General features: G+C 65.3%; 100 protein-coding genes, 1 tRNA gene, 1 rRNA gene, 2 pseudogenes and 2 riboswitches (1 of these 106 only partly in view). Of the genes and pseudogenes, 55 read left to right on the top strand and 49 right to left on the bottom strand.

All coding sequences use genetic code 11. From position 1 onward, the window contains the following. Positions 1–377 carry the 3' end of a prephenate dehydratase gene (locus tag G6R19_RS18415; RefSeq protein ID WP_163167647.1) on the top strand. It extends 481 nt beyond the left edge of the window, so the window shows 377 of its 858 coding nt (coding positions 482–858); the start codon falls outside the window, past its left edge; its stop codon occupies positions 375–377. Here G6R19_RS18415 and G6R19_RS18410 read toward each other — a convergent pair. Continuing rightward, positions 359–2269 carry an FAD-binding monooxygenase gene (locus G6R19_RS18410; RefSeq protein WP_163167646.1) on the bottom strand — a complete coding sequence of 637 codons (1911 nt, stop codon included), beginning with the start codon at positions 2267–2269 and terminating at the stop codon, positions 359–361. The genes G6R19_RS18415 and G6R19_RS18410 overlap by 19 nt on opposite strands. A gap of 222 nt (positions 2270–2491) precedes the next feature. On the opposite strand from G6R19_RS18410, the gene G6R19_RS18405 reads away from it, so the two are divergent. From G6R19_RS18405 to G6R19_RS18370, 8 genes and pseudogenes are all read left to right on the top strand, one after another. After that, positions 2492–3952 (top strand): fumarylacetoacetate hydrolase family protein, encoded by a 1461-nt coding sequence (locus G6R19_RS18405; RefSeq protein WP_163167644.1) that lies wholly within the window; start codon positions 2492–2494, stop codon positions 3950–3952. After that, complete coding sequence (locus G6R19_RS18400; protein ID WP_163167642.1) at positions 3945–4619, top strand: GntR family transcriptional regulator; 675 nt, start codon at positions 3945–3947, stop codon at positions 4617–4619. Before G6R19_RS18405 ends, G6R19_RS18400 begins: the two co-directional genes overlap by 8 nt. Positions 4620–4633: 14 nt before the next feature. Further along, positions 4634–6172: a 5-carboxymethyl-2-hydroxymuconate semialdehyde dehydrogenase gene (gene hpaE / locus G6R19_RS18395; RefSeq protein WP_163167640.1), complete on the top strand. Its 1539-nt coding sequence runs from the start codon at positions 4634–4636 to the stop codon at positions 6170–6172. Positions 6173–6240: 68 nt separating this feature from the next. Further along, a complete protein-coding gene (gene hpaD, locus G6R19_RS18390; protein WP_163167638.1) occupies positions 6241–7320 on the top strand; it encodes a 3,4-dihydroxyphenylacetate 2,3-dioxygenase in 1080 nt (359 codons plus the stop codon). A gap of 2 nt (positions 7321–7322) precedes the next feature. Continuing rightward, entirely contained in the window at positions 7323–8108 is a 786-nt protein-coding gene (gene hpaH / locus G6R19_RS18385) for a 2-oxo-hept-4-ene-1,7-dioate hydratase (RefSeq protein WP_163167636.1), read from the top strand. Next, positions 8093–8908: an HpcH/HpaI aldolase/citrate lyase family protein gene (locus G6R19_RS18380; protein ID WP_205484587.1), complete on the top strand. Its 816-nt coding sequence runs from the start codon at positions 8093–8095 to the stop codon at positions 8906–8908. Before hpaH ends, G6R19_RS18380 begins: the two co-directional genes overlap by 16 nt. An 81-nt stretch (positions 8909–8989) precedes the next feature. Further along, positions 8990–9157, top strand: a pseudogene (locus tag G6R19_RS18375) (aldehyde dehydrogenase family protein); the annotation flags it as partial. Positions 9158–9340: 183 nt separating this feature from the next. Beyond that, the gene (locus G6R19_RS18370; protein ID WP_163167634.1) at positions 9341–10750 is read left to right on the top strand and encodes an aldehyde dehydrogenase family protein; all 1410 of its coding nucleotides are present in this window, start codon (positions 9341–9343) and stop codon (positions 10748–10750) included. A 57-nt stretch (positions 10751–10807) separates the two neighbouring features. Here G6R19_RS18370 and G6R19_RS18365 read toward each other — a convergent pair whose 3' ends face one another. The 12 genes from G6R19_RS18365 to G6R19_RS18310 all read right to left on the bottom strand — a co-directional run bounded on the left by G6R19_RS18365 (position 10808) and on the right by G6R19_RS18310 (position 23487). After that, entirely contained in the window at positions 10808–11194 is a 387-nt protein-coding gene (locus tag G6R19_RS18365) for a hypothetical protein (protein ID WP_163167690.1), read from the bottom strand. 199 nt (positions 11195–11393) lie between these two features. Next, complete coding sequence (gene urtE, locus G6R19_RS18360) at positions 11394–12086, bottom strand: urea ABC transporter ATP-binding subunit UrtE (protein ID WP_163167632.1); 693 nt, start codon at positions 12084–12086, stop codon at positions 11394–11396. Next, positions 12079–12888 (bottom strand): urea ABC transporter ATP-binding protein UrtD, encoded by an 810-nt coding sequence (gene urtD / locus G6R19_RS18355; protein WP_163167630.1) that lies wholly within the window; start codon positions 12886–12888, stop codon positions 12079–12081. Before urtD ends, urtE begins: the two co-directional genes overlap by 8 nt. Beyond that, positions 12885–14045 carry an urea ABC transporter permease subunit UrtC gene (gene urtC / locus G6R19_RS18350; RefSeq protein ID WP_163167628.1) on the bottom strand — a complete coding sequence of 387 codons (1161 nt, stop codon included), beginning with the start codon at positions 14043–14045 and terminating at the stop codon, positions 12885–12887. Before urtC ends, urtD begins: the two co-directional genes overlap by 4 nt. Next, positions 14042–14926 (bottom strand): urea ABC transporter permease subunit UrtB, encoded by an 885-nt coding sequence (urtB, locus tag G6R19_RS18345; RefSeq protein WP_163167625.1) that lies wholly within the window; start codon positions 14924–14926, stop codon positions 14042–14044. The genes urtC and urtB overlap by 4 nt, the downstream gene beginning before the upstream one ends. A 34-nt stretch (positions 14927–14960) precedes the next feature. Further along, positions 14961–16226, bottom strand: coding sequence for an urea ABC transporter substrate-binding protein (gene urtA, locus G6R19_RS18340; protein WP_163167623.1), 1266 nt, complete (start codon positions 16224–16226; stop codon positions 14961–14963). 322 nt (positions 16227–16548) lie between these two features. After that, a complete protein-coding gene (locus G6R19_RS18335; RefSeq protein ID WP_163167621.1) occupies positions 16549–16974 on the bottom strand; it encodes a helix-turn-helix transcriptional regulator in 426 nt (141 codons plus the stop codon). Between the two features lie 13 nt (positions 16975–16987). Continuing rightward, positions 16988–17959 (bottom strand): DnaJ C-terminal domain-containing protein, encoded by a 972-nt coding sequence (locus G6R19_RS18330; protein ID WP_205484585.1) that lies wholly within the window; start codon positions 17957–17959, stop codon positions 16988–16990. 175 nt (positions 17960–18134) lie between these two features. Further along, positions 18135–18824 (bottom strand): nucleotide exchange factor GrpE, encoded by a 690-nt coding sequence (locus G6R19_RS18325; protein WP_163167619.1) that lies wholly within the window; start codon positions 18822–18824, stop codon positions 18135–18137. Between the two features lie 2 nt (positions 18825–18826). After that, positions 18827–20707: a molecular chaperone DnaK gene (dnaK, locus tag G6R19_RS18320; RefSeq protein WP_163167617.1), complete on the bottom strand. Its 1881-nt coding sequence runs from the start codon at positions 20705–20707 to the stop codon at positions 18827–18829. Positions 20708–20949: 242 nt separating this feature from the next. Then, positions 20950–21246: a hypothetical protein gene (locus G6R19_RS18315; RefSeq protein WP_163167615.1), complete on the bottom strand. Its 297-nt coding sequence runs from the start codon at positions 21244–21246 to the stop codon at positions 20950–20952. A 48-nt stretch (positions 21247–21294) separates the two neighbouring features. After that, positions 21295–23487: an efflux RND transporter permease subunit gene (locus tag G6R19_RS18310; RefSeq protein ID WP_163167613.1), complete on the bottom strand. Its 2193-nt coding sequence runs from the start codon at positions 23485–23487 to the stop codon at positions 21295–21297. Between the two features lie 206 nt (positions 23488–23693). On the opposite strand from G6R19_RS18310, the gene G6R19_RS18305 reads away from it, so the two are divergent. The 5 genes from G6R19_RS18305 (at position 23694) to pabB (ending at position 28496) form a co-directional block, all read left to right on the top strand. After that, a complete protein-coding gene (locus G6R19_RS18305) occupies positions 23694–24200 on the top strand; it encodes a MarR family transcriptional regulator (RefSeq protein ID WP_163167611.1) in 507 nt (168 codons plus the stop codon). A gap of 20 nt (positions 24201–24220) precedes the next feature. Next, positions 24221–25039, top strand: a complete 819-nt coding sequence (locus G6R19_RS18300) for a methyltransferase domain-containing protein (protein ID WP_163167609.1) — start codon at positions 24221–24223, stop codon at positions 25037–25039. Positions 25040–25085: 46 nt separating this feature from the next. Further along, a complete protein-coding gene (locus tag G6R19_RS18295) occupies positions 25086–25709 on the top strand; it encodes a LysE family transporter (RefSeq protein ID WP_163167607.1) in 624 nt (207 codons plus the stop codon). Between the two features lie 129 nt (positions 25710–25838). After that, positions 25839–26369 carry a low molecular weight protein-tyrosine-phosphatase gene (locus G6R19_RS18290; protein WP_163167605.1) on the top strand — a complete coding sequence of 177 codons (531 nt, stop codon included), beginning with the start codon at positions 25839–25841 and terminating at the stop codon, positions 26367–26369. Between the two features lie 36 nt (positions 26370–26405). After that, positions 26406–28496 carry an aminodeoxychorismate synthase component I gene (pabB, locus tag G6R19_RS18285; RefSeq protein ID WP_163167603.1) on the top strand — a complete coding sequence of 697 codons (2091 nt, stop codon included), beginning with the start codon at positions 26406–26408 and terminating at the stop codon, positions 28494–28496. A 14-nt stretch (positions 28497–28510) separates the two neighbouring features. Here pabB and cls read toward each other — a convergent pair whose 3' ends face one another. Continuing rightward, positions 28511–29986 (bottom strand): cardiolipin synthase, encoded by a 1476-nt coding sequence (cls, locus tag G6R19_RS18280; protein WP_205484579.1) that lies wholly within the window; start codon positions 29984–29986, stop codon positions 28511–28513. Between the two features lie 95 nt (positions 29987–30081). Between cls and G6R19_RS18275 the strand changes: the two genes are divergently transcribed. Next, positions 30082–31011 (top strand): aminodeoxychorismate lyase, encoded by a 930-nt coding sequence (locus G6R19_RS18275; protein ID WP_163167601.1) that lies wholly within the window; start codon positions 30082–30084, stop codon positions 31009–31011. 53 nt (positions 31012–31064) lie between these two features. Then, positions 31065–31529 carry a pyridoxamine 5'-phosphate oxidase family protein gene (locus G6R19_RS18270; RefSeq protein WP_163167599.1) on the top strand — a complete coding sequence of 155 codons (465 nt, stop codon included), beginning with the start codon at positions 31065–31067 and terminating at the stop codon, positions 31527–31529. Between the two features lie 21 nt (positions 31530–31550). On the opposite strand, the gene G6R19_RS18265 is transcribed toward G6R19_RS18270, so the two are convergent. Next, positions 31551–32261 (bottom strand): TetR/AcrR family transcriptional regulator C-terminal domain-containing protein, encoded by a 711-nt coding sequence (locus tag G6R19_RS18265; RefSeq protein ID WP_163167598.1) that lies wholly within the window; start codon positions 32259–32261, stop codon positions 31551–31553. Positions 32262–32492: 231 nt separating this feature from the next. Here G6R19_RS18265 and G6R19_RS18260 point away from each other — a divergent pair, with 231 nt between their 5' ends. Next, positions 32493–32747, top strand: a complete 255-nt coding sequence (locus tag G6R19_RS18260; RefSeq protein WP_163167596.1) for a hypothetical protein — start codon at positions 32493–32495, stop codon at positions 32745–32747. A 63-nt stretch (positions 32748–32810) separates the two neighbouring features. On the opposite strand, the gene G6R19_RS18255 is transcribed toward G6R19_RS18260, so the two are convergent. The 3 genes from G6R19_RS18255 to G6R19_RS18245 all read right to left on the bottom strand — a co-directional run bounded on the left by G6R19_RS18255 (position 32811) and on the right by G6R19_RS18245 (position 37662). Then, positions 32811–33536, bottom strand: coding sequence for a Rid family hydrolase (locus G6R19_RS18255; RefSeq protein ID WP_240341960.1), 726 nt, complete (start codon positions 33534–33536; stop codon positions 32811–32813). Continuing rightward, complete coding sequence (locus G6R19_RS18250) at positions 33533–35137, bottom strand: flavin monoamine oxidase family protein (protein ID WP_163167594.1); 1605 nt, start codon at positions 35135–35137, stop codon at positions 33533–33535. The genes G6R19_RS18255 and G6R19_RS18250 overlap by 4 nt, the downstream gene beginning before the upstream one ends. Before the next feature lie 143 nt (positions 35138–35280). Continuing rightward, the gene (locus G6R19_RS18245; protein WP_240341959.1) at positions 35281–37662 is read right to left on the bottom strand and encodes an OpgC domain-containing protein; all 2382 of its coding nucleotides are present in this window, start codon (positions 37660–37662) and stop codon (positions 35281–35283) included. A gap of 331 nt (positions 37663–37993) precedes the next feature. After that, positions 37994–38108: riboswitch (SAM riboswitch) on the top strand. A 13-nt stretch (positions 38109–38121) separates the two neighbouring features. On the opposite strand from G6R19_RS18245, the gene G6R19_RS18240 reads away from it, so the two are divergent. From G6R19_RS18240 to G6R19_RS18230, 3 genes are read left to right on the top strand one after another with little or no spacing between them, the layout of a single operon-like run. Beyond that, positions 38122–38400: a DUF1737 domain-containing protein gene (locus tag G6R19_RS18240; RefSeq protein WP_163167592.1), complete on the top strand. Its 279-nt coding sequence runs from the start codon at positions 38122–38124 to the stop codon at positions 38398–38400. Continuing rightward, positions 38397–38807: a rhodanese-like domain-containing protein gene (locus G6R19_RS18235; protein ID WP_163167590.1), complete on the top strand. Its 411-nt coding sequence runs from the start codon at positions 38397–38399 to the stop codon at positions 38805–38807. Before G6R19_RS18240 ends, G6R19_RS18235 begins: the two co-directional genes overlap by 4 nt. Then, positions 38808–40016, top strand: coding sequence for an O-succinylhomoserine sulfhydrylase (locus G6R19_RS18230; protein ID WP_163167588.1), 1209 nt, complete (start codon positions 38808–38810; stop codon positions 40014–40016). It begins immediately after the preceding gene. A gap of 119 nt (positions 40017–40135) precedes the next feature. Here the strand turns inward: G6R19_RS18230 and G6R19_RS18225 are convergent, their stop codons facing one another. Then, positions 40136–40438: a DUF1905 domain-containing protein gene (locus tag G6R19_RS18225; RefSeq protein ID WP_163167586.1), complete on the bottom strand. Its 303-nt coding sequence runs from the start codon at positions 40436–40438 to the stop codon at positions 40136–40138. Between the two features lie 212 nt (positions 40439–40650). Here G6R19_RS18225 and G6R19_RS18220 point away from each other — a divergent pair. Next, positions 40651–42361, top strand: a pseudogene (locus tag G6R19_RS18220) (DUF222 domain-containing protein). Between the two features lie 76 nt (positions 42362–42437). Here G6R19_RS18220 and G6R19_RS18215 read toward each other — a convergent pair. Further along, positions 42438–43667 carry a glutamate--cysteine ligase gene (locus G6R19_RS18215; protein WP_163167584.1) on the bottom strand — a complete coding sequence of 410 codons (1230 nt, stop codon included), beginning with the start codon at positions 43665–43667 and terminating at the stop codon, positions 42438–42440. Between the two features lie 67 nt (positions 43668–43734). Then, on the bottom strand, positions 43735–45258 hold the full coding sequence (locus tag G6R19_RS18210; RefSeq protein WP_163167582.1) for a UDP-N-acetylglucosamine 1-carboxyvinyltransferase: 1524 nt from the start codon (positions 45256–45258) through the stop codon (positions 43735–43737). 154 nt (positions 45259–45412) lie between these two features. Here G6R19_RS18210 and G6R19_RS18205 point away from each other — a divergent pair, with 154 nt between their 5' ends. Further along, complete coding sequence (locus G6R19_RS18205; RefSeq protein ID WP_240341958.1) at positions 45413–46273, top strand: hypothetical protein; 861 nt, start codon at positions 45413–45415, stop codon at positions 46271–46273. 20 nt (positions 46274–46293) lie between these two features. Here G6R19_RS18205 and G6R19_RS18200 read toward each other — a convergent pair whose 3' ends face one another. The 3 genes from G6R19_RS18200 to G6R19_RS18190 are packed head-to-tail and all read right to left on the bottom strand — an operon-like array spanning position 46294 to position 49270. Continuing rightward, positions 46294–47094 carry an energy-coupling factor transporter transmembrane component T gene (locus G6R19_RS18200; protein WP_163167580.1) on the bottom strand — a complete coding sequence of 267 codons (801 nt, stop codon included), beginning with the start codon at positions 47092–47094 and terminating at the stop codon, positions 46294–46296. After that, positions 47091–48647: an ATP-binding cassette domain-containing protein gene (locus G6R19_RS18195; protein WP_163167578.1), complete on the bottom strand. Its 1557-nt coding sequence runs from the start codon at positions 48645–48647 to the stop codon at positions 47091–47093. Before G6R19_RS18195 ends, G6R19_RS18200 begins: the two co-directional genes overlap by 4 nt. After that, positions 48647–49270, bottom strand: a complete 624-nt coding sequence (locus G6R19_RS18190) for an ECF transporter S component (RefSeq protein ID WP_163167576.1) — start codon at positions 49268–49270, stop codon at positions 48647–48649. The genes G6R19_RS18195 and G6R19_RS18190 overlap by 1 nt, the downstream gene beginning before the upstream one ends. Before the next feature lie 65 nt (positions 49271–49335). Continuing rightward, positions 49336–49476: riboswitch (TPP riboswitch) on the bottom strand. A 72-nt stretch (positions 49477–49548) separates the two neighbouring features. Between G6R19_RS18190 and G6R19_RS18185 the strand changes: the two genes are divergently transcribed. From G6R19_RS18185 to G6R19_RS18155, 7 genes are all read left to right on the top strand, one after another. Then, positions 49549–50091 carry a heme-degrading domain-containing protein gene (locus G6R19_RS18185; protein ID WP_163167574.1) on the top strand — a complete coding sequence of 181 codons (543 nt, stop codon included), beginning with the start codon at positions 49549–49551 and terminating at the stop codon, positions 50089–50091. Positions 50092–50180: 89 nt separating this feature from the next. Further along, complete coding sequence (locus G6R19_RS18180; protein WP_163167572.1) at positions 50181–50390, top strand: hypothetical protein; 210 nt, start codon at positions 50181–50183, stop codon at positions 50388–50390. 120 nt (positions 50391–50510) lie between these two features. Further along, positions 50511–50969, top strand: coding sequence for a DUF4383 domain-containing protein (locus tag G6R19_RS18175; RefSeq protein ID WP_163167570.1), 459 nt, complete (start codon positions 50511–50513; stop codon positions 50967–50969). Positions 50970–51051: 82 nt separating this feature from the next. Continuing rightward, positions 51052–52113, top strand: a complete 1062-nt coding sequence (locus G6R19_RS18170; protein ID WP_163167568.1) for an iron-containing redox enzyme family protein — start codon at positions 51052–51054, stop codon at positions 52111–52113. Then, complete coding sequence (locus tag G6R19_RS18165; RefSeq protein ID WP_163167566.1) at positions 52110–53174, top strand: glycosyltransferase family 2 protein; 1065 nt, start codon at positions 52110–52112, stop codon at positions 53172–53174. The genes G6R19_RS18170 and G6R19_RS18165 overlap by 4 nt, the downstream gene beginning before the upstream one ends. Next, positions 53171–53386: a CDGSH iron-sulfur domain-containing protein gene (locus tag G6R19_RS18160; RefSeq protein WP_163167565.1), complete on the top strand. Its 216-nt coding sequence runs from the start codon at positions 53171–53173 to the stop codon at positions 53384–53386. The genes G6R19_RS18165 and G6R19_RS18160 overlap by 4 nt, the downstream gene beginning before the upstream one ends. Before the next feature lie 122 nt (positions 53387–53508). Next, positions 53509–53772 (top strand): DUF4235 domain-containing protein, encoded by a 264-nt coding sequence (locus tag G6R19_RS18155; RefSeq protein ID WP_163167563.1) that lies wholly within the window; start codon positions 53509–53511, stop codon positions 53770–53772. 69 nt (positions 53773–53841) lie between these two features. Here G6R19_RS18155 and mnhG read toward each other — a convergent pair whose 3' ends face one another. From mnhG to G6R19_RS18125, 6 genes are read right to left on the bottom strand one after another with little or no spacing between them, the layout of a single operon-like run. After that, complete coding sequence (mnhG, locus tag G6R19_RS18150; RefSeq protein WP_163167561.1) at positions 53842–54252, bottom strand: monovalent cation/H(+) antiporter subunit G; 411 nt, start codon at positions 54250–54252, stop codon at positions 53842–53844. Beyond that, positions 54242–54520: a monovalent cation/H+ antiporter complex subunit F gene (locus G6R19_RS18145; RefSeq protein WP_163167559.1), complete on the bottom strand. Its 279-nt coding sequence runs from the start codon at positions 54518–54520 to the stop codon at positions 54242–54244. The genes mnhG and G6R19_RS18145 overlap by 11 nt, the downstream gene beginning before the upstream one ends. Continuing rightward, complete coding sequence (locus tag G6R19_RS18140; RefSeq protein WP_163167557.1) at positions 54517–55062, bottom strand: Na+/H+ antiporter subunit E; 546 nt, start codon at positions 55060–55062, stop codon at positions 54517–54519. The genes G6R19_RS18145 and G6R19_RS18140 overlap by 4 nt, the downstream gene beginning before the upstream one ends. Next, the gene (locus G6R19_RS18135) at positions 55059–56663 is read right to left on the bottom strand and encodes a Na+/H+ antiporter subunit D (RefSeq protein ID WP_163167555.1); all 1605 of its coding nucleotides are present in this window, start codon (positions 56661–56663) and stop codon (positions 55059–55061) included. Before G6R19_RS18135 ends, G6R19_RS18140 begins: the two co-directional genes overlap by 4 nt. Then, on the bottom strand, positions 56660–57181 hold the full coding sequence (locus tag G6R19_RS18130; protein ID WP_163167554.1) for a Na(+)/H(+) antiporter subunit C: 522 nt from the start codon (positions 57179–57181) through the stop codon (positions 56660–56662). The genes G6R19_RS18135 and G6R19_RS18130 overlap by 4 nt, the downstream gene beginning before the upstream one ends. Then, positions 57178–60270: a Na+/H+ antiporter subunit A gene (locus G6R19_RS18125; protein WP_163167552.1), complete on the bottom strand. Its 3093-nt coding sequence runs from the start codon at positions 60268–60270 to the stop codon at positions 57178–57180. Before G6R19_RS18125 ends, G6R19_RS18130 begins: the two co-directional genes overlap by 4 nt. 195 nt (positions 60271–60465) lie before the next feature. Between G6R19_RS18125 and G6R19_RS18120 the strand changes: the two genes are divergently transcribed. The 7 genes from G6R19_RS18120 (at position 60466) to G6R19_RS18090 (ending at position 67577) form a co-directional block, all read left to right on the top strand. Further along, the gene (locus G6R19_RS18120; RefSeq protein WP_163167550.1) at positions 60466–61869 is read left to right on the top strand and encodes an MFS transporter; all 1404 of its coding nucleotides are present in this window, start codon (positions 60466–60468) and stop codon (positions 61867–61869) included. A gap of 175 nt (positions 61870–62044) precedes the next feature. Continuing rightward, on the top strand, positions 62045–63145 hold the full coding sequence (locus tag G6R19_RS18115; RefSeq protein ID WP_163167548.1) for a Gfo/Idh/MocA family oxidoreductase: 1101 nt from the start codon (positions 62045–62047) through the stop codon (positions 63143–63145). Continuing rightward, entirely contained in the window at positions 63142–64125 is a 984-nt protein-coding gene (locus G6R19_RS18110) for a PmoA family protein (RefSeq protein ID WP_163167546.1), read from the top strand. The genes G6R19_RS18115 and G6R19_RS18110 overlap by 4 nt, the downstream gene beginning before the upstream one ends. Further along, a complete protein-coding gene (locus G6R19_RS18105) occupies positions 64122–64856 on the top strand; it encodes a cupin domain-containing protein (protein ID WP_163167544.1) in 735 nt (244 codons plus the stop codon). Before G6R19_RS18110 ends, G6R19_RS18105 begins: the two co-directional genes overlap by 4 nt. Then, positions 64853–65911 (top strand): LacI family DNA-binding transcriptional regulator, encoded by a 1059-nt coding sequence (locus G6R19_RS18100; protein WP_163167542.1) that lies wholly within the window; start codon positions 64853–64855, stop codon positions 65909–65911. The genes G6R19_RS18105 and G6R19_RS18100 overlap by 4 nt, the downstream gene beginning before the upstream one ends. Further along, positions 65908–66390 carry a cation:proton antiporter regulatory subunit gene (locus G6R19_RS18095; RefSeq protein WP_163167540.1) on the top strand — a complete coding sequence of 161 codons (483 nt, stop codon included), beginning with the start codon at positions 65908–65910 and terminating at the stop codon, positions 66388–66390. The genes G6R19_RS18100 and G6R19_RS18095 overlap by 4 nt, the downstream gene beginning before the upstream one ends. Positions 66391–66395: 5 nt before the next feature. Next, a complete protein-coding gene (locus G6R19_RS18090) occupies positions 66396–67577 on the top strand; it encodes a cation:proton antiporter (RefSeq protein ID WP_163167538.1) in 1182 nt (393 codons plus the stop codon). Positions 67578–67596: 19 nt separating this feature from the next. Here the strand turns inward: G6R19_RS18090 and dcd are convergent, their stop codons facing one another. After that, the gene (dcd, locus tag G6R19_RS18085) at positions 67597–68172 is read right to left on the bottom strand and encodes a dCTP deaminase (protein ID WP_163167536.1); all 576 of its coding nucleotides are present in this window, start codon (positions 68170–68172) and stop codon (positions 67597–67599) included. Positions 68173–68305: 133 nt separating this feature from the next. On the opposite strand from dcd, the gene G6R19_RS18080 reads away from it, so the two are divergent. Then, positions 68306–70018 carry a CAP domain-containing protein gene (locus tag G6R19_RS18080; protein ID WP_346010090.1) on the top strand — a complete coding sequence of 571 codons (1713 nt, stop codon included), beginning with the start codon at positions 68306–68308 and terminating at the stop codon, positions 70016–70018. Positions 70019–70022: 4 nt separating this feature from the next. Here the strand turns inward: G6R19_RS18080 and G6R19_RS18075 are convergent, their stop codons facing one another. After that, positions 70023–70502 carry a hypothetical protein gene (locus G6R19_RS18075; RefSeq protein WP_163167534.1) on the bottom strand — a complete coding sequence of 160 codons (480 nt, stop codon included), beginning with the start codon at positions 70500–70502 and terminating at the stop codon, positions 70023–70025. A gap of 235 nt (positions 70503–70737) precedes the next feature. On the opposite strand from G6R19_RS18075, the gene G6R19_RS18070 reads away from it, so the two are divergent. The 3 genes from G6R19_RS18070 (at position 70738) to G6R19_RS18065 (ending at position 72202) form a co-directional block, all read left to right on the top strand. Then, positions 70738–70811: transfer RNA gene (locus tag G6R19_RS18070), tRNA-Gly, on the top strand. Positions 70812–70910: 99 nt separating this feature from the next. Further along, positions 70911–71051 carry a hypothetical protein gene (locus tag G6R19_RS20275; RefSeq protein ID WP_205484577.1) on the top strand — a complete coding sequence of 47 codons (141 nt, stop codon included), beginning with the start codon at positions 70911–70913 and terminating at the stop codon, positions 71049–71051. Further along, positions 71048–72202 (top strand): N(5)-(carboxyethyl)ornithine synthase, encoded by a 1155-nt coding sequence (locus G6R19_RS18065; protein WP_163167532.1) that lies wholly within the window; start codon positions 71048–71050, stop codon positions 72200–72202. The genes G6R19_RS20275 and G6R19_RS18065 overlap by 4 nt, the downstream gene beginning before the upstream one ends. Before the next feature lie 6 nt (positions 72203–72208). On the opposite strand, the gene G6R19_RS18060 is transcribed toward G6R19_RS18065, so the two are convergent. Continuing rightward, positions 72209–73591 carry an MFS transporter gene (locus G6R19_RS18060; protein WP_163167530.1) on the bottom strand — a complete coding sequence of 461 codons (1383 nt, stop codon included), beginning with the start codon at positions 73589–73591 and terminating at the stop codon, positions 72209–72211. A 142-nt stretch (positions 73592–73733) separates the two neighbouring features. Here G6R19_RS18060 and G6R19_RS18055 point away from each other — a divergent pair, with 142 nt between their 5' ends. The 3 genes from G6R19_RS18055 to G6R19_RS18045 all read left to right on the top strand — a co-directional run bounded on the left by G6R19_RS18055 (position 73734) and on the right by G6R19_RS18045 (position 75702). Continuing rightward, positions 73734–74588 (top strand): LysR substrate-binding domain-containing protein, encoded by an 855-nt coding sequence (locus tag G6R19_RS18055; RefSeq protein ID WP_163167528.1) that lies wholly within the window; start codon positions 73734–73736, stop codon positions 74586–74588. A gap of 18 nt (positions 74589–74606) precedes the next feature. Next, the gene (locus G6R19_RS18050) at positions 74607–75239 is read left to right on the top strand and encodes an alpha/beta hydrolase (RefSeq protein ID WP_163167526.1); all 633 of its coding nucleotides are present in this window, start codon (positions 74607–74609) and stop codon (positions 75237–75239) included. A gap of 145 nt (positions 75240–75384) precedes the next feature. After that, positions 75385–75702, top strand: coding sequence for a hypothetical protein (locus G6R19_RS18045; RefSeq protein WP_163167524.1), 318 nt, complete (start codon positions 75385–75387; stop codon positions 75700–75702). Positions 75703–75787: 85 nt separating this feature from the next. Here G6R19_RS18045 and G6R19_RS18040 read toward each other — a convergent pair whose 3' ends face one another. Together G6R19_RS18040 and G6R19_RS18035 are read right to left on the bottom strand one after the other, a co-directional pair. Beyond that, positions 75788–79294: a bifunctional proline dehydrogenase/L-glutamate gamma-semialdehyde dehydrogenase gene (locus G6R19_RS18040; RefSeq protein ID WP_205484575.1), complete on the bottom strand. Its 3507-nt coding sequence runs from the start codon at positions 79292–79294 to the stop codon at positions 75788–75790. A gap of 340 nt (positions 79295–79634) precedes the next feature. Then, positions 79635–81098: an amino acid permease gene (locus G6R19_RS18035; RefSeq protein WP_163167522.1), complete on the bottom strand. Its 1464-nt coding sequence runs from the start codon at positions 81096–81098 to the stop codon at positions 79635–79637. A gap of 152 nt (positions 81099–81250) precedes the next feature. On the opposite strand from G6R19_RS18035, the gene G6R19_RS18030 reads away from it, so the two are divergent. From G6R19_RS18030 to G6R19_RS18015, 4 genes are all read left to right on the top strand, one after another. Next, positions 81251–82165, top strand: a complete 915-nt coding sequence (locus G6R19_RS18030; protein WP_163167520.1) for a LysR substrate-binding domain-containing protein — start codon at positions 81251–81253, stop codon at positions 82163–82165. Between the two features lie 103 nt (positions 82166–82268). Continuing rightward, positions 82269–82694 (top strand): aspartate 1-decarboxylase, encoded by a 426-nt coding sequence (gene panD / locus G6R19_RS18025; protein WP_205484573.1) that lies wholly within the window; start codon positions 82269–82271, stop codon positions 82692–82694. A gap of 82 nt (positions 82695–82776) precedes the next feature. Beyond that, entirely contained in the window at positions 82777–83703 is a 927-nt protein-coding gene (locus G6R19_RS18020) for an AEC family transporter (protein WP_163167518.1), read from the top strand. Positions 83704–83713: 10 nt separating this feature from the next. After that, the gene (locus tag G6R19_RS18015; protein WP_163167516.1) at positions 83714–84847 is read left to right on the top strand and encodes an FAD-dependent oxidoreductase; all 1134 of its coding nucleotides are present in this window, start codon (positions 83714–83716) and stop codon (positions 84845–84847) included. 3 nt (positions 84848–84850) lie between these two features. Here the strand turns inward: G6R19_RS18015 and G6R19_RS18010 are convergent, their stop codons facing one another. From G6R19_RS18010 to G6R19_RS18000, 3 genes are all read right to left on the bottom strand, one after another. Then, on the bottom strand, positions 84851–86332 hold the full coding sequence (locus G6R19_RS18010) for an MFS transporter (RefSeq protein ID WP_163167514.1): 1482 nt from the start codon (positions 86330–86332) through the stop codon (positions 84851–84853). A gap of 70 nt (positions 86333–86402) precedes the next feature. Continuing rightward, a complete protein-coding gene (locus tag G6R19_RS18005) occupies positions 86403–89033 on the bottom strand; it encodes a trehalase-like domain-containing protein (RefSeq protein ID WP_163167512.1) in 2631 nt (876 codons plus the stop codon). A 213-nt stretch (positions 89034–89246) separates the two neighbouring features. Then, entirely contained in the window at positions 89247–90236 is a 990-nt protein-coding gene (locus G6R19_RS18000; RefSeq protein ID WP_163167511.1) for an LLM class flavin-dependent oxidoreductase, read from the bottom strand. 142 nt (positions 90237–90378) lie between these two features. Here G6R19_RS18000 and G6R19_RS17995 point away from each other — a divergent pair, with 142 nt between their 5' ends. After that, a complete protein-coding gene (locus G6R19_RS17995) occupies positions 90379–91251 on the top strand; it encodes an aldo/keto reductase (RefSeq protein WP_163167509.1) in 873 nt (290 codons plus the stop codon). 99 nt (positions 91252–91350) lie between these two features. On the opposite strand, the gene G6R19_RS17990 is transcribed toward G6R19_RS17995, so the two are convergent. Next, positions 91351–93678: a chromosome segregation ATPase gene (locus G6R19_RS17990; protein ID WP_163167507.1), complete on the bottom strand. Its 2328-nt coding sequence runs from the start codon at positions 93676–93678 to the stop codon at positions 91351–91353. A gap of 325 nt (positions 93679–94003) precedes the next feature. Here G6R19_RS17990 and G6R19_RS17985 point away from each other — a divergent pair, with 325 nt between their 5' ends. From G6R19_RS17985 to G6R19_RS17975, 3 genes are all read left to right on the top strand, one after another. Then, positions 94004–94987 carry an ABC transporter substrate-binding protein gene (locus G6R19_RS17985; protein WP_163167505.1) on the top strand — a complete coding sequence of 328 codons (984 nt, stop codon included), beginning with the start codon at positions 94004–94006 and terminating at the stop codon, positions 94985–94987. 197 nt (positions 94988–95184) lie between these two features. After that, positions 95185–96243, top strand: coding sequence for an LLM class flavin-dependent oxidoreductase (locus G6R19_RS17980; RefSeq protein ID WP_163167503.1), 1059 nt, complete (start codon positions 95185–95187; stop codon positions 96241–96243). Between the two features lie 75 nt (positions 96244–96318). Then, positions 96319–96915 (top strand): TetR/AcrR family transcriptional regulator, encoded by a 597-nt coding sequence (locus G6R19_RS17975; protein ID WP_163167501.1) that lies wholly within the window; start codon positions 96319–96321, stop codon positions 96913–96915. 208 nt (positions 96916–97123) lie between these two features. On the opposite strand, the gene G6R19_RS17970 is transcribed toward G6R19_RS17975, so the two are convergent. From G6R19_RS17970 to G6R19_RS17945, 6 genes are read right to left on the bottom strand one after another with little or no spacing between them, the layout of a single operon-like run. Continuing rightward, positions 97124–98488 carry an NtaA/DmoA family FMN-dependent monooxygenase gene (locus G6R19_RS17970; protein WP_163167499.1) on the bottom strand — a complete coding sequence of 455 codons (1365 nt, stop codon included), beginning with the start codon at positions 98486–98488 and terminating at the stop codon, positions 97124–97126. A gap of 9 nt (positions 98489–98497) precedes the next feature. Then, the gene (locus G6R19_RS17965; RefSeq protein ID WP_163167497.1) at positions 98498–99589 is read right to left on the bottom strand and encodes an LLM class flavin-dependent oxidoreductase; all 1092 of its coding nucleotides are present in this window, start codon (positions 99587–99589) and stop codon (positions 98498–98500) included. Beyond that, a complete protein-coding gene (locus G6R19_RS17960) occupies positions 99586–100422 on the bottom strand; it encodes a DUF1684 domain-containing protein (protein ID WP_163167495.1) in 837 nt (278 codons plus the stop codon). The genes G6R19_RS17965 and G6R19_RS17960 overlap by 4 nt, the downstream gene beginning before the upstream one ends. Continuing rightward, on the bottom strand, positions 100419–101477 hold the full coding sequence (locus G6R19_RS17955; RefSeq protein ID WP_163167493.1) for a transporter substrate-binding domain-containing protein: 1059 nt from the start codon (positions 101475–101477) through the stop codon (positions 100419–100421). The genes G6R19_RS17960 and G6R19_RS17955 overlap by 4 nt, the downstream gene beginning before the upstream one ends. A gap of 10 nt (positions 101478–101487) precedes the next feature. Beyond that, positions 101488–102333 (bottom strand): amino acid ABC transporter ATP-binding protein, encoded by an 846-nt coding sequence (locus tag G6R19_RS17950; protein ID WP_275898080.1) that lies wholly within the window; start codon positions 102331–102333, stop codon positions 101488–101490. Next, complete coding sequence (locus G6R19_RS17945) at positions 102333–103391, bottom strand: amino acid ABC transporter permease (RefSeq protein WP_163167491.1); 1059 nt, start codon at positions 103389–103391, stop codon at positions 102333–102335. The genes G6R19_RS17950 and G6R19_RS17945 overlap by 1 nt, the downstream gene beginning before the upstream one ends. Before the next feature lie 263 nt (positions 103392–103654). On the opposite strand from G6R19_RS17945, the gene G6R19_RS17940 reads away from it, so the two are divergent. The 4 genes from G6R19_RS17940 to G6R19_RS17925 all read left to right on the top strand — a co-directional run bounded on the left by G6R19_RS17940 (position 103655) and on the right by G6R19_RS17925 (position 109034). Then, positions 103655–105619, top strand: a complete 1965-nt coding sequence (locus tag G6R19_RS17940; protein WP_163167489.1) for an FAD/NAD(P)-binding protein — start codon at positions 103655–103657, stop codon at positions 105617–105619. A 114-nt stretch (positions 105620–105733) separates the two neighbouring features. After that, positions 105734–106204, top strand: a complete 471-nt coding sequence (locus G6R19_RS17935; RefSeq protein ID WP_163167670.1) for a GNAT family N-acetyltransferase — start codon at positions 105734–105736, stop codon at positions 106202–106204. Between the two features lie 43 nt (positions 106205–106247). Further along, positions 106248–107969: a helicase HerA-like domain-containing protein gene (locus tag G6R19_RS17930; protein WP_163167487.1), complete on the top strand. Its 1722-nt coding sequence runs from the start codon at positions 106248–106250 to the stop codon at positions 107967–107969. A gap of 72 nt (positions 107970–108041) precedes the next feature. Then, complete coding sequence (locus G6R19_RS17925) at positions 108042–109034, top strand: hypothetical protein (protein WP_205484564.1); 993 nt, start codon at positions 108042–108044, stop codon at positions 109032–109034. A 108-nt stretch (positions 109035–109142) separates the two neighbouring features. Here G6R19_RS17925 and G6R19_RS17920 read toward each other — a convergent pair whose 3' ends face one another. The 4 genes from G6R19_RS17920 to rrf all read right to left on the bottom strand — a co-directional run. After that, positions 109143–111164: an NHL domain-containing thioredoxin family protein gene (locus tag G6R19_RS17920; protein ID WP_163167485.1), complete on the bottom strand. Its 2022-nt coding sequence runs from the start codon at positions 111162–111164 to the stop codon at positions 109143–109145. Next, on the bottom strand, positions 111164–113242 hold the full coding sequence (locus G6R19_RS17915) for a cytochrome c oxidase assembly protein (protein WP_240341962.1): 2079 nt from the start codon (positions 113240–113242) through the stop codon (positions 111164–111166). Before G6R19_RS17915 ends, G6R19_RS17920 begins: the two co-directional genes overlap by 1 nt. Positions 113243–113438: 196 nt before the next feature. Then, positions 113439–113726: an HU family DNA-binding protein gene (locus tag G6R19_RS17910; protein WP_009358243.1), complete on the bottom strand. Its 288-nt coding sequence runs from the start codon at positions 113724–113726 to the stop codon at positions 113439–113441. A 716-nt stretch (positions 113727–114442) separates the two neighbouring features. After that, positions 114443–114528 (bottom strand): 5S ribosomal RNA (gene rrf / locus G6R19_RS17905); the annotation flags it as partial.

Below are 114528 nucleotides of genomic sequence, written 5' to 3'. Positions count from 1 at the left end.
CATCACGGGTGGAGGACGATCCTTCCAACACCACCCGCTTCGTGGTCCTGGCCCGTGAAACCGTGCTGCCGGCCCGGGACGAACTGCCCGGACCGGCGGTCACCAGCTTTGTGTTCCGTGTCCGCAACGTCCCGTCCGCCCTGTACAAGGCGCTGGGCGGGTTCGCGACGAACGGCGTGAACATGACGCGCCTGGAAAGCTACATGGTGGGCAACGAGTTCGCGGCCACCATGTTTATGGCCGACGTCGAAGGCCACCCCGAGGACCTGCCGCTGAAGCTGGCCCTCGAGGAACTGGACTTCTTCACCACCGAGGTGCGGATCCTCGGCGTCTATGACGCCGCGGAGTACAGGACAGCTCAGACCGTCAGAGGTTGACCCGAGGCCTGGTGCGGCTTCAGCAGGGCGGAGAAGAACTCCCCCAGCTCGGCCGTCGCCGTGAGCGGCAGGACATTCGCCACGTACTGGTCCGGGCGGACCACCACCACCACGCCGCCGCGGTCCAGGCCGCGAAGTTCGAAGATGTCGGCGCCGGGATCGGTAGCGTACACCTTTTCGTAGTCGGTCAGCTTGAACGGGCCCACGTGCGGTTTGAAAACGGCGGGAACCTGTCCTATGTCCACACCGGTGTGCGGTTGCTGGTAAATGACCTTCAGGTCGAACCAGGCGTCCGGATCAGCGTCCGACGGCGTCGCGGCCAGTGGCGAGTCCGGCGAGCTCGCGATCCACTCGGTGAAGTTCGCCACCCCTGAGCGGGCTCCTGCGGGCGCCGCGTCTGCAAAGACGTAGATGCGCCACCGCCCGTCGGCTGTGGCGTGGTGGCCGAGGTGCATAGGGTTCGTGTCGCCAACCCGCACCACGGGCGCGGACTTGAAGCGTTTGCCCACCGGGAAGCCCGTGGCCAGCGCCTGGTGCTTGGCAGGGGCCACCAGCATGGACGGCGCATACTCGGTCATAAATCCGGCCGGGAACTCTGCGGTGCGCACGTAGAAGTCCTCAAGGTCCGAGGGGTTTTCGAACTCCTCGGGCTTCTTGGCCATCATGGCGGACCATTCCTTGTCGAAGTCGATGAGGTTCTTTGCCACCACCTGGCGCTCGGCTGAGTACGTCGCCAGTAGGCTCTCCGGGCTGCGCCCCTCGAGCACGTGCCCCAGCTTCCAGGCGATGTTGAAGCCGTCCTGCATCGAAACGTTCATGCCCTGGCCGGCTTTGGCGCTGTGCGTGTGGCAGGCGTCGCCGGTGATGAACACCCGCGGGGTGCGCGTGCCGCGGTCCTCCGGCAGGACGTCGTCGAACCTGTCCGTGAGGCGGTGGCCCACCTCATAGACACTGTGCCACGCTACATTGCGCACGTCGAGAGTGAAGGGGTGGAGGATCTCGTTGGCCTTTTCAATGATTTGCTCAATGCTGGTGTTCCGCACGGCGTGGTGGGTTGCCGGGTCCACCTCGCCCAGGTCCACGTACATACGGAACAGGTGTCCGCCTTCCCGCGGGATCAGCAGGATGCTGCCCTTTTCGCCCTGGATGGCGCACTTGGTGCGGATATCGGGGAAGTCGGTGACGGCGAGGGTATCCATCACGCCCCAGGCATGGTTGGCCTGGTCTCCGGCGAGGGTGCAGCCAATCGCTGTGCGCACCTTGCTCCGGGCGCCGTCGGCACCTACCACGTATTTGGCGCGCACCACGCGTTCCTGCCCCTCATTGGGACCGGAGGTGTGCAGGAGCGTCACGGTGACAGGGTATTCCCCACCGTCCTGGACGCTGAGCGACTGGAACTCATACCCGAAGTCTGGCTTCAGCCGGGTGGGTGAGTTGGCGGCGTATTCGGCGAAGTAATCCAGGACGCGGGCCTGGTTGACGATCAGGTGGGGGAACTCGCTGATGCCCGTGGGGTCATCAGGAGTGCGGGCAGTCCGAATGATTCGGCTGCGGTCCGAGGGATCCGGCTTCCAGAACGCCATCTCGGTGATGCGGTAGGCCTCGGCAATGATGCGCTCAGCGAATCCGAAGGCCTGGAAGGTTTCGACGCTGCGCGCCTGGATGCCGTCGGCCTGTCCAATGGCAAGCCGGCCGGGGCGGCGCTCGATGATCCGTATGGTGATATTCGGGAACATCGAAAGCTGTGCTGCGGCGAGCATACCCGCCGGACCGGTGCCGACAATCAGGACGTCAACCTCGTCCGGGAGTTCATCGGGCCGGTTGAGGCCGACGCCGGCTGCCGGCTTTACCCGCGGGTCTCCGGATACGTAACCGTGGTGGTGAAACTGCACGGGATTCCTCACTTCGTTGTGTGGCTGGGAGCCAAAGGATATGTGTTCGATAATGGAATTTGGGTTTCCATATGAGAAAACCATGCTGTGGAGCAACACTGTACGCCAGGTGTGACGCGGGCGACAAGAGCGACAGAATTGGCAAAGACCAAGGGGTTGACAAACGTTAGGTCCGAGCGTGAAAGTGATCGTATACGATTTCGTACTTCACAAGGAGTTGCTTTGGAGCAGGTCAACGAGGACATCCTCTCAGCGGCGCGAAAGGTGATCGCGGTGCACATCAACTACCCCAGCCGCGCTGCACAGCGGGGGCGCACACCGGCCCAGCCGTCCTACTTCCTGAAGCCGTCGTCGTCGCTCTCCCTGACTGGAAACGCGGTGGAACGCCCTGCGGGCTGTGAACTTCTTGGCTACGAAGGCGAGATCGCCCTGATCATCGGCAAGGCCGCCCGCCGGGTAAGCATGGAGGACGCGTGGAGCCATGTTGCCGCCGTGACCGCCAGCAATGACCTCGGTGTGTACGACCTGCGCTACGCGGACAAGGGCTCCAACCTCCGGTCCAAGGGCGGCGACGGGTTCACTCCAGTGGGCCCGGCACTGATCCCGGCAGACGCCGTCGACCCCGCCGGCCTGCGCATCCGTACCTGGCACAACGGCGAACTGGTCCAGGATGACACCACGGAGGACCTGCTCTTCCCGTTCGCCCGGCTGGTGGCTGATCTGTCCCAGCTCCTGACGCTTGAGGAGGGGGACATCATCCTCACCGGCACCCCTGCCGGCGCGTCCGTGGCCAAACCCGGGGACGTGCTCGAGGTGGAGGTTTCCGCCGGCGGCCTCACCACGGGCCGCCTGGTCACCCGGGTGGAGGAAGGCACGACGCCGTTCGCGGACTTTGGTGCCGGGCCCAAGGTTGATGACCTGCAGCGGGAGGAGGCGTATGGTTCGCGTTCGGCCGCCGGGCTGCCCGCCGTCGCGCCTTCCCTCTCCCCCGAGCTGAAAGCAAAGCTGGAGAGCGTGGCCACAGCCACCCTGTCCTCCCAGCTGCGCAAGCGCGGCCTTAATAACGTCAGCATCGACGGTTTGCAGTCCACCCGCCCGGACCGCCGCGTCGTCGGCCTGGCCCGGACCCTGCGGTATGTTCCCAACCGCGAGGACCTCTTCAAGACTCACGGCGGCGGATTCAACGCCCAAAAGCAGGCCATCGACTCGATCAACGAGGGCGAAATCCTCGTCATGGAAGCCCGCGGCGAAAAGGGCACCGGCACCGTGGGTGACATCCTGGCCCTGCGCGCCCAGGTCCGCGGCGCCGCGGCCATCATCACCGACGGCGGCGTCCGCGACTTCACAGCCGTGGCGGGTTTGGACATGCCCACCTACTTCGCCAACCCGCACCCCGCCGTGCTGGGCCGCCGCCACATTCCCTGGGACACGGACATTACCATCGCCTGCGGCGGCGCCACCGTCCAGCCCGGCGACATCATCGTGGCCGACTCCGACGGCATCCTGGTCATCCCGCCGGCCATCGCCGAAGAACTCGTGGACGACTGCATCACCCAGGAGCAGGAAGAAACCTTCATCTTCGAAATGGTCAGGCAGGGCAACAGCGTGGACGGCCTCTACCCGATGAACGCCGGCTGGCAGGCCAAGTACGCGGAATGGAAGGCAGGCAACCCTCATGACTGAAGCAGTGGCTGAGCTTGCCGCTGCCCCCGGCAGCAAGTCCGAACAGGCGTACCAGGCCGTCAAGGCGCGGATCATCGAGGGGACCTACACTCCCGGGTACCGCCTGGTCCTGGGCAGCATCGCCAAGGACCTGGGATTCAGCGTGGTCCCGGTCCGGGAAGCCATCCGCCGGCTGGAGGCCGAAGGCCTGGTCACGTTCGAACGCAACGTCGGCGCCACCGTGGCCGGGATCGATCCCACCGAATACCTCTACACCATGCAGACATTGAGCATCGTGGAAGGCGCCGCCACAGCGTTGTCCGCTCCCTTGATTGATTCCGTGGCGATTGCCCGGGCGCGCGCCGTGAACGAGGAGATGCGCGAGTGCCTGGACCACTTTGACCCCGTCCGCTTCACCCGGCTGAACCAGGACTTCCACAGCGTCCTGTTCGAGCACTGCCCCAACCCCCACATCCTGGACCTCGTGCACCGCGGCTGGAACCGGCTGGCAGCGCTGCGGTCCTCCACCTTCCGCTTCGTCCCAGGCCGCGCCCACGACTCCGTGGACGAGCACGAGGCACTCCTGAAGCTGATCGAAACCGGCGCCGATGCTGACTCGATCGAAAAGGCAGCCCGCCTGCACCGTTCCGCCACCCTGGACGCCTACCTCGCCCAAGCCAAGCACTAGTAAGGACTTCAACGATGACGACCTCTGCAGAAACCGCCAAGCACTACGTGCCGCAGGACCTTCCCACCCACATCCAGCACTACATCAACGGCCAGTTCGTCGACTCCGTTGGCGGTAAAACCTTCGACGTCCTGGACCCGGTGTCCAACGGGAACTACGCCACCGCCGCGGCGGGCCAGAAGGAAGACATCGACCTCGCCGTGGCTGCCGCCCGCGAAGCCTTCACCAACGGCCCCTGGCCGAAGATGAAACCCCGCGAACGCGCCCGCGTCCTGAACAAAATCGCCGACGCCGTCGAGGCCCAGGAAGCCCGGCTCGCCGAGCTGGAAACCTTCGACACCGGCCTGCCCATCACCCAGGCCAAGGGCCAGGCACTGCGTGCCGCCGAGAACTTCCGGTTCTTCGCAGACCTGATCGTGGCCCAGTTCGACGACGCCATGAAGGTCCCCGGCTCGCAGATCAACTACGTGAACCGCAAGCCGATCGGAGTCGCGGGACTGATCACGCCGTGGAACACACCGTTTATGCTCGAGTCCTGGAAGCTCGCCCCGGCGCTGGCAACGGGCAACACCGTGGTCCTCAAGCCCGCCGAGTTCACCCCGCTGTCCGCGTCATTGTGGGCCACCATCTTTAAGGACGCGGGCCTGCCCGACGGCGTCTTCAACCTGGTCAACGGCCTGGGCGAGGAAGCCGGTGACGCCCTCGTCAAGCACCCGGACGTGCCGCTGATCTCCTTCACCGGCGAAACCACCACCGGCCAGACCATCTTCCGCAACGCCGCCGCCAACCTCAAGGGCCTGTCCATGGAGCTCGGCGGCAAGTCGCCCTGCGTCGTGTTCGCCGACGCCGACCTGGACGCAGCCATCGATTCGGCCCTGTTCGGGGTCTTCTCCCTCAACGGCGAACGCTGCACCGCAGGCTCCCGCATCCTCGTTGAACGGGCCATCTACGACGAGTTCTGCGAAAAGTACGCAGCCCGGGCCAAGAACATCGTGGTCGGTGACCCGCATGATCCCAAGACCCAGGTGGGCGCGCTGGTCCACCCGGAGCACTACGAGAAAGTCGCCTCCTACGTGGAGATCGGCAAGTCCGAAGGCCGGCTGCTGGCCGGCGGCGGCCGCCCCGACCACCTGCCCGAAGGCAATTACATCGCGCCCACGGTGTTCGCCGACGTCGCCCCCGACGCCCGGATCTTCCAGGAGGAAATCTTCGGCCCCGTCGTGGCGATCACCCCGTTCGAGAACGACGACGAAGCCCTCGCCCTGGCCAACAACACCACATACGGCCTCGCCGCCTACATTTGGACCCAGAACCTGACCCGGGCGCACAACTTCTCCCAGAACGTCGAGGCCGGGATGGTGTGGCTGAACAGCCACAACGTCCGGGACCTCCGCACCCCGTTCGGCGGCGTCAAAGCCTCCGGCCTGGGCCACGAAGGCGGCTACCGCTCCATCGACTTCTATACCGACCAGCAGGCAGTGCACATCACCCTCGGCACCGTCCACACCCCCAAGTTCGGCAGCATCGAAACCTCGGCCGCCAACGAAGGCTAAACTCCGGCACCCAGCCCGCCCTGCCGCCGTCGGACTTTCCCAAACCCTTTCAAAGAAGAGAGACCATCATGACCAACTTCGTTCCCACCCCCACTGTCCCGGCCCCGGACATCGTCCGCTGCGCCTACATGGACATCGTGGTCACCGACCTCGCCAAGTCCCGCGAGTTCTACGTCGACGTCCTGGGCCTGCATGTCACCGAAGAAGACGAGAACGCGATCTACCTGCGCTCCCTGGAGGAGTTCATCCACCACAACCTGGTGCTGCGCAAGGGACCCGTCGCCGCCGTCGCCGCCTTCGCCTACCGGGTGAAGTCCCCCGCCGAAGTGGACGCCGCCGAGGCCTACTACCGCGAGCTGGGCTGCCGGGTGGAGCGGCGCAAGGACGGCTTCACCAAGGGCATCGGCGACTCCGTCCGCGTCGAGGACCCGCTCGGCTTCCCCTACGAGTTCTTCTACGACGTGCAGCACGTGGAGCGCCTCACCCAGCGCTACGACCTTTACTCCGCCGGTGAACTGGTGCGTCTAGACCACTTCAACCAGGTCACCCCCGACGTCCCCCGCGGCCGCGCCTACCTCGAGGACCTGGGCTTCCGCGTCTCCGAAGACATTAAGGATTCCGACGGCGTCACCTACGCCGCGTGGATGCACCGCAAGCAGACCGTGCACGACACCGCACTGACCGGCGGCAACGGCCCCCGGATGCACCACGTCGCGTTTGCCACCCACGAGAAGCACAACATCATCCAGATCTGCGACAAAATGGGCGCCTTGCGCATCAGCGACCGGATTGAACGCGGTCCGGGCCGGCACGGCGTGTCCAACGCGTTCTACCTCTACATCCTGGACCCGGACGGCCACCGCATCGAGATCTACACCCAGGACTACTACACCGGTGATCCCGACAACCCCACCATCACCTGGGACGTCCACGACAACCAGCGCCGCGACTGGTGGGGCAACCCCGTGGTCCCGTCCTGGTACACCGAAGCGTCCCTGGTCCTGGACCTGGACGGCAACCCCCAGCCCGTCATCGTCCGGGAGGAAAAGTCCGAAATGGCCGTCACCGTCGGCGCCGACGGCTTCTCCTACACCCGGCCCAGCGAAGCAGCCGGGGCTGAGGGGTTCAAGCTCGGAGCGCAGCTGTAGCCATGCTGGATGCCAAGACGATCGAGGCCATCGCCGACGAACTGCTGGAAGCCGGCCGCACCCGCACACCCGTCCCCCGCCTGACGGCCCGCTACCCGCACATGACCGTGGAGGACTCCTACGCCGTGCAGCAGTTGTGGCGGCGCCGCAACGAGGAAGCGGGCCGGACCCTGGTGGGGCGCAAGATCGGCCTCACGTCCAAGGCCATGCAGGCCGCCACGGGCATCACCGAACCGGACTACGGTGCCATCTTTGATGACATGGTGCTGGAAACCGGCTGCTCGGTGGAGTGGGACCAGTACACGCATCCGCGGGTGGAGGTGGAACTCGCCTTCGTCCTGAAGGACGGTCTCAAGGGCCCCGGCGTCACCATCTTCGATGTCCTGAACGCCACCGACTACGTGGTCCCGGCCCTCGAGATCCTGGACTCCAGGATTGAGATGGAGGGCCGGACCATCGTGGACACCATCTCCGACAACGCAGCGATGGGTGCAATGGTGATCGGCGGCCGGCCGGTGAAGCCGGACTCCGTGGATCTCCGCTGGGTCTCAGCCATCCTCTACAAGAACCAGACCGTGGAAGAAACAGGTGTGGCCGCCGGCGTCCTGGACCACCCGGCCAACGGCGTGCACTGGCTGGCCAACAAAATCGCCGCCCACGGTGATTCACTCAAGGCCGGCGACATCATCCTCGCCGGCTCCTTCACCCGCCCGCTCTGGGTTTACAAAGGCGATACCGTCCACGCCGACTACGGACCCTTGGGGAGTGTCACATGCCGCTTCGAATAGAAGACACCTTCCGCGACGCCCTGGCTGCGCAAAAGGGTGAAGCAGGCCGGCCGCTGGCAGGCATGTGGGTCTGCTCCGGCAGCCCACTCATCGCAGAACTCTGCGCAGGATCGGGTCTGGACTGGCTCCTGGTGGACGCCGAACACAGTCCCAACGGGCTCGAATCCATCCTCGCCCAGCTCCAGGCGATCCACGGCTACCCGGTCCACACCCTTGTCCGGCCGCCGGCCAATGACACCGTGGTCATTAAGCAGTACCTGGACCTGGGCGTTCAGAACCTGCTCATCCCCATGGTCAACTCGGTTGCCGAAGCTGAAGAAGCAGTCGCTGCCACGCGCTACCCGCCCCACGGTGTCCGCGGTGTCGGCTCGGCGCTGGCCCGCGCAGCCCGGTGGAACCGGGTGCCGGACTACCTCGCCCGAGCCAGCGAGACCATCAGCGTCACCGTGCAGATCGAATCTACGGCAGCAGTGGAGTCAGTCGAGGACATCCTCAAGGTCGACGGCGTCGATGCCATCTTCGTCGGCCCCTCCGACCTCGCAGCCTCGATGGGCCTATTGGGCCAGCAGGAACACCCCGAGGTGCGCGCCGCCGTCGAGCACTGCCTCAGCGCAGCCAAAGCGGCCGGGAAACCTGCCGGCGTGAACGCTTTCAACCCTGACACCGCCCGCCACTACCTGGACAACGGGGCGAACTTCATCCTTGTCGGCGCAGACGTCGCCCTCCTCGCAAGAGGCTCCGAAGCCCTCGCGAAGCAGTACATCCCGAAGCCCGACGGCGACACCCCTGCCAGCTACTGATCCGTCCCTTCCTAAGGACGCTGCTTCAATGACAGTTACCTCTGCGCTGCCCCTGCCGTCTCACCGGAGCGTGAGGCCGCGCTGCTTGCCTCTGTCCCGACCGGCCTGCTGATCGATGGTAAGTGGCGGGAGGCGTCCGACGGCGGCACGTTCGACGTTCACGACCCCGCCACCGGGGAGGTGCTCGCCACCCTCGCCTGCGCCACAAGCGAGGACGCGATTGCAGCGTTGGACGCAGCCGACGCCGCCGCACCCTTCGGCGGCAACCGGCCGGTGTTCCGGACAGCATGCCCTGCCTGACGCCTTGGCGTTCTCTCTGCGCCAACTGTCCTGCGCATAAAGACAAGCCTCCGGCACTCCCGGTCAACCAAACTGGGAGCAACCCGCTACGCCGACCGGCTGGCGTCCTTGCTACTCGAAGTGGAGTATCCCTTGGAAACCTATGATGCACTTCTCGCGTCCATTGCCCCCGCTGCCGGCACCGGCCGGACCATTTTTGACCCCGCAACGGGTGAGGCTGTGGGTGAGGCGCCCGTCCACGGCCTTGATTACCTTGAGTCTGCCGTCGCCGCAGCCGTCGCGGCCCAGCCTGCCTGGGCTGCCCTGGGCCACGACGCCCGATCCGCCGCGCTCCTGCAAGCAGCCGACGCCGTCGAACGCTCCGCCGAGGAACTCGCCCAGCTGCTCTCCCGTGAGCAGGGCAAACCCCTGAACGGCCCCAACGCCCGCTTCGAGGTAGGCGCCTGCGTCGCTTGGCTGCGGGCCACGGCCGGCCTGCCGCTGGAGCCTGAAACCATCGTGGACGACGGCGATACCCGGGCCGAGATGCACTACCGGCCCATCGGCGTCGTGGGTGCGATTGGCCCGTGGAACTGGCCGATGATGATCGCAGTCTGGCAGCTCGCCCCCGCCTTGCGGATGGGCAACGCCGTTGTGGTCAAGCCGTCCGGCAACACCCCGCTCTCCGTCCTGGCCCTGGTCAAGGTCCTCAACGAGGAACTGCCGGAGGGCATCCTGGAGGTGGTTTCCTGCGGCCGCGAGGTCGGTGCCCGGCTCACGGACCATCCCGCGATCGGCAAGATCATGTTCACCGGCTCCACCGCCGGCGGCCGAGCCATCATCAAGTCCTCCGCGGACACGGTCAAGCGGCTCACCCTGGAACTGGGCGGGAACGACGCCGGCATCGTCCTGCCCGACGCCGACCCCAAAGCCATCGCCGAAGACCTCTTCTGGGGCGCATTCCTGAACACCGGCCAAACCTGCGCGGCGCTGAAGCGCCTCTACGTCCATAACGACATCTACGACGCCGTCTGCGAGGAACTCGTGGCCGTCGCCCGGCAGATGCCGATGGGCAACGGCCTCGACGAGGACAACGTCCTGGGTCCCCTGCAGAACAAGGCACAGTTCGACGTCGTCGCCACCCTCGTCCAGGCGGCCAAGGACTCCGGCGCCCGCATCTTGCTGGGCGGAAACCCAGACACCAGCCAGCCCGGTTTCTTCTATCCCACTACCTTGGTGGCGGACATCGACAACAACAACCCGCTCGTCGTCGAGGAGCAGTTTGGGCCTGCCCTGCCGGTCATCCGCTACAGCAGCGTCGACGAAGCCGTGGAGAAGGCCAACGGGCTCGATGTCGGCCTCGGCGCCTCGGTCTGGTCCCCCAACCTGGAAGCCGCCCGCGGCGTCGCAGCCCGTATCCAGGCTGGCACCGTCTGGATCAACAGGCACGGCGCCGTGGACCCCCGCATCCCCTTCGGCGGCGCCAAGCAGTCCGGCTACGGCGTCGAATTCGGCGTCGAAGGCCTCAAGGCCCTCGGCATACCCCAGGTCATCAACGGCTGAGCCCCAGCCCCCCGTCGCTGCCCCAAGGGCCTGCGCCCCGAGGCCCTGGGCAGCGGCCTACCCCATTGCCGGGGCGGCGGCGGTCCGGCCGGACAATTGGCGGCGGGCCCAGCGGGCCAGCTTCTTGCCCTTGCCCTTCCACCAGTTGTCCTCATCCTTGTCGTGGTGCAGCCGGAAGATGATGGCCATGAGCACGAACATGCCCATCACCACATCGATCCAGGACGCCAGCACCAGGGCAATCAGGACGGTCACCCCGTTGGCGATGATCGACGGTACGGCCAGCGTCCGGAAGACGGTGCTCGCCACAAATCGCCGGTGCGACCGCGGCACGGACAGCGCGCGCACCATGTCGAAGCAGACGCACACCACCACGACGGTTTGTCCGAGTGCCAACAGGATCTGGCCGGGAATCGAGCCGCTGAATGAGGCGACCGCTTCCATCCCCGGGCTCACCGGTTGTCTCCGTGGCATTGGCAACAGAAGGCGGGCGTCTGCCCATGAGTACCAAACATCAAAAACCCCCAGAAACTTGGAACCACTGCTGCTGATCCAGCAGTGGTTCCATTCAAGTTTCCGGGGGCTGTACCGTCACGAGTAGTGAGTACTCATATTTTCCGGATGGGTGTTGGTTCCGGGTGCCTCAGATGAGCATTGCCTTGCGGACGTCAGCCGCGGATCCGGCACCGCCGGCCCCTGAGGAGGAGACCCTTCCGGCCGAGAGGACGTAGTAGCTGTCCGCGGCCTGCAGGGCAAAACCAATGTGCTGCTCCACTAGGAGGATGCTCATTCCGTTGCGCTGGGAAAGCTTGATAATGGTTGCTTCTATCTCGGCCACGACGTTTGGCTGGATGCCTTCGGTGGGTTCATCGAGGATCAGCAGGCGCGGGTCCGTGATGAGTGCCCGCGCGATGGCCAGCTGCTGCCGCTGCCCGCCGGAGAGCAGCCCGGCCCGCCGTGCCAACAATGGCCGGAGCGCCGGAAACATATCCAGGGCTTCCGCCACGCGCCCGGCGCCGTTCCTGCGCCCGTCCGCCACCAGCTGCAGGTTCTCCAGGACGGAGAGCTGTGCGAATGACTGCTGGCCCTGCGGCACATACGCCATTCCGCGGTCCACCCGCCGGTGCGGACGGAGGGCTGAGATGTCCTCCCCGTCAAGGCTGATGCGCCCCGCCGTGGGTTTGAGAAGCCCGACGACGGCGCGCAGCAGCGTTGTCTTGCCGGCGCCGTTGTACCCCAGGACAGAGACAACGGCTCCGTCCGGGACGGTCAAGCTCACCCCGGAGATTACCTGCGTGCGGCCGTAGCCCGTCTGCAGTTTTTCAATTTCAAGCATCGGTAGCCTCCACTTCCGAGGACCCGAGGTAAACGTCCTGTACTTTTTTGTCCGCCTGCACCTGCGCCACGCTTCCCTCACTGAGCACCTTGCCCGCAGCCAGGACAGTGACCGACGTAGCGAACTCACGGACGAAGTCCATGTCGTGTTCAATCACCAAGGTGATGCGGCTGGCGGCGATCCGGCGCAGCAGCTCCCCGGTTTCCGCGCGCTCGTCCTGGCTCATCCCGGCGATTGGCTCGTCCAGGAGGAGGACATCCGAATTCTGGACCAGGAGCATGCCGATCTCCAGCCATTGCTTTTGCCCGTGGGCGAGGATCCCGGCCTTCTTGCCTGCGGCACCCTCCAGTCCGATGATCTCCAGCGCCTCTTCCACCGCCGCGTCCACGGTCTTGCGGCGCCGGAGCAACCGAAGCGGCCCCCGGCCGGCACCGGCAGCGATGTCGAGGTTTTGGAGTACGGAAAGATTCTCGAAAACGCTGGCAGTCTGGAACGTACGCCCCACGCCCAGCCGGGCGACTTGATGCACTTTGCGTCCGAGGATTTCCGTGCCGGTGTGGTTCACCGATCCCGTGGCAGGTACCAGTCCGGTGATCGCATCGATAACGGTGGTCTTCCCGGCGCCGTTGGGGCCGATCAGGAACCGCAGGTCGCCCTGGATCACATCGAGGTTGACGTTGTCCACGGCAAGGAATCCGTCAAAGGAGACCGACAGGTCCCGGACTTCAAGGTATTTCGGCCGGCCGTGGCGCAACCCTCCGGCCCGCGGCTCACCGTCGGGGAGCAGGGTGGGCATGGTCATCTGCGGGCCTCCTCAGGCATGGTGGCGTTCTGTTCTGGTTCCGGCGGTGCGGCCAGGGGCGTTCGCACGCGGGTTGCCGGCACCGCCGGCGTTGATGCTGCTGTTCGGAGTCTGCGCCGCCTGCCCAACAGCGCCGGCAAGGAGGCCAGCCCGCCCGGCATGAAACCGATGACCAGGACAAACAACAGGCCCTGGAAGTACACCCAGAAGGAGGGGAAGGTGGAAGACAGGGCGGATTGGGCGGCGGCAACGCCCACAGCGCCGAGGACTGGCCCCAGGAGCGTCGCACGGCCGCCAATGGCCACGCCGATGAGGAAGGCGATGGAAGGGATCACACCGACATCCGCCGGAGAGATAATTCCGACGAGCGGGACGAACAACGCGCCTGCAATGCCTGCCAGGACAGCGGCAACCACATAGGTGACAGTTTTGATGGTGGCCGGGTCGTAGCCCAGGAAGCGGACCCGTTCCTCCTGGTCCCGGACCGCAACCAGCAGCTCCCCAAACCGGCTGTGCATCAGCTGCCGGGCAAGGGCTATGGACAGCAGGAGGACTACCGCCGCGATCAGGTACAGCATCACCTTGTTGTTCGGGTCCTTCAGGTCGAAACCGAAAAATGACCGGAACCCGCTGAGCCCGTTTGAACCACCGGTGGTGGCCTGCTGGCCGATCAGGAACACTGCGAACGCAGCCGCCAGCGCTTGGCTAAGAATTGCGAAATACGCCCCTTTAACACGGCGTTTGAAGATCGCCAGGCCAAGGACAAGTGCCACCAGCCCCGGTATCAGCACCACCGCCAGCAGCGTCACGGCGGGGCTCCGAAACGGTTCCCACCAGCCCGGTACCTCGCCGCTGCCGTAAAGGGACATAAAGTCCGGCACCCCGGAGCCGCCGAACAGCGAGGCGTCCGCCAGCTTCATGTGCATGGCCATGACGTAGGCGCCAAGCCCGAAAAACACTCCCTGGCCCAGGGTCAGCATGCCGCCGCGTCCCCAGGCCAGGCCGATGCCGACTGCCACGATCGCGAAGCAGAGGAACTTCCCCAGCAGGCCCAGGCTGAAGACCGGAAGCACCGCGGGCGCAACTCCCAGGAGCAGGACTGTGCCAAGGGCGAATCCCGCCGCAGTACCCAACCGTCCGCGCAACAGCCCCCTCATGCCAGGCTCCTTGTCTTGAGGCTGAAGATGCCCTGCGGCCGAAGCTGAAGGAACACCACGATCACTATCAGGATGAGGACCTTGCCAACACTTGCTGTGGTCGAGTACTCGAAGACAGACTGCAGCACGCCCAGTGCAAACGCCGCGATGACAGCCCCCTTGATCTGGCCGATGCCGCCGGCCACTACCACCAGAAAGGCATCCACAATGTAGTTGGTCCCGAGGTAGGGGCTGGTGGAACCTATGAGGGTGACGGCCACACCGGCTACTCCAGCCAGGCCGGAACCGATGAAGAACGTCAGCTGGTCGCTGCGCCGGGTTGAGACGCCGCTGGTTTCTGCGAGGTCCCTGTTCAACACGACGGCCCGGATGCGACGGCCCAGCGGGGTGGCCCTGAGGAGGAGGACCAGTCCGGCCAGGCACAACAGCGAGAGCGCCAGGATAAAGAGCCGGGTCAGCGGGATCGGTGCGCCCAGTACCTCGATGTTTCCCTGCAGCCAGCCTGGTGCGCGCACGTCCACACTGGGTGCACCGAAAATGTCCCGGGCGGCCTGCTGCAAAATGAGCGCCACCCCAAAGGTGACCAGGAGCGTGTCCAGGGGCCGGTGGTACATGCGGCGCAACAGCACCGCCTCGAGCACCAGCCCCAGGACACCACCCACCAGGAAACCCGCGGGAACGGAAACCAGCAGTGAAACGCCGGCATCGGAGATGACCTGCTGGACCACGAAGGCCGTGTAAGCCCCGGCCATCATGAACTCGCCGTGGGCCATGTTGATGACCCCCATCTGGCCGAAGGTCAACGACAGTCCCAGTGCTGCCAGGAGCAGCACGGACCCGAGGCTCAGTCCGGCGAACATTTGCCCTATCAGGAGTTCCATCCAGCAGGCCTTTCTCGATGTGTCCGGCGCCCGGTTACTTGGCCAGGTCCTTGGCCCAGTCGTACGTGGCCAGGAACGGATCCGGTTCAACTGCCTCCGGTGAGGACCAGACCGTGTCGATGAGCCCCTCCGAATTGATCTTCCCGATCCGCGGGGTCTTGGTGATGTGGTTGTTTTCCCCGTTGACCGTCACCAGGCCTTCGGGGGCTTCGAAGGTCACGCCATCCGCGGCAGTTTGCACCTTGTCCACGTCAAAGGACCCGGCCTTCTCCACCATGGCTTTCCAGAGGTACAGCGAGGTGTAGGCGGCTTCCATGGGATCGCTCGTCACGCGCTCAGCGCCGAACTTCGCTTTGAAGGCGGCAACGAACTTCTTGTTGGCCGGCGTATCGAGGGTCTGGTAGTAATCCCAGGCGGTCAGCTGCCCTTCCACGTTGTCCAAACCGACGCCGGGAACTTCCTCCTCGGCGATGGAAACTGAAACCACGGGCATGGTGTCAGCCGCGAGGCCAACGCTCTTGTACTGGCGGAAAAAGGCCACATTGCTGTCGCCGTTGAGGGTGTTGAAGACCGCGTCGGCTTTGGAGTCCCGGACTTTGTTGACGATGGTGGAAAATTCCGTGGAACCGAGCGGGGTGTACTCTTCACCAAGGATTTCGATGCCCTTGGCGGCGGCGTAGGCCTGGATGATCTTGTTGGCCGTCCGCGGGAAGACGTAATCGCTGCCAACCAGGAAGAGCGACTTGGTTCCCTGCTCGGCCAGGTAATCCAGGGCTGGAATGATCTGCTGGTTGGTGGTGGCACCGGTGTAGAAGATGTTCTTCGAGGATTCCAGGCCTTCATATTGCACCGGGTAGAACAGCAGCGCGTCGTTGGCTTCGAACACGGGGAGCATGGCTTTCCGGCTTGACGACGTCCAGCCCCCGAATACCGCGGCAGTGCAATCCTGTTGGATCAGCTTTCCGGCCCGCTCGGCAAACTTTGTCGGTTCGCTGGCACCGTCTTCACTGACCACCTGCAACTGTTTGCCCAGGACGCCGCCGGAAGCATTGATCTCCTCTGCGGCCAGGGTCAGGGAGTCGAAGACCGTGCTTTCGCTGATGGCCATGGTGCCGGACAGGGAGTTGATGAAGCCTACTTTGATGCTGCTTCCCGACGTGTCCACGCAGGAGGTGCCGGTGCTGGCGGTGGAGCCCGCGGATGCCGGATCTGCGATTTGGCTGCCGCAGCCCGCCAGGGCCGTGGCCATGGCTGCCGCCGCCAGGGGAAGGAAAGCGCGTTTGTTGACCGAAACCCTCATATGTACCTGCTTCTCACTCCGCCGCTGCGTGGGTAGCGGCTCGCCTCCGAGGTCCTGGGAAGTGACCCCTTGCGATGAATGTAGGAGCGGATTGTTTCGGCAGCTGCGGCAGTTGGTTTCGAAACCGTTTCGTCCTGACATCCCATGAGCGGCCGGATTTCCGGTGGGCGGCCGAAAACGCGAAAAAAGGCCGGAAAAGTGCGGAAAAGGAAGTTAACCTAGAGGAAACGTGCAGCGGCGTAACGTTGGCCCGCCGGCCGGACATAAACCGGCGGGCCGTCGTTAGTCGCGCCTGACCTGCGGCTTTACAAGGCGGCGGGAGCTACTGTCCGATAGCGCGGGGTCGCCAGAGCACCACAGCTTGCGAGCGGGGACGGGGGCGCTGGCCGCGTGCCAGGCTCACTACGTCGCCCGCTGCGCCCGCCGCAAAGATCCGGGAATCGAAAGGCTGGGGGCGCCGGCTCAGTTCGTCAGCCAGCTCCGCTACACGGTGCTGCAGGGCAGCCACCTGGTTTTCGAGTTCCAGGATCCGCTTGATGCCTTCGAGCGAGACGCCTTCCTGCGACAGTCGCTGCACCTCGCGCAGCATGTTGATGTCACGCTGCGAGTAGCGGCGGGACTTGCCGGGGGCGCGGCTGGGCGAGACGATGCCCATCCGGTCGTACTGCCGAAGAGTCTGGGGGTGCATGTCCGCCAGTTCAGCCGCCACCGAGATCACAAAGATCGGCTGGTCTGAGTTGATGTCCATGGCCCACCCGCTGCTAAAGCCGGGCCTTGGCGGCCAGGCCTTCTCGGACGTCAGCCCCGGCCGTGGCATCGGCAAACGCCTTGACCGCGGCTTCGGCTTCCTTGTTCAGGTTCTTGGGAACGGCGACGTCGATGGTCACCAGCAGGTCGCCGGTCCCCTTGGACGTCTTCACGCCTTTGCCCTTGACCCGGAGGGTACGGCCCGACGGCGTACCGGCCGGAACGCGGACCCGCACCTTTTCGCCCTCGATGGTGGGCACTTCGATATCGGCGCCCAGGGCAGCCTCGGGGAAGGTGACGGGAACATGGATACGCAGGTTGTCGCCGTCGCGCGTGTAGAACGGGTGCGGCTGGACCGAAACGGACACCACCAGGTCACCGTTGCCGGCGGCACCGGGCTGGCCCTTGCCGCGGATGCGGACTTTCTGGCCGTCCTTGATGCCGGCGGGCACGCGGACGTCGATAACCTCACCGCTGGGTTCCCGCAGTCCGATGGTGGTCCCGCGGATCGAACCCGCAAAGGAAATACTCGTGGAGGCAGTACGGTCAGCGCCCTTCTGCGGGGTCCGCTGGAAACCTGTCTGCCCAAAACCGCCGCCGAACAGGTCGGCAAACTCCGGCGGGATACCGCCGGCGGAGGGGTTGAACCCGCCGGCGTGGCGTCCGGTGTTGCCCGTGAACAGGCCGCCGAACATATCCTCGAACCCGCCGTTGCCTGCGCCGGCACCGCCGGGAGCAAATCGGGCTCCGCTGCCCATGGCCCGGATGGCGTCATACTGCTGGCGCTCTTCGGGATCGGAAAGTACTGAGTAAGCCTCGGAGATGTCCTTGAACTTCTTCTCGGAAGCAGAGTTCCCCGAGTTCGTATCAGGGTGGTGCTGCCTGGCCAGCTTCCGATAAGCCTTCTTGATGTCGGCGTCGGAAGCGTCCTTGGCGATACCAAGGATCGCGTAAAAGTCCTTGTCCACCCAATCCTGGCTAGCCAATGGCGTTTCCTTTCAAAGTACAAAAAGCGTTAAGGCGAGACTACCGCTCCGCCGGAGCGGAGGAGGGGGCCCGGGAGTGGCTTCGGGCCTGCCGGAGCTGGGCGGCTATGGATCGAAGATCATAGCCGCCCAGCGTAGGGGCGGGGCCCCCTCATCCGCGGAGGCGGAAGGTGAGTCAGGCCGGCACTGCCACAATCACCTGTGCGGCCCGGAGGACGCGGTCGCCTGACTTGTAGCCGGAGCGGAGTACCTGGCTGACGGTGTCAACTTCGATGTCCTCGCCGGGCTGCTGGATGAGGGCCTCGTGGATCGTGGGATCGAACTCCACGCCGGTCTCATCGATGCGTGCCAGGCCGTAGGTCTTCAGCGCGTTCTCCAGCTTGGTGGCGATCGCAGCGAAGGGGCCGTCGGCGAGGTCGCCGTGCTGCCGGGCGGCGTCGACGTCGTCCAGGACCGGAAGCAGGGAGTTCAGGACGCCGATGACGGCCATCTCCCCTGCCACGGCGCGGTCGCGTTCAACGCGCTTACGGTAGTTGACGTACTCAGCCTGCAGCCGAAGGAGGTCGTTCTTCAGCTCGGCCGCCTCCGTGGTGGTGGAGCCTGCCGGAACCCCCTGGGCCACGGATTCCTCGGCCGGCACTTCGATGCCGTTGAGGATCTCCTCGGCCTGGGCGAGCGCGTCGCCGTCGGAGTCCACGTCGGAACCCTCGCCCGGGGCTGACTCGGCGCCCTCAGGGTGCCGGGCCTGCCCGGTCACCGGGTCAACCTTGCGGTTGTCCCGGATGACCGGTTCCTGGTGGCCGTTGCCCTGCTGCTCCTGGCGCGCGGATGAGATGTGCTCTTCCTCGTTACCGTGGTGCGGCATGGCTACTTCTTCGCTTCGTCTTCGTCGATGATCTCGGCGTCGACGATGTCTTCATCGCCCGAGGCAGAACCCGTCTTCTCCCCGCCAGCGGCGCCTTCGGCACCTGCGGCACCGGTCGCGCCGTTGGGGGAACCGGCCTGGGCATAGATGGCCTCGCCCAGCTTGCCCTGGGAAGCCTGCAGCTTCTCGAAGGCGGCCTTCACAGCGGCGTCGTCCGTACCTTCGAGGGCCTTCTTGAGGTCGTCGACGTCGGTCTGGACCTCCGTCTTGACCTCTTCGGGCAGCTTGTCGGCGTTGTCGGCGATGAGCTTGTCCACGGAGTAGGCGAGCTGCTCTGCTGTGTTGCGGGTGTCGGTTGCCTCGCGGCGGGCCTTGTCCTCGGCTGCGTGCTCCTCGGCATCCTTGACCATGCGGTCGATGTCTTCCTTGGAGAGGCTGGAACCGCCCGTGATGGTCATGGACTGTTCCTTGCCGGTGCCCTTGTCCTTCGCCGAAACATGGACGATGCCGTTGGCGTCGATGTCGAAGGTGACCTCGACCTGCGGAACGCCGCGCGGAGCCGGGGCGATGCCGGTCAGCTCGAACGTGCCCAGCGGCTTGTTGTCGCGGGTGAACTCGCGCTCGCCCTGGAAGACCTGGATGGCCACGGACGGCTGGTTGTCGTCAGCGGTGGTGAAGGTCTCGGACCGCTTGGTGGGGATTGCGGTGTTGCGCTCGATCAGGTGCGTCATCACGCCACCCTTGGTTTCGATACCGAGGGACAGCGGGGTGACGTCGATCAGGAGGACGTCCTTGCGCTCACCCTTCAGCACGCCGGCTTGCAGGGCTGCGCCAACGGCCACAACCTCATCCGGGTTGACGCCCTTGTTCGGCTCCTTGCCGCCGGCGAGTTCCTTGACCAGCTCGGAGACTGCGGGCATACGGGTGGAGCCACCGACCAGGACGATGTGGTTGATGTCGGAGAGCTTGATGCCGGCTTCCTTGATCACATCGTGGAACGGCTTCTTGGTGCGCTCCAGCAGGTCCTTGGTGAGGTCCTGGAACTTGGCGCGGGTCAGCTGCTCGTCCAGGTGGACCGGGCCGTCGGGGGTGACGGACAGGTACTGGAGGGAGACGTTGGTGCTGGTGGAGGAGGACAGTTCCTTCTTGGCCTGCTCGGCTGCTTCGCGGAGGCGCTGGAGGGCGATCTTGTCCTTGGACAGGTCGATGCCCTTGACCTTGAGCTGGTTCAGCAGGTAGTCAACAACCCGCTGGTCCCAGTCGTCACCGCCCAGGCGGTTGTCACCGGCCGTGGCGCGCACCTGGATGGTGGAGAAGTTGTCTTCGTCCTTGCCGACTTCGAGCAGGGAGACGTCGAAGGTACCGCCGCCGAGGTCGAAGACCAGGATGAGTTCGTCTTCCTTGCCCTTGTCCAGGCCGTAGGCCAGTGCGGCCGCGGTGGGCTCGTTGACGATGCGGAGGACGTTCAGGCCAGCGATTTCGCCGGCTTCCTTGGTGGCCTGGCGCTCGGCGTCGTTGAAGTACGCCGGGACGGTGATCACAGCGTCGGTGACCTTTTCACCCAGGTAGGACTCGGCGTCGTTCTTCAGCTTCATGAGGATACGCGCGGAGATTTCCTGCGGGGTGTACTTCTTCTCATCGATGCCGACGGTCCAGCCGGTACCCATGTGGCGCTTGACCGAGGCGATGGTGCGGTCGATGTTGTTGACGGCCTGGCGCTTGGCGATCTCGCCGACCAGGACCTCGCCGGACTTGGAGAATGCAACGACCGACGGCGTGGTGCGGCCACCCTCGGCGTTGGCAATAACGGTGGGCTCGCCACCTTCGAGAACGGAGACGACGGAGTTAGTGGTTCCGAGGTCGATACCTACTGCACGTGACATGTGTTGCTTCCTTCTTTCCTTGGAAACTTACTGGCGCCCTGATGATTGAGCGTTCTGCACTCAACTTTACTCAGGGCGCCAGCGATGTCAATCCAAGTTGAGCGCAGTACGCTCAACTTTGTTTTCGGGCAGTGGAGAGTTGGCCTGGAGTTCCTTACGATGCCGGGCTTGAGCAGCGCACGACGGCGGCCCGCCGTTTCGCTGCTGGTGAACCGCGCCGCCGGGCTGTTTGCCTTGCGGTGCTACCTGTCGCTGTCCCGGTCACCATGAAGGGGCCCGCGCTCTTCAGCCGTGGTGTTGACCTGCCCGTCGGTAAGCCCCTCCCGGATCGCGTCAGTTTCGTGCCCGGTTCCAGCGGTGCCGGCATCCCCGTAATCCCCGTCCGGGTATTCGCCGTCGTCAAGGTTCCCGGCAGGGTCCCCTACGGTGCCGGCGTCACCGTAGTCGCCATCCACATACTGGCCGCCTTCGCCTTCCAGTCCGGGGGCACTGTTTCCCCTGCGGGGCTGCTCCGCTGCGGATTCCTGGTTCTCAGTCATGGTGCACCTCTCCTTTGAGTTCCGCGTCCATGCGGGCGCATTTGCAGTCTATCCAGCGGGCGTTTCCTCCAACAGGGCATCAGCCGTGCCCGTACGCTGCTCAAGCTCCTGCCGCCCCAGTTTGCCCGGCCACCAGATCCGCGGACCGATGTCGTAGGCCAGGGCGGGCACCAGCAGCGAGCGCACCAGGACGGTATCCAGCAGCACCCCGAAGGCGACGATGAACGCCAGCTGCACGAGGAACATGATGGGGATGACGCCCAGGGCGGCGAACGTGGCTGCCAGCACCACCCCGGCGGAGGTAATCACACCACCGGTGACGCCGAGCCCGCGAAGGATGCCGGGCCGGGTGCCGTGCTTCAGCGATTCCTCCCTGACGCGGCTCATGAGGAAGATGTTGTAGTCCACCCCGAGCGCTACCAGGAACACAAAGCCGAACAGGGGAACAGTGGCGTCCGCACCGGGGAAGCCCAGGATGTTGTTGAACACAAAGGCCGAGACACCCATGGCGGCCGCGTAGGAGAGGACCACCGAGAGCACCAGGAGGACCGGTGCAACCACGCTCCGGAGCAGCAGCATCAGGATGAAGAGGATGACCACCAGGACAACCGGGATGATGATCACGAGGTCGCGCTGGGCAGTGGTGTTGGTATCCAGGGCCGTGGCGGTTACCCCTCCCACCAGCGCGTCGGGGTCCACAGCCTTGACCTCCCCACGCAGGGCCTTTACGGACTCCTCCGCTTCGAGCGAATCCGCGGCGGAGTTCAGCGTGGCATTGATCAGCACTTTGCCCTCGCGGACGTCGGGAGCGCTGGGAGCACCGGGGGCTCCGGTGATAGGCACGGGACCCTGCGCCAACAGGTAGGCCTCGCCGACGCCGTCGGCCGCCTTCACAGTGTCCAGCACCTCCTCCGCCTTGCCCTGGTCCACCACCACGACGGCGGGGCTGCCGCTGCCGGCGTCGAAATGGCGCGCCAGGGCGTCCTGGCCGTCCACTGCGTTGGACGCCGCAAGGATGACGTCAGTCTGGGGTACCCCGTTGGCCTTGAGCTGAAGGACACCGGCGGAACCGGCCAGCAGAAGCAGGACCGAGGCAACCCAGACGATGCGGGGACGCCGCGAAACCAGTGAGCCCGTGGCACGCCACAGCCCCTTTTGGCCTTCCAGCCCGGTGATGAGCTCCGGGTCCCGCTCGTCCGCGGGGGAAAGTTTGGGGCGGAAGGGCCAGAACGCCGCGCGGCCCAGGAGCGCCATCAGGGCAGGCAGCAGGGTCAGGGCCGCGAACAGCGAGCAGAGGATGCCGGCAGCCGCCACGGGACCCAGCGCCTTGTTGGAGTTCAGGTCCGAGAAGAGCAGGCACAGCAGGGCGATGATCACGGTGGCGCCGGACGCGAGGATGGGCTCGAAGGAGGCCTTCCAGGCGGTCAGCACGGCGGCGGTGCGGTTGGTGGTGTGGGTCAGGGCTTCCCGGAACCTCGCCACATACAGCAGGGCATAGTCCGTGGCGGCGCCGATGACGAGGATGGACAGGATGCCCTGGCTTTGGCCGTTGAGCTGGATCCAGCCGGCCTTCGCCATGCCGAACACCAGCAGGATGGCCGCACACAAGGCGAAGACCGAGGTCAGGAGCACCACGATCGGCAGCAACAGCGAGCGGTAGACAATTAACAGGATCACAAAAACCGCGGCCAGCGCCACCAGCAGGAGGATGCCGTCGATGCCGGCGAAGGCGGCCGTGAGATCTGCCGCCAGGCCGGCAGGACCGGTGACATAGGTGCGCATGGCCTCGGGTGCTGCCCCGGCAACGGTGTCCCGCAACTCCTGGACAGCCTCCTTGATTTCGACCGACGAATCGATGGGGGCGATGAACTGGACCGCCTTGCCGTCCTCTGACGGAATTGGACCAATCACCGTACTGCCCAGTTCCAGGCCCTCAAGCTCCGTCCGCAGGGACGCGGCCTCGCCCAGTTGGGCAGGAGTGAGGCTTTCGTCGCTTTCCAGGACAATCACGCCGGGAACCTCATCAGAGTCCCGGAATTTCGCCTGCCAGTCCTGCGCGGCAGTGGCCTCGGCGCTGGCCGGCAGGAATGATGCCTGGTCATTGGAGGACACCTCCTCGAGCCGGCCGAAGGTGGGTCCGCCGACCCCGGCGAGCGCCAGCCAGGTCAACACGAGGATTACGGGGAGGAGCCAGCGCAGCCAGAAAGGACCGCGTTCCTTGAGTTGGGAATGGGAGTTCATAATGCCTTCCGGGCAGCTATCGGGAGTAGGATTAGTTCCATACTAGAGTATCTCTATAATGGAGATAAGTGGTTCCCTAGCTTTTTCTCCTCTTTAAACCGGGAAGAGGGGAAAGGCTCAGCTGAAGTAATATCCGTCAGTACGGTTAAGCCGCACAGTCGGCGCCCGAGGCGGGGCCGTATGAGCACAAATTCCTGGAGGCGGACATGGCAGGCGAAGAGACGTCCGCTGCCCCCGGCCCGCCGGCGGCCGGCGGGCCGCACCCGCTCGTGCGGCTCCTGCAGGAATTCACCCTTGAGGCCAACCGCTATGTGGACACAGCAGGCGGGCGCAAGGACATGCACCGGACGGACCTGAACGCGCTGGCCGTCATCATGCGCCACACGGCAAACGGCGGCACTGTCACGCCGGGCATCCTGCGCAAGGAGTTGAACCTGAGCTCCCCTGCCACCACTGCCCTGATCGACAGGCTGGACAACTCCGGACACGTAGTGCGCGAGCGGGACAGCTCCGACCGCCGGCAGGTTCACCTTCGCATGACGCCCAAGGCCTTTCAGGACGGCGGCGCCATCTTCGCTCCCCTCTCACACCGGATGGGCAGCGCCATGGCGAATTTCAGCGCGGAGGAACTCGAAACAGTGACCCGCTTTATGACGGCAATGGTGGAGGCCACGGTGGCCGCGCGGGAAGAATCGGCCAGCACGCCCAGGTAGGTTGGGGGTAGCGTTTGGTTATGAGTGCCCAGCAGCCCGAAGACGACGTTTACACGCACGGCCACCACGAGTCGGTGGTCCGCGCCCATGCCGCCAGGACGGCCGAGAACTCCGCCGCATTTGTCCTGCCGCACCTCGCGCCCGGCTCTGAAGTGCTCGACGTCGGCTGCGGCCCGGGCAGCATCACCTGCGATTTCGCCGTCCTGGTCAACCCCGGAAAAGTTACCGGCCTGGACCGCTCACCGGACATCATCGCCCAGGCCAAAGCCCTCGCCGTCGAGCGGGAGGTTTCCAACGTGGAGTTCGTGGCGGGCAACATCTACGACCTCGACTTCGACGACGAGACATTCGACGTCGTGCACGCCCACCAGGTGCTTCAACACCTCACCGACCCCGTGGAGGCGCTGCGGGAGATGCGACGGGTGGCAAAACCGGGCGGCATCGTTGCCGTTCGCGACGCCGACTTCCACGGCATGAGCTGGTACCCCGCCATCCCGGAACTGGACGAGTGGATGGAGCTGTACCAGCGCATCGCGCGGAGGAACGGGGCGGAGCCCGACGCCGGGCGGCGGCTGGTGAGCTGGGCGCAGTCGGCCGGCTTCACCGACGTCGCGCCCACCAGCAGCAACTGGCTTTACGCCACCGGACAGCAGCGCCGCTGGCAAGCGCGCGTCTGGGGCGAACGCGTGCTGCACTCCGCTTTCGCAGAGCAGGCACTGGAGTATGGTTTCGCCAACCCTGCCGACCTGGCCAGGATCTCTGCCGGCTGGCACCGCTGGGGATCCACCGACGACGGCTGGTTCCTGATTCCCAACGGCGAGGTCATCGCCCGGGCATAGGCTTTACGGCGTCATCCCTGCCCCGAACTGCCACTAAACTTGGCTGGTGCAATTCTCCCTTTGGCTCGCCCTGGCGGGCGCCGGTGCCCTGATCAGCTTCACCCCGGGCGCCGGGGCCATCAACACCATGAGCAACTCCCTGACCGCCGGTTTCCGCCGCTCCATCTGGGGCATCTTGGGGCAGCAATTGGCGCTGGTGGTGCACATCGTGATTGTGGCGCTCGGCGTGGGCGTACTGGTGGCGGGTTCGCCAGTGGCCTTCAACGTCATCCGCTACGCCGGCGCGGCATATCTTGTCTATCTGGGCATCAGGCAGTTCCTTAGCAAGCCGGACCTTGAACACGAGAAGATTGCGGGCTTGAGGAACGAGCCAGCCTGGTCCATCTTCCGGCGGGGCCTTTGGGTGAACCTGTTGAACCCGAAGGCAATCGTCTTCTTCCTCGCGTTTATGCCCCAGTTCATCCGGCCGGACCAGCCCCTCCTGGCCCAATACGCAGTACTGGCGGCAACGGTCGTCGCCATCGACATCCTGGTGATGTGGTTCTTCTTTGCGGCAGCAGCCAGGTCCTTCGAGCGCTTTACCCATAGCGCCCGAGGACAACTTGCCCTGAACCGATCGTTTGGCGTGTTGTTTGTGGCCGTGGGCATCCTGCTGGCTTTCCTCCACTGACCCTTCGGCACAGTTGGGCCCGCCAGCTGACGGCGGGTGTGACCAAAAAGCACACCTTCTTTACAAAAGAGTCAACCTTTATGAACCTGACGCTAGCCAACAGGGCCAATTAGCACGCATGCTTAGTATATGAACTCAACGTCGAGCCCATACCGTGTCATTGCCGTCTGTACCGGAAACATCTGCCGGTCCCCCATGGCCGAGCTGATGCTCGCCGCGGCGCTTGAACGCGAGGGGCTGGACAGCGTGGTCACCGTGGACTCAGCAGGCACCACCGGCTACGAAGCAGGCCGCCCGATAGACCCGCGGGCCGCACGGCGTTTGGACGCCACGCAGCTCTTCTCGGACAAGCACATCGCCCGGCAGTGGCAGCCCGCATGGTTCCGTGAACGCGACCTGATCCTGGCACTCGACATCGACCACTACGCGTGGCTGAGCGAGTCCGCGCCTGACGATGAGTCCCGGAACAAGATCCGCATGCTCCGGAGCTTTGATCCCCGGCTGGCAGAAAAAGACCTGCTGGACCAGGGGATCGAGGACCCCTGGTACGGCGGGCACGCAGATTTCGACGCCGTCTGGCACCAGATCCACGCCGCCCTGCCCGGGCTGGTGGATTATCTCAAAGGGGCTGTCCTCCAAGGCGCCCAGCTGCAGCGCTGATGAAAGCCCTGCGGGGATAAAGGTACGCTCTAATCCATGAGCCCTGCCCCCGTCATCATCGCCGTCGACGGGCGCTCAGGCGCAGGAAAGACAACACTCGCCGTTGAACTGGCGGCACGGCTTCGGGCGCACCACAAGGTCTCGCTGTTCCACCTCGAGGACATCTACCCGGGCTGGAACGGGCTGATGGCCGGAGTGGACCGCTACGTCGCCACCGTGCTGGCACCCTTGAGCCGGGGCGAGGCGGCTGCCTGGGTCAGCTGGGACTGGGAGAAACACTACGACGGCGACGTCCGCGTCACGCTGCCCGCCGAGATCGTCATCGTCGAGGGAGTGGGTTCCGCTGCCGCCGCTGCCCGCCCCTTCCTCAGTGCCGTCATTTGGGCTGACTCTCCCGAGGACATACGCCGGACCCGCGCACTGGACCGTGATGGCGGAACGTACGAACCGTTCTGGGACCAATGGGCGGCACAGGAAGAGCAGTGGCTGCGCGGCGACGACGTTCCCGGCCACGCTGACGTACACGTCCTGAACCGCGCAGACGGTGCCGCCCCCGCTGACGTACTCCAGCTCCTTCCCTACCTTCCCGCGTTGGCCACCGCCCTCTCCCCCGAACTGTCCGCCCGCCGCGACCTGAGCCTCCGCGCCGAATGCCTCAACCTGCGCCCGGAAGCCGCGGCACTGTTCAGCGCCCTCTACGGCAGTTCATCCAACGCAGTCTGGCTGGACTCCTCCAATACGGGCGCTGCCGCCGGGACTCCGCCGCACCCGTCCGGGTCCGCCGCAGCTTCAGAGCGCAGCCGCTTCAGCATCATGGCGGACGACGGCGGGTTGTCCGGCCAGTGCGTATCGCACCGCTCCGGCCACAGCGTGATCCACGCAGGCTGCGCCAGCGCCACCATCGAAGGGCCCTTCTTCCGTTGGCTGGACACCGTGTGGGGAGGCGCAACGGTCCACACTCCCGACGGCTACCCGGGCGAATTCGCGCTGGGCTGGCTGGGCTGCCTGGCCTACGAACTCAAGCGCGAAACCGGTGGAACCGATCTTGCAGCTCCCACGCCGGATGCCGCCCTGATCTTCGCCGCCAGGGCAGTGGTCCTGGACCACGCCGCAGGTACCGCCTGGCTCCTGGCCCTGGACGTTCCGGATGCGGACGAGTGGTTCAGGAACGCGCGGGCAGCTGTCCAAGCTGCCTCCGTACTAGCTCCGGATGCCGAGCGGCCCCCAAACGCCGGCGGCAGCAGCGGCGTCGTACTTTCAGGTCCGCCAGCGTTCCACAGCCGGGATACCGGTGCCGAATACAAGGCGAAAATCGCCGCCGCGCAGCACGAAATCACCGAGGGAAACAGCTACGAAGTGTGCCTGACCACCACACTCTCGGCCAGGGTTCCGGCCGCAGGGCTGGACCCGTGGCGGACCTACCTTGCCCTGCGGCGCAGGAACCCCGCGCCCTTTGCCAGCTACCTCCGGTTCGATAGCCTCACGCTTGCCAGCACTTCGCCCGAGCGGTTCCTGAAGATAGCGTCCGACGGCGCCATGCGGGCCGAGCCGATCAAGGGCACCCGCCGCCGTGCCTCCGATCCGGCGGAAGATGCCCGCCTGCGCTCAGAGCTCGAAACGTCCCTCAAGGACCGCGCCGAGAACATCATGATCGTTGACCTGCTGCGGAACGACCTCAGCCATTTCGCGGTCCCCGGCTCCGTGACCGTGAGCAGGCTTTGTGCCATCGAAAGCTACGCCACCGTCCACCAGATGGTCAGCACCATCGACGCCCAGCTGCGGCGTGGGTCGTCGCGGGCAGAGGCGGTGGCAGCCTGTTTCCCGGCCGGCTCCATGACCGGCGCGCCCAAAATCAGCACCATGGCCATCCTGGACCGGCTGGAAGGCGCAGGACGCGGCATGTACTCCGGTGCCGTCGGGTACTTTTCACTGAACGGGGCGACGGACCTCGCCGTCGCCATCCGGACGCTGGTGATCCGCGACGCCGGTGATGGAACCGCGGAACTGACCCTCGGCGTCGGCGGCGCCATCACTGCCGATTCCGACGCCGGCGAGGAGTACGAGGAGATCCGGACCAAGGCCTTCGGTGTCCTCTCAACGCTGGGTGCGGAGTTCCCGGAGGACTAAGCGTCCAGCATGGCTTACTGAACGGTCGCCGTCAGCCTGGCCACGTTGTCCACATAGCGTGCCGCCAGCGGGCGGTTAAGCCAGTCGGACAGCTTGAGCTCGTGCGAAATGTCCCGGTATGTGTCTTCGACGGCGCGCATCTTGGTGACGATGTCGGCTCCCAGCAGCATCACAGACACCTCCAGGTTCAGCGAGAAGGAGCGCATGTCCATGTTGCTGGAGCCGAGGACCGCCACTTCGTCGTCGATGGTGAAGTGTTTGGCGTGGAGCACAAACGGGGCTTTGTACAGGTAGATCCGGACGCCCGCCTCCAGCAGCGCCTCGTAGTAGGAACGCTGGGCGTGATGGACCAGGAACTGGTCTCCCTTTTCGGAGACGAACAACTCCACGTCCACGCCGCGCTGGGCAGCTGTGGTGATGGCGTAGAGCAGCGAATCGTCCGGGACGAAGTACGGGCTGCAGATGGAGATCCGGTGCTGCGCGGAGTAGATAAGGGTGTTGAAGAGCCGCAGGTTGTTTTCGGTAATGAACCCCGGGCCGCTCGGAACCACCTGCGCGGTGACGTTGCCGGGATGCGGGTTGGCCGGGAGCTGGAGCTGGTGTTCCAGGGACTCGTCGGTTTCACTCAGCCAGTCGGTGGCGAAGACGACGTTCAGGGTGGTGACGATCGGCCCATGGAGGCGGGCCATCAGCTCCACCCACTCCCGGCCGGCCTTGCGGTGCCGGGGGTTGTTGTAGGAGGGCTCGATCAGGTTCTGGGAGCCGGTGAAGGCGATTTCGCCGTCGATCACCATGATCTTGCGGTGGTTCCGCAGATCGGGCCGGCGCCACTGGCCGTGAATGGGCAGGAGCGGGAGCATCCGCTTCCACTGGATCTTGCCGGCCCTGAGCCGCTTTAACAGGTTTTTGTAACCCTTGACCCGGAGGGTGCCGATGTGGTCGAACAGCACCCGGACTTCCACGCCACGCTCCGCTGCTTCCTCCAGGGCGGTCAGCAGGTCATTGGTGATGTGGTCCGTGCTCATGATGTAGAACTCGGCATTAACGAACTTTTTCGCCTTCCGCACCGCCTCCGTCATCTGCAGGATGGAGTCGGGGTAGCCGGGGATGAGGTCCACGGAGTTGCCGTCCACCATGGGGAGCGAACCCAGCCTCCGGTTCAATTCCGCGGCGGACCTCACCCATTCCGGGCCCGGGTAGTCGCTTTCCACGTCGGCGAGGGACGAGATCCCGGCGCGCACCCGCTCGTTGACCAGCTGCTGCTGCTCCCGGCGCCGCTTTGACAACTGGAAGTTGCCGAACAGCAGGAAAAGGACGATGCCCACAAACGGGACAAAGAAAATGCCCAGCAACCAGGCCATGGCCGTCGTGGGCCGCCGGTTGCCGGGGATGATGCCCACGGCCAGCACCCTGATCACCAGGTCGGCGACAGCCAGCAGCACCACGATCCACGTCGGCGCGGAACCGGCAAGCGAAAATGGCCACAACACGGAAATAACCCCCGGGAGACGGGCCGCCGGCGGACGGTTTCCAGCCGGGGCACTCTGCCCAGCTTATCCGCGGGACGCCGCACTAAGCTGGAGCCATGACCTCTCCAGCTTCCGTGGTTCTCGTATTCCTCGACCCCTCCCACCCGGACGGTCGGCTGGCCGACGCAACCAAGCCTCAGCTGCTGGTGACGGACCAGGGCGCTACCCGGGGCGACGGGATCTTCGAGACGATGCTGGCAGTGGACGGCAGCGTACGGAAGATCCAGGCCCATCTGGACCGCCTGGCGGGTTCCGCAGCGGCGCTGGACCTCGCCATTCCCGGCGAGGAGGAGTGGCGCCGAGCGGTCGCCACCGCCGTGTCCGAACACCTCGCCCAGCATCCGCCCGCTTCCGGGGCCGACAACGAACTGGTGGTCAAGCTCGTGGTGACCCGTGGTGTGGAGGGCGCCTCAGCCCCCACCTCTTGGGTCCAGGTTTCTCCTGTGGGGGCGGCCGGGCACCGCCAGCGCGAGGCTGGGCTCGACGTCATCCTCCTGGACCGCGGCTACGACAGCGACGTCGCCGAGCGCGCCCCATGGCTGCTGCTCGGGGCGAAGACGCTCTCCTACGCTGTCAACATGGCAGCCCTGCGCCACGCCCACAAGCAGGGCGCGGACGACGTCATCTTCATCTCCTCGGACGGCCGGGTCCTGGAGGGCCCCACGTCCACCGTGCTGATGGCGCACGTGGAAACGTCCGACGACGGCGCCCCCGTTAAGCGCCTGATCACACCGCAGCTGGACAGCGGCATCCTGGCCGGCACCTCCCAGGGTGCGTTGTTCGCTGCGGCCAAAGCGGCCGGCTGGGAACTGGGGTACGGCCCGCTGGAGCCCCAGGACCTGCTGGATGCCGATGCGGTGTGGCTGATTTCGAGCGTGCGGATGCTTGCGCCCGTGAACCGCATTGACGGCAAAGAGGTGGGGCTGCCATCGGTGCAGAAGGAGCTCACCGCGGAGCTGAACGAGTTGTTCGCGGGTATCGAATAGCAGTTTTTCCCGGGCCATGTTCCTAGTGCGGTAGGAGCCGTAGGGTATGGTTCATGACTGCTGACGAACAGCCAACCGGAAAACTGACGTTTGATGAATGCTGGGACCTCCTGGAGGGTGACACCCTGGGCCGCCTTGGCCTGGTGGTGGACGGCCATCCGGAGATCTTCCCGGTCAACTATGTGGTGCACCGCCGGAGCATCGTCTTCCGGACTTCCGGAGTGACCAAGCTGTGGAACGCGAAATCCGAAAGGCCTGCCGCACTCGAAATCGACGGCTACGATCCGCACACCGAAGAGGCCTGGAGCGTTGTGGTTCGCGGGGACACCGAGATCATAGAGGACCAGGCGGACAAGGATGCCGTGGACAGCCTGGGCCTGGAACCCTGGCAGCCGGGCGAGAAAGCCCACTACATCAGGTTGTCAGCACGTGCGATGACCGGCCGCCGCTTCAAGGTGAACTCGCCCGACGTCTGGAACACCCGCACTGCTGACCGCCGGCGGGCTTCCTTCGAGTAGCTGCCGCGGCACTCCCGCCAACTAGGCGGGGGAAGCCTGCGGTTCCCGAGTCAGTTGCGCTTCGAGGCCTGACAGCAGGATGGTGATGCCTTGGTCCAGCTCGCGCTCGCCATCATAATCGGCGAGCGCTGGGGCCAGTGCACGGAGCCGGGGAAACTCTTTTGATGGCAGCCGGTGCAGTCCCAGCCGGAGCAGCACTTCGTTCTCTTCCGGGTCCACAACGAAWYCCTGCAGCTCATTCAAAATGTGGCCATAGAGGAACCCGTAGTAGGCGCGGTAGACATGGAGGGCATCGGCAGGGCTGAAGCCGGCCCCAATGAGCAGGGAGAGGATCTGCTCGAGCGGGCGCAGGGTCCCCAGGGGCCTGAGCCCCAGCGGCGTGGAAAGCGGCCTGGTCACCAGCAGCGGTACGACATTGGGGTGCTGGAGCGCGAGCCGCCGCAGGTTATGCGCGATATGCCGGAGCTGCGCTTTCCAGTCGGGGTCCTCGGGGTGGATGGGCAACTCGTTGAGCACCAGCTCCGAGACGCCGTCCAGCAATGCCGCCCGGTTCTCCGCATAGCGGTACAGGCTCATGGGATCCCGTTCCAGTTCCTGCCCGAGGCGGCGCATGGTCAGGGCCTCCAGGCCCTCCGCATCCACTACTTCCAAAGCTTTGGTGAGCACCACATCACGGCTCAACCTCGCTTTGTGGTCGCGGCGTTTCGTGCCTGGGGCCTTGGGCGAGGACATCAGTTTTTCCATTCTGGAGCCGGCAGCAAGCGTTGCGCGGGCAGTAATTCCAGACGCTTGCCGTATTTGTAGTCTACGGCTAAAGTCTACAGTGTAGATAAGGCATTCACGCCGCCTGTAGGCCCTGATTTTCTGCGGGGCCGGTCACACTCCATTGCCCTGTGCAAGGCATTTGAGGTCTGCTGCTGTAGCCGAACGGCGGCGCCACGCACGTAGCGAAGGGACGCCGTCATGGCTAATTCGCAGTTCGACCTGTTTCTCCACGAAGCCACCTACCTCGACCAAACCTCTGACTCCACCTTGGATCAGGACCGCCTTTATGGGCTCTACACCAGCTGGTGCTTCATTAACCAGCAGACACCCGGCCCGGAATCCACGTTTTGGGCCGCCATGAAGAACAAGATCGACCCCGCGCGCAATGGCCTCCGCATGAAGGGCCCTGCCGCCACGGACTACATCATGACCAGCTACCCCGGACTCGTTTAAGAGCGGGCAGCGACAAAAGGCGTGAACCGCCCGGCACGAAGCCGAGCGGTCCACGCCTTTTTGCTATTTACCTCCGGGAGCCGGGAACGCGGCGTCCACTTCCACCTCGACGAGCCACCCGTTCACAGGCAGGTTTTCGATCTCGAGGGCAAACCTTGAGGGCCGGGCAGCATTGATGACGAACGGTGCGGCGGGCGCAGCCGAACCCAGGGGAACCTTGAAGGCGGAACCGTCGGACAGGCTGGTGTTGGCGAAGTACTGCCGGTACGCACGGTTCCAGCCGTCGAAGTCCGCTTTTTCTGCACCGGCGGGGTTCTGGAGGAAGACGCGCATGGTGATGACGTCGTCGTAATCCAATCCAGCCTGGGCAAGGTTCTCGCCAATCCTGCGGAGGGCGTTGATTCCCTGCGCCTCGGTGATGGTGACACCGGGCGGGAGGACCCCGCCGGGGAAGACTGCGGTGTCCACGTAGCGCTGCTCACTGCCGGCAGGGGCAGCGGTGTTAAGCGCGGACGGTCCCAGGCCGCTGGTCTTGTAAATGGGAGTGTTTGCACCGATTGCCACGCCGCCGGCAATCATGGGGTTGTCCTGACCGGCGGGAAGGTTGGAAACCGTAGTTCCGGGCTTGGGATCGGTGAGGTCCTTGAAGACCGCCGGCGCGGCGAAGGCTGCGGTAGCGGTGAGGCTGATTCCGGCGATACCGGCGGCGATGAGGGAAAGTTTGCGGCGCAGCATGGGCTTCTTTCGGGGTTTGGCTTGAGTTATGGCGGGAGCAGGGAGGGGCTTCATCCGGCCACCATTGCTGCCGCCCGGGTGTGCAGGGCGGTGACGGCGGCCCTGGCAGAGGTCATGGCGCCGTGCTGCCAGGCGATGGCGTGGCTCAGGTGGTCGCCGGCAAAGTAGATGTTGCCGGACGGTTCCAGCAGCTTGGCGTATTTGGCGTCCGTCTGCGACGGCCAGCCCACCCAGGCGCCTTCAGAAAAGGCGGTATTCCCCCAGTCAACCGAGAACGACGCCGCGACATCCTTGCGGTAAACGTCGCCGTGGATCCTGGCACCCTGGTCCAGGGCGCGGCTCAGGCGCTTCTCCGGGCTGAGTTCCTTGTACACGCGGGCGCTGGCGCCGGTGTTGTAGTACCCGACCATCGTGCCGCGCTGCCCGTGGAAGCCGGTGGACGGGTACCACATGTTGCCGAGATCGATATTGGTGTTGGTGATGCCGCCGTAGATGCGGTGGTCTTCCTCCCACCAGCGGCGGGAGTACTCGATGCCGATCTTGCCGGCGTCGGCGGGGCTTGCGAATTTCAGGGCGTCGAGCACGTCTGTGGGAAGGTTGCCCGGAACCTTGGCGGCGATCTGCGGCGGCAGGGTGCAGACCGCAAAGTCCGCTTCGATCTTCTTTGCCTGGCCGCCCGGGTTGGTGTACTCCACCGCCACACCGGCGGCAGTGTTGTTCATGGACAGGACCTGGGCCCCGTAAACGAACTTGTCCTTGCCAATGGCGGCTTCGAACGCGTACGGGATGCGGTCCATGCCGCCCACGGGCTGGAACATCATCATGGCCTGGTCCCAGCCGAATTCGAAGGAGAAGTAGTTGCCGACGCCGCTGGCAAAGACATCCGAAAGGGCATCCGGCGCCAGGGGTGTTCCCGCTTCCAGCCCGGCGCCCGGGGCCACGGAGTAGCCCTTGCGGCCCGTGCCGGTGTACTTGAAGCTTGCCGCCGCATCACCGGGAACCTTGCCGCCGATGGCGCCGAAGTTCCGCAGGAAGGAGATCAGGTTCTCCTTATCCGCGGCGCTCATGTAGCTGTCCAGGGCACCCTGGTCCGTGGCTTTGGCGAGGAGCTCGGAGACGTAACCGTAGACATCGGCTTTGGCGGCGCGATGGCGGACAGGGGTGTTGGAGAGCTTGGTGTTGCCCTCCCGGAACAGATATCCGTCAGCATTCTGGTTGGTGAACGGCTCGATCGCCACCCCCAGTTCCTTGCAGTAGTCCAGGGTGATGTGGTGCTGGGGAATGCGGCCGGGGCCGGCATTCATGTACTGGTCCTTCGAGAAGGTTGCCCGCTGGGTAATTCCGCGGAGGTCTGTTTCCTCGGTGCCGCCACGTACGGTCCAGTTGCGTCCGCCCGGCCGCATCCGGGCCTCGAGGATGGTGACTTTGTAGCCCGCCTTGCCCAACTCATAAGCAGTCGTCAGGCCGGCGATGCCGCCGCCCAGGATGACGACGCTCTTCCCCTTGCCCTGCAGGTCATTGGCCCGGGGCGCAGCATAGGCAGGCGCGGCCGTATCGGGAGCCAGGCCCATCGCGGCCATGGTCTCGTACATCACCCCGGCTCCTCCCACCATGCCCACGTAGCGGAGGAAGTTCCTGCGAGTCGCATCTGTCATTTTTTCCCTTTCACCGGAGTGTTACGAGGTGAGCGTAAGGGTCAAATGTTTCGTCAAATGCTGTGACAATGTCGGTGCTGTACCGTTCACATTTCCGTGAAGTAAACGCTTCCCGGATGTCGCAGGCAACTCCAGGGGATGCCCTACGTGGGAATCACCCGGAAGAGGAACCTGGTCCGGACCATGACCCACAGGAGCCCCAGCACTACGGCATAGGCGGCGGTGTTGAGCAGCACGTCCTCCTGCTGCAGCGCCGGAATATTGGCCACTACGGCGATCAGCACCACGTGCATGATGAAGACGTAGAGGGTGGCGCGGCCCAGCGGAATCAGGAACCAGCCGAGTGCGCGCTGCACGGGTTTCCAGTACGCGGTGAGGAAGGCGTAGGCCGCCACCACCATGACCAGGACGTTGAGCAGCCGGCCCGGCCCCAGATACGTGCGGCCAAAGAAGAAGTCGTACATGCTCCGGTACAGGGCGTCCGGGATGATCGCAAGGCGGACATCAAAGCCGTTCGCCAGGTAGGGGTTGCCCCACGAGAGAAACGCGAACAGGAGTGCGACGGCGGTGCACGCAACCACCAGCCAGGTCTGCCCCGCCAACCAGGCGGCGATGCTGCGCCGGTGGTAGCCGGCGACGAGTCCGATCACGAACAGCACCTGCCACACGAGCAGCGGGAACGAATCCTCGAACTGCGAGGGCAGGAGCCGGAACCTCGTGGCCGCTCCCACGGCGTAGACCGCAAGGGTTCCGGCCAGCACCCAAACCGCCTTGCCCCGGTTAAGCGCAGCCAGGATCAGCGGGCTGGCAAGGAGCAGCACCACGTAAAGCCCCATCACGTTGAACTGCCAGGGCCCGAACTGCAGCAGCAGGATGGCAGGAAGCACCTGCGGCGGAACCGGGAACTGGAAAAGGGATTCCATGCCTGCATAAAGGTCATAGGTACGGCCGGCGCCGTCGTGCCCTGCCCCGCCCGTTCCCTGGTCCACAAAGGTAGTGAGGGCGTCAGTCCGGAAGACCGGCAGCAACGAGACCAGGAAGACGCCAATGAGGACTACCAGTGCCGTCAGGTAGAGCTTGCCGGCCCGCCGCGAGGTTAGGTCAACCACCGTTCCGAAGTCGTCCTTCGCTCTGGGCCCGTACACCATACCCACCACCAGGCCGGAGAACAGGACAAACAGCTCGGCACCCGAGACAAACCCCACCGCCTCCTGCGTGAGCAACTGGAACAGCGAGGCCATGCCCAGGTGGTTAACCACAACAAAGACGATGGCCAGGCCGCGCAACATATCCACCCGGGAATCCCTGCTGGACGGGTCAGAGTATCCCCACGCCGTTGCGGCATTCACCCGGCGGGGAATCTGCCACAGGGCAACCAGGACGATGAGGAGCGCTGCCCCTACTGTCCAGGCGGCGGTCCCCGTCAGGGTGTTGGCCCGGACGTACGCGCTGCCGGAGCTGACCTCGGTGACCGGTCCAGTGACGATGGGGGACCCTTCCAGCGCGCCCAGGGCGGCGTTGGCGATGCCCGGGTTTCCGGTGAGCCGCCAGTCAATGCTGGCCACGCCGGTGTCCCTGGTGCTGGTCCGCTCGTCCCACACCACAGCCCCTGCCATGCGGAATTCGCCGGCAGTGGCGACCCCAACCACCTGGTCCCACCAAGCGGCCTTGATGTCCACTTCGGATGCGCCGCCGGAGACCGGGCTGTAGAACGCGGAGGTTTGCAGGAGGAACGGCTTGTCCCGTCCCGCTGAATAGCTGGCGTAGAAGTTTTCACCGCCGGAGGCCGTGAGCATTTCCCGCAGTTCGCCGGCGCGGGGAACTGTGTTGACGGCAGCACCACCGGCTGTGTCGTCGTGGAAGGCGGTCAGGCCAACCCAATCCACCGCATCGTCCCCGGGATAGTAGGGTTCGTAAGCCGCGTCCGAGCCGTTCCAGACGCCGTCGCCGTTGGTATCAAGCAGCGCGAACCCGTCATTTCCCTGTGCAGGCGCGTTCCGGTTCCGGTCGAACGGATAATCCGTGCCCAGGTACGGTTCCCAGACCATCACAGTGCCCCCGCCGCCGTCGACCTCCCGGAACGCCGCCGTCACAGCCCGGAACGCCTCGCGGTAGGCAGCCGGCTGCTGGCCCCACTCAACCCAGCTCGCATTCATGTCCGGGGCAAACCGGACCAGCAGCTGTCCTTTGAAACTGGACGCAAGCTCCAACACCCGTTCGGCGAAGCGCCTCGCAGCGGCGGCGTCGATCTCGTCCAACGGCACGGTGGGCTTCACGGTGAGCATCGCGTGGGCACCCTGCAGGGAGGACTGTTCCAGGAATCCCTTGATGTTGTTTTGCTCTGATGAGCGGTAGGGAAACGCTATGTCGTGGCCCAAAATGGCCGGGGAAGCGCCCAGCCGGTCGGCGAAGCCGGCGGCGGAGTCCTCGCCCCATTCAAGGACGGCGCCCAGCAGCGGCTTTCCCTCTTCCGGAAAAAACCTTCGCGCGGCCTGGGCTGACCCTGCAGGCAGCACCACAGCCACGAGGGCAATCAGCAGCGTGGCAAGGAACGCCCCGACTACGCGCAGCCCGGGTACCCGGTAAAGGCCGGCAGGGTGCTGTGGCGCGGCAGTTCGCGTGCTGATGGGGACCCCCGGTGCTGGTTCTGATGATGAGGCACTGCCCCGTAAGAAACTGTATCTGGCGGCGCGTCCGCAAAAGGCCAAAAAGGGGCGTCCACCTGCGGTGATGCCGCCGCCGTCGGTTCCTCCGGCGTCGCGGAAACCGCTGCCTGGTGCACCGTGCCTGGTTCAGTTACGGAACATGACGACGGCGGCCGTGCGGCCCTGCGCGCCAAGTGTTACGTTTCTGGGGAGTAATGAGTACCGGCACCAAGCCCTGACTGGCCGGTCGGCAACCCTCCTTTCACGGCGGGGTGCCTCAGGTGAATACTCGGCATATCGACCGATTCGAGTTGCAAGCGTGAGAGAAGGAGATCCGTCGTGTCCGACGCACCTGCCCCTGAAGAAAGACTTTCCTACCGGCTTGTCACCGGACCGGATGACAGGTCCTTCTGCGAACGGATTTCCGCTGCCCTGGCTGAAGGCTATGTCCTCCACGGCAGCCCGGCCGCAACGTCCAACGGCGGCCAGGTGATCGTGGCGCAGGCATTGGTCCTGCCGGCGGCCATCGCTTCCGCCGACGCGGCCGTCGCCACCGCAGTGGATAACCTCGAATCCGCAGGCGAAGACCTCGAGTTCGACGGCGAGGGCCACGCATGAGCTACGCCGGAGACCTCACGCCCCGGGAGGCGTGGGAAAAGCTGGAGCAGGGAGCCATCCTGGTGGATGTCCGCACTGAGGGCGAATGGGCCCACATCGGCATCCCTGACACCAAGGCCACGGACAACGATCCGCTGTTCATCCAGTGGACATTCCCGGGTGGCATTCCCAACCCTGATTTCATTAGCTCCCTGACCCAGCAGGCGCCGGAGGATCCGTCTACCGAACTGGTATTCCTGTGCCGCTCCGGGCAGCGTTCCATCGCGGCCGCCATTGCCGCCACCCAGGCCGGCTTTACCTCCTACAACGTGCTGGAGGGCTTTGAAGGCGAGCCGGACCGCTACGGCGAACGCACCGTCAACGGCTGGAAGAACCGCGGACTGCCCACCAACCTTGGAAAGAACTAAGTGACCTTCAACGAAGACGCCGCCGGCTGGAGCCCCGACACCCAGGCCGTACGCGGCGGACTGGACCGCACCAACTTCCAGGAAACCAGCGAGGCGGTATTCCTGAACTCCGGGTTCGTGTACGAATCCGCCGCCGCTGCCGAGCGCGCCTTCACGGGCGAGGACGAGCGCTTTGTGTACTCCCGCTACGGCAACCCCTCGGTGGCCACCTTCCAGGAGCGCCTCCGCCTCCTCGAGGGGACCGAGGCGTGCTTCGCGACGGCGTCCGGCATGTCCGCCGTCTTTACCGCCCTGGGCGCGTTGCTGGCCGCCGGCGACCGCGTGGTGGCCGCCCGCTCGCTTTTCGGTTCCTGCTTTGTGATCCTGAACGAGATCCTGCCGCGGTGGGGTGTGGAGACGGTGTTCGTCGACGGTCCTGACCTGGAACAGTGGCGCGACGCCCTGTCCCAGCCCACCACTGCCGTGTTCTTCGAGTCACCGTCCAACCCCATGCAGGAAATCGTCGACATCGCCGCAGTGAGCGAACTCGCGCACGCGGCAGGTGCCACCGTCGTCGTCGACAACGTCTTTGCGACTCCCCTGCTGCAGCGCTGCGGGCAGCTTGGTGCCGACGTTATCGTCTACTCCGGCACCAAGCACATCGACGGCCAGGGACGCGTCCTGGGCGGCGCCATCCTGGGTACCAAGGAATTTATCGAGGGACCGGTCAAGCAGCTGATGCGCCACACCGGCCCGTCGTTGTCCGCCTTCAATGCCTGGGTGCTCACCAAGGGCCTTGAGACCATGGCCCTGCGCGTCAACCATTCATCGGCGTCCGCCCTGCGGCTGGCCGAGTGGCTGGAGCAGCAGCCCGCCGTGAGCTGGGTGAAGTACCCGCTCCTGAAGACACACCCGCAGTACGAACTGGCGGCACAACAGATGAGCGCCGGCGGCACGGTTCTCACCCTTGAGCTTGCGACGACGGGTGGCCGCTCGGGCAAGGAAGCCGCCTTTGCGCTGCTGGACGGTTTGCGCATCATCGACATCTCCAACAACCTCGGGGATGCCAAGTCCCTCATCACGCACCCGGCCACTACCACCCACCGTGCGATGGGTCCGGAGGGGCGGGCAGCCATTGGCTTGAGCGACGGTGTGGTGCGGCTTTCAGTGGGCCTGGAGGACGTGGACGATCTGATTGGCGACCTGGAACAGGCGCTCAAGCAGATCTAGAGGTGCCTGGCGCTGTGGCGGAGCTCCGGCACCATTGCCGCCTGCTGCTCATTTCTTTTTCTGACGCAAGCTACACAGCTGGCCCCAGCATCCTCGCGGCCAGGTGGGCGGGGGCTTTATCAGACCTCTTCGATGGAGAGCTGGACGGCCACCTCGTCGCCTTCACCAATCCGGGCTTTGTCCCTGATGGCCTTCTTTACGGGCAACAGGTAGGAACCGGCTTTCTGGTCCGCAAACAGCGAGGTCTGCCAGGAGTGTCCGGCAATCTCCGCGGTCACCCTGACGGATCCGAATGCCTTGCTGGCGCCGGCGCTTTGTTCGTGGATGTCATCCGCGACGTCTGTTGGGAGCGTCAGAAAATGCCAGCCTGCTTCGCCCGGATATAGCCACAGCTCAGTCCTGAAGGAGTACGACGCCGTCACGCGCCGAGTATGCCACGCCTCCTTGCCGGGGCACCACCGATTACTGATTTTCCCTGTTCAGGGCTCCCCTCCGCCCTGTTCACCCCGCTGACGCCAGCATCAGGCAAGCCACGGGGCTTAAACCGTGCAGGCTGAAAAGTTTTTTGATTCCTTTTCCAGTAGGAGGACTTTTAGGCCCCTGTTTTGTCAGACCCCCTCGCCATGATGGGGGTATGGAAACGAACCCGGCAGTAGTGCAGGCGGAGGCGGCTGTTGTGGCTGCTGTCGCTGCGTTTATGGCGGCGCTGGCTGGCGGCGATACTGCTGTTTCCGGTGCCGCTGATCCCGGTTCCGCGGTTGAGTCTGACGATCCGTTGCAGCGGGTTGCTGATGGGGCTTTGGAAGTTCTTGCCGTGGTGGGGCGTTCGGAAGCGAAACTGGCGGCGGTGAAGACGGAGGCGGTGGCGGTGTTTGCTGCGGCCACTGCGGTTTTGAATGGTCCGGCTTCGTCTCCGCAGGAGGCTTCGGCGCAGGACCGGTCGCTGGTCGCCGAGGTGGGGTGTGTGCTGGCGATCGGTGACCGGGCCGCCGGTGCCCTGCTCGCCGACTCCCATGCCCTGACCACCTCCCTGCCGCGGACCCTGGCGGCACTGCAGGCCGGGACGATTTCCTGGGCGCAYGCCCGGACCATGGTGGACCAGACCGCGAGCCTTGATGCTGCCGGGGCGGCGGCGTTGGAGGCGCACTTCCTGGACCCGGACRYGCCGAGACCCGCCGCGGCCGCCGCGGTCGGGGAGATGCCGGCGTACCGGTTCAAARCCAAGGCCAGGCAGTGGCGGGAACGCCATCACCCGGAGAGCCTGGAGAAGCGGCACGCCAGGAGTGTGGCGGACCGGCGGGTCGRGTTCTGGCCGGACAGYGACGGGATGGGCTGGATCGCCGCGTGCCTGCCCGCGGACCAGGCGTCTGCGRTCTGGGACCGGCTCACCACMATCTCCCGGGACATGCAGGGACCGGACGAACCCCGCACCCTCACCCAACTCCGGGCCGACAACTACACTTCAGCGCTTCTGGATACCGGGCCCGGGATCAGCGCTGGAAACACCAGTTCCGGCGCCGGAAACAGTTTCGGCAAGAGCGGGGCCAACAGTGCCAACAGCACACGTGCCGGCGGGCAGGAAAAGGGTCCCGGGAAGAGATCTTCGATTCGGGCGCAGGTCCTGGTCACGGTGCCGGTGTTCTCGTTGCTGGGCCTGACCGATGAGCCGGCGATGCTGGACGGGTTCGGCCCGATCCCGGCCTCGATGGCACGGAACCTCGTCGGTAACGGGGCGGACTCGTTTTACCGGGTGTTGGTGGATCCGCGGGACGGGGCTCCGCTGGAGATTGGCCGGACCAGCTACCGGCTCACCAAAGCGATGCGGAACTGGTTGCAGCTGCGGGACGGCAAATGCCCGTTCCCCGGCTGCAACAACAACTCACTGGACAACGAAGCGGACCACATCCTCGCCTGGCACAAAGGCGGCACAACCGGAATATCAAACCTGGGACAGCCCTGTCCAAAACACCACAAGCTTCGGCACAGCAGCGGCTGGAAACCCACCCCGCCCACCAAAAAATGAACCGCCCGGCTGGACCTCACCCACCGGCCGGCACTACAAAAGCGAACACCAGGACTGGGAACCACCCCACTGGCCGAAATGGATTGAGGAACTTTGGGATGTCTCCATTCAGGCTGAATCGAAGCCCTCGGACCTGTACGTGCCTGGGTACTTTGCCCTACCGGAAGACTTGGACCCACCGCAAGACTTAGACCCGCCGGAAGACCTTGACCTGCCAGATTTTGATGTGCCGGAAGATCCTGGCCCTTCTGAAGACGAACTGCCCAAGGACCCGTTTCCGGACTGGCACCTCTGGCTGGATACGGCTGCCTCTGCCCGCTAGGACTGGCGGACGAGCAGTAGTTCGGGGACCCGTTTCCGGACTGGCACCTCTGGCTGGATACGGCTGCCTCTGCCCGCTAAGACTGGCGGACGCGCAGTAATTCCGGGGACCCGTCGACAGCCGAAGGATTAACGGAGCCGCGCATGGTTACATCCACCGCATGCTTGACCACTGCACCAAAGCCCAGGTCCTCCGGCGCTGAGGCAGCCAAAGCCCTGTCGCGGATGCGGCGCTGTTCAGCTGCCCCTGTCCCGCGCGCGATGATGTCCTCCACACCTTGACGGGCAAGGGCAAGCTCACCCTGCTCCTGCAATACCGGTGCGAGGTAGTCCACCAGGGAACGAACTACGTCGGCGGCCCGCGCGGGCCGGAATGTACCGAAATCCAGGAGGTCCCCGCTGAGTCCGCCGCTGCTTGCCTGCCATGAAGCCATCCGCAAAAGTACGGTGGGCACCGGCGCAGGCTCAACCCCCTCGTGCCACTCACGGCTCGCAGTCTCCACAAGCGCCCTGACGAGAACGGCAAGAAGTGCTGCGTCCTCGGCCCGGAGGCAGACGTCTGCAACACGGACCTCGACAGTGGGGTGGTTCCGGGACAAGCGGGCGTCGAAGTAGATCATTCCTTCGTCCAGCATCACTCCACTGTCCAGGAGGCGGGTGACCACCCTCCGGTAGGCAGAATATGTTCCGTAAATACCGGCGGGACCGGCTGTGGGCCAGCGGTTCCATGCCTGGGTGCGGTAGCTTTCGAACCCCGTTTGAATCCCGTTCCAGAACGGCGAGTTGGCGCTCAGGGCCGTGAGGACGGCAAGCTTGTCACGGATCCGGTCCAGCACAGCCACACCCTCGTCGGGTGACTCAATAAAGGTGTGGACGTGGAAACCGCAGGTCAGCTGCTCCTGGGCCGTCAGGCCAAAGCGCTCCAGCATCCTGGCATAGCGTGGATCAGGGGTGGTGTGGCTGGCCAGCCCAAGGGGGGACGTGGCCAGCGCCGCCACCCGCGCATTGTGCCTCCTGGCAGCCGTGTCAGCGAGCACCCGCCCTGCCCGGATCTGGTCAAGCAGCACACCGTACTCCAGGCACGGGCGCGTCTGGGTCTCGATCTGCTCCAGCTTGAGTTCGGCACTCAGGCCCATTTCATCGTCGTCGTAAACGGTTTTGTCTTCCGTTACGAGGTCCCGGGGGTCGTCCGGAGCGTCGTCTGCCGCCAACCGGCGGAGGGACAGCAGGGCGTCAGCGAGGGCAAGCGGCTCCCCGCTCTCCGGATCAACGATCAGGAGCTCTTCCTCAACGCCGAATGTTCGCATACTCACATTCTGCGGCAGCTGAGGGACTTTTTAAGGTCCTTCGGACTTCGTGACGAAGCGTGAATGCTCAGTCCTGGAAGTACTCCACCTTCGCCCCGATAGTGTTCAGCCGCTCCGCCAGGTCCTCATACCCGCGCTCGATAACGTAGATGTTCCGCAGCTCGGAGACTCCCCGGGCTGCCAGCATGGCCAGCAACAGGCAGGCTGCGGGGCGCAAAGCCGGTGGACAGCCAACCTCTGCGGCGCGCCACTTGGTGGGCCCGTTGACGTAGATGCGGTGTGGATCCAGCAGCTGAACCTGCGCACCGAGCCGGTTCAGCTCCGTGAGGTAGATGGCGCGGTTTTCGTAAACCCAGTCATGGATCATTGTCTGTCCGCTGGCGTTCGCGGCAATGACTGCAAAGAAGGGCAGGTTGTCAATGTTCAGCCCGGGGAACGGCATGGGGTGGATCTTGTCCTCCGGCGCGTGCAGCTCGGAAGGTTTGGTGGTCACGTCCACCAAGCGGGTCCGGCCGTTGCGTGCCATGTACTCGCCGGAGATCTCCAGCTGCTGGCCCATCTGCCCCAGCGTGGCCAGCTCGATCTCCATGAACTCGATGGGGACCCGGCGGATGGTTACCTCGGAGTTGGTGACGATACCCGCGGTGATGAGGCTCATTGCCTCGATGGGGTCCTCGGAGGGGAAGTATTCGATCTCGGCATCAATCATGGGACGCCCGGTGATCTTCAAGGTGGTGGTGCCGACGCCGTCGATGGCCACGCCCAGCATCTGCAGGTAGAAGCAGAGGTCCTGCACCATATAGTTCGGGCTGGCGTTGCGGATCACCGTTGTCCCCTCACGGTGAGCGGCAGCCATGATGGCGTTCTCGGTGACAGTATCGCCGCGCTCGGTCAGGACGAAGGAGCGGTCGCGGGTATCGGCCGAAGGAGCCTGGACGCTGTAGAAGCCGGCCGTCGCCTCCACTGCGAGGCCGAACTGGCGCAGCGCCTGCATGTGTGGCTCTACGGTGCGCGTGCCCAGGTCACAGCCACCCGCGTACGGAAGGCGGTACTCGGAGGTCTCGTCCAGCAGCGGCCCCAGCAGCATGATGACGCTGCGTGTGCGGCGGGCGGCTTCCACGTCCATCGCCGCGAGGTCAAGGACGGCCGGCCTGCGGAGCTGGAGGTCGGTATCATTGAGCCAGGTACACTCGACCCCGATGCTGCTGAGCACCTCGACGATGCGGTTTACTTCTTCAATCCGCGCAAGGCGGCGAAGAATGGTTGTCCCACGGTTAATGAGGCTCGCACACAGCAGTGCGACGCCGGCGTTCTTGCTGCTGTTGACGTCCACGGCTCCAGACAGCGTGCGGCCACCCTCCACGCGAAGGTGCGTCATCTGTGGTTTGCCGACGTTGACGATGCTCCGGCCAAAGATGGTCTCGAGCCGCTGGATCATTTTCAGGCTCAGGTTCTGCTTGCCCTGCTCCATCCGGGCAATGGCGCTTTGGCTGGTTCCGAGCTCGGCGGCCAGCTGGCCCTGCGTCCAGCCTTTCTCGCCCCGGGCGTCCCGGAGCATGGCGGCAACGTGTTCCGTAGTTTCCTGCGTCATGCAAGAAATATATCATAAATGAGTTAGCGGCAGCAGATATCGACCGATAGCCCTCCCAGCGGAGAACGTTTACCCACTACATGCGATAGAAAATGTGCCCTCCCCTCCGGTCTAGCCGGTTGTTGACCCTACCGAACGGGCCGGAGGAGACTGGATGGAACCTCTTCCTCCGACGACGACGGAGGTGCTGATGCGCCGGAAACGAGACCCCCGGGCGGCAGCCACGCTGGCGGGCCTGATGTTCGCCATCCTGCTCCTGGTCCCCGCTTGGCCGGCATTCGCAGCGCCGTCGCCAGGGGAAGGCAGACAGTCAACACTGGGCAACGATGTCTCATGGCCCCAATGCCGCAGGGACCTTCCTACCGGCCAGGCTTTTGCCATCGTCGGCGTCAACAACGGGTTGGCCAACAACACCAATCCTTGCCTGCAGGAACAGCTCGAGTGGGCTGCTGCCTCATCCGGCAATTCGGCCCAGCCTGAGGTGTCCCTTTACGTGAACACCGCCAACCCGGGAAGCAGCGGCTCGTGGTGGCCCTCCAGCAACGAGTACCCGATAGGATCGGCCGTCCATAACCCCTACGGCTCCTGCGAGGAAAGGGACTACGGCACGGCGTGCGCCTACATGTACGGCTATGCCAAGGCCTGGGACGACGCTTACATCCGTGGAATCAGCAATCCCTCCGACTACGTCTGGTGGCTGGATGTGGAAACCGAAAACTCCTGGTCCACGGACAAGGATGCCAACCGCGCAGTCCTGGAGGGCATGACGGACTCCTTCCACAGCATCGACGTCAAGGGTGTTGGGATCTACTCAACCGGCCTTCAATGGAGCCGGATTGTGGGAACCGTCAGCAGCTCAAGCAACCTGTACTCTCTGCCGAGCTGGCTGGCGGGGGCCCGCGCCATAACCGGAGCCAAAGCCAATTGCGCAAGCCCACCGCTGACCGCAGGCGGCGAAGTCACGCTCACCCAGTTCGTGACGGGAAACTTCGACTACAACCACTCCTGCGGCTGAATCAGCAGACGTGTGGGCAGTCAGCTCCCCAGCCACACCATGTTCCAGGTGCCCGCCCATATGGCGGCAACAAACGCTCCAGCGGCCATCAGCACCCCGGCGGCCAGCACCCAAAGGTCGAGGGCGCTGTACGTGGATTCCCGCGCCCAGGTCCGCTTTCCGCCGCCGAAGCCGCGTGCCTCCATGGTGACGGCAAGCCGGGAAGCACGCCGGATGGCCTGAACCAGCAGCCCGAAGCTCTGCCCCAGGGTCGCCTTCAGCCGCTGGAGGGCATTACCGCGGGAGCCGACGCCGCGGGCACGGCGGGCCATGCCGATGGTCTGCCATTCCTCCGCCATCAGCCCCACCAGCCGCATGGCGGCCAAGGTCCCCAGCACGAAACGGTGCGGAAGGCGCGCCTTCTGTGCCAGCGCATCAGCCAGGTCCGTGGGATCGGTGCAGCTCATCAACAGGACCGCCGGCAGCGCAATCGCCAGCCCCCGCAGCATAAACCCGGCCCCCAGCTCCAGCGAGCCTTCGCTCATGGTCCAGATGCCGACGTCGATAAGCGTCTTTCCGCTGTCCGGCGCCAGGATGGAGGTGCTCCAGCCACCCACGGCGGCGGCAATGATGAGCGGCCAGCCCCGCTGCCACAGCAGAGTGAGGGTGAGGCCCGCCAAAGGGAACAGCAGGAACTCGAAGGCCAGCGCCACCGACGCGGACACCCAGTCAATGGACAGCGCCAGCACTGCGGTGATCAGGAAGACGGCGGCGAACTTGCTCAGCGGATTGGCACGGGTCAGCAGGGCATGGTTGCCGCGCAGGTTCAGCTCCTGCCTCATTGCGCCACCGCCGCCGCAGCAGCCAGCCGCAGTTCCGTTCCGCCCAGCGCTGCCGTGAACTCGGCATCATGGGTCACGGACACTACGGCCGTGCCCTCGTCCAGGAGCTCGGACAGGAAGGATGCCAGCTCAGCCCAAGTATTGGCGTCCTGCCCGAAGGTCGGCTCGTCCAGGACCAGGACTTGGGGATGCGCGGCCAGGACCGTGGCTACGGAGAGCCGCCGTTTCTCGCCGCCCGAAAGGGTATACGGGTTGGCGTCAACGAGCCCCGTGAGCCGGAGCCGCTCCAGCAGTTCATCCACCCGTTCCTCCCCGTGGCCCAGGTGCCGTGGGCCGAACAGCAGTTCGTCCAGTACTTTCCCCGTGACGAACTGGTGCTCAGGCTCCTGGAACACCGTACCCACGCGCTCGATCAGCTGCTCGGCCTTCCACTGGTAAGGGTCTATCCCAGCTCCCCGGCTGAGCGCCAGCGTGGCGGAAACCTTGCCGTCAACGGGCTCCAGCAGCCCGGCGAGGGTCAGCGCGAATGTCGATTTTCCCGCGCCGTTGGGCCCGGTGATTGCCAGCGCCTGCCCGGCCCGGACCTGGGCGGAGATGCCCTGCTGCACCGGCACCGGCGCCACCTTCCGGAAGCCCTTGCGGCGCGCACGCTCACGCGACACCGCCAGTTCCTCGGCGGCAAGCAGCAGGTCGCCCGTCCCGCGGGCCGAACCGGCAGCACGGAGACGCGTCGGAGGGACGTAGCCGGGCACCCAGACTCCGGCCGCGACCAGCATGCTCCGGGCTTCGCTGAGGACCTGATCCGGCGGCCCATCCAGCAACACGCCGGAATCGGTCGACGAGCCGGGCTGCAGCACCACAATCCGGTCAACCAGGTCCTTCCACACGGCCACACGGTGCTCCACCACCACCAACGTTGCCCCGGTTTTCTCGAGGCAACGGCCCACGGCGTCGCGCACCTCCACCACTCCGGCAGGGTCCAGGTTGGCGGTTGGCTCATCGAGGAGGATCAGCCCCGGCCGCATGGCAAGGATCCCCGCCAGCGCAAGGCGCTGCTTCTGCCCGCCGGACAGGGCCGACGTCGGATGGTCCAGCGGCAGGTGGGAAAGCCCGACGTCGTCCAGCGCCTCATGCACGCGGGCCCAGATGTCATCGCGGGGCACGGCAAGGTTCTCGGCGCCGAAGGCGACGTCGTCACCTACGCGCGAGAGGACAACCTGGGTCTCCGGGTCCTGCTGCATCAGCCCGGCACGGCCGCGCTGCTCCCGGGGGGAGGCTCCGTCGATCAGCAGCGAACCGGACTCATCGGAATCGCCGGCCTCGGCGTCGTCGTCGTGCGCATCCCCCAGCACCCCCGCCAGCGCGTGGAGGAGCGTGGACTTGCCTGCGCCGGACGGGCCCAGGAGCAGGACGCGTTCACCCGGTTGGATGTCCAGGTCGAGGGCGCGGACAGCAGGCTTGGACCGCCCGGCGTGCCGCCAGCCCCAGCCTCTGGCGGTGACTGCAGCCGGCCGCGCCGCCACCGCAGAGCCGTGCAGGGAAGGAGCAGTCATCAGGAGAAGACGGGCTCCGATGCTGCCTTGCGTGACGCAAAGGAGCTCAGGACACCGGTCCTCGCCAGGCCGCGGGTGGCGATCCAGGACAGGGCTCCTGCGATTACGGCGCCGGATATGGCAGTGAAGATGATGTAGGCCAGCTTGTCCCCGCCGGAGTAGGCGATGTTCCAGCCCCAGGGCGCGAAGGAATCGTTCAGGCCGCAGAAAAGTCCGGCAGCGGCGCCGGCGAGCAAGGATACCGGCAGGTTGAACTTCCGGTACACGAAGATCGCGAAGATGATCTCGGCTCCCAGGCCCTGAACAAACCCGGAGAACAGCACCGAGGCGCCGTACTGCGAGCCCATGAGCAGTTCACCGGTGGCGGCCACGGTCTCGCAGAACAGTGCAGCTCCCGGCTTTCGGATGATGAGCATGCCCAGCACCGCGGGGATCATCCAGCCGCCGGCCAACAGGCCGGTAAGCGGCGGATAGACGGCGTTCATGGGTGCCGAGACTGCGGCTGCGCCCTGGGACCAGGCCCAGAAAATAACGCCGCCGGCGATGGCGATGAGGGCTGCCACCACGATGTCCACAACGCGCCAGGACTTGCCGGTGGTCTTCTTGATTGCTGTCGTTGCCATGCGATCCTCCTGAGGAACAGGAGGGGAAAGTGGATACAGCAACCGGCGCTGCCGCCGTTGCCGCACACTTCGAGAACTCGACTCCCTTGCGCCGGTACTAACCGGATCAGGTTCGAGGGTCTGCGGCTATCCGCACTCTCAGCGCCCACCTGCGGTCCCTGGCATGGCCAGTTATGCCCGACGGCGGCGCTCCCCTGTCGTTGAATGATTCTGTCGGTAAATATTTGCCCTTGCGGGCGGGGTCCAGTTTACACCGGAGGAGGGGTAGATTGTGGGCCATGACTGCCAATTCCCCGCATGTGACCGAGTTCGATCCGGATTCCGATGCCATCCAGCAGGAAGGATCCCTGCAAGCGCTCATCGCCCGGATCGAAGGCGAAATCCACGAGCTCCAGTTTCCCGGCTTCTCGCTGGACGATGCACTGAACCTTGGGCTGTTGCTGGTGGAGCTGGGCAAGGAGGGCCAGTTTCCCATCGCGATCGACATCACCAAGGGTGAACAGGTCCTGTTCCATGTGGCGCTGCCCGGCGCCACGCCGGACAACGGGCACTGGATCCGCGCGAAGCAGCGCACGGCCGCCCGGTATGAGGTGCCTTCCCTCCTGGTGGGGCTGCGCGCCCGGCTCAAGGGCGGACGGATCGAGGACAACGCCTGGTTCGATCAGAGCCGGTATGCGGCGCACGGCGGGTCCTTCCCGGTGTACGTCACGGGGGTGGGCGCAGTCGCAACGGTGACTGTCTCAGGGCTTCCCCAGGTGCAGGACCATGACCTGGTGGTACAGGCCCTGCGCGAGATCCATGGTTCCATGCGGGCGGACTGACTGCAGCATCAACGCGGACTATGGACTCCTCATGAATGCCGGGAGTACATTCAAGGCGAGCGGCCGGAGTTCCGAAACAGGAGGACGCCATGATCGGTCGTGCAGCCGAAAACCAAGTGCGTGCGGCGGTGGACAAGGCCGCCGAGGAAATGATCTATATCGGCCCGGACCACCCCTACTACCCCCTGCTGGCGGAACTTGTGTCCGCCGTGGGGAAGGCCTGGCAGCAAGGGTACGAGCACGGCCGCCGCGGCGGGCACCATGCCAACCCTTATCTGTGGAGTACCTCAGAGGGGTGAGCGCCACCATGGGCTGCCGGGTCTGACGCATGCTGGCAGTCCACAAATGAGAAGCGTACTTAGCTTTTATTAGTAACCATGCTTACTATGTTGTCTCCCGGCTTTTGAGGAGACAGGACAATGACAGTCAGCACCCGGGCAACCGGAGCAAGGACCGGCCTGCAGAAGGCAGCGCTTGCAACGGGCGCCCTCTTCCTCCTGGTAAGTGTCCTGGGGTTCATCCCCGGGATCACCAGCAATTATGAAGCCCTGGGCATGGCCGGGTACGGCTCCGGGGCCTTGCTGTTGGGAGTTTTCCAGGTGTCCATCCTGCACAACATCGTGCACGCGGCCTTCGGGGCGGCGGGACTGTTGCTGGCCCGGACCCACCAGCAGGCAAGGAGCTTCCTCATCTACGGGGGCGTTGTCTACCTGGTCCTCTGGCTGTACGGACTCCTGGTGGGTGATCAAACCCCCGCCAACTTTGTCCCCCTCAACGGCGCCGACAATTGGCTGCACCTGGCCTTGGGCCTGGGCATGATCATCCTGGCCATCCTGCTGTCACCGCGGACTACCCCGAAAACGCCGCCCCGGACGTGAACCGCCGGCCAAACCGAAACCGCCGCCGACGCCCGCAGCACAGGCAGCACAGGCAGCACCGCTGCCACCCACAAGGAGCATCATGAAAATCCCGGAAGCCCGAGGTCCCCTCAGCAGCGCACTGTTCACTGCCCTGTCCGTTACCGCCGGCACGGGCGACGCCACCACGCGCGTCGAAGAACTGCGCCGGCTGGTCACGGGAGAGCTGGTTGGAACCACAGACGTCATCGGGGACGACGACGTCCAGCTGGCACTTTTCTGCCTCTATGAGCTCCACTACTCCGGCCTTGAAGGCGTCAGCGACGACTGGGAGTGGGAGCCGGGCCTCATCCAGGTTCGCCGCCTGCTCGAAAGGCCGTTCGAGGAGGCGCTACGGGCCGCTGCCCAGTCGGCAGCCGGGGAGCTGGACCTGCCGCCGGCAGCGGAGATGACCAGTGACGCGGTGGCCGACGTCCTGTTTGGGCTGGCCGGGACCGATACCGGGCCCAGCGTGTCCCGCTACGTGGCGAAAAAGGCGAGCCTGGACCAGCTCAAGGAGTTCCTCATCCACAAGTCCGTCTACCAGCTGAAAGAAGCGGACCCGCACACCTGGGCCATCCCCCGGCTTACCGGACGGCCGAAGGCAGCGCTGGTGGAGATCCAGGCCGACGAGTACGGCGGAGGACGCCCCGATCGGATGCACAGCGCGCTCTTTGCCCGCACCATGCGGGGGCTGGGAATGGACGACCAATACGGCGCCTACGTGAACGCGGTACCCGCCATCTCCCTCGCGGCGGTGAACATGATGTCCCTCTTCGGGCTCAACCGCCGGCTGCGCGGTGCCATCACCGGACACCTGGCACTTTACGAAATGACCTCGTCGCGGCCCAACCGCCTGTACGGCAACGGCTTCCGGCGGCACGGCTTCGATACCGGGGTGACCCACTATTTCGACGAGCACGTTGAAGCCGACGCCGTACACGAGCAGATCGCGGGCCGTGACCTTGCGGGTGGGCTGGTGGAAGCTGAGCCCGGGTTACTCGGGGATGTCCTGTTGGGGGCAACGGCGGCAATGGCGATCGACGGCAGGATTTCCACGCACCTTTTGGCCTGCTGGGAAAACGGCGAGACCTCGCTGAGGGCGGCAGTGCCGGCGGCAGCATGAACGCCAAGGGCATCGTGTCCGCAGAGTACATCCTGCCGCTGCGCTGGACCGAGGATTCGCAACTGCCGGACCTGGCCGCCTACCTTGGGCACCTGGTCGAGTGGATCCCTGTCACCGTGGTGGACGGCTCCGCTCTGGAACTGTTCGAGCGGCATCGGGCTGCCTTCCCGGCTGGCGTTCGCCATATCCGTCCGGTGCAGGACGGCGACGGCCACAACAGGGGCAGTGGCGCCAACGGCAAAGTAGCCGGTGTAATGACAGGCGTTCATGCCGCCAAGGCCGAGCTGCTGGTGATAGCCGACGACGACGTGCGCTACACGCGCGAATCGCTCACCGCCGTCGTCAATCACCTGGAGTCGGCGGACATCGTGCGGCCGCAAAACTACTTCGAACCCCTGCCGTGGCACGCGTGGTGGGACACGGCCAGGACGCTGATCAACCGGGCATGGTCCGCAGATTACCCGGGAACCCTGGCCGTGCGTAGAAGCGCGCTGCTGGCCACCGGCGGCTACGATCCCGTGCTCTTCGAGAACCTCGAGCTCATCAGGACCGTCAAGGCAGCCGGCGGCCGGGAAAAGATCCTGCCGGACCTATTTATTGCCCGCAGGCCGCCCGGGCCGCGGCACTTCCTCAAGCAGCGCACCCGCCAGGCCTACGATGACTTCGCCCAGCCCCGCCGCCTCGCCGCGGAGCTTTCCCTGCTTCCGGCGGTAGCCGCAGCAGCCTGCCTTCCCCGGGGGCGCCGCGGGCGGGCCTTCCTCGGACTGGCGGCGGCGCCGGTCATCATCGCCGGCATTGGGCGCCGCCGGAACAACGGGGCAGCCGTCTTCCCTTTCCGGGCCGTGTGGTGTGCCCCGCTGTGGGCCCTGGAACGGGCTGTTTGTATCTGGATCGCACTTGGATTCCGCCTGGGCGGCGGCATTCCCTACGCCGGGACACGGCTGGGGACCGCTGCCCATTCGGAGGCTGAACTGCAGCGCAGGCACTCCGGAAAACTGGCCACTGTGCGCCAACAAGACATCAAGCCGTCCGCCAGCAACCGAGACCAGGAGCAGCCATGAACCAGGAACCCGCCGAAAGCTCGATCGTGGTGTGCCCCGATGGGCCCCTGATTGTCCGGGGCGACTTCGAGATCGTGACGCCCTCCGGCGACCCCGTCCCGCGCGAGCGCAAGACCGTAGCGCTGTGCCGCTGCGGCGCCTCGGCCATCAAGCCCTACTGCGATGGCACCCATAAAATGATCAAGTTCCGGACGGAACCGCCGGTGGGCTGATCAGCGCTCCTCCACCGAGTGCACAACGCCCACAGCGAACCGGCGATTCACCGCACCGGCTCCCGCCACTGATGCCGTTAGGCTGAAGTCAGCCCGTTTTCCGCCCGCAAGGAGTACTAAGAATGAACCTCTTCATCAAGCTGCTCGGCACCGGTGTGAGCCTCGGCGCCGGCTTCGTCGGAACCAAGCTGGTCAACACCATCTGGGAAAAGTCCACCGGACGGAAGCCGCCTACCGGCAAGGACGAGGACATCCCCACCAGCCTGCAGTCTGCGCTGACGTTCGCGTTGATCTCGGCCTCGGTCAGCACCATCATCCAGGTCCTGGCCAACCGGGGCACCCAGCGGGCCATCACCCGGTTCGCCAAGAGCAAGGACATCGTCTAACTAACGTAGTTTTTGTCCAGATAAGCCGGGCTGCATCGTTCGGAAGCCAGCATATCTGGACAAAAACTCCTACGGCTGGGAGCCGTCGCCGGTACCGTCCTCGCGGGCGGTCTTGGCGGCGGCTTTCTGCACTACTGCCTCCAGCTCATCGGCCGTCAGCAGCTCGCGGTGCAGGTGCTTGGTGCGATAGCCCGCCCTGCCCACCATGTGGGCGGACACCGGCACCGTCAACAGCTGGAAAATCCAGGCGACCACCAGCACGGGCCACACCCACCAGGTACGCATTTGCAGGCCGATGGCTGCCAGCAGCAGGAACAGCCCCAGCACCTGCGGCTTGGTGGCGGCATGCATGCGGCTCAGCAGGTCCGGGAAACGGAGCAGGCCGATCGCGGCGCCCAGGGACATAACGGCGCCCACCACCATAAAGACGGCTGACAGCAGGTCGATCCACCCGTCGAGGGCAGTGGCTTCAGGATTCAATGGGCTGTTCCCTTCGATCGGCCACAAACCTGGCAACAGTCACGGATCCGATGAAGCCGATGATGGAGATGGCCACCACGAGCATCAGGTTGTTCAGGTGCCGATTAACGGCCATGTCCACACACAGTGCCCCGCCCAGGATGGCGAGCAGGACGTCTGTGGCAAGCACCCGGTCCAGCAGCGATGGTCCGCGTGAAATCCTGATGATGGCGCCGGCGGCGGCCAGCGAGAAAATGACGGCGGTAACAACCAGGACGGTCTGCATCATGATGCTGCCTCCATACGAACGGCTTCGAGTTCTTCCCTGGTACCCATGATCCTGATCAGCCCGGCTTCGATGGACCGCACCTCCTGCCGGAGGTTCTCCACCTCCTCCGGAGAGCTGATGTTCAGCGCGTGCAGGTAGAGGGTGGAGGTGGACCGGTCCACCTCCACCACCAGCGACCCGGGAATCAGCGAAATCACGTGCCCGGTGGCCGTGACCAAAAGATCCTGGTGGCTCCGCAGGGTCACAGCCACCACAGCGTTCCTGACCCGTGGCCCACGCATTGTTGCGAGGTACAGGACCTGCGCGCTGGCAACCACTACCTTGGCCAGGAACATGAGTGCGAAGGGGACGGCGTAGAGAATATTGAAGCGGCCGCTGAGTTCCACCGGCGGCAGATAGAACAGCCTGGCTACGGCTATGGCCAGCAGCGCACCGAACAGCAGGTTTCCGGGGCTGAAGTCCTGCCACAGGGCGCCCCAGACAATGACCAGCCACACCAGGAGCGGAAGTTCCTGGCGCAGTGAGATGCGCCGGCGGCTCATTTTCCTCCTCCGGACGTGAGAACCATGGGGACCGTGGTGTCCTCGCCCAGCACGGCCTGGATGTAGGAAGACCGGTCCAGCATGTCCTCGGCGGCCTGGTCGGAGACGGTGAACAACGGACCCGCGAAAACAGTGAGCGCAACGCCGAGGACCACCAGGCCCAGGGTGGAACCCACCATGGTGCGCGGCAGGAGGGTTACGGTATTCCGCTTGGCGCCCGGGCCGGCCACTGCTGCCATCGGCGGGGCCAGCAGCACGGGATCCGGATGTTCGGCGTCGCTGGGGCTGCGCCAGAAGGCGCGGTTCCACACCCTGGCGATTGCGAGCAGTGTCAGGAGGCTGGTGACAACTCCGCCGATCACCAGCGCGTAAGCCAGCGGCGTGCCCAGTTCGATGCCGGCCTGCATCAGCCCCACCTTCCCCAGGAATCCGGAGAACGGCGGGATGCCGGCCAGGTTCATGGCGGGAACAAAGAACAGCAGCGCCAGCAAGGGCGAGAGTTTGGCGAGGCCGCCAAGGCGGTCCACGGACGAGCTGCCGCCACGGCGTTCGATCAGCCCGGTCACCAGGAAGAGGCTGGTCTGGATGGTGATGTGGTGGGCCACGTAGAAGACCGCCGCGCCCAGGCCGGCCGTAGACGACATGGCCAGGCCAAACACCATGTAGCCGATGTGGCTCACCAGTGTGAACGAGAGCAGACGTTTGATGTCATTCTGGGCCAGCGCGCCCAGGATTCCCACCACCATGGTCAGCAGTGCTGCCACCATCAGGGGTGTGTTAAGGGTGTCGCCGGGAAAGAGCAGGGTCTCGGTCCGCACCATCGCGTAAACGCCCACCTTAGTAAGCAGGCCTGCGAACACGGCAGTAACCGGCGCGGGCGCCGTGGGGTAGGAGTCCGGCAGCCAGAAGGACAGCGGGAAGACAGCCGCCTTGATGCCAAAAGCCACCAGCAGCATTACGTGCAGGAGCGTTTTGGTCCCCTGGTCCAGTTCGCCTAGCTTGACGGCAAGGTCGGCCATGTTGACGGTTCCCGTGGCACCGTAAATCATGGCGATCGAGATCAGGAACAGCACCGATGACACCACGGACACCACCACGTAGGTAACGCCCGCGCGGATCCTCGGCCCAGTGCCGCCGAGGGTCATGAGGACGTAGCTTGCCGTCAGCAGGATCTCGAAGCCCACGTAAAGGTTGAACAGGTCCCCCGAGAGGAACGCGTTGGAGACGCCGGCCACCAGGATCAAGTAGGTGGGGTGGAAGATCGAGACGGGCGCGTCCTGGTCGCCGTCGGCCATGCCCTGCCCTGTGGCGTACACCAGCACGGCGAGGCTCACGGCCGAGGACACCACCAGCATGAGCGAGGAGAACTGGTCCACCACCATCACGATGCCCCATGGCGGCAGCCAGCCGCCGATGGTCACGGCAGCCGTTCCGCCGTCCCAGACGGAGGCCAGCAGGAAACATTCCAGCAGGAGCGTGAGGGACAGCAGCGCGATGCTGACCGCCCGCTGCGCCCGTGAGTGCCGGATCAGCAGGAAGGTCAGGGCGGCGCCCAGGATGGGAAGTACGACGGCGAGCGGGGCAAAGCTTGCGATGTTCACTTTCCGCCTCCTTCCGGGCCAAGGGCCACATTTTTGGAGCCGGGTTTTTCTTCTGCGGCGGCGCTCTCAGCGGACATTTCCCGGCCGCCGGCCACCACCGTTGCCACGGGGAACTCGGAGGTCTCGGCAGGGATCTCGGCATCGTCCTCGGCGTCGAAGCTTGGCGTTTCCGCCACGCGGCGGTCTTCCACGTCATCCTGGATCTCATCCTGGCGGGCCAGCACCCACGTGCGGTAGATGATGCCGAGCATAAAGGCCGTGACGGCAAAGGAGATGACAATGGACGTCAGGATCAGCGCCTGGGGAAGGGGATCGTTGTAGTCCTGGGCCGCGATCTCCTTCGAATACAGCGGGGCAAGCCCGGCGTATCCGCCGGTCGCCAGGATCAACAGATTGGTGGCATTGGCCAGGAGCATCAGTCCCAGCAGCACCCGCGTGAGGCTGCGCTCCAAAATTAGGTAGATGCCGCAGGCATACAGGGCACCCATAACTATCAGCAGGGTCAGGTTTATGCTCATGCTTGGCCCTTTGCGGTGGTCTCTGCGGAGACGCCTTCCGGCCTCTGTTCCCGTGCCGGCGCGGCCGGCGCTGTCATGCTTGCTGCGTGCGCGTCCGCGGCAACTTCCTGCCCGTCGTCGGCCATGTCATGGGACACCGCGGCGGATCCCTTTTCAAAGTGCTCGTCGATTTCGGCTCCGAGGCTCCGCAGGACGTCCAGCACCAGGCCCACCACCACGATGTAGACACCAATGTCGAAGATGGTGGACGTGACGAACTTGATGTCTCCGAACACAGGCAGCCAGAGTTCGATGATGGCGGTCTGGAACACCTGGCCGCCCAGCAGCAAGGGCACTACGCCCGAGGCTGCGGCGACTGCCAGCCCGACCCCCAGCAGGGCGCCTGCGCTAATGGGGGTGGCCTCGCGCAGTTCGAACCGCCCGCCGGCCAGGTAGCGGATGGCCAGGGCAAGGCCTGCGGTGAGGCCACCGGCGAAGCCACCGCCCGGAAGGTTGTGGCCGGCCAGCAGGAGGTAGAGCGAGAAGATGATCATGGAGTGGAAGATCAGCCGGGTAACCACCTCGAAGATGATGGAGCGCCGTTCCGGGGCCAGGGTCCTGCCCGCCACAATCCACGCGTCCCGTGCAGACGCGGCGAACTTCCGGCTCACGGCCAGCGCAGCAGCGTCGCGGGAACCGGGGCTGGCTCCGCGGTAGCGGCCCACAGTGCCGGCGGCAACGCTGGCGGAGTTCTTGATCCGGTCGCCGCGGCCACGGACGAAGATGAGGCTTGCGACACCTGTTGCTGCCAGGGCAAGGACGGTGATTTCACCGAAGGTGTCCCAGGCCCGGATGTCCACGAGCGTGACGTTGACGATGTTCAGTCCCCCGCCGCCCTCGTACGCGAGGCGCGGAAACTCCAGCGAAACAGGGATGGCGGTCCTGGCGCCCATCGCGTAGATCGCGGCAAAAACCATGGTGACGCCGAAGCAGAGGCCAATAATGACGCGGACCACGCGGTATCTGCCGCCGGTGCGGTCCCGAAGCTCGGGCGGCAGGCTCCGCAGCGCCAGGACAAAAGCCACCAGGACGATGGTTTCCACCAGCATTTGGGTGAGGGCCAGGTCCGGGGCGGCCTGGAGGGCAAACATCAGTGCGATGCCGTAGCCGGTGACGGAAACCATGAGCACCGCCAGGAACCGTTTGTTGGCCTTGACGGCGGCCAGGGCGCCAATCACGATGCCTGCACCCACCACCAGTTGGAGCGGAGAGCCCGGATCCACAAGGTAGATCCCGTCCGGAAGCGGCTTGCCCGCCAGCAGGATGGCCGCCAGGGGCAGCACAAAGGCGACGCTGAGGATGACGGCGAGGTAGTAGTACAGCGAACCGCGCTGGGTGCGTCCGGTAATCCACACAGCCACGTCATCCAATGCCCCGATGGTGTACTGGTAGGCCTTGTCCGAGTCCACCCACGGCGGCACCAGGGACTGGGCCCGCGAAACCGCGCTGCGGCCAAAGTACATCGCCAGGCCCAGCGCGAAAGTGAGAGCCGTCAAACCCAGCGCCGGCGTGAAACCGTGCCACAGCGCAAGGTGGCCCGCCTGCTCAGCGGGCGTGCCGGCGTCGGGAGCGGACGAAGCAAACAGCGCGGCGTACGGCTGGATCCACGCGTCCACAGGGACCGGCCACAGGCCGTAGACAATGGTCAGGAGGCTGAGGATGGCCGGCGCGGCGAGGAAAGAGGGCTTGACGGCCTTGAAGGGTGTGGGCTCGACTCCCGCCTTGACCGCAAACGCACCCCACATGAAGCGTGCGCTGTACGCGAAGGTCAGTATGGATCCCAGGACCAGCCCGGCCAGGACCACCATCCCCCAGGGACCGGCGGCAGGGTCGCTTGCGTGGTGGACAAAGGCCTCCAGCACCGATTCCTTGGCCACGAAGCCCGCCAGCAGCGGCACGCCTGCCATGGACGCGGCGCCGACGCCGGCCACAATTCCCAGGGCGCGCGAGGACTTGAAGACCCCGGAAAGCTTCCGGACATCGCGGGTTCCGGACTGGTGGTCGATGATGCCCACCACCAGGAACAGGGTGGCTTTGAACAGGCCATGGGCCAACAGCATGGCCAGGCCGGCGAGGGCCGCGTCCGGCGTGCCGAGCCCCACCACCATGGTGAGGAAGCCGAGCTGGCTTACCGTGCCGTAGGCAAGGATGAGCTTGATGTCGGTCTGCCGGAGCGCCCGGTAGCCGCCCACCAGCATCGTCGCCAGTCCGAGGCCCAGCACCACCGGCTGCCAGAAGGACGTCTCGGCGAAGCCCGGGGCCAGCCGTGCAACGAGGTAAATGCCCGCTTTGACCATCGCTGCGGCATGGAGGTAGGCGCTGACCGGGGTGGGGGCCGCCATGGCTCCGGGGAGCCAGAAATGGAAGGGAACCAGCGCCGATTTGGTGATGGCACCCACCAGGATGAGGACGACGGCGGCACCCACCAAGGAGCCCGCAGGTCCGCCCATGAGCGCAGGCGCCTGCTGGAGGATGTCCGAGATGCGGTAGGTGCCGGCCGCGTAGCCAAGCATGATCAGGCCCACCAGCATCGCCAGGCCGCCCGCGGTGGTGACCATCAATGCCTGGAGTGCAGACCGCCGCGCTGCGAGCCTGGTGCGGGCGAATCCGATCAGGAGGTAGGACAGGATGGTGGTGAGTTCCCAGAAGATAAACAGCAGCAGGAGGTCGTCCGCCACCACCAGGCCAAACATGGCTCCGGCGAAGGCCAGGAGCTGGGCTCCGAAGGCGCCAAGGTCCTGGTCCTTCTTTTTGAAGTACCTTGCGCAGTAGACCAGGACCAGCGAGCCGACGCCCAGCACCAGCAGGGACATGACCCATGCCAGGGCATCCATCCGGAAGGCGAACTCAAGCTGGAGGCCCGGAATCCAGTGGACCACTTCGGCGACCGCCCCGTCCCCGGAGTAAACCGGGCGGTGCTGGAACAGCAGCCAGATAAAGGAGGCAGCGGGAACAGCCGCCAGTGCGTAGAAAGCGTTGCGGCCCCATGCCCTGAAGAGGAACGGCGCCACCACAGCCACCGTAAAGTGCACGGCAAGGACTGTGATCACTGTTATCTCCGCAACGTTAGGAATTCGATTGTCAAAAGTTGGAGCAGGCGGTTACTGGTTAGGTTCGGGAAGAGCCAGTTTATCAAGGCCCGGCCTCCCCTTCCTTCCTCCGTGTTGTATCCTGCCCCCGCATTTCCCGGCGTGACGGGCTCGACGTCCGCCGCCTGTTCGCCATCGGCGGATACGATGCATCGTATGAACAGCGCCAGCGCTCCCGGGGCAACGCAGCCGTCCTCCGAACTTGAATCCGGGAATCAGGCAACCAGCAAGGGGCGCGTACTCGCCTGGGCATCGTGGGACTGGGGCTCGGCCGCCTTCAACGCTGTGATGACCACGTTCGTCTTCACCGTGTACCTCACTTCCAACGCGTTCGGGGGCGAAGACCAGGCGTCGGCAGTCCTGGGCGGGGCACTGGCCGTTGCCGGCTTCGCCATCGCTTTGCTGGCTCCGGTCACCGGGCAACGGTCGGACGCCGGCGGCAGGCGCAAGCTGTGGCTGGGAGTCAACACGGCCGCCGTCGCCATTCTCACGGCCCTGTGCTTCTTTGTGTTCCCCCGGCCCGAGTTCCTCCTGCTGGGGGTGACCTTTATCGCCCTGGGCAACGTGTTCTTTGAGTTCGCCGGCGTCAATTACAACGCCATGCTGGCCCAGATCTCCACGCCGCGGAACATCGGAAAGGTCAGCGGCCTTGGCTGGGGCGCAGGCTACCTGGGCGGCATTGTTGCGCTGTTGATCGTCCTGCAGCTGTTCGTCCAGCCCAGCTTCGAGTGGTTCGGGTCCTCCACGGAGGACAGCCTGAACATCCGGCTCGTGGCAGTCTTCTCGGCCCTGTGGTTCTTTGTGTTCGCCCTGCCCGTGCTGTTTGCCGTGCCTGAACTGCCAAAGGCTCCGCAGGCCGGCCGCCTGGGAATCGTGGCCAGTTACGGGCTGCTGATCCGCCGGATCAAGGCGATCTATGCCACCAGTCCGCACACCATCTACTTCCTGCTGGCCAGCGCCGTTTTCCGGGATGGCCTGGCCGCGGTCTTTACATTCGGTGGAATCATCGCAGCGGGCACTTTTGGCTTCGAACTGTCTGAGGTCATTTTCTTCGCTATTTTCGGCAATGTGGTGGCCGCGGCGGGCGCCATCGTCGGTGGTTTCCTGGATGACAAAATCGGGCCCAAATCAGTGATTATTGGATCCCTGGTGGGCCTGCTCATCGCCGGCACGGTCATCCTGGTCCTTGGCAACGGCAATTATGTCTTCTTCGGCATGGACTGGCCCGGCAGCACCACCTTCTGGGTGTTCGGGCTGTTCCTTTGCTTGTTTGTGGGTCCCGCCCAGTCCTCGTCCCGGGCGTACCTGGCCCGGCTTGCCCCGCATGGCGAATCCGGCGAGCTCTTCGGGCTTTACGCCACCACGGGCCGGGCCGTCAGTTTCCTGGCGCCGGTGCTCTTTACCCTCTGCATTACACTTGCCACCCCGCTGGTGGCCCCGGGTGAAGCCCAGCGCTGGGGCATCCTGGGAATCATGGTGGTTCTCCTGGCCGGGCTCCTGGTCCTGCTGCCGGTGAAGTCACCGGACAAGGCCCCCATCGCGGTCATCCCCACGGCCTGATTTTCCCCGAACGCTGCGGCGGCACGGCATCTGCCCCGCCTTGGGCTGTGCCCGTCCAGCCGTTCCTGCCTTTCCCGCAATGTGGGCTCCCAAGGGTATTGACTCCTTCTGTTATCGATCACATACTAGTGGTGATCGATAACATGAATCCTTTCAATGACGAGGAGCACTACACATGGAGCAGGCCCCGCGCCGCCCGCGCGCAGGAATCATCGGCACGGGCGGCATAGCCCACGCCCATGCCGAAGCCCTTCAACTCGCCGGCGCAGAGCTTGTGGTCGCGGTGGATATTGATGCAGACCGGGCAGCAGCATTTGCGGAGAAAATGGGCTTCGCCCAGACGGCGCCCAGCCTGGCCGCTGCCGCTGAAGCCGGTCTGGACGTCGTCGCCGTCTGCACCCCGCCGTCATCGCACGCATCCCTGGCCCTGGAGGCACTGTCCCTGGGCCTGAACGTGGTGCTGGAGAAACCTCCGGCACTCTCGCTGCGGCAGATGCTGGAGCTGCAGGAGGCGGAACGCGCGTCCGGCAAGCACGTCAGCTGCGTCTTCCAGCACCGCTTCGGCAGCGGCGCCCGCAAGCTGGCGGCCCTGCAGGAGTCCGGTGTCCTGGGCAATGCACTCACCGGTTTCTGCAACACGCTGTGGTTCCGCAACCAGGAATACTTTGACGTTCCCTGGCGGGGCCAGTGGGACGTCGAGGGCGGCGGGCCCACCATGGGCCACGGCATCCACCAGTTCGACATGCTGCTCCACCTCTGGGGCCCGTGGCGGGAAGTCACCGCCTTTGCCGGCAGGCTGGCGCGCCGCACGGAAACCGAGGACGTGTCCACGGCAATCGTCCGTTTCGAGTCGGGCGCCCTTAGCACTGTCATCAACTCCGTCATTTCGCCGCGCGAAACTTCGCAACTCCGGTTCGACTACGAGAACGCCACCGTGGAACTCGAGCACCTCTACGGCTATGACGACTCCCACTGGCGCTTCACCCCGGCCCCCGGACAGGAGCACCTCGCCGAACTTTGGGCGGACGGTTCCGCGGTCACGCCAAGCGGTCATCCGGCCCAGTACGCACCCATCATTCACGCCATCAGCTCCGGCGCCATCCCGCCGGTCACCCTTTCAGAGGCCTACCCCACGATGGAACTCGCCGCCGCAATTTACGCTTCCGCCCTCACCGGCAAAACCGTCCGCCGCGGCGAAATCACCGAAGGGAACCCGTTCTTCGACCGCGCCGACGGCCGGCTCGAACCCTGGAAACTCGAAAAGAGCAACGCATGAGCACTGCCGCCCCCGCATCCTCCGCCACCTCTACTGCCCGCCCCTTCAGCTGGGTTGACGACGGCGCCGCCGTCGCCGTGTCCCTCGACGGCGTCCCTGTCCTGACGTACACCTACGCCGCGGACGATCCCCAGGTGGAGTCGCCCAGGCCCTATTTCCACCCTGTCCGGACGCGGACCGGCGACGTGGTGAGCGCCTACCGCCCGCACGATCACGTCTGGCACAAGGGCATCGCCTGGTCGCTGCCGCACCTGGGCCCGGACAACTTCTGGGGCGGCCCCAGCTACCGCCGGGGCCAGGACTACCAGTGGCTGCCCAACAACGGCGCCATGCGGCACGGCGAGCTTCGCCAGGCCGCGGACGACGGCGGCAGGTTCAGTTTTGCCCATACCCTGCAGTGGATTAGCCAGGCGGGGTCGCTCGTGGTTGAGGAGGAACGGTCCTTCCAGGTAATGCCGGGTAACGAAGACAGCTACACCCTGGTCTTCGATTCAGCCATGACCAACGTCTCCGGCGGGGACATCCACATCGGGTCGCCCACCACCGAGGGACGCGAAAACGCCGGTTACGGCGGACTGTTTTGGCGCGGTCCCCGCTCCTTCGCCGGCGGAGCGATCATCGGACCCGGCGGGGCTACCGGCGAGGAATTGCGTGGACAGCGGGCACCATGGCTTTCCTTCGTGGGCCAGCATGATGAAACGTGCCGCTTTTCCACGGTTGTGATGGTTGACGACCCCCACAGTGATCACCCCCAGCCCGAATGGTTTGCCCGGTCCGAGCCCTTCGCCTGCATGGGCCCGGCACCGTTCTTCAGCAAGGAAGTCCTGTTCCCGGCCGGTTCCACACTGCGGTACCGGTACGGGGTGGTGATAGCGGACGGCGAGTCAGATGCCGGCCGGGCCGAAGCACTTGCCGCCGCCGCCCGTGATGTCCTGGCAAGTGCGGCTGAGCCGCGGGCAGGCCGGGGAACGGAACGATGAGTTCATCCGCAGCGGCGCCCGGCTTTCCCGGCGGTACTGCCGTCAGTGGGCTGCGGGTCTACGACTGGGAGGCGAGTGACGGGCTGTGCGGCGGCTCCCCGCACCTGCATACCGTGTCCTCCGAGGCCTACCTGGTGACAAGCGGGACCGGCCAGGTCCACACCATCTCAATGAACGGCCCGGCCGAGCATGACCTCACTGCAGGATCCCTGCTCTGGTTCAGCCCCGGAACTGTCCACCGCCTGGTCAACACTGCGGAGCTGACGCTCAACGTCATTATGTCCAACGCAGGTTTGCCGGAGGCGGGGGATTCCGTGCTGACCTTCCCGCGGCACATCCTGCAGGACCCTGACCTTTATGCGCAGCACGCTGTCCTCCCCCCGGACGCGGATCAATCAGTGGTTTCCTCCGCCGCCCGCCGGCGGCGGGACCTGGCCCTGGAAGGATACGCCGAGCTGCATCAATCGGTCCTTCGTGACGGGCCGGAGGCCCTGGCTGAATTCCATCGCCTCGCCGCAGCGCTGGTCCGCCCGAAAGTGGAGCGCTGGAAGGAAATCTGGGCTGCGAACGTCCGCAGCCAGGTGGCGGCAACGGAGCAAGCGCTGCTGGAGCTGGAGGGCGGGTCGGCAGCTTCGATGGCGGGAGCGGCAGTGGTGCGGGCCCGGCAGCGAACTGGTGAAGGTTACGGCATGTGCGGCCAGCTGACCACGTGGGAAGATTCCAGACTGTGACACAAACCCCGGCCGAGTCCCGGCAACCCGTCCGCGCCGCCACCATCTATGAGGTGGCGCGGCTCGCCGGCGTCTCGCACCAGACGGTCTCGCGCTACATGGCGGACCGTTCGAAGCTGAAGGCGGCCACCTCCGAGAAGGTGGAACGGGCCATGGCGGAACTGAAATATTCGCCCAACCTGACGGCCCGTTCGCTTCGGACCAAGGCCACGTACAGGCTCCTGGCCCTAGTGCCCGGTGCCTCGCCGTACTTTCCGTCCCGGATGCTCAACGGGGCAGCCGACGCAGCCCATGCGGCCGGCTACCAGCTCGACGTCGTGGCCCTGGAAGGAACGGGGCCGGAGCGGACAGCGAGGCTGCGGAGGATCCTCGACGGCGGCCCGTTCGCCGGGGCCCTGTCCTTTGTGCCGATTCCGAACAGCGACCTCCTGCAGGCGCAGGAACGCATCCCCGTGGTAGTGGCCGGGGAGTATGACGACAAGATGCGCGGCCAGGGCCGGATGTCCGACGGTTCGGCAGCGCAGGCCATCGTGGCACACCTCGCCGGCCTGGGGCACCGGCGGATTGCGCACATCGCCGGACCACAGGAGTGGCCTGCCGCACGCAACCGCCTGGCCATGTACCGGCAGGCCGTCAGCGACGCAGGGCTGGAGGACGGCGGCGTCGCAGGCGCTGAGTGGAGCTCGGCCTCCGGCTACAGGGCAGCCAGGACCCTCATGGGCGATTCCTCCATCACCGCCATCTTCGCCGCCAACGACCAACTAGCTATTGGGGCCATGCGCGCCCTCCACGAACTTGGCTTTAGCGTGCCTGCGGATGTCAGCGTGGTGGGGTGGGATGACCACCCGGAGTCCGCATTCCTGGTGCCCTCGCTGACCACCGTGCAGATGGACCTGGAGGCCCAGGGAAGCAGCACAATGCACCAGCTGCTCGCTGCGCTAACCCCTGATGCCCCTGCTCCTCCGGAGCCCGGCCCTACTGCGATGCGGCTGGTCGTGCGGGAATCCTCAGGACCAGCGCCAAGCGGGTTACGGCAGACTAGGCTTGGTTCATGAACGTGGATGAGACGGATCTTCCGGGCCTCGGCCGGCGGAAGGATTTTATGACAGCATCCGGCCGCCGGATCGGCGTGGTGGAGCTGCGGGAAGGCCAGATGGAACTCATCGTGTCCACCTGGGATGATCCCGATACCTGCCAAGCCTCGATTCCCCTGACGGGAGACGAGGCTGCAGCCCTCGGAAACCTCCTGGGCGGGCAGCACCTGGCCATGAAGCTGACTGAAGAACACAAGGATGTTCCCGGCATCGTCACCCGGCAATTCTCGATCGCCCCTGACTCCCCGTTCCAGAACCAGCCCATGGGGAAGGCCTGCATCCGCACCCGCTGCGGCGTTTCGATTGTGGCCATCATGCGCGAAGGCGAGGTCCTCCCCTCGCCGGGGCCCGACGTCGTCCTCCACACCGGCGACCTGCTGGTAGCTGTCGGTACCCAGGAAGGCCTCGACTCGGCGGCCGATATCCTGCGTAACGGATAAACGCGATGGACCCGTTGGCCCTGACCCTCATCGAACTGGGGGCCGTTGTGTTCTGCCTCGGCCTCTTGGCCAGGCTGGCCGGACGGATCGGAATGTCACCCATCCCGCTCTACCTCCTGGGCGGGCTCGCTTTCGGGGCCGGCGGGATCATCAAGCTCGAAGGCATGCACGAGTTTGCCCACCTCTCCGGGGAAATCGGCGTTATCCTGCTGCTGCTTATGCTCGGACTGGAATATACGGCCGCCGAGCTTTTTACCGGCCTTCGCCGCTCCTGGCAAGCCGGCGTACTCGACCTGGTCCTGAACTTCCTCCCTGGAGCCGGCCTTGCGCTGCTGCTGGGCTGGGGCGGGGTGGGCGCCATGGTGATGGGCGGTGTCACCTATATCTCCTCGTCGGGAATCGCGGCGAAGGTCATCACGGACCTGGGCAGGCTGGGCAACCGTGAAACTCCCGTAGTGCTGTCCATCCTGGTTTTTGAAGACCTGGCGATGGCCGTCTACCTGCCCATCCTCACAGCAATGCTGGCCGGGGTGAGCTTCCTGGGCGGACTGACCACCGTGGGTGTCGCGCTGGCTGTGGTGAGCCTCGTCCTGATGATTGCGCTGCGCCACGGACACCGGGTTTCGAAGGCCGTACACAGCGAGAACTCCGAGGTATTCCTGCTGAATGTCCTGGGCGCCGCGCTGCTGGTGGCCGGTTTGGCTTCAGCCATGCAGGTGTCCGCGGCGGTGGGGGCCTTTATGCTCGGGATCGCCATCTCCGGCGCCACCGCCCACAACGCCACACGCATCCTGGAACCGTTGAGGGACCTGTTTGCCGCCATCTTCTTTGTGGCATTCGGGCTAAACACGGACCCCACGTCGATTCCGCCGGTGCTCGGCTGGGCACTCGTGCTGGCCCTCATCACCGCAGCCACCAAGATGGCAACCGGGGTCTGGGCCGCAAAGCGGGTGGGCATCGCCCGTCCCGGCCGGTTCCGTGCGGGAGCCACGCTGATAGCACGCGGCGAGTTCTCGATCGTCATCGCCGGGCTGGCCCTGGCCTCAGGGGCGATTCCAGACGAACTTGCCGCCCTCGCCACCGCCTATGTGCTGATCATGGCAGTGGTTGGTCCGCTGGCGGCACGCTACGTGGAACCGCTGGTCAAGACGGCGCTGCCGCCCGCGGGCATTGTTGCGAAAGCCTAGCCAGCGGTGCGGTAGAAGCCTAAATAGCGGTGCGGTGGAAGTTCAGGTGGCTGCGGCTGGCTGTCGGTCCGCGCTGGCCCTGGTAACGGTTGCCGTAATCGCCCTGCCCGTAGGGGTAGGCAGCCGCCGAGGTCAGCCGGAAGAAGCATAGCTGCCCGATCTTCATACCCGGCCACAGCTTGATGGGCAGCGTGGCCATGTTCGAGAGTTCCAAGGTGACGTGGCCTGAGAAGCCGGGGTCGATAAAGCCTGCGGTGGAGTGGGTCAGCAGCCCAAGCCTGCCCAGGGAAGACTTGCCTTCCAGCCGGGCAGCAATGTCATCGGGGAGCGTCACCGTCTCATAGGTGGAGCCAAGGACGAACTCGCCCGGGTGCAGGATGAAGGGTTCGTCCTGCTCCACTTCCACCAGGCGCGTGAGCTCCGGCTGTTCTTCGGCGGGATCGATGTGCGCGTACTTGTGGTTGTCGAACAGACGGAAGAACTTGTCGATGCGGACATCCACCGACGACGGCTGCACCATCGCCGGTTCGTACGGTTCCAGCACAATCCGCTGGGAGTCTATTTCGGCGCGAATGTCGCGGTCAGAGATCAGCACCGTCCCAAATTACCGTATCGGTTATCCACAGCCGCATTCTTTCGTTGTTCCTGTGTGCTGGTGGGGCTAATGTTGCCTCAGTGATTCAGGCGCCGGATGGTCTCCCGGATGGCCCAACAGAGCTGGGGATGTTGTGAATAAATTGGTCGCGCCCACTTTTATTGGCGTGCTCTGCGCATTGGCGCTGGTTTCCTCGTCCGCGGGCACCGCACCCATGCCGCTTACGGCGAGCCAGGCAGCGAGCGCGGCGGGACCGCGCAGTGTCACGCTGGGCACGGCCAGGGTGAACGACGACGGCGGCGCTTCCTCGAGCGACCCTTCGGCTGCTTCCGGGCTCACCCCCGCCGTGGAACCGGACATGCGGCCAGCATCACCGGCTGGGACCACGGGTCCGGCTGTAGCGGAGCCCGCCGTCGGAGCACCTGCCACGGAGGCCGTCACCGCACCTGCACCGGCCACCACTGCAGCCGCAGAACCAGCCCCCGAAGTCCCTTGGATCCCGCCGCTCTGGGGGCCGGACGGGGAAGCCGCCCCATCGCCCCAGCGCCTGGCGGCCCCCGAGTCCCCTGCTGCTTTGCCCTCTACGGAGGCCCTGATACAGGACAGCAATGCTGCGGCGGTCCTCACGGTGTTCAACAGGATCAATGAGTACCGGGCGTCCAAGGGCTTGAACCCGGTGAAGTACCACCCCACCGTGGCAGGACTGGCGCAGGAGTGGTCGGACAGCATCGCCTCCCGTGAAGTCATTGAGCACCGCGCCAGTTTTTGGACTGACTCCCGTGCCATGAATGCCAACAACGGCGCCGGTGAAGTCATTGCCATCCGCACGGACCGTGACGCCGCACAACTGGTGGAGTGGTGGAAGGGATCTCCTGGCCACAACGCCATGCTGCTCGATCCGCGTTTCAATGTCATGGGTGCCGGGATCTCGTACACGGACCGAACGTACAAAATCTGGGGCGTGGTGAACTTCTTTGGCTACACCACCCTTCCCGCCGGCACCGTCAATTCCCCCGGCGGCGCAGGATCAGGCCCTGCGTTCCCCCCGCCGACGCCGAGCATCTGCGACGCTCCCGGCCGGCATATGCCGCCCACTTTGGACCTCTCTGCCGCAGCCATCAAGGGGCCGGCCGACCTCGTGACAGTTGACTCGGCAGGCCAACTCCTCGCCCGCGCGGCCACCGGTGCGCGCACTTATGCAGCGGCCCGGTCCATCGGGTCAGGCTTCGCAGGCGCCAAAGACGTGTTCACTACAGACTGGGACCGGGACGGCGCGTACGATCTCCTGACGCAATGGACCAGCGGCACCCTCACCCTGCACCGCGGCATAGCCGCCGGCGGATTCCAGGTGCCGGTCACGCTCGGGAGCGGCGGCTGGGAAACGCTCACCCTTGCAGTGGGCGGCTGGTGCGCCAACAACAGGTTCCCCCAGCTTCTGGCACTGGACGGAGCCGGGAACCTTTACCTGTATCCCAATAAGGGGCTGGGAGATCTCTCCGAGCGCGCGTCGATCGGGAACATCGGCACAGCCCGGAAGTTGTCCATGGTGGATTACGACGCCGACGGGTTCCAGGACATCCTGGCGGTCCGGTCGGACGGATCCGTCCAGCTGCACCGCGGCTGGGGCACCACCGCGCTGCGCGCGGAAACCAGGCTTACCGTTGGCACCGGCTGGGGCGACGTTACGGGGATTCGGCCGCTGCGGGACGTCACCGGGCTCAACTCCACAGGGGTGGCGCTGCGCCGGGCCTCGGACGTGGTGCAGTACTGGGACCTGACCTCCGGAAGCCTCGCCTCGCCGTCGAACATTACGGGCCCGTGGGCGGGGCAGCGGCTGGCGCAGTAAGGGGCTATACGGCCGGCTGGAGCTCCAGGACGTCCTTCAGCCGCTCCAGCTGGCCAACCTCCGAGCTGAGGCTCCGCTGCATCATCGTATTGAGCAAACCGAGCCGGTTCAGGAAGGTCATCGGGTTCAGGAACCCATAGGGCCCCTCCTGCTCGGCTTCAACCGCGAACCGGACGCGCGTGCCCGACGTTTCCGTGCTCAGGTAATAGCCGCCCGACCGGCATGACGGGCCCGAAATGACGTCAAACTGGATTTCAGCCCCAGGCCGGGCCTGGGTGATTTCCAGATCGGCCGGGATGCTCAGGCCGGACCGCCCTGCGACCATCTGCCGGTACACGGCGCCCTTGGTTCCAGCGGAGCCCCGCAGCAGTTTAACGCTGCGGACGCCGTCCCGCCAGAGCGGCAGGTTGGTTGCATCGAGCAGGTAGAGGTACACAGCCATGGCATCGCGGCGGATGAGGACCTCATGCTCTGCGAATGCCATCGGGATCTTTCATGGTTGACGTCTACCTGCCGCAGCAGCTGCACCCCCCGGCCTTGCAGCTACCCGGATCAGGTTAGCCCGCACTCCCCCGCCGCCACCTAGCCAGCACCCGCGACGTTATTGAAGAGTTACTGGATGACGTCCCGGGTGTTGGGACACGGCGGCCCGCACGCCGCTTGAACGGCCCGCGGCCACATCTGCGCTAAGCTATGTTCTGCCCCTGGAACGGGGCGATGCGGCTGTAGCTCAATGGTAGAGCGCTAGCTTCCCAAGCTTGATACGCGGGTTCGATTCCCGTCAGCCGCTCCACGAGTGCAGCGGAAGAGACACCTACACGCCGGGTCCATTAGGTACCGGCGTGTATCGTCAGAGGTTAGGAACCTCTTCGGTTCCGCTACAGGAGCAATCATGGCTGACAAGTCCCCGCGTCAAGCAGCATCCAAGAAATCCGGCAAGTCCATCAAGGAAAAGCGCGCAGACAAGAAGGCCGCTTCCGCGCCGGCCAGCTCCCTGGACCTGACGTCCAGCAAGGCCGCAAAGAAGAAGTGACCGGCCTCGAGAACAAACTGACCCTGGGCGTCCTGGCGTCCACGCGAAAACCGGCCGAGCGCCGACTCCCCATCCACCCGCTGCATTTTGAGCGCATCGCGCCCGATGTTCGCCAACACATCATCCTCGAGCAAGGCTACGGCGAGCGCTTCGGCGTCTCAGACGCGCACCTTTCCACCCTGGTGGGCAGGATGGCGGGCCGGGAGGAACTGCTGGCGGAGGCCGACGTCGTACTCCTGCCGAAGCCGCAACCCGAGGATCTGGCCGAACTGCGGGACGGGCAGGTCCTCTGGGGCTGGCCGCACTGCGTGCAGGACCGCGCCATCACCCAGCAGGCTATCGACAAGAAGCTGACGCTGATCGCCTTCGAGGCCATGAACCACTGGGCAAGCGACGGCGGCTTCGGCCTGCACGTCTTCCACAAAAACAACGAACTGGCCGGGTACTGCTCGGTCCTGCACGCTCTCGCGCTGACCGGTTCAACCGGCGACTACGGGCGGCGCCTCAGCGCTGTGGTGATCGGCTTCGGCGCCACGGCCCGCGGTGCGGTGACGGCACTGAATGCCCACGGCATCCACGACGTCCAGGTACTGACCAATCGAGGAGTCGCCGCAGTAGGCGCGCCCATCCACTCGGTCAATATTGTCCAGTTCGATCACGACGACGAAGCGCCCTTCCTGAGCCAGGTCATCACCGAGCGGGGCCGGGTGCCGCTGGCGCCCTTCCTGGCCGAGAGCGACATTGTGGTCAATTGCACCCTGCAGGACCCCAACAATCCGCTGACCTACCTGCAAACAGAGGATCTTCCCGCGTTCAAGCCGGGCAGCCTGATCGTGGACGTTTCCTGCGACGAGGGAATGGGCTTCAGCTGGGCCAGGTCCACCACGTTCGCAGATCCCATGTTCACGGTGGGAGACCACATCAACTACTACGCGGTGGACCACAGCCCGTCCTATCTCTGGAACTCCTCCACGTGGGAGATCAGCCAGGCCCTGCTCCCGTTCCTGGCAACGGTCATCGACGGCCCCGAGGCGTGGGCCGGGAACGACACCATTACCCGGGCCATCGAGATCCGCGACGGCGTCATCCGCAACAAGGATGTCCTCGAGTTCCAGAAGCGGGAAGCCGCATACCCGCACCTGGCCCTGTAGCCCGGCTTACGCCGTCGTCGCCTTGCTGACGATGCTCACGGGGTGGCGGCGGTCCTTGAGGCTGATCCTCAGCAGCAGCGAGCCTTTCCGCGCCAGGACGACGGCGACCGTCAGGGCGGCGACAGCCGGGACTCCCCCGGCCACCAGCAGGGCCACGTGCGGGCTGGCATGCTCGGAGAGCCAGCCCAGCATCGGCCCGCCTATTGCCTGGCCGCCGATCAGCACCATGATGTACAGGCTCATCACCCGGCCCCGGATACTCATGTTGGAACTGACCTGGACAAGTTGGTTCGATCCCGTCAGGAACATCAGGCACCAGAAGCCGGACAGCACCATCACCGCCCCGAAAACCGGCATGGACGGTGCCGCGGCGGCAATGCAGAGCATGATCCCGTACATGCCGGCGCAGAACACCACGGAGCGGAGCCGCAGCTGCCGGCGCCGCGTGGACGCCACGGCTCCCGCTAACGCGCCGAGTGCCACGAGGGCGTTCAGCAGTCCGTAGCCTCCGGCTCCTACGTCGAAGACGTGATCGGCGAAGGCGGCAAGCACTACCGGCAGGCTCATGGCAAACACCGCGATGAACCCGGCCATCAGCCACGGCCAGTAGATGGTGGGTTTGCTGAGGGCATAGCTGAGTCCTTCGCGGAGCATGCCCTTGCTCTTGGGCGTCGGTGCACTGACGAACAGCTGGTCTTTCCGCAGGATCAGGAGCATGGCCACCGTGGAACAACAGGCTACGGCGTTGCCGGCGAACGCCCATCCTGCCCCCACGGCGGTCAGCAGCCATCCAGCGAGGGCGGGACCAATCAGGCCGCCAAGCTGGAAGGTGGTGGAGTTGACGCTGATCGCGTTGCGCAGGTACTTCGGCCCCACCAGTTCGTTGACAAACACTTGCCTGGCGGGCTGATCCAGCACGGTGACCAGGCCGAGGACCAGGGCGATGACGTAGACGTGCCAGACCTCGACGGCGCCTGTCAGCGCAAGAACCGCGAGCGCGGCAGCCAGGACCGCGGCCATGCTCTGGCACAGGATCAGGATCTTCCGTTTGGCGAACCTGTCCGCCACCATGCCGCCCCAGGGGCCCAGCAGGAGGGAGGGCAGGAACTGCAGCGCCACGGTGATGCCCACCGCGGTCACGGATCCGGAAAGCTGCAGGACCATCCAGTCCTGGGCGATGCGCTGCATCCAGATGGCGATGACGGCGATGAAGTGACCCACCGCGAAGATCCGGAAATTCGGGACCTTCAGCGAGATGAAGGTGTGCTTCCACGGCAGCCGGTCAGGGACGACGGCGAGGGGCTGGGTCTGGCTGTCCGGCGGTGCAGCGCTTGTGGAGTCGATGACGGGCTGGGTGACAGTTGCCGATGAAGGCGGTGGGGGTGCCACAGAAGTGTCCTCAAATTGCGGTCGGTCCGGGATGCCGTTAACGCTAGGCTGGTGCACGTGATTATGGAGACGTATTGTCCCTATAACTCGTATTGCAAACTGCAATGCCGCCAATATCCGCTCTGTCCCACTGGAGTCCACAGTGTTTGAACCTGCGCAGCTGCGCTCCTTCCTGGCGGTCGCGGAAACCCTGAGTTTCACCAAGGCTGCTGATCGGCTGGGCCTGGCCCAACCCACCGTCAGCCAGCACGTCCGCAAGCTCGAAAGAGCTGCCAAACGGGTGCTGATCACAAGGGACACGCGGGATGTCCGGCTGACAGACAACGGTGATGCCATGGCAGGCTTCGCACGGAACATCCTCTCGGCCCACGACGCCGCTGCACGGTATTTTTCCGGCTCCGCCATGCGGGGAAGGCTGCGGTTTGGTACCGCCGATGATTTGGCAATTACCGGGCTGCCACGGATCCTTCGCGAATTCCGGCAGATCTATCCGCAGATCAACCTGGAACTTACCGTAGGCCAAAGCGACCAGCTGTACCGGAAGCTCAATGCGGGCCAGCTGGACCTCGTGTTCGTGAAATGGGTCGCCGGGGCCAAGGATGGCACGGTGGTGCAGCATGACTCGTTCTCCTGGGTGGGCCAGGAACAGACCGTACTGGAACCCGGGGCTCCCGTGCCGCTGATTGCCTACCCCTCACCCAGCCTGAGCCGAAAGCTCGCCATCGATGCTTTGGAGTCGCACGGCAGGACGTGGCGCATCACCTGCACCACGCGCCAGATCAGCGGCGTCCTTGCCGCAGTCCGGGCCGGCATCGGGGTCGCCGTCATGCCGTCCTCGCTGGTGCCCGACGACCTGAAGATCATTACCCGGCGCTTTGACCTGCCGGCAGTCGGCGACGTGGATTTCACGCTGATCCGCAATCCTTTGGCCAACTCCGAGGTGATCGACGCGCTGACGCAGTCCATTGTGGGGCGGACCATCAACCGCCCGGCCTAGGCACTTTCGAACCTATTGATGCCGGTCCCCGCCTGCGGGCACGGCCGAAGCACCCCACGGCCCGGCGACCTTTCCCGGGAGGCCTTTGTTGGCGACGTCGTCCACGTGATCGAGTCCGCGGCGGGCGGCCCTGTGGCACTCGTGGGCCAATCGATGGGCGCCCATACCGCAATGCTGGTAGCAGCGAAGCGGCCGGACCTGGTCAGCAAGCTCGTGCTTCTGGAAAGCAGTGCCGGCAGCAGCAGCGCTGCCGAGAATATGCAGCTCGGGGAATTCTTCCGTTCCTGGCCGGTTCCATTTCCAAGCCGGGCCGCCGCGAAGGAGTTCTTGGGCAACGGGCCCCTGCAGGACGCGTGGGTGGCCGACCTTGAAGAACGGGAGGACGGGTACTGGCCCCGCTTCTCTGCAGACGTCATGGTGGGCACGATGAACGGGTTGATGCGGCCCCGCTGGGAGGAGTGGGATGCCGTCGCGGCGCCGACCCTCGTGGTGTATGGCGAAGAAGGAATGTTTTCAGCGGAAGAGAAGACGGAGTTCGTTGCCCGCGGCCATAGCGTCCGGCGCGTCGACATTCCCAGGGCATCTCATGACGCACACCTCGATGCCTCCGGCGCGTGGATAGCGGCACTGAAATCGTTCCTGAACAGCTAAAGCTTCCGCCGGAAGACAACCCGTTCTCCATTGATGCCGGAACGTTGCATCGCCTATGCTGGTTTTCCCATGGTCAAGCAGATGGCCGGTTCTTCAATACGAGCACGCCCTGCCCGTCGGGCTGCGCGCTCGGGACAGGCAGCCAATGACGACAGCCAAGAACACCCGCCTCAGCTCCACGCATGCCCGCCCGCATAATACTGCCCGGCCTCTGGCTACCCGCCAATCCACCCTCGGCTCCGGACTGGCCACCACGGACTCCGGATACGTTGGTAAGCCCACCTGCGACAAGTGCCGCACCGATGAATTTGTCTACCTTGAGTCCTACATTCCGCCGACCTACCGGCGGGATGGTGCTGTGGCAACTTTGGGCGAAGTCGCCTACACCTGCACCCGCTGCGAGGAGTTCTCCGCCCACAGCGTGCCGGTGACATGGACTCCGCCGGGCTGGTACCTCGGCTAGCGGAGAGCCCAACCAGTCAGAACTGCAGAAGGCCGGGTGGCCACCGCCAAGGTGACCGCCCGGCCTTTGCTTTGCCGTTGCGAGGCTAGATCAGCGCGTCGGAGAGGTGGTTCGGTGTGCCGAAGCGGTGCGCGGTGATGCTGACAGCCTGCTCATGCAGGAACGGCAGCAGTTCCACGCGGCCGGCCTCGGTGACCGGGTGGGAGTAGACGGCAAGGTCCGGGCGACCGCCGGTCGCGTGCGCCAGGGCAGCGGCATCTCCGCCGATCAGGCGGATGCGGGCTCCGGAGAGCCTGCCGGCACTGGCGAGCTGGCCGGCGGTTGCCAGCCACTCGGCGTCGGACTCAACTTTGGCGTCGATGTCCAGCGCGGTGAGCACCGCGCGCAGCTGGGCGGGGAGCTCGACGGCGGTGGACACCGTCAGCTCCGAGCCCGCCAGCACGCCGGCCGCTACGGTCCGCACAAGGTGTGCGAGCGTCGCGCCCTCGGAGAGGCGGATGGTCACGGGCAGGCTGCGGTAGCGGAAAATGTTGCGCTCCGCGCTGAGGCCGGAGACGTCCTTTGCCGCACCGAACTCGCTGGCCCAAGCCTCAGCATCCGAGGCCAGTGCGCGCTGGACGGACTCGAGCTCTGCAGGTTCCAGGGCGTAACCGGCTGCATTGATGACCCGCCCGACACCGGGATGGGTCACAGGCGTATCCGCCGTGCTCGCCGCGGAAGTCCACTCACCCAGGCCGGCCAGGTAGTTGGGCCCGCCGGCCTTGGTGCCGGCGCCTACTGCTGACTTCTTCCAGCCGCCGAACGGCTGGCGCTGCACGATGGCGCCGGTGATGCCGCGGTTCACGTACAGGTTTCCGGCCTGGATGGTCTCCAGCCAGGTGCCCAGCTCCGCAGAGTTCAGGGAGTGCAGGCCCGCGGTGAGGCCATACTCAATCTGGTTCTGGATGGCGATGGCCTCTTCCAGCGTTTCAGCGGTCATCACACCCAGCACCGGGCCGAAGAATTCGGTCAGGTGGAAGTAGGAACCGCGCTTGACGCCGTAGCGCACGCCCGGGCTCCAGAGCCGGCCGGTGTCATCCAGCTTCCTTGGTTCCACGGCCCAGTTTTCGCCGTCGCCCAGGGTGGTAAGGGCGTTGAGGAGTTTTCCGTTGGCAGGCTCGATGATCGGCCCCATCTGGCTGGTGGGATCCTGCGGGTAGCCCACCTTCAGGGAGGTGACGGCGTCGATCAGCTGGTTGTGGAACCGCTTGGACTTGGCCACGGAGCCCACCAGGATCACCAGTGAAGCCGCGGAGCATTTCTGGCCGGCGTGGCCGAACGCGGAGTAGGCCACGTCCTTGGCTGCGAGATCCAGGTCCGCGCTGGGGGTGACGATGATGGCGTTCTTGCCGCTGGTCTCAGCCAGCAGCGGCAGGTCCTGGCGGAAGGAACGGAACAGTTCGGCGGTTTCGTAGCCGCCGGTGAGGATTACGCGGTCCACGGCCGGGTGGGAGATCAGCTGCTTGCCGAGCTCCCGCTCACCGAGCTGCACCATGGTGAGGACATCGCGCGGAACGCCCGCTTCCCAGAGGGCTTCAATCATCACGGCGCCGCTGCGGGCGGCCTGCTTGGCGGGCTTGATGACGACGGCGGAGCCGGCGGCGAGTGCCGCCAGGGTTGATCCTGCCGGGATGGCGACCGGGAAGTTCCACGGCGGCGTGACCACGGTGAGTTTGGCTGGCACGAACGTGGCGCCGTCGACCTCGTCGAGCTGCCGTGCCGACTCGGCGTAGTAGTGAGCGAAGTCCACGGCTTCGCTGACTTCGGGGTCGCCCTGGTCGATGGTCTTGCCGGTTTCGCTGGCCATGACCTCAAGCAGGTCGGAGCGGCGGGCCTCCAGGACGTCGCCCGCGCGGTGCAGGATCTCCGCGCGCTCGGCGCCGGAAAGTTCGCCCCAGGCCTTGCCCTTTTCGACGGCGGTGTTGATGGCCGCGTTCAGCGTTGCTTCATCCTTGATGAAGGCGGCTTCCACGGAGGCGTTGCCGAGCGTGGAGGACGGGACGCGTTCCAGGATGGCCCGGCCCCAGTCGCGGTTGGCCGGCAGGGAGGGATCCGTGTCCGGGGTGTTCTCGAAGCCGTCATGGGGCATCGGCTCAGGCGGCAGGTTGCGGTTCTGCTGCCGGTTGGCCGGGGGAACGCTGTTGTCCAGCGCCGCAAGCGAGGCGAGGAAGCGCTGCTTCTCCCGCTCGAACAGGACCTCGTTCTCGCTCAGCTCGAACACTGCAGACATGAAGTTGTCCTGGCTCGCGCCTTCTTCGAGCCGGCGGATCAGGTAGGCGATGGCGACGTCGAACTCGGCCGGGTGCACCACAGGGGTGTAGAGCAGCAGCGAACCGACGTCCTTCTTGACGGCTTCGGCCTGGCCCTGCGCCATGCCCAGCAGCATCTCGAACTCGATGCCGGACTCAACGCCGCGCTGCTTTGCCAGGAGCCAGGCGAAGGCGATGTCGAACAGGTTGTGGCCGGCCACGCCGATCCGGATGTTCTGGATCCGGTCCGGGTGGAGGGAGTAGTTGATGACGCTTTTGTAGCTGGTGTCTGAATCCTGCTTGCTGCCCCAGGTTGCCAGCGGCCAGTCGTGCAGCGAGGACTCCACCTGCTCCATGGGCAGGTTGGCACCCTTGACCACGCGGACCTTGATGGCGGCGCCACCGTTGGCACGGCGTTCGGCCGCCCAGTCCTGCAGGCGGATCATGGCGGACAGGGCGTCCGGGAGGTAGGCCTGGAGCACGATGCCGGCTTCGAGGTCCTTGAACTCTGGCTTGTCCAAAATCCTGGTGAAGACCGCGATGGTCATGTCCAGGTCCTTGTACTCCTCCATGTCCAGGTTGATGAACTTGGCCTTCTTACCGTTGCCGGCGAAGGAGGCGGCGCGCTGGAACAGCGGCGTCAGTTTCTCCACGACGTGGTCAACGGCTTCGTCGAAGGCCCAGGCGGAGTGCGGGGCAACGGTGGAGGACACCTTGATGGAGACGTAGTCGACGTCGGGGCGGGCCAGCAGGGTGTGCGTGCCCTCGAGCCGGCGGGATGCCTCGTGCTCGCCGAGGACGGCTTCGCCGAGGAGGTTGACGTTGAGCTTGATGCCGTCCTTGCGGATCTTCGCGATTGCGGGCCCGAGCTTGGCGTCGGTGGCGTCAACAATCAGGTGGCCCACCATTTCGCGCAGCACCCTGCGGGCAATGGGGATGACAACCTGCGGCATGACCGGAGCCATGGTTCCGCCCAGCTGCACCGCGCGGCGCATGTACCAGGGCAGGAACGCGGGGACCTTTGGTGCGAGCGCGGCGAGGTTCCGCGCGGCCACGTTCAGGTCCTCGGGACGGACCACGCCGTCCACGAAGCCAACGGTGAACTCGAGCCCGTTGGGGTCCTTCAGCACCCCTGCAAGTTGCTGGGCTGAAGCATCCACGGGAACCTTGGACGCCTCGGTCAGCCAGTGGCGGACCAGCGCTACCGCTTCGCTGGCCAGCGCCTTCGCCTGGGGCACATCGACGTCGACGGTCCGCAGCGTAGTTCCGGCGGCAACTGCCGGTTCCATTGCAATGTGGGTCATGGCTTTTCTCGTTCTTTCCTGTGGTTCGAGGAGGTCTTACCCACCAGTATGAACTTCCAGTCACGTAAGATAAAGCGATCTTTTCTAAGCAATACAGGTTAGAAAACCCAAAGGTTTGGCGCGCTCAAATATGGCCCCGCACCCCTCCCCACCGGACGCTCTCTCACTTGGCGCACCATATGTGGCCACGCTCTCTCACTTAATGCGGGAAAAACGGAAACGCTCTATCACCCTCCACAGGAAGGTGATAGAGCGTCCGGTTTAAAGCGGCATTAACTGAGAGAGCGTCCCGGGGATTGGTGCGGCAGGTGATGGGGCGTTCGCGGAGGCGGGAGGGGGGTCAGCCGACAGGCCGGTGCATCTCCACGATCTCGTCGTGCCGCGGGCTGTTCGGGTTCATCAGCGAGTTCTTCTTGCCATAGAAGAAGTAGATGGCCAGGCCAATAACAAGCCAGACGCCGAAGCGGGCCCAGGTTTCCCAGTGCAGCTGGAACATCAGGAACGCCGAGGCCAGCACACCGAAGGCCGGGATGACCGGCATCAGGGGCAGGCGGAAGGACCGCGGAGCGTCCGGCTTCTTGTAGCGGAACACGATCACAGAGAAACAGACGACGACGAACGCGGCCAGGATGCCGATGTTCGTGAGGTCAGCAACGGCCTTGATGGGGAACACGCCGGCCAGCAGGGCGGACGCCACGCCGGCGATCCATGTAACGCGCTGCGGGGTGCCGTGGCGGTCGGTCTTGGAGAACCAGCCGGGCAGCAGGCCGTCGCGGCTCATGGAGAACCAGACACGGGTGACGCCCAGGAGGAAGGTCAGCATCACGGTGAGGATGGACAACACGGCGAACACCGAAATGATGGTGGCGATGACCGGCAGGCCCACACCGGTGAAGGCTGAAGCAAAACCTGCGGTGGGGTCGATGTCCTTGTAGTTCTGCATGCCGGTCAGCACCAAGGTGGCGGCCACATACAGGAGCATCGCAATGATCAGCGAAAGGATAATGGCCTTGGGCATGTGCTTCTTGCCGTCTTTGGCCTCTTCGGCCGCGGTGCTCATGGCGTCGTAGCCGAACACGGCGAAGAAGACGGTGGCTGCACCCGCAAGGACGGGGCCGAAACCGCTGGGCATAAACGGGTTGTAGTTGTTGGTGTCGATGTAGAAGACGCCCAGTCCAATGATGAAGAGGATCAGGATGACCTTGATGGCCACTGCCACGAGCTCGAACCGGCCAAACGCCTTGGTGCCACGGGAGAGGATCCAGGTCACGATGAGGCACACTACGATGGCCGGGATGTTCACGATTCCGCCCCGGCCCTCGTCAGCCGTGGACGTCATCCAGATGGGCATATTGATGCCGATACCGGAGAGGAAAGCGTCGAAGTAACCGGAAATGCCGATGGCCACCACGGCCACGATGGCAATGTATTCGAGCAGCAGGTCCCAGCCGATGAACCAGCCAATGATCTCGCCCAGCGCCACATATCCATAGGTGTACGCCGAGCCGGCGCGGGGAATCATGCCCGCGAACTCTGCGTAGGACAGCGCCGCGGCCGCCGAAGCAAGGCCGGCAACCAGGAAGGAAATCAACACCGCGGGCCCCACCCCGGGTGCGCTTTCGCTTCCTGCTGCCACCAGTCCCGCAAGGGAGAAGATGCCGACGCCGATGATGCCGCCTACGCCGATCGCCGTAAGCTGCCACAGCCCGAGTGACTTAAAGAGGCCACTGTGTTTGTTTTCTTCCTCAATGTCGTCGATGGGCTTGCGCCTCATGATCGACTGGCTCATATCTCTAGTGCTCATCAGGAACTCCTGCTTGGGGTGCGACCCCGCCGCGGCACGCCGTTAGGCGCTGTGACGGGGGTAACTCGGTCCCAACAGTATGCAAGCCTGCTTGCATTAGATAAAGTGACTACTTCTAACCTATATTCGTTAGTTTCAGTTAGGAATTCCCCATGCTTGATCTCCGCAGGCTCCGGCTGCTCCGGGAATTAAGCATCCGGGGAACCCTCGCGGAGGTGGCGGAGGCACTGCAGTACAGCCCGTCGTCGGTATCGCAGCAGCTTGCCCTGCTGGAGAAGGAAGTAGGCGTGGAGCTGCTTCGCAAGACCGGCCGGCGCGTGCAGCTCACGCCGCAGGCCGAAGTGCTGGTGGCGCACACGGCGAGCCTGCTGCAGACCATGGAACAGGCGGAGGCCGATCTCGCGGCTTCCCTGACCACTGTCACGGGGACCGTCCGGATCGCGGTCTTCCAGTCCGCGGCCCTTGCACTGATGCCGGAAACGCTGACGAGGATGGCCAAGGCGTACCCGGAGGTCCGCATCGAGATGATCCAGCGTGAGCCGGAAACCGCGCTGCACGAGACCTGGGCGCGGGACTTCGACCTTGTCATCGCCGAACAGTACCCGGGGCACGCAGCCCCGCGTTACCCCGAGCTGGACCGCGTCCGGCTGACCACCGATGCCATCAGGCTGGCAGTTCCACCGACGTCCGACGGCGGGCCCGCCATCAGCTCGTTGGCGGACACAGCGGAACTCGCCTGGGTCATGGAGCCGCGGGGAGCAGCATCGCGGCATTGGGCGGAGCAGGCCTGCCGGAGCGCCGGCTTTGAACCGGACGTGCGCTTTGAAACCGCCGACCTGCAGGCGCAGATCCGGCTGATCGAGTCCGGCAACGCCGTAGCCCTGATGCCGGACCTGGTCTGGACAGGCCGCGGCACCACTGCCCAACTGCTGGAGCTGCCGGGCAAACCGCACCGGACTGTGTTCACGTCAGTGCGCCGTTCCAGCGCCCAGCGGCCCGCCATCCTGGCAGCACGGGAAACGCTGGCCGCTGCCGCCGCGGCGGTGGCAACGGACGACGCCGGGTGACCGGCCGCCGTCGGGCCCTTCACTTCGCGGGGTTGGGGCTTCCTGCTGCAGTGTTCCCTGCGTCACTGCGCAGGATGGCCCCCGGCGCTAGACTGATGCCGTTATGAATCGAACAATGTTCAAGTCCAAAATCCACCGGGCCACCGTCACGCACGCCGACCTGCACTACGTAGGGTCGGTCACCGTTGACCTGGACCTCCTGGATGCTGCCGACATTCTTCCCGGCGAGCTGGTGTCCATCGTGGACGTGACCAACGGCGCCCGGCTGGAGACGTACACGATTGCCGGCGAGCGCGGCTCCGGCGTCATCGGCATCAACGGCGCTGCGGCCCACCTGATGCAGGAAAACGACATTGTCATTCTGATTACCTACGCGCAGATGACCACCGAAGAGGCGAAGGCCTACGAGCCAAAGGTGGTCCACGTGGACGAGAACAACCGCGTTGTCCAGCTGGGCAACGACCCCGCCGAGGGACTGACGCCAGGGCTGCTCCGCCCCCCTTTTGCCCTTAACAACGCTTCCCTCTAAACCGGAGCGTGTGTCCCAGTACCCTCCACCGCCGCGCCCTGCGGTTTAAGTCCCAGCGGTTCACCTCCCAGCGGGTTAGCCCTTGCTAGGTGTACTCGCCGGCTTCTTTGTGGTCTGGTGCATCATCCTGGTGGGCTGGTTCGTGGGCCGGCAGAAGGTACTGGGTGACAACGCACGCCAGGTCCTCAGTTCCCTCACCTTCTTTGTGGCCAGCCCGGCGCTGTTGTTCGAAACTCTGAGCAAGGCGCCACTCGCCGAGGTTTTTGCGGCGCCCCTGCTGGTCGCCGCCGTGTCGGCCATCGCCACGGCAGCCATCTTCTTTGTCATCGCCAAGTTCTGGCTTAAACGCTCGCTTCCCGAGTCCCTGATGTCCTCGATGGCGGCATCCTTGGTGAACTCCGCCAACCTGGGCATCCCCATCGCGGTCTACGTCCTGGGCGATGCGAGCTACGTGGCGCCGCTGCTGATCTTTCAACTGGCCTTTTTCACGCCGCTGTTCCTGATGATCCTGGACTCGAGCACCAGCTCGCACCGCACCACGCCCCTGAGCTTTGCAGTGATGATTCTGAAGAACCCCATGATCGTCGGCTCCGCCCTTGGCCTGCTGGTGGCAGGCACCGGCTGGCAGGTTCCGCCGCTGGTCATGGAGCCCATCCACCTGATCGGCGGCGCGGCGATCCCGGCCATGCTGATCGCCTTTGGCATGAGCCTGAACGGCACCCGTCCGCTTCAGGCCTCCACCTCCCGCCGGGTGGACACCTTGCTGGCCAGCGCTTTCAAACTCGCGGTCCAGCCGGCGCTTGCGTATCTCTTTGCCCGTTTCGCGCTGGGGCTGGAGGGCCACATCCTGTTTGCCGTCGTTGTCACCTCGGCACTGCCCACCGCGCAGAATGTTTTTGTGGCCGCCAGCCGTTACAAGACGGGCCTCACCGTGGCCAAGGACACGGTGCTGATTACTACCGTGGTGGCCGTCCCGGCGATGATTGGCGTAGCGCTGCTGCTGACGTGATGGGAGTTTGATGGAGAAGATGCTGGACACCGTGGTGATCGGCGGCGGAGCCATGGGTTCGGCTGCGGCATGGGCGTTGTCCCGCCGCGGCCGCCAGGTAACGCTGGTGGAGCAGTTCGGGCCGGGACACAAGATCGGCGCCTCGCACGGGGCCACGCGCAACCTGAACCCCGGCTACCACCGGCCGGAATACGTGGCCATGCTGGCCGAAGGCTTGAGCCTGTGGGACGAACTCGAGCAGGACAGCGGCGAAAAGCTGCTGGCCCGAACGGGAATCGTCAACCACGGCCCCGATCCCCGGCTTCCGGACGTCGCCAATGCCCTGAACCAGGCCGGCATCCGCGCCGAGTTCCTGTCCCCGGCGGTGGCCGGCGAGCGCTGGCGCGGCATCCGTTTCGACCAGCAGGTACTCCATATGCCCGACGGCGGCCAGCTCAACCCGGAGGCGGCCCTGCCCGCCTTCCAGCGGCTCGCGGTGGCCCGCGGCGCGGAGATGCGGTACCACACCAAAGTGGTGGAGCTGAAAGTGATGGACGACGGCGTCCGGCTCACCTTGGAGTCCGGCTCGGGCACCGAAGTGGTCAACGCCGCCCAGGTTGTGGTCACCGCCGGCGGCTGGACCGAAAAGCTCCTGGCTGGCGCCTGGGGAAGTACCCAACTGCGGATTCCGACGCTGCGGGTCACCCAGGAGCAGCCGGCGCACTTCCGCGTGGCGGATGAGGGCGCCCGATGGCCCGGGTTCAACCACATGCCAGGCACGGGCGCGGAGTACAAAGGCTGGTACTCCCCCGTCTATGGGATGCAGACTCCAGGTGAGGGGGTCAAGGCCGGGTGGCACGGCGTGGGCCCGGTAGTGGACCCGGACCGGCGGTCCTTCCAGCCGGAACCCGTGCAGCTCGCCGCCCTGCAGGATTACGCCCGGGCGTGGCTGCCCGGCGTGGACGCCGATTCATTCGAGGCCATCAGCTGCACGTACACCACCACCCCCGATGAGGACTTCATCCTGGACCGGATTGGCCCTGTGGTCATCGGTGCAGGATTCTCCGGGCACGGGTTTAAGTTCACTCCCGTTGTTGGCCGCATCCTTGCCGACCTCGCCACCGGCACTCGGCCGGCGCCGGAGATCTTCCGCGCATCACGCTAGCCTTTAGCGCTCCTTGCCGTCTTCCACCACGCTGGCGACCGGCTCGGCGTCGGCCTGCTTTCCCGCGGCCGGCTTTCCCGCGTTCGCCTTGACCGCGGGCATTGCCAGCACCGCCGCCACAGTGAGGAGGCCTGCGGCCAGCGCCGCCAGGAAGACGGCGCCTGAAGCGGCGACGACGGCGGGCGCCTCACCGCTGCCTCCTGCCGTGGTTGCGTACACCGAGTTCGCGATGGCGCCGAACACGGCCACGCCGAGGGCGCTGCCAATGGACCGGGCGAACATGTTGGTGCTCGTCACGACGCCGCGCTCGTTCCATTCCACGCTGGATTGGGCAGCGATAAGGGTCGGGGTGGCCACCAAGCCCAAGCCGAGTCCGACGACGAAGCAGCTGGTGGCAATCAGCACCACGTTGGGAGTAGCCGAAGTCAGGGCAAGGACGATAAGACCCGTCACTGTGACGGCAATTCCGATCAGGGCTGTGGCTTTGAACCCGATCCGCAGGTAGAGCCGCCCCGCCTGCGAGGCGCTGATCGGCCAGCCGAGGGTCAGCGCCGCGAGCGCCAGGCCGGCAATCAACGGCGAGGTGGACAGGGCTCCTTCGAGGAACGTGGGCACATACGAGGTCAGTCCGATCAGGACTGCGCCGACACCGAAGGACACCAGGGCAGTGGTACCGAGCAGGCGCCGCGACACCACCCAGGTGGGCAGGACCGGCTCCGCGGCCCGCCGCTCCACCAGGAGGAACAGGACCAGGAGGACGGCCCCCACGGCGAAGACGCCGATACCAACCGGCGAGTTCCACTCCCACGCCTGTCTGCCCTGGAGGGCGCCAAGGATCAGGAGGGTGAGCGAGCCTGCCAGGAGTGCAGCGCCGGCGTAGTCCACGCGGTGCTTGGCGCGCTCGACGTTTTCGTGCAGGGTCCGGAGCAGCATCCACCCTGCCAGCAGGCACAGCGGAACGTTGACCAGGAAGATGCCGCGCCAGATCCCCAGTGAGGAGAAGATGCCGCCCAAACTGGGACCCACCACTGAGGAGACCGCCCACACACTGGCCAGGTAGCCCTGGACCTTGGCCCGCTCCTCAACTGAGTAGATGTCGCCGGCGATGGTGATGGACACCGGCAGCACGGCCCCCGCCCCGAGGCCTTGCAGCGCCCGGAAAGCAATCAGGGCGGGCATGCTCCAGGCGATCCCGCAGAGGATTGAACCGAGCAGGAACAGCCCGATGCCTGCCATGATGATCGGCTTGCGGCCAACCATGTCCGAAAGCTTTCCGTAGATGGGCACCGAGACGGCCTGGGCCAGCAGGTACGCAGAAAAGAGCCAGGGGAAGGATTCGAAGCCGCCCACGTCGCGAACAATCGAAGGGACTGCGGTGGCAACGATGGTGGAATCGATGGCCACCAGCCCGGTGGCCAGCATCAGTGCCATAAGAATGGGGCCCCGCTCTGAACGGAACCCCACTCCTTGGGCTCGCGTAGTCATATGTCTCGTTTCGGTCCCTGTTTCCGTTTTCCCTGTTATCTCCACTCTAGGGACCGAAGCGGAACGGCGACTACCTTCTGTGCTGGTGCCCGTCCAGGAGCCGGGCACAGCGGATGAAACCCAGGTGCGAGTATGCCTGCGGGTGGTTCCCTAAGTGGGTTTCCGTGCCGGGGTCGTATTCCTCCGGCAGCAGGCCCGTGGGGCCGAAGAGGTTCACCAACTGGTCGAACAGGTCCCAGGCCTCCTCGATCCTTCCCACCGCGACGTACGCCTCGATCAGCCAGGTGGTGCAGATGTGGAACCCGCCCTCCAAACCCGGCAGGCCGTCGTCGTACCTGTACCGGAACACGGTGGGGCCCACCCGCAGCTCCCGTTCCACGGCCGTAACGGTATCCAGGAAGCGCTGGTCCGTGACGTCGAGCAGGCCTGAGAGGCCGATGTGCAGGACGGCCGCATCCAGGTCCGGGCTGTCGTAAGCCACCGTGTAGGAGGATGCGGACTCGTCCCAGCCTTCCGTCAGCACCTCTTCCCGGATGGCCGTGGCCGTGGCTTCCCATACCGGTTCGAATGCGCGTCCGTGCCGGGCCGCGGTCCGAAGGGCCCGGTCAAGGGTCACCCAGCACATCACTTTGGTGAACACGTGGTGCCGGGGAGCCCGCCGGGCTTCCCAGATGCCGTGGTCCGGTTCCCGCCAGCGCGCCAGCACTGCCGAGGCCATCTGGACCATCAGTTCCCAGCGGCCGTCAGTCAGGGCCGCTTCCCTCTCGCTGAGAGCGTGGATAAGTTCCGCGATGGGACCGAAGACGTCCAGCTGGACCTGATGGTCGGCGGCATTGCCGATCCGGACAGGCCGGGAGCCGGCATAGCCAGGGAGGCTGTCGATCACCGCCTCTGTTGAGAGCGGCGCGCCGGTGACCGAGTAGAGGGGATGCAGCCACTCCGGGCCGGGGGCGTGCTCCAGGATCCGCCCGAGCCAGTTTAGGAAACCCACTGCTTCCTGTGTGGAGCCAAGATCCACCAGCGCGTTGACCGTCATGGAGCCGTCCCGCAGCCAGCAGTACCGGTAGTCCCAGTTGCGGGTGCCGCCAATGCCTTCCGGCAACGATGTGGTGGGCGCGGCCAGCACCGCGCCTGTGGGCTCGTGGACCAGTGCGCGGAGGACCAGGGCGGACCGGCGCACCAGGGATGGCTTGACGGTGGGCAGGTCCAGGCGCTGCACCCAGCTGCGAGAGTGGAGCGCCACGCCGGCCCGCCGCTCGGTTTCGCCGCCGGGGTCCACAGGTTGATACTCCGTATCGCCGCACCTCAGGTTGAGCACTACTGGGCCGTCCTGCAGGTTGACGGCGGCTGTCGCCGTGCCATGCCGCCCATCCGAGGCAATGGCAAACGTCACGCCCGGAGCGAAGAGAATAATCGGGTCAGAGGTCCCCACCACGTGCAGCCCGTCGCCGCGCGCCTCCATGCTGAAGGGAGCGTTGGCGTAGTCGGGGCGGGGCGCAAACACGATCCTCGCCGCACCGCTTCCTGAGAGCACGCGGACAAGGCTGGTGATGCCCTCGGGGGCCGGTTCCAGGTAATCCGTGACCGTGACGTCGGCCCAGCGGGTTTCCACGATCATGGTGCTGTCCACGTAACGCTGGCCCAGCACCTGGGAGGCCTTGACGGGCTCAACAGAAAAGTGCCCGGCCGCGTCGCCGCCAAGGATGTGGGCAAAGAGCGATCCGGAGTCGGGGAGCGGATGGCTCATCCAGCAGATCCGGGCGTCAGGGGTGACGAGGGCTGTGGACGATCCGTTCCCGATCATCGAATGCCGCTCAAGCCCCACGGCGTCCTCGCCGAACAGCCACGCCCGGCGCAGTTCAAACAGGATGGCAAGCACGCGGGCAAAGCCCTCCGGGTCGCGCAGCCGGTGTGAAGCGCCTGTCTCCCCCGGCCCTACCCGCAGGCCCATGTCCGGCCCCCGCAGTGTGGCGATGGCAAGCTCATCGCTGTACGCGTCCCCGGCGTACATGGCAGCACTGGCGCCAAGCCGCGAGCGGAGATTTTCCAGCGCCTCGGCCTTGGAAGGTTCCACGACGGAGAGGTCCAGGACCGACCCGTCCACGATGAAGAACAGGCCGTGCTCACGGGCAATCTCCCGGGCAGTTTCCGTGACCGCCTCCACCACTTCTGCGGCGGCGGGACGGGTGTGGATCGAAACGGCCACGGGCTTACGCTCGATCCAGACTCCCTTGTGGAAGCCCACCGCCTCAGTGACTGCTGCACTGACTTTCTGCAGGGCAGCTTCGGTAGCCAGCGGCTGGACGTGCGCGAAACCCATGTCGGATTCGGCGCCGTGTGAGCCGATGAGGTGAACCTCCGCGGGCAGGCGGGACACGGCGGCCAAGTCGCGCAGGGAGCGGCCGGAGATGACGGCGGCATGGGTGTTGGGCAGAGCCGCCAGGGCGCGCAGGGCGATCGCGGCGCTACCCAGCGGGAGGGTTTCGGTGGAGATCCCCTCGGCATCACACAGCGTTCCGCCATAATTGCAGGCCACCAGCAGCCCCGGAACCCGGGCGAGGACCTTAAGTTCGGCCATCAGGCTGGGCGTCAGCCCGTCGTCGGCCGCGTCGGACCGGACAAAGGATCGGAGCAGCCCCAGCGGAAGGGACCGGGTGAGTAGCGCGGAATCCGCCACGCTCTGGTTCAACGGCATCGCCATTCGTGCACCCCTTAGGCAGGACGCACCCGGAAAGGCAGCCGAAGGATGGCCCACGGCTATCGGGTGGTGCCCCTCCCGGACTTCCACGGGGAACTCCAAAGGGGGCATTCCTCATCGTCCGCCCGGCCCGTTTCCCCCGAAAGTCCCCATCATTGCGTATGTGTAAAAGCACTGCCTATGTGGAAAAGTCCGGCGGCGAAGCGCCGCCGGCTGCTACACCCGGGCCAGGCCTGCCACTTCAGCGAGCAGTTCCACCGAACGCAGCCGCGCCTCGGTGCCCGTGCTTTGGTGCGCCACGATGAGTTCGTCGGCGTCGGCGTGCCTGCCGAATTCGTCCAGGTAGTCCATCACGACGTCGGGCGTACCCACCGCGGAGTAGGTCATCATCTGCGAAACGTGCTGGCCCTGTGGCGAGTCGAGGATCATGTCCGCCTCGTCGTCCGTGAACTCGCGGCCACCGCCGAAGAACAGGGAGACCCTGGCGCGCTTGGTCTCCTGCAGCATGGCCTGTGCCTCGGAGGCAGAATCGGCGGCAATGACGTTCACACCCGCGATCACATGCGGCGCGTCCAGCTGCGCAGAGGGCTTGAATTCGCGGCGGTAGATGGCCACGGCATCCTGCAGCGCGTTGGGCGCAAAGTGGGAGGCAAACGCGTACGGCAACCCAAGCTGGGCAGCCAGCCGCGCGCCGAACAGGGAGGATCCCAAGATGTACAGCGGAACGTTGGTGCCCTTGCCCGGGGTGGCTTCAACGCCTTGGATCCGGGTCGGCCCGGTGAGGTAGCCCTGCAGCTCCAGGACGTCCTGCGGGAAGCTGTCCGCGGACATCGGGTCCCGTCGCAGGGCGCGCATGGTGTTCTGGTCGCTGCCCGGAGCGCGGCCCAGGCCCAGGTCGATCCGGCCCGGATGGAGGGTTTCCAAAGTGCCGAACTGCTCGGCGATGGTCAGCGGCGAGTGGTTGGGCAGCATCACGCCGCCGGCGCCGAGCCGGATGCTTTCGGTGTGCGCGGCGACGTGGGCGATCAGCACGCTGGTGGCGGAGGAGGCGATGGAGGACATGTTGTGGTGCTCGGCGTACCAGACCCGCCGGTAGCCAAGTTTCTCGGCGCTCTGCGCCATGGCCACGCTGCCCGCGAAACTCTCCGCCGCCGTCTGGCCCTTGCCGATGGTTGCCAGGTCAAGGATGGAGAGGGGAAGAGTCACGGTAGGTGCCGGCCTTTCAAAACGTTTTCGCAGGGATGCGCCGGCCGGGTCGCGGCGGGCACGCATTGCATAACGACGGCGGCGGCCTGCTTATTTCTGTGACGTTCGGAATACTCAGCATGCTGATGAGGTTGCCGCCCCTATGAGCCTAGAGACAACGAACCAGTTGGAACTGTCCGCAACCATTGACCTGAAGGACCTCGGGACCGTGCACCGGCTCGGCTTCGGTGCCATGCGCATCGTGGGGGACGGCGTCTGGGGCGAGCCCGCTGACCGCCGCGCCGCCGTGGAGGTGGTGCGCCGCGCCGTCGAACTCGGAGTGGACTTCATCGATACCGCAGACTCTTACGGCCCGAACATCAGCGAGGAAATCCTGGCCGAGGCGCTGCACCCGTACAAGGAAGGGCTGAAGATCGCCACGAAAGTGGGCTTCACGCGGACCGGGCCGGGCAGGTGGATCCCCGTTGGCCGGCCGGAATACCTGCGCCAGCAGACCGAACTGAGCCTGCGGAAGCTAAAGGTGGACACCCTGGACCTGCTGCAGCTGCACCGGATCGATCCGAAGGTGGATGCTGAAGAGCAGTTTGGTGTGCTCCGCGAACTCCAGGACGAGGGAAAGGTCCGGGCGCTGGGCCTCTCGCAGGTGAGCGTGGAGGAACTGGAAGCGGCCGGCAAGCATTTCACCGTTTCCACTGTCCAGAACCGCTACAACCTGACGGACCGGAGCTCCGAGGATGTGCTGCGGTACTCGGAGGAGAACGGCATCGGCTTTATCCCCTGGGCGCCCATCTCCGCGGGCGAGCTTGCGCAGCCGGGCGGACCGCTGGACGAGGCCGCAAAGCGGCTGCGTGGCACCACCTCGCAGGTGGCACTGGCCTGGCTGCTGCGCCGCTCCCCCGTGATGATGCCCATTCCCGGCACTGGCTCCGTGAAGCACCTTGAGGAGAACATGGCCGCTGCGGGCATCACCCTCAACGACGACACCTACGCGGAACTCGAAGCCGCGGGGCAGTAAACGCCGCAGGAAAGCTGTCCCGCCCGCTGGTGCTGACAGGGAAGTGGCCCGGTCTGGCGACCGGGCCACTTCCTTACGGGCGCGGCGTTCGGCTACTGGTTAGACCGCGCAGCCACCGAGAGCGATGGTTCCGTCAATGGCCTTGATCTGGTTCTGCACCTCCCCCATCTTGGCCGTCAGAGAGTTGACCACCGCCTTTTGCGCCTCAACCGCGTCCTTTTTCACGCCCTTCGCCGCCAGCAGGTCTCGAAGCTTCCCCTGGGCTGCCGTGAGCTGTCCGTCGAGGGTAGTCAGTTGCGCCTGCAAGGACGAGAGGTTTGCCTCCGCGGCGCTGATTTCTCCGTTTAGCTTGTCGAGCAAGGCCAGCAGCGGGCTCACTTGTTCCTGCAGGGCCAGGATCTCGCCTTCTTTCGTCGTAATTTGACCGTTCAGCGTCTTGAGTTCCGCAGCCAGCCTTTCGCCGATCTGGTTGATCGAACCAATCTCACTCGTCTTATCGGCAACTGCTTTGTTGGCGTCATCGACTGCCTTCTGGAGGACCGGGAGCTGCTCCTGCAGACCTGCCACATCAGCCTTCTTGGCGTCCACTGCCGCGTCGGCCGCGGCCTGGGACTGATGCGCTTCAGCCAAAGCCGACTTACGTGACTCCAGCACCTTCTCCTGCTCGGCGATCGCAGCTTCGGCTTCCGCAACATCGCTTTCCAGTCCCGGCAGTGCTTCTTTGAGACGGAAAACTACATCTTCTTGGTCGGCGACAGCAGTCGCCGCAGCCACGGCCGCGTCCTGGAGCGCCGGCAATCCGTCCTGAAGGGTGGTCAGCTCCGCCTGCTTGGCAACAACTGCACCGTTCGCCAGATTGACTGCATCCTGCAGCCCAGCGATCTGGGAGTTCAGCGTCGCGATCTCGGCTTCCTTGGAAGTGACTGCTGCGTTTGCCGCTGTCAGCACGTCTTGGAGGGGCTTAGCCTTCAGTTGCAGGCCGCTGCTTTCTGTTTGCTTTGCAAGCAACTGGTCGTTCAAGGTGTTGACCTGCTTCTGCAGTCCACTCAAGTTCCCCTGAAGCGCGGAGATCTGGGAGCTCTTACTGGTGATCTGACTGCTAACGGTGTTCAGCTCTGTTCGGAGCACAGGAAGCTTTTCCTCCGCCTCCTTCTTCAGTCCGTCCCGGTTGTCCTTGACAGCTTCATAGCGCTTTATTTCGCCTTCAAGGAAGACCTTCCGCGCTTGGAGGGTTGCGAGCTCGCCCTTTGCCGTGGTGAGTTCCGCCTGCTTGACAGTTACCTGCCCATCAACGGTGCTGATCTGCCCCTGGAGTGCTGTTGTCTCGCTCGCGAGCGCCGTAATTCTCGCGTTATTGTCGTCCACTGCCTTGGCTGCCGCAGCGGCCTCTGTCTGAAGCCGGGCAAGATCTGTTTGGGCTGCGGCAATAGCTGTGTTCTTGGCGTCGAGGGCGGTTTTGGCATCGGCTGCGGCGGTCTGCAAAGCTCCAAGATCACCTTGGGCCGTGGTGATCTGGCCCTTCTTGACCGCGACTGCCTCTCTTGCGGCTGCCTCAACCCTCTGGGCATCCGCCAGAGTCTCTTCCGCTGCGGCGATCTTTTCCTTCTGGGCTTGCAGCGCCTCGGCTGCGTCAGCACCAGCAGCCTGGAGAGTCGCCAGATCCTGCAGAGCCTTGCTTACTTCCTGGTCTGCGGCGACGACGGCGGCAGCCGCCTGCTCTGCCTGCTCAGTCAACTTCTCCAACTGGCTCTGGGCATCCTGGATCTCCGCATTTTTGGCGGACACTTCATCAGCAGCCTTTTGAGCTGCGTGCTCGAGCCAGTCCAGCTGGTCCTGGGCGGCGACGAGGGCCTCGCTGTTCGCAGCCTGATCGGCGGCCAACTGGTCGGCTTGGCTTTGGAGGTCCGCCTTTGCCGCCTCGGCAGCCGCGAGCTCTTCCTGGAGGGGTCCCAACTCGTTGACCTCGTCGGACTTCTGAGTTTCCAGGGTAGCGAGGGCTTTCTCAACGTTCGAAATTGCCGCTTCGGCAGTTGTCTTCTCCGTCTCAAGTTGACCAATTTGTCCCTGAGCGGCTGTTACGGCTTCTGCCAACTGCTTTTCCTCTGCATCGAGGTCGGCAATTGCCTTGTTGGTGTCCGCGATCTGGCCCGAAAGGGTGGCCGCGCTGGATTCCAGTGCCGCCCGCTCTGCCGTCAGCTTGGCAATGGCGTCGGCGTTCCTCTTCGCCGCATTCTTCAGCAGGTTCTCCTGAACGGTGCCCCGGTGCGCCAACTGGTTCACCACGCCGCTGCAGACCGAAGAATTGGACGTTGTTCCTGCTGCAACCGCCGGCTGGACCAGCACAAGGCTGGTGGCCAGCAGGCCCGGAAGGACGACGGCTGCCGCGAGACGGCGTGAGAGGACAGACTTTGACGCTGCAGTGCGCATTTGAGCTCCTGTTGAGACCTAAAAGCGGCCAACCCTGGCCGCTGCCTCAGCCAACCGTAGGTGCCGGGACCGGACGGGCACACGCGTAATCGCCCACCTGTCTTTGCTCCTTCAGTACTCGTTTTCTGGAAAAGCTCCTGAGAGCCGCTACTTGGCCCACCCAGTAAATCGTTTTCGAATGTGACCGCCGCGGTCCTCCCGTGACCTGCCGTTACTCCCCGTATCTCCGGGTTTCAGCGCCTTTGATTCCCCTGCTCGGGCTGCCGGATAGTTGCTTCAACGAACACACTCCGTTGCATCCGATATCCACGTCCAAGGAGGACAAATGGCCATCACCAAGGCGAAACCGGCTGCCGCCGTCGCCCTCACCATCACCGCGCTCCTGGGGCTGGCAGCCTGCTCCGACCCGGGCGCGACGGCGGCGACAGCACCGACGTCGGGATCCTCCACCACGGCGGCAGGCAAGACCTTCAACCTGTCCCCTGAGCAGGACCGTTTCAAGGTTTCCGTCGACTCCGAAGCCGCCGCGCTGGTTCCCGACGCCATCAAAGCCGATGGCAAGCTCACGGTGGTCAGCACTGGCGGCACGGCCCCGCTGAGCACCTTTGCCACGGACAACAAGACCCTGATCGGCAGCGAGGTGGACATCGCTTACGCGGTGGGCGAGACGCTGGGCCTGGAGGTCGAGGTCCTTCCCGTGGCTTGGGCCGACTGGCCGCTGGGCATTGAGTCCGCGAAGTACGAAGCCGTGCTGTCCAACGTGACGGTCACCGAAGCCCGCAAGGAAAAGTTCGACTTCGCCACCTACCGGAACGACCTCCTGGGCTTCTACGCGAAAAGCGATTCGGACATCGGCGAGATCAAGGAGGCCAAGGATGTTGCGGGCAAGCGCGTCATCGTTGGCTCTGGCACCAACCAGGAAGCCATCCTGGTGCGCTGGGACGAGGAGAACAAGAAGAACGGCCTGAAGCCGGTCGAGTTCCAGTATTACGACGACGACTCCGCCTCAACGCTGGCCCTGCAGTCCGGCCGTGCGGACCTGACGTTCGGACCCAATGCCGGGTCTGCCTACAAGGCCGCGCTGGACGGGAAGAGCAAGCAGGTGGGCACCCTCAACGGCGGCTGGCCGCTGACCGCGCAGATCGCCTTCACCACCAAGAAGGACAACAACCTGGCGGTCGCAGCCCAGGCCGCACTGAATGAGCTGATTGAAAACGGCACGTACGGCAAGATCCTGGACCGCTGGGGCCTCTCATCAGAGGCCATCCAGAAGTCCGAGCTGAACCCGGCAGGCCTGCCCAAGAAGTAGGGAAGCCTGCCGACGAATAGATCCCCGCCTTGCTTCAGCGAGGCGGGGATCCTTCACGTTCTCGCCCGAGCGTCCCGAGGAGCCGCCGGCCGGGCAAGCCGCCGGGCTGGCCCCGACCCTCATTGCCCGAAGACCAGACCATCCACGCCAGGGCACATATTCTGAGAAGGAGCCGCCCCCAATGCTGAAGGAGCCCCATGCCCCATCCGACACGTCCCTTGCGCAAGCTCGGATTCCTCACTATTGGCCTGTTCGATCCGGCAGATCCTGCCGCCGGCCACGAGTCCACTTTGCAGATTATCGAACGTGGCGAGCGGCTGGGGTTCGACAGTGCGTGGCTGCGCCACCGCCATCTGCAGTTCGGGATCTCCTCCCCCATTGCGGTGATGGCCGCCGCCAGCCAGCGCACCTCCCGGATTGAGCTTGGAACCGCTGTGACACCGCTGGGCTGGGAAAACCCATTGCGCCTCGCCGAGGACCTGGCCACCGTGGATCTGCTCGCGGGTGGACGTATCAACCCGGGGTTGAGTGTGGGGGAGCCGATGCACTACGACACAGTGAAGCACGAACTGTACCCGGATACGTCAGAGCTTGAGGACTTCAGCTACGCCCGCGTGGACCGGCTTGCACGCCTGATCGCAGGCGAAAGGGTGCGGGACTTTTCGGGCAGGCAAGGCGTGGTCGAGGAATTCTCCAACCGCGTCGAGCCGCACTCTCCCGGCCTACGGAATCGTCTTTGGTATGGGGTAGGCAGCAGAAAGTCGGCCGTCTGGGCAGGGGCGAACGGTTTCAACCTGCTCTCCAGCAGTGTGATCTTCCCCGAAGCGGATCAGGAACCGGACTTCGCCCGCGTTCAGCAATCGCAGATTCGTGCCTTCCGTGAGGCCGCCGCAACGTCAGCCCACGCACACGGACCGGCCCGGGTGTCGCAGGGCTTGGTGGTCATCCCCACCGACTCAGCGTCACCGGGACAGCGGGAGAAGTACCAGCGGTACGTCGAGGAGCGCACTCCCCGCACACGGGCGCCGCAGGGGCCAAAAGGCATGATGTTCGCCCCGGACCTCATCGGCACCAGCGATGAAATCGCCGAGCAGCTCTACGCACACGCAGGATTCCGGGAAGTGGATGAGGTGGCGTTCGCCCTCCCCTTTAGCTTTGACCACGAGGACTACCTCCAGATCCTCACCGATATCGCTGGCAAATTGGGTCCCGCCCTGGGCTGGGCCCCGGCGGAGGTTGGGCAAGACTCACCGTAACCGCCCGAGACCCAATCCACCCTTCGACCCACCCTGAAAGTGCACGCCTGGCAGGTTAGGCCATAGTCTGGCCAGATGGGGACAAGAACCGTGAACTCCGGCGAACAGGTGGACAGGCAGTCGCGCATCCTCGAGGCGGCGCTCGAGCTGCTGTCCCGCCACGGTATCTCAGGTGTGAGCATGCGCGCTGTGGCCCGCGAAGCCGGCGTTGCGCTGGGGCTGGTGAACTATTACTACGACGATAAGACCAGCCTGATCCGGGCAGCCCTGCACCGGGTAGACGAGCACGACCTTAAACTGGTGGCACCAGACCCCTCGTCGGCCCCGGAGGAACAGTTGCGCAAGGCCCTGCGGCGGGTTGCGGGCGCCGAACTGCTGACCACACGGTACCTGTCCCTGCGCCTGCACCTTTGGGCCCTCGCGCAAGCCGATGAGGACTATGCAGAGATCAATGCCGCAGCTTTTGACCGGTACCTCGACGGACTCGCTTCGCTGGTGTCCAATGCCGTCCCCGGGCTCCCGTGGGAGCAATGCAGGGAGCGCGCAGCCGACATCGTCGTGGTACAAAACGGCATGTGGCTCACGGCGCTTCTTGGCATAGACAAAGCAGCCATCCAAAGAAGTATTGCCCGCACCGAGGAGATCGCGTTCGCCCCGCCGCGGGACCAATAGCCGCAGCCAGGGGTCAGGGCTCCCGGAGCGCATCCGTCGTCGGGCCCTGCCTTGCAGGCGACATCAGTCGAACTCGGCGTGGCGGAGGTCAAAGTCCCTTAGAGCTGCAGCTCCCATACTGTCAGCTGCAGCCTGACGCTCCCCAGGGAAGGGTCGACGACGGCAGTCTCCGTGCCGTCGTCGGCCCTTCCCCCATAGCCAGGCGCGCTCATGATGCGCGGACCGCCTCAGCAGCACGAACCGGAGCCGCCAGCCCCAGGTTTTCGCGCAGGGTGTGGCCTGCGTACTCGGTGGGGTAAACGCCGCGTTCCTGCAGTTCCGGCACCAGGTGGTTCACAATATCGTCCAAACCAGTAGGGATCAGCCACGGGGAAATGTTGAAGCCATCCACCGCGCCGACCCGCGCATATTCAGCCAGCTGGTCTGCCACTCCCGAATAGGAACCCGTGAACGTGGCGTCCACGCGTGCCGTGCGGGAGGTGACGAACTGGCGGATGGAGAGGCCCTTGTCCTTGGCCTCCGCCCGCCACTGGTCCGCCAGCTGCCTGGCCTTGGCTCCGTGGAAGCCGCTGCCGCGGGTCTCGGAGGTTTCCTCCACCACGGGATCGATCTCCGGAAGGGGCCCGTCGGGGTCATACCCGGAGAGTTCGCGCCCCCAGAACTGCTCCAGGTACGCCACCGCCTGCTGCGGACCGATCTGCAGGCTGCGGACCCACGCCTTCTTCTCCGCTGCTTCCTCTGCGGTGGGCGCGAGGATGAATTCGCTGGCCGGCATGATCTGCACGGCGTTGGCGCCGCGGCCCGCTTTCAGGGAGCGTGCCACAAGGTCCTTGCGGAACTCGACGGCGTCGTCGAACTTGGGATGGGCCGAGAAGATGACGTCGGCCTGGCGGGCGGCAAAGTCGCGGCCTTCCGGGGAGTCTCCCGCCTGGAAGAGCACCGGCCGGTACTGTGCGCTTCGAGGCAGCCGCGGTGTTACGTCCACCGTGTAGTGCTGCCCTTCATGGAGCACCCGGCGGGCGGGTCCCTCCGCGGTTTCCCAGGAATCCCAAATGCGCTTGGCGGTCTGCACGAAGGCCTCTGCATGCTTGTAGCGGTCCGCGTGGTCCAGGTATCCACCGCGCCGGAAGTTGGCACCGGTCCAGGCGTTGTCCGTGGTCACGATGTTCCACGCCGCCCGGCCACCGGAGATCAGGTCAAGGGACGAGAGCCGGTGCGCGAGGTCCACGGGGTCGTTGTAGGTGGTGTTCTGGGTGGCCACCAGCCCGATGTTTCGGGTGACGGAAGCAAGGGCGGCGAGCATGGTCTGCGCATCCGGCCGGCCCACCACATCCAAAGCGTGCGGCCTGCCGAGGTGCTCCCGCAGGCGGAGGCCCTCGCCAAGGAAGAACGCGGCGAACAGCCCGCGCTCGGCCGTCTGCACAATGCGGCGGAAGGACTCGAAGTCGGTCTGTGAGCCCGATTCGGCCGCCTTCCAGATGGTGCCGGAGTTGACCCCTTGGAAAAAGACGCCGAATTGCAGCTTGCCCGTGGGTGTAAACACTTCTGATGGAACGGTGCCTTGCTGTGTCATGGTCTTCCCCTAGTTTCCGGCGGCAGCGGCCGCGGATGAATCTGCGTAGCGACTGGCCGGGCGTGAGAGCCCCAGCAGGTCGCGGAAGGTGCCGTCCTGGATCGGCGCCCGCAGCGCACCGCGGCGCCGTAGTTCGGGCAGGACCAGTCGTGAAAGTTCGTCCAGTTCCACGGCGAGCGACGCCGGGTGGAGGCGAACGCCGTCGGCCTCCGCCAGCAGCAGCTCAAGGAGGTCCACCAGGCCTGCGGGAGTGCCGATGTAGCGTGCGCGGCCGGTTTCGGAACCGGCCGCCCGCTCAGCCGCAGCCTGCCCTCGGGCGTCAAGGACGACGTCGAGCTCGGCGACGACCGCCACGGACACGCCCAGCCGTTCACGGGCGTCCTTGATTTCGGCGGCGAGCAATTCGGGCGTCGGCGCGGTGACGAGCACGGCATCCACGCCGTCCGCCGGGACCTGCCCCGCGTCCACCAATGCTGAAGCGGCAAGCACCGGCAACTGCCCCTGCAGCGGCCTGGGAATGATGGACGGTCCCTTGACTGAATAACCGTTGCCGGCGAATTCGGCGGGGGTTTCAAAATCGACGTAGTGCAGCTTGTCCACGTCGATATAGCGGCCCGTTGCGACGTCGCGGATCACGGCGTCGTCCTCCCAGGAGTCCCACAGCCGGCGGGAAACCTCGATGGAAGCGGCGGCTTCCTGGGCCAGCGCGGTGCCGGTGACGTTGTTGCGCCCGACGGCGGCTGCCGCCTTCGGTGATTCCGCTGCGGTTGCGATCCATCCGGCGCGGCCGCCGGAAACGTAGTCCAGGCTTGCGAGCTGGGTGGCGGCGTGGAACGGCTCGGTGTACACCGTGTCCACCTCGGGAACGAGGGCGATGGTCCGCGTCACCGGTCCGGCGTAGGCGGCGCGCTGCAGGGCGTTGGCCCGGCCCGGAGCCGGTGCGTCACTGAACGTGGCTGCATGGAACCCTGCGGACTCGGCGGCGAGGACGGCTTCGGCGAGGGTTGCGAAGTCCCCGCCGTCCCATCCGGCCCCGTCGAGCTCGATCGCCAGGAATCCGGCCCGTGCCGCTTCTGGTGTGTTCTTTTCCGGGGTGCTCACTGCTGGTCCTGACGTTCGTAGGGGATCTTCTCGCCGGCTTCGATGGGCACCGGCAACCGGTTTTCCGCCGGCGGCAGCGGGCAGGTGGCGAGATCGGTGTAGGCGCACGGCAGGTTCACGGCCCGGTTGAAGTCGAGCTCCACTGCGCCATCCGCGGCCGGGACCATCGACAGGGAGCGGTTGGCTGCGTAGGTGGTTTTGCCGGAGGTCTGATCCGTGAACAGCACCAGCAGGGATCCCGGAGCGTGCCCATTGAACGCCGTGAGCGCCAGTTCCTGGCCGGCCAGCTTGAAGCGGATCTCACCCGGCGCCTCGTAGACATGCTGGATGCCTTCGACGGCGGCACCCACCGCGGTGGGGCGGGGCACCTCGAACGGCACATAAGTTCCACGGACGGCGTACGCCGCATCCGGTGAGTAGGCTGGCGTGCCCTGGTAGCCGCGCAGCAGCGCGTTTTCAGGATTCCGCGGCCGCACGATGTACTCGCCGCCCCGCTTGGCAAGCTCAATGACAGTTTGCCCGGAGCTGAGGTTCAGGCCGCCGCGTTCAGCGATGGGACCGATGACCGTTTCCCCTGCCGGGAAGGCCTGCTGCTCCAGTTCCAGTGTTTCGCCGGGCTCCAGGACCACCGTGACGAGGTCGTTGACGGCGCTCCAGGTTCCGGGCACTCCGTCCAGGGCGGCGGGCTCGGGGCCCAGCCAGTGCAGGTGGGTGACAGCCAGGAACCCGTGCGGGTGTGCCCGGTGGCGTTCATGGGCCGCGTGCCATTCCTGCCAGTCGGCCTCAAAGGATTCGAATGCGGTTTCAGTGGACTGGGCTGTGGTCGCGTTCATCGGGTTTTCCCATTCTGGGTAGCGGCGGCCCGGGCGGCCGCAAAGCTTTCTTCGGTGATGGTCTTGGACTCCGGCAGCGCCTCCTCGGACAGGCCCCAGCGCTCCAGCACCTCTGCGTAGGAGCCGTCCTCAATGGCCGAGTTCAGGGCCTCGGTGATGACCGGTGCCAGCCCGTTGCCGCGAAGGGTGGTGGCTGCCACGAGGGTTTCGGATGGCCAGCCGGCGTTGACCTTGCCCACCACCTTCAGGTCGTCACGGGTGTTTTCCCGGTACACGGTGGAGGGATAGGGCGCGATGTTGAGGTCGGTGCGTCCCGAGGACAGCGCCAGGATGGTGTCGGCATCGGAGGAGTAGTACTGCAGGGTGGCGGGTGCCTTGCCCTTGCCTTCGAGCTCCTTGTTCCAGGCCAGCAGGATCTTCTCCTGGTTGGTCCCGGAGCCTACTGACACCTTCAGCCCGGAGATGTCGTCGGCACCCTTGATGTCATAGGTGGCGGACTTTTTGGCCTCAAAGCCCATAAAGGCCGCCCGGTAGCTGGCGAAGTCGAAAAGCTTCACCCTGTCCTTGTTGACGCCCACGTTCGAAAAAACGGCCTCGAAGTCACCGGACTGGGTCTTCAGCGGCCAGTTCTCCCAGGACGTCACCTGGACATCCAGCTCCAGGCCCAGCTTGTCGGCCACCAGCTGGGCAATGTCCAGCTCGGACCCGATCGGCGTCTTGTCATCTGTGGCGTGGAAGGACAGCGGGATGGATCCCGCGGTGGTGGCGATGGCGAGCTTGCCGTCCTTGCCGATCAGTTCGGGGACCTTGGCGGCGAGCGCCGTGTCCTTCTCCGCCCGGATACGCTGCTGGTCCGGGGCCGTGTTGTAGACGATGCCGTTGCGCGCCGCCGTCGTCTGGGCACCATCGCTGGCGGAACCCGCCGCTGTTGCACCGGGATCGGCGCAGGCAGACAGCGCAGCCGTTCCCAGGAGTACGACGGCGGGCAGCGCCGCGAGAGTGCGCCTGTTGCGGAAGCGCGGGGCGCGGATGCCGGCAGGTGAAGGGAATGCCATGGGAAGTCCTTTAGATGTTGAAGGCCGGTTCGAGCACCTTGGAGAGAAAGCTCCGGGTGCGTGGTTCCTGCGGGTTGGTGAAAATGTGTTCCGGGCTGCCCTGTTCCACGATCTGCCCCTCGTCCATAAACACCACGGTGTCCGCCACGTCGCGGGCGAAGCCCATCTCATGGGTGACGATGATCAGCGTGGTGCCGGATGTGGCGAGTTCGCGGATGACATCGAGTACTTCATTGACCAATTCGGGGTCGAGGGCCGAGGTGGGTTCGTCGAACAGCAGGATCTTGGGGTCGAGGGCCAGGGCGCGGGCGATGGCTACCCGCTGTTGCTGGCCGCCGGAGAGTTGGCGGGGGTAGGCGCCGGCGCGGTCCTTCAGGCCCACCCGGTCCAGCAGCTCCAGGCCGCGGCGCCGCGCATCCTCCTTGGAGCGGCCCAGTGCCACGACGGGAGCTTCGGCCACGTTTTCGAGTGCGGTGAGGTGCGGGAACAGGTTGAAGTTCTGGAACACCATGCCGATCCCGGTGCGCTGCTTCAGGATTTCCTTCTCCCGCAGCTCGAGCAGCCGCTCGCCGCGGACTTCGTAGCCCACCAGTTTGCCGTCAATCGAGATGAAGCCGCCGTCCACCTTTTCCAGGTGGTTGATGGTGCGCAGCAGGGTGGATTTGCCTGAACCGGAGGGGCCAACGATGACGGCCACGCCGCCGGGCTCCACAGTGAGGCTGACGCCTTTGAGGACCTCGGTGGTACCGAAGGACTTACGGACTTTGGTGATTTCCACCAGGCCGCGGGTTGCAGCATCCTTCGGAGCGGCCGTTTTGGTGGCTGGGGCATTCGCGGCAGTCGCAGCGGCGGTCATCAGAGGCTCCTTGCCCGGTTAGTGGCCACGGCGTGGGTGGCGAAGAATTTGCGGGCCTTCTGCAGGGGCGTCAGCGGCAGGTTCCGCACCGCCCCCTTGGAGTAGTGCCGTTCGATGTAGTACTGGAAGACGCTGAGCACCGAGGTGATCACCACGTACCAAAGGGTTGCCACCAGGAGCAGGGGAAGGACCTGCTGGGTGCGGTTATAGATCACCTGGACTGTGTAGAACAGTTCGGAGTAGGCCAGGACGTACACAATGGACGTGCCCTTCACCAGTCCGATGATCTCGTTGAAGGCGTTGGGCAGGATGGCCCGCATGGCCTGCGGCAGGACGATGCGGGTGGACCTCCGCCAGGCCGGGATGCCCAGCGCAGCAGCGGCTTCAAGCTGTCCCTGGTCCACCGAGAGGATGCCGCCCCGGATGATCTCGGCCGAGTACGCGGCCTGGTTCAGGGTCAGGCCAAGCACGGCTGCAGCGAACTGGCTGATCAGGGTGGTGGTCTGGACCTCGAAGAACCGGACGTCGGTAAAGGGGATGCCTAAGCTGATTTTTTCGTACAGGTAGCCGAGGTTGTACCAGAGCAACATCTGCACCAGCAGCGGCGTGGACCGGAAGATCCAGGAGAATGTCCAGGACACCGAGACCAGCAGCGGCGAGGCGGACAGGCGCATCAGTGCCAGGATGAAGCCCAGCACAAAGCCGAGGACGCCGGAGATCGCTGTCAGCTTCAGTGTCTCCAGCAATCCGTTAATGACGGGCTGGGCGGTGAACCACTGCGCCACCACGCCCCACTCCCAGCGGGGATTGGTGGCCAGGGACCACGCCACCGCGAGGACTCCGAGGGCCACGACGGCGGTCCCCACCCACCGCCAGGGGTGCTTGGCGGCCACCACACGGTAGGCGGAGTAGTCAGTGGCTACCCGGGCGGCCCCGTCTTCGGGTGGGAGCCCGCCTGCCGCGGAAGCAGCCGTTCCAGGGGCTGCGGCCGGCGCCGGGCCTGCAGCTGACTGTGCTGACTTTGTTGACTGCGCCACCGTCGTTGCTGCTGAACTCATGCGCCACCTCGCTTCTCTGGTTGGGCCGGAGCTGGTTGCCCCGGGTGCTGGCTGCAAATCTAGGACCGGCCAGAAGGGGGCAGCAAGGCAGCAGGTTGCATAACTTCACCGGAGTTCGCACAGCGTCATGAGTCGGTTTTTTGCGTCCCTTGACGTGGTGTGACGCGGAGTTAACGGCCGTGAAGAAGCACTCGACCGCCGTCGGAAACGCTGCCTAGCATGGGCACTCCAGCCGCCCCCAACCGCCGCTACCAGGAGCATCCATGCCAGCGAATATTCCGGCCGTCGTCTTCGTGGGCGGCGGGCCCCGCACGGCCGGCGTCCTTGAGCGGATTTCCGCGAACCGCCCGGAGCTCTTCAGCGGACCGCTGGAGATCCACGTGATCGAACCGCATGTCCCGGGCTCCGGCCGCATTTGGCGCTACGAACAGGAACCCGGCCTCCTGCTCAACTCCACTGCGGCGGACATCACCATGTTCACCGATGCCTCGGTTGCCTGTGAGGGTCCTGCCGGCAATGGTCCGAGCTTGGCCGAATGGGCCGCTGGCGTGGTGAACGGCTCCATCACCGACGTGCCGGACTTTCCCCGGCCTTTGTGGGAGCAGCTCCGCTCGCTGACAGGCGCCACGTTTCCCACCCGGCAGCTGCAGAGCCAGTACCTGGAGTGGTTCTTCCGCCGCGCAGCCAGGTCCTTCGGCCGTCAGGTGACGGTTCACCGGACCACTGCCGTGGCTGTCAGCCAGGCCGGTGACGCCGCTTCCGGCGCCAATACCGAGGGAAATTACCTCGTTACCCTGGCAAACGGGCGGACCCTGCGGGCCGACGTCGTGGTTACCGCCCTGGGGCACACGGATGCCCATCCTGATACCGCTTCTGCCGCCTGGGCCGACTTTGCCGAGCGGCACGGCGGGTTCCATGCGGCACCCAGCTACACCACCGACGTCGACTATTCACCCATTGCTCCGGGACAGGACGTGATCGTTTCCGGCATGGGCCTGGCCTTCGTTGACCTCCTGGTCCTCCTGATGGAGGGACGCGGCGGCCGCTTTGTGGAGAATCCCGACGGCGGCCTGCAGTACCTGCCGTCCGGTCGGGAACCCAGGCTGTGGGCCGGGTCGCGCCGTGGTGTGCCCTACCACTCCAAGATTTCCGCAACGCTCCGGGGCGAGACGCCGGGGCCGTTGCGTTTCCTGACCGCTGCAGCCGTGGATGCCCTGCTGCAGCAGCACGAAGAACTGGATTTCCGCAGGGACCTGTGGCCGCTGGTGGCGAAGGAAGCCGGCTATTACTACTACCGGGAACTGCTGACCGGCAGCCCGGCCCGGGCCGCCATGGGGTGGGAGGAGTTCGCCGGGCACTACTCCGCCATGGAATGGTACAGCGCCAAGCGGGAGGAGCTCGTGGCTGCTGCCGTTCCGGATCCCGCCCTGCACCTGGACCTGGAGGGGCTGGACCGCCCCTTCGCCGGCCGCCGCCTTGCTGGCACCCAGGAGGTGCAGGATGCGGTGGTTGAGTACATTGAGCACGATCTTGGCCTCCGGGACAGCCCCGACCACCCGGAAACCTTTGCCCTCTTCCTGGCTCTGCTCCACGTGTACATGGAAGTGGGCCGCATTGTCCCGCCGGAGCGCCTCAACGCGCGGTCCCAGCAGACGGTCCACGGCTGGTGGCACGGATTCTTCAGCTTCGTGGACTCCGGGCCGCCGCCGCACCGGCTCCGCCAGATGCTGGCACTTCACCGCGCCGGCCTGCTGCGTTTCCTCGGGCCGGGGCTTGAGGTGGCCGCGGACGAATCCACTGGTTTGTTCCACGGCAGCTCGCCGGAGTCAGGGGCCTCCGTGGCGGCAAAAGCCCTGATCGAAGCCCGGTTGCCCTCCCCCACCGTGGCGCGGTCGCTTAACCCGCTGCTGCAGTCCCTCTACCGGACGGGCCTCGGCGCGGAGCAGCAACTGCTCACGGCGGACGGGATCCACTCCACGGGCAAACTGCTGATCTCGGCCCGGCACGAGCTGGTCAACGCCGAGGGAAAGCCGCAGCCGGGGATGTTTGGCGTAGGCCCCGGCACGTCCGGTTGGGGCGCCGGAGCCTTTGCCCGGCCCGGCACCAACGCCGCGCCCTTCCGTGAGAATGATGCCCTGGCCCGGACCATCCTCGCCGCTGCCCGTGGCATCGCCTCCCGCACGTCCAGCACAATGTCTCCAGAACCAGCCGCCGTCGGAAAGAACTGAACCGTGACAGCAGAACCAGACCTCGTATGCCAGCCCCTGGACGGCGCACGCCAGCCCCTGCGCATTGCCCGCCGGCCGCTTGACCCGGCCGCGCTGACGGTCCTTAACCTCCCCATGCACGATCCCCGGGTCCGGCCACTGCTGGACGAGCTCGCCGTCGAATACGACACCCGGTACGGCGATCTCTTCGGCCGGCAGGCAGCGGCGGACGAACTGAACCGCTACCCTGCCGAGGAATTCGAGGCACCCGGGGGAGCGCTCCTGGTGATCCAGGAGAACGGGGAATCCATTTCCGGCGGAGCCTTCCGCCGCTACGACTCCCGGACGGCGGAACTCAAGCGGATTTGGACGCACTCCGGCCACCGCCGCCGCGGTTTGGCCAAGGTGGTAATGGCCGAGCTGGAAACCCTCGCTGCCAGCCGCCGGTACACGCGGATCTACCTCACCACCGGTCCCCGCCAGCCCGAAGCCAAACACCTCTATCTCAGCACCGGCTACCAGCCGCAGTTCGATCTGGATGCAGACCCGGAGACGTTGAAGTTCCTGGCGTTCACAAAGGAGCTTTCAGAGGTTCGGCCCAACTGACCGGCTCCGCCGGCCGGGGCAGAGCCACCGCTAAGCTAACGGCATGGCCAACAAAACCACAGCAGAGAAGCTTGCCACCATCCAGAAGGGGTACACGCTGGAAGGGGCAGCCATCGAACTCGGCGCCGCCATCGTTGACGGCGAACTCCACAAGGAGGCGCAGGTCCGCCTGCCGCTGGCCATGATGAACCGGCATGGCCTGGTGGCAGGCGCCACCGGCACCGGCAAAACCGTGACGCTGCACATGATGGCCGAACAGCTGTCCGCCGCGGGTGTCCCCGTCTTCCTGGCGGACATCAAGGGTGACCTCTCGGGCCTCGCCACGGCCGCCGCGGGCAGCGAAAAACTTGCGGCACGCACCGAGAGCATCGGCCAGGCCTGGCAGGGCAGGACTTTCCCCGTAGAGTTCCTTGCTCTGGGCGGTGACGGCAACGGTGTCCCGGTCAGGGCCACGGTGACATCCTTCGGCCCCATCCTGCTCTCGCGCATCATGGAGCTGAACGACACCCAGGAATCCAGCCTGCAGCTGGTGTTCTATTTTGCGGACAAGAACGGCCTGGAGCTGATCGACCTGAAGGACCTCCGGGCGGTCATTCAGTTCCTGACGTCGCCGGAGGGCAAGGACCAGCTGGAGGAGCTGGGCGGGTTGTCCAAAGCCACGGCGGGCGTGATCCTGCGGGAACTGGTGAACCTGGAGGCCCAGGGATTGGAGAAGTTCTTCGGCGAACCGGAATTCGATACCGCCGAGCTGCTGCGGACCGCCCCGGACGGCCGCGGCGTGATCACATGCCTGGAACTGCCTACCCTGCAGACCAAGCCCATGCTGTTCTCGACCTTCCTGATGTGGCTGCTGGCCGACCTCTTTGAGGACCTGCCCGAAGCCGGCGACCTCGACAAACCCAAACTCGTGTTCTTCCTCGACGAGGCACACCTCCTCTTCAACGATGCATCCAAGGCGTTCCTGGACGCCATCACCACCACCGTCCGGCTTATCCGGTCCAAGGGTGTTGGCATCTTCTTCGTCACCCAGACGCCCAAGGACGTGCCGGCTGAAGTCCTCGGCCAGCTGGCCAACCGGGTGCAGCATGCCCTTCGGGCGTTCACGCCGGAGGACGCCAAGGCGCTCAAGGCCACGGTCTCCACCTTCCCGATGAGCGACTACGACCTCGAAGAGACCCTGACGTCCGCAGGAATCGGCGAAGCCGTGGTCACGGTCATGAACGAGAAGGGTGCGCCCACTCCCGTGGCCCATACCCGGCTGCGCGCCCCTGAATCCGTGATGGGACCCAGTGATGAGGCCCTGGTGAGAAGCACGGTGGCAGGGTCGTCTTTGTTGCCAAAGTATGGAACCGCCGTAGACAACCCCTCGGCCTACGAAAAGCTCACCGGCAAGGCGGCGGCTCCCACCGGCCCGGCTGCGCCCGGTGAACCTCCCGTTCCCGGCACCGGCGGCGGTGCCGGCGCTACCGGCGGTGTTCCCGGCGGCGCCGGCGACGTCGATGCCGAGGCGCGGCGGATCGAAGAGGAGATCCTTGGCCGGCCCAGCAGCCGGCCCGCACCCACCAGGAGCAGCGGCCGCCGCGCCCCCGCTGATGTCCCGCGGACTACCCGGCAGGAGTCCGGCGGCGCGATGGGCGACCTTGGCGGTGTCCTCGGCGGCGCACTTGGCGGCGGGCTGAAAAGCATGGCCCGGTCCATCGGAACCCAGCTCGGACGTGAGCTGCTGCGGGGCGTGTTTGGCACGTCGTCCCGGCGCCGCCGCTGACCGCGGCCGCCGCAGTGCGCCGACTCAACTGCCGCCGTCGGGCGCATGGCAGGTAACGTATGGAACGTGCAGATGAGTCAAGCGTTGGTGAGGATCGCGGCCGGATGGCTGCTGGGCCTCATGCTTGCTATCGCCGGCGCCATCGTTGCCGTGAACCTCGTGAACGATACTGTGGCCAGTCCGCAGCAGCCCGTGCGCGAGTACCTGGGCGCTTTGCAGAGCGGCGACGGCGGCAAGGCGCTGGGGCTTCTGCGGGCAACGGTGCCGCCCAGCAACGCTGCAATGCTCGACGGAACGGCCCTGCAGACCGCCGCGTCCCGCCTGGCCAATGTGAACATCGGCGACGCCGAGGAGCGGCCCGGCAGCCAGGTGATGGTGCCCCTGGAATACACCATCGACGGCAGCCGCCTCCGCACGGAGTTCCTGCTCCAGAAGACCGGAACCGAGTGGATCTTCTTCAACACGTGGGCATTTGTCCCGTCCCGGCTGCCCACCGTTGATGTCACCGTGGTCAACGCCAGCGAGGCCACCGTCAACGGCGTGGACGTCAACATGCCGAACGGCCGGAACTCCTTCGCCGTTTTCTACCCGGGCGAATATGAGGCCACGGTGAACGGGGAGTACTTTTCCGCGCCTGCCACCCGTGCCACCGTGACCGCCCGCGATGTCCCGGTGGCACCGCTCAACCTGCTGACCCAGGCCACGGACGAACTGAAGACGGACGTGGCGGCAAAGGTCAAGGAATTCCTGGACGGCTGCGCGGCCCAGGCAGTCAAGGAGCAGAAGCTCCAGCCTGACTGTCCCTTCTACTTCGCCAGCAACAACCGGGTCCAGGACGGCACCATCAAGTGGTCCGTCACTGAGTATCCCAACGTGGCCATCGAGCCGTTCGACGGCCGCTGGGTGGTGGCGCCGCTGGACGGCAAGGCGAAGGTGGAAGCGCTCCAGCAGAACCTGTTCACCGGCGCCTGGTACCCGCTGGACGAAGAGGTGGACTTCAGCTTCACCACCCGCCTGGACGTTTCCGGAGACACCATCAAAGTCACGCCGATGCTGAGCTTCTAGGGCTGGATCCTGGCCGGTCCGGCTTCGGGCGCAACACAAAAAGGCTGCCGCCCGTGACACTTACGTCACGGGCGGCAGCCTTTGCGCTCACAGTACGACGGCGGCGCGTCAGTCCATGCCGCGAAGGTCGAGTACCAGTTCGGTATCGCCGTCGGCCTGCAGTATTACCGGGATGCCCCAGTCCTGCTGGTAGAGGTGGCAGGCTGCGTGGTCCGGGATTTCGCCGTCCTCAGTTTCCGGGCCGTCACAGGCCGCGGCGCGGGCGGTGATATGCAGGATGCCCTCGGGGACGTCTGCGGACAACTCAAGGGTCCGCAGCAGCCCCACTGACGTTCCGCCGCCGGACACCAGCAGGTCAGGCGGAGTGGAGGAGATCTTCAGCTGGGTGGGATCGCCCCAGCGGTCATCCAGCTTCTGCCCGGTGGGTGCAGTGAAGCGCACGGTCAGCTCGAGCGGGCCAGGCGCCACCGGGCTCTTCGGCCGGTGCGTCTGCGACGCGCCCTCGTCCACCTGCTGGGCTTCCTTGGGGATGGGCACGTACACCAGCTGGTGCTGGTTGGCCTCTACCACAACCAGCAGCGGCTCCGAGCCGGCCGACTGCGTGTGGTCCACAATCACGTCCGAGGGCTCCAGGAGCCCGCGTGCCAGCGTCGAGACGGTCTCCGTGCTGGGGTCGTAGCGGCGGACAGCACCGTTGTAGGTGTCGGCGATAGCCACAGAACCGTCCGGCAGCACCGTCACGCCCAGCGGGTGCTGGAGGCGGGCTTCCTCAGCAGCACCGTCGCGGAAACCGAAGTCGAACAGGCCCTTGCCCACGGCAGATTCAATGGTGATGGCGCCGTCGTCGTCGATCACGAGCTTGCGGAGCGCGGACGTTTCGGAGTCAGCCACCCAGATGTTGCCGGCCGCGTCTTCGGCGAGGCCAGAGGGCTGGGCGAACCATGCCTCGTGGGCCGGGCCGTCCAGCAGGCCTTCAAGTCCGTTGCCGGCAATGATGTCCACTTCGCCGGACACGGGGTCGAAGCTGAAGATCTGGTGGGTTCCGGCCATGGCGATCACCACGGCGTTGAGCTTGCTGGACCAGACGAGATCCCACGGTGAGCTCAGGGAGACCTCCAGGGGGTGCTCGCTCAAGCGGCCGGTAAATCCGGCGGCGTCCTCGTCAACGCGGGCCGGTCCGGTCTCGAGCAGGCGCTGGATGCCGTTGCCCACGAGGGTGGTCGCCTTCCCGTCCTGCAGTGAGAGCCCGCGGAGCCGGTGGTTGACGGAATCCGCAATCACGACGTCGTAACCCACCTTCGCTGCCACGTCCTCCGGCAGCAGGACCAGGCCCTGGGGCTCGTTGAACTGGGCGGCGGCCGCCTCACCGGCGGCGGGGCCGTCAGCGTAACCCTTGGTGCCGGAGCCGTAGGTGCCCAGGACAGTCTGGAAGTCGGTTCCCAGTTCCACCAGGCGGTGGTGTCCGGTGTCGGTGACCAGCCAGGAGCCCTTTGCGGCACCGTTGGAAGCTGCGGCACCCGCCGTTGCATCGGCGTCGGGCGCTGCATCTGGGGCGGAACCGCGCCCGGCGGGCAGGAAGAGGGCCTTGCCCGGGAAACGCAGCGTTCCCGAGGTGGGCTCAGGGGCCACGTACGGGCCGGAGCCGCGGTGCAGGGTCCCCTTGGCTTCGTGTTCGGCGATGAGCTCGGGGATCAGCACCGCGAGCCCGTCCGCGTGGCCTTCACCGGAAAGGTGCGCCACGATGTAGCCCTCAGGGTCGATGACCACCAGGGTGGGCCAGGCGCGGGCGGTGTACGCCTTCCAGGTGTCCAGCTCCGGGTCGTCCAGGACCGGGTGGTGGATCTCGTAGCGCTCCACAGCCGCCGCCAGGGCCACCGGGTCTGCCTCGTGCTCGAACTTGGGCGAGTGGACGCCCACAGTCACCAGGACGTCGGAGTACTGTTCCTCCAGCGGCCGCAGTTCATCCAGGACGTGAAGGCAGTTGATGCAGCAGAAGGTCCAGAAGTCCAGCAGCACGATCTTGCCGCGGAGGGCTTCGAGGTCCAGCGATTTCCCTCCGGTGTTCAACCAGTTACGGCCCACCAGTTCGGAGGCTCGGACCCGGAGGTGGGTGCGTACGGTTTCGCTCATCAGCGTCCTTCCAGCTTGTTTCGTTCGGCCAGCCTGGCGTCGCGTTCAGCCAATTTGGCAAACATATCGTTGTAAGCGGTGAGATCGGCGTCGTTATTCCTGTCCGCCGCCCGGTCCACGCGTTTGGTCTCCCGCTGGTCGGACCTTGACCACATGATGGCCACGCCGATGGCCACCAGGAGCGTGGGCACCTCGCCGATGCCCCAGGCCACCGCGCCTCCCGTTTGCTGGTCCAGCAGGGCCGACTGTCCCCAGGCCCGGCCCAGGTTGCCGAAGTAGTCAGCGGCCAGCAGGTTGGTGCCGCCCATGATGGCGACGCCGAAGAAGGCGTGGAAGCCCATGGTGGCCAGCAGCAGCAGCAGGCGCATGGGGTACGGCGCCCGGCGCGGCAGCGGGTCGGAGCCGATCATGCTCAAGATGAAGATGTATCCCGTGAGCAGGAAGTGCACAATCATCAGTTCATGGCCCACGTGCTCCCGCATGGCGAAGCCGAACAGGTCCGAGTAGTAGAACAGGACGATTGAACCGGCAAAGTTAGCGGCGGCGAACAGCGGATGCGTGACCACCTGCGAGAACCTGGAGTGCACAAACACCAGCAGCCACTCCCTTGGACCGCGGGAACCATCTCCGCGAGGGGGCAAGGCGCGCAGGGCAAGGGTCACCGGTGCGCCGAGGACCAGGAAGATGGGGGCCACCATGGTCAGCGCCATGTGGTCCACCATGTGCGCCGAGAACAGTATCCGGCCATAGACCGACGGCGGGCCGGACGTGATGTAGGTAAGCACCAGCAGTCCGATCACCCAGTTCACGGACCGGAACCACTGCCACTTGTCGCCCCGGCGGTAGATCTTGGCCACGCCCAGGAAGTAGGCCACCAGCCCGAACAGCGCCACGGCAATCCAGAGCCAGTCCAGCCGCCACTCGGTGAGCCAGCGCGCGGGGGTCAGCTCCGGAGGAAGTTCGTAGCCGGTCAGGATAAAAGCGGGTGTTGCGTCGGGTGCAAACGTGGTGGGCTGGGGCGGGGCCGAGCGGCCCAGGGCCACGGCCACGCCGGAGGTAGCGCCCATCACGAGGAATTCAGCCAGGACCAGCTGCCAGAGGACCCTTCGCGAGGACATCGCGGCGCCCTTGCGGTTCAGCTGCGGGATCACCCACTGCCGGTGCATCAGGCCGATCCCGCCCAGGACCAGCGTTGCAGCCGACTTGGCCAGGATCAGCTGGCCGTAGGAGGATCCGAAGAGGTCGCCCCAGTTGGTGATGCGGATGCTGGCATTGATGATGCCGGAAGCGAAGACGAGCACGAAGGCGAAGCCCGCCAGCGAGGAGAACCGGCGAAGTGTCGACTCGGTGATATCCGCCGCGGCTCCGGCTTTGCCCGCTGTCAGGATCCCGGACAGCAGCGCCAGCATGATGATGCCACCCACCCAGGTACTGACGCCCACCAGGTGCAGGCCGAGGGAGTTAATAGCGCCTTCGTGGTCCGATGAGCTCGAGGAATGCCCGATCAGGGCCGTCGGGACCAGGCCGATGAGTGCCAGGATCAGGGTTAGCGCCAACCCACCAAGGGACCTGACACCGAAAAGGGCGGTGGTCACCACAGCGGCAATGATGGTGACGGCGAGCCAGGCCCGGCCCGTTTCGATGTCCGTCATGAAGTAGACCAGGGCCTGCGTGAACTCGGCGTCGCCCGACACCGCTTGCCCGGCTACGTCCGAATAGGTAAGCACCAGGACGGCAATGGCGGACAGGGTCCAGACGGCGCCTGCAACTGCTGCAACCGCCATCGCGCGGGTGAACGCCGGATGTTCGGGGGCCTCATCATCGCGGCCGGCGTCCCGGTCCCTGCTGCGGAGCCCGAGGTTCTTGGGCAGGATGCCGACGGCGAAGATCAGGCCGCCGATGACTGTGGCCACCGAGACGTTGTGGATGGCTTTGCTGATGGGCAGGCCCCAGCGGACCAGTGCACCGGGATCCGACACCTCACGGGCAACGGCCGCGCCTGAAAAAACGAGCGCGGCTGCCAGGCCGAGGAAGAGTGCCGCCAGTCCTGCCAGCTGCCATGGCGCCGAGAGGCCCAGGACGTTGCCGGCCTGCCCAGGGACTCCCTTGCCGGGAGTTGGCTGGGTTGCTGCGGATTGGGGTATTGCGGCGGAAGGCACCTATCCATTGTCCGATACCCTTGCCCGGGCCGCGAATCGGCTTAAAGCTAAAGGGGCGGCAACCAGGTGGTTGCCGCCCCTTTAGCCACGCCGGCCTGATGCCGGGGGAAAAGCTTTACTTCTTGTTGGAGACCGCAGCCTTCAGCTTGGAGCCGGCGGTCAGCTTGACGCTGTGGCCAGCGGCGATCTGGATGGTCTCGCCGGTCTGGGGGTTGCGGCCGGTGCGTGCTGCACGGTCGGTGCGCTCGACGGCGAGCCAGCCCGGGATGGTGATCTTCTCGCCCGCGGCGACAGAAGTCTCGAAAACCTCGAACAGTGCGTCGAGGACGGAGTTGACGGCTGCCTGGCTGGTGCCGGCCTTGCCCGCTACCTCTGCAACAAGTTCACTACGGTTCTTAGCCATTTATGTCCTCCTGGACGGTCATGATTCTGGAGCCTGAACGCGGCGTGCGCACAAGCCACTGTTCGAAAACTTACCAGCTTGGGCCCTCCCGTTCCGCAAATTCCGCGTGTTTCCGCGACTTTTTGAGGTTAATCACCAGATTCTTGAGGGTTTTCGGCCCCGATTGAGCCCGTAGCGGACGCTCTCTCACTCCCTGCAGGTTTTCGTCGGACGTCTATCAGCTCCTGCAGCCTTTCGCCGGACGCTCTCTCACTCGATGTAGGTTTTGGAGTGACGCTCTCTCACTTGATGTGGCCTTTTGGGTGATGCTCTCTCACTAGATGCGGGTTTTGGAGTGACGCTCTCTCACTCCATGCGGGTTTTTGGGTGACCCTCTCTCACTTGATGTGGCCTTGTGGGTGATGCTCTCTCAGTTGGCGGTGTTCCATGGTGTTGCTCTTCCGTGTGATGGCCGACGACGACGGCTGGTTTGGGATGCTGCCGGCTGGGCCTTAACTCCTGGGCGGGTGAGGGATCGTTTGGTTGAGAACACGTCGAGTGAGAGAGCGATCGGAAAAAGCCCGCGTTAAGTGAGAGAGGGATCGGGAAAAGGCCGCGTTAAGTGAGAGAACGACCGGGAAAAACCCGCACTAAGTGAGAGAGGGTTCCGGGTGGTGTTTTTGTTTGTTAAATGTGGGAGGCCCCAACCTGGTGGTTGGGGCCTCGACCTAATGGTTGTCCGGCGGTGACCTACTCTCCCACACCCTCCCGGGTGCAGTACCATCGGCGCTGTGGGTCTTAGCTTCCGGGTTCGGAATGGGAC

The sequence above is a fragment of the Arthrobacter sp. Alg241-R88 genome (assembly GCF_900537115.1).
Taxonomy (GTDB): domain Bacteria; phylum Actinomycetota; class Actinomycetes; order Actinomycetales; family Micrococcaceae; genus Arthrobacter.
Note: the sequence above shows the minus strand (reverse complement) of the source record. Positions and strands in the feature narration are given on the sequence as shown.

Bases quoted from the DNA above. Each gene is read 5' to 3' on its own strand.
- G6R19_RS18400 (WP_163167642.1), top strand. From the start codon at position 3,945: ATGACTGAAGCAGTGGCTGAGCTTGCCGCTGCCCCCGGCAGCAAGTCC.
- hpaE (WP_163167640.1), top strand. From the start codon at position 4,634: ATGACGACCTCTGCAGAAACCGCCAAGCACTACGTGCCGCAGGACCTT.
- hpaD (WP_163167638.1), top strand. From the start codon at position 6,241: ATGACCAACTTCGTTCCCACCCCCACTGTCCCGGCCCCGGACATCGTC.
- hpaH (WP_163167636.1), top strand. From the start codon at position 7,323: ATGCTGGATGCCAAGACGATCGAGGCCATCGCCGACGAACTGCTGGAA.
- G6R19_RS18380 (WP_205484587.1), top strand. From the start codon at position 8,093: ATGCCGCTTCGAATAGAAGACACCTTCCGCGACGCCCTGGCTGCGCAA.
- G6R19_RS18365 (WP_163167690.1), bottom strand. From the start codon at position 11,194: ATGGAAGCGGTCGCCTCATTCAGCGGCTCGATTCCCGGCCAGATCCTG.
- urtE (WP_163167632.1), bottom strand. From the start codon at position 12,086: ATGCTTGAAATTGAAAAACTGCAGACGGGCTACGGCCGCACGCAGGTA.
- urtD (WP_163167630.1), bottom strand. From the start codon at position 12,888: ATGACCATGCCCACCCTGCTCCCCGACGGTGAGCCGCGGGCCGGAGGG.
- urtC (WP_163167628.1), bottom strand. From the start codon at position 14,045: ATGAGGGGGCTGTTGCGCGGACGGTTGGGTACTGCGGCGGGATTCGCC.
- urtB (WP_163167625.1), bottom strand. From the start codon at position 14,926: ATGGAACTCCTGATAGGGCAAATGTTCGCCGGACTGAGCCTCGGGTCC.
- urtA (WP_163167623.1), bottom strand. From the start codon at position 16,226: ATGAGGGTTTCGGTCAACAAACGCGCTTTCCTTCCCCTGGCGGCGGCA.
- G6R19_RS18335 (WP_163167621.1), bottom strand. From the start codon at position 16,974: ATGGACATCAACTCAGACCAGCCGATCTTTGTGATCTCGGTGGCGGCT.
- G6R19_RS18325 (WP_163167619.1), bottom strand. From the start codon at position 18,824: ATGCCGCACCACGGTAACGAGGAAGAGCACATCTCATCCGCGCGCCAG.
- dnaK (WP_163167617.1), bottom strand. From the start codon at position 20,707: ATGTCACGTGCAGTAGGTATCGACCTCGGAACCACTAACTCCGTCGTC.
- G6R19_RS18315 (WP_163167615.1), bottom strand. From the start codon at position 21,246: ATGACTGAGAACCAGGAATCCGCAGCGGAGCAGCCCCGCAGGGGAAAC.
- G6R19_RS18310 (WP_163167613.1), bottom strand. From the start codon at position 23,487: ATGAACTCCCATTCCCAACTCAAGGAACGCGGTCCTTTCTGGCTGCGC.
- G6R19_RS18305 (WP_163167611.1), top strand. From the start codon at position 23,694: ATGGCAGGCGAAGAGACGTCCGCTGCCCCCGGCCCGCCGGCGGCCGGC.
- G6R19_RS18300 (WP_163167609.1), top strand. From the start codon at position 24,221: ATGAGTGCCCAGCAGCCCGAAGACGACGTTTACACGCACGGCCACCAC.
- G6R19_RS18290 (WP_163167605.1), top strand. From the start codon at position 25,839: ATGAACTCAACGTCGAGCCCATACCGTGTCATTGCCGTCTGTACCGGA.
- pabB (WP_163167603.1), top strand. From the start codon at position 26,406: ATGAGCCCTGCCCCCGTCATCATCGCCGTCGACGGGCGCTCAGGCGCA.
- G6R19_RS18275 (WP_163167601.1), top strand. From the start codon at position 30,082: ATGACCTCTCCAGCTTCCGTGGTTCTCGTATTCCTCGACCCCTCCCAC.
- G6R19_RS18270 (WP_163167599.1), top strand. From the start codon at position 31,065: ATGACTGCTGACGAACAGCCAACCGGAAAACTGACGTTTGATGAATGC.
- G6R19_RS18260 (WP_163167596.1), top strand. From the start codon at position 32,493: ATGGCTAATTCGCAGTTCGACCTGTTTCTCCACGAAGCCACCTACCTC.
- G6R19_RS18255 (WP_240341960.1), bottom strand. From the start codon at position 33,536: ATGAAGCCCCTCCCTGCTCCCGCCATAACTCAAGCCAAACCCCGAAAG.
- G6R19_RS18250 (WP_163167594.1), bottom strand. From the start codon at position 35,137: ATGACAGATGCGACTCGCAGGAACTTCCTCCGCTACGTGGGCATGGTG.
- G6R19_RS18235 (WP_163167590.1), top strand. From the start codon at position 38,397: ATGAGCTACGCCGGAGACCTCACGCCCCGGGAGGCGTGGGAAAAGCTG.
- G6R19_RS18215 (WP_163167584.1), bottom strand. From the start codon at position 43,667: ATGCGAACATTCGGCGTTGAGGAAGAGCTCCTGATCGTTGATCCGGAG.
- G6R19_RS18210 (WP_163167582.1), bottom strand. From the start codon at position 45,258: ATGACGCAGGAAACTACGGAACACGTTGCCGCCATGCTCCGGGACGCC.
- G6R19_RS18205 (WP_240341958.1), top strand. From the start codon at position 45,413: ATGGAACCTCTTCCTCCGACGACGACGGAGGTGCTGATGCGCCGGAAA.
- G6R19_RS18200 (WP_163167580.1), bottom strand. From the start codon at position 47,094: ATGAGGCAGGAGCTGAACCTGCGCGGCAACCATGCCCTGCTGACCCGT.
- G6R19_RS18195 (WP_163167578.1), bottom strand. From the start codon at position 48,647: ATGACTGCTCCTTCCCTGCACGGCTCTGCGGTGGCGGCGCGGCCGGCT.
- G6R19_RS18190 (WP_163167576.1), bottom strand. From the start codon at position 49,270: ATGGCAACGACAGCAATCAAGAAGACCACCGGCAAGTCCTGGCGCGTT.
- G6R19_RS18185 (WP_163167574.1), top strand. From the start codon at position 49,549: ATGACTGCCAATTCCCCGCATGTGACCGAGTTCGATCCGGATTCCGAT.
- G6R19_RS18180 (WP_163167572.1), top strand. From the start codon at position 50,181: ATGATCGGTCGTGCAGCCGAAAACCAAGTGCGTGCGGCGGTGGACAAG.
- G6R19_RS18175 (WP_163167570.1), top strand. From the start codon at position 50,511: ATGACAGTCAGCACCCGGGCAACCGGAGCAAGGACCGGCCTGCAGAAG.
- G6R19_RS18170 (WP_163167568.1), top strand. From the start codon at position 51,052: ATGAAAATCCCGGAAGCCCGAGGTCCCCTCAGCAGCGCACTGTTCACT.
- G6R19_RS18165 (WP_163167566.1), top strand. From the start codon at position 52,110: ATGAACGCCAAGGGCATCGTGTCCGCAGAGTACATCCTGCCGCTGCGC.
- G6R19_RS18160 (WP_163167565.1), top strand. From the start codon at position 53,171: ATGAACCAGGAACCCGCCGAAAGCTCGATCGTGGTGTGCCCCGATGGG.
- G6R19_RS18155 (WP_163167563.1), top strand. From the start codon at position 53,509: ATGAACCTCTTCATCAAGCTGCTCGGCACCGGTGTGAGCCTCGGCGCC.
- G6R19_RS18145 (WP_163167559.1), bottom strand. From the start codon at position 54,520: ATGATGCAGACCGTCCTGGTTGTTACCGCCGTCATTTTCTCGCTGGCC.
- G6R19_RS18140 (WP_163167557.1), bottom strand. From the start codon at position 55,062: ATGAGCCGCCGGCGCATCTCACTGCGCCAGGAACTTCCGCTCCTGGTG.
- G6R19_RS18130 (WP_163167554.1), bottom strand. From the start codon at position 57,181: ATGAGCATAAACCTGACCCTGCTGATAGTTATGGGTGCCCTGTATGCC.
- G6R19_RS18120 (WP_163167550.1), top strand. From the start codon at position 60,466: ATGAACAGCGCCAGCGCTCCCGGGGCAACGCAGCCGTCCTCCGAACTT.
- G6R19_RS18115 (WP_163167548.1), top strand. From the start codon at position 62,045: ATGGAGCAGGCCCCGCGCCGCCCGCGCGCAGGAATCATCGGCACGGGC.
- G6R19_RS18110 (WP_163167546.1), top strand. From the start codon at position 63,142: ATGAGCACTGCCGCCCCCGCATCCTCCGCCACCTCTACTGCCCGCCCC.
- G6R19_RS18105 (WP_163167544.1), top strand. From the start codon at position 64,122: ATGAGTTCATCCGCAGCGGCGCCCGGCTTTCCCGGCGGTACTGCCGTC.
- G6R19_RS18095 (WP_163167540.1), top strand. From the start codon at position 65,908: ATGAACGTGGATGAGACGGATCTTCCGGGCCTCGGCCGGCGGAAGGAT.
- G6R19_RS18090 (WP_163167538.1), top strand. From the start codon at position 66,396: ATGGACCCGTTGGCCCTGACCCTCATCGAACTGGGGGCCGTTGTGTTC.
- G6R19_RS18075 (WP_163167534.1), bottom strand. From the start codon at position 70,502: ATGGCATTCGCAGAGCATGAGGTCCTCATCCGCCGCGATGCCATGGCT.
- G6R19_RS20275 (WP_205484577.1), top strand. From the start codon at position 70,911: ATGGCTGACAAGTCCCCGCGTCAAGCAGCATCCAAGAAATCCGGCAAG.
- G6R19_RS18050 (WP_163167526.1), top strand. From the start codon at position 74,607: ATGCCGGTCCCCGCCTGCGGGCACGGCCGAAGCACCCCACGGCCCGGC.
- G6R19_RS18045 (WP_163167524.1), top strand. From the start codon at position 75,385: ATGACGACAGCCAAGAACACCCGCCTCAGCTCCACGCATGCCCGCCCG.
- G6R19_RS18040 (WP_205484575.1), bottom strand. From the start codon at position 79,294: ATGACCCACATTGCAATGGAACCGGCAGTTGCCGCCGGAACTACGCTG.
- G6R19_RS18035 (WP_163167522.1), bottom strand. From the start codon at position 81,098: ATGAGCACTAGAGATATGAGCCAGTCGATCATGAGGCGCAAGCCCATC.
- G6R19_RS18030 (WP_163167520.1), top strand. From the start codon at position 81,251: ATGCTTGATCTCCGCAGGCTCCGGCTGCTCCGGGAATTAAGCATCCGG.
- panD (WP_205484573.1), top strand. From the start codon at position 82,269: ATGAATCGAACAATGTTCAAGTCCAAAATCCACCGGGCCACCGTCACG.
- G6R19_RS18015 (WP_163167516.1), top strand. From the start codon at position 83,714: ATGGAGAAGATGCTGGACACCGTGGTGATCGGCGGCGGAGCCATGGGT.
- G6R19_RS18010 (WP_163167514.1), bottom strand. From the start codon at position 86,332: ATGACTACGCGAGCCCAAGGAGTGGGGTTCCGTTCAGAGCGGGGCCCC.
- G6R19_RS18005 (WP_163167512.1), bottom strand. From the start codon at position 89,033: ATGGCGATGCCGTTGAACCAGAGCGTGGCGGATTCCGCGCTACTCACC.
- G6R19_RS17995 (WP_163167509.1), top strand. From the start codon at position 90,379: ATGAGCCTAGAGACAACGAACCAGTTGGAACTGTCCGCAACCATTGAC.
- G6R19_RS17990 (WP_163167507.1), bottom strand. From the start codon at position 93,678: ATGCGCACTGCAGCGTCAAAGTCTGTCCTCTCACGCCGTCTCGCGGCA.
- G6R19_RS17985 (WP_163167505.1), top strand. From the start codon at position 94,004: ATGGCCATCACCAAGGCGAAACCGGCTGCCGCCGTCGCCCTCACCATC.
- G6R19_RS17980 (WP_163167503.1), top strand. From the start codon at position 95,185: ATGCCCCATCCGACACGTCCCTTGCGCAAGCTCGGATTCCTCACTATT.
- G6R19_RS17975 (WP_163167501.1), top strand. From the start codon at position 96,319: ATGGGGACAAGAACCGTGAACTCCGGCGAACAGGTGGACAGGCAGTCG.
- G6R19_RS17970 (WP_163167499.1), bottom strand. From the start codon at position 98,488: ATGACACAGCAAGGCACCGTTCCATCAGAAGTGTTTACACCCACGGGC.
- G6R19_RS17960 (WP_163167495.1), bottom strand. From the start codon at position 100,422: ATGAACGCGACCACAGCCCAGTCCACTGAAACCGCATTCGAATCCTTT.
- G6R19_RS17955 (WP_163167493.1), bottom strand. From the start codon at position 101,477: ATGGCATTCCCTTCACCTGCCGGCATCCGCGCCCCGCGCTTCCGCAAC.
- G6R19_RS17950 (WP_275898080.1), bottom strand. From the start codon at position 102,333: ATGACCGCCGCTGCGACTGCCGCGAATGCCCCAGCCACCAAAACGGCC.
- G6R19_RS17945 (WP_163167491.1), bottom strand. From the start codon at position 103,391: ATGAGTTCAGCAGCAACGACGGTGGCGCAGTCAACAAAGTCAGCACAG.
- G6R19_RS17940 (WP_163167489.1), top strand. From the start codon at position 103,655: ATGCCAGCGAATATTCCGGCCGTCGTCTTCGTGGGCGGCGGGCCCCGC.
- G6R19_RS17935 (WP_163167670.1), top strand. From the start codon at position 105,734: ATGCACGATCCCCGGGTCCGGCCACTGCTGGACGAGCTCGCCGTCGAA.
- G6R19_RS17930 (WP_163167487.1), top strand. From the start codon at position 106,248: ATGGCCAACAAAACCACAGCAGAGAAGCTTGCCACCATCCAGAAGGGG.
- G6R19_RS17925 (WP_205484564.1), top strand. From the start codon at position 108,042: ATGAGTCAAGCGTTGGTGAGGATCGCGGCCGGATGGCTGCTGGGCCTC.
- G6R19_RS17920 (WP_163167485.1), bottom strand. From the start codon at position 111,164: ATGAGCGAAACCGTACGCACCCACCTCCGGGTCCGAGCCTCCGAACTG.
- G6R19_RS17910 (WP_009358243.1), bottom strand. From the start codon at position 113,726: ATGGCTAAGAACCGTAGTGAACTTGTTGCAGAGGTAGCGGGCAAGGCC.